This is a genomic window from Mycoplasma hafezii (assembly GCF_049942695.1).
Lineage (GTDB): Bacteria > Bacillota_I > Bacilli_A > Mycoplasmatales > Metamycoplasmataceae > Mycoplasmopsis > Mycoplasmopsis hafezii.
Genome location: NZ_CP187940.1, coordinates 461,371 through 576,713 on the forward strand (window position 1 = coordinate 461,371; position 115,343 = coordinate 576,713).

At 28.5% G+C, this 115,343-nt stretch carries 97 protein-coding genes and 2 tRNA genes (1 of these 99 running past the window's edge); 33 read left to right on the top strand and 66 right to left on the bottom strand.

Features of this window, described 5'->3' with window-relative positions; all coding sequences use genetic code 4:
• Nucleotides 1-302 precede the first annotated feature (302 nt).
• From ACPYPZ_RS01730 to ACPYPZ_RS01775, 10 genes are all read left to right on the top strand, one after another.
• A complete protein-coding gene (locus ACPYPZ_RS01730; RefSeq protein ID WP_426461610.1) occupies nt 303-1,922 on the top strand; it encodes an ABC-F family ATP-binding cassette domain-containing protein in 1,620 nt (539 codons plus the stop codon).
• Nucleotides 1,922-2,602 carry a 16S rRNA (uracil(1498)-N(3))-methyltransferase gene (locus ACPYPZ_RS01735; protein ID WP_426461611.1) on the top strand — a complete coding sequence of 227 codons (681 nt, stop codon included), beginning with the start codon at nt 1,922-1,924 and terminating at the stop codon, nt 2,600-2,602. Before ACPYPZ_RS01730 ends, ACPYPZ_RS01735 begins: the two co-directional genes overlap by 1 nt.
• Before the next feature lie 11 nt (nt 2,603-2,613).
• On the top strand, nt 2,614-3,279 hold the full coding sequence (locus ACPYPZ_RS01740) for a deoxynucleoside kinase (RefSeq protein ID WP_426461612.1): 666 nt from the start codon (nt 2,614-2,616) through the stop codon (nt 3,277-3,279).
• Nucleotides 3,272-3,820, top strand: a complete 549-nt coding sequence (gene hpt, locus ACPYPZ_RS01745; RefSeq protein WP_426461613.1) for a hypoxanthine phosphoribosyltransferase — start codon at nt 3,272-3,274, stop codon at nt 3,818-3,820. Before ACPYPZ_RS01740 ends, hpt begins: the two co-directional genes overlap by 8 nt.
• The gene (locus ACPYPZ_RS01750; protein WP_426461614.1) at nt 3,798-4,760 is read left to right on the top strand and encodes an ABC transporter ATP-binding protein; all 963 of its coding nucleotides are present in this window, start codon (nt 3,798-3,800) and stop codon (nt 4,758-4,760) included. Before hpt ends, ACPYPZ_RS01750 begins: the two co-directional genes overlap by 23 nt.
• A complete protein-coding gene (locus tag ACPYPZ_RS01755) occupies nt 4,760-6,085 on the top strand; it encodes an ABC transporter permease (protein ID WP_426461615.1) in 1,326 nt (441 codons plus the stop codon). The genes ACPYPZ_RS01750 and ACPYPZ_RS01755 overlap by 1 nt, the downstream gene beginning before the upstream one ends.
• Nucleotides 6,086-6,096: 11 nt before the next feature.
• Entirely contained in the window at nt 6,097-7,197 is a 1,101-nt protein-coding gene (gene ychF / locus ACPYPZ_RS01760; RefSeq protein ID WP_426461616.1) for a redox-regulated ATPase YchF, read from the top strand.
• A 79-nt stretch (nt 7,198-7,276) separates the two neighbouring features.
• A tRNA-Trp gene (locus tag ACPYPZ_RS01765) sits at nt 7,277-7,350 on the top strand.
• Between the two features lie 82 nt (nt 7,351-7,432).
• Nucleotides 7,433-8,272 carry a DegV family protein gene (locus ACPYPZ_RS01770; protein WP_426461617.1) on the top strand — a complete coding sequence of 280 codons (840 nt, stop codon included), beginning with the start codon at nt 7,433-7,435 and terminating at the stop codon, nt 8,270-8,272.
• Complete coding sequence (locus ACPYPZ_RS01775) at nt 8,272-8,544, top strand: hypothetical protein (RefSeq protein WP_426461618.1); 273 nt, start codon at nt 8,272-8,274, stop codon at nt 8,542-8,544. Before ACPYPZ_RS01770 ends, ACPYPZ_RS01775 begins: the two co-directional genes overlap by 1 nt.
• Here the strand turns inward: ACPYPZ_RS01775 and ACPYPZ_RS01780 are convergent.
• The 17 genes from ACPYPZ_RS01780 to ACPYPZ_RS01860 form a co-directional block, all read right to left on the bottom strand.
• Nucleotides 8,537-9,325, bottom strand: coding sequence for a hypothetical protein (locus ACPYPZ_RS01780; protein WP_426461619.1), 789 nt, complete (start codon nt 9,323-9,325; stop codon nt 8,537-8,539). The two genes, ACPYPZ_RS01775 and ACPYPZ_RS01780, sit on opposite strands and share 8 nt — an antisense overlap.
• Nucleotides 9,325-9,966 (bottom strand): CDP-diacylglycerol--glycerol-3-phosphate 3-phosphatidyltransferase, encoded by a 642-nt coding sequence (gene pgsA / locus ACPYPZ_RS01785; RefSeq protein ID WP_426461620.1) that lies wholly within the window; start codon nt 9,964-9,966, stop codon nt 9,325-9,327. Before pgsA ends, ACPYPZ_RS01780 begins: the two co-directional genes overlap by 1 nt.
• A complete protein-coding gene (locus ACPYPZ_RS01790; protein WP_426461621.1) occupies nt 9,947-10,555 on the bottom strand; it encodes an MHJ_0274 family protein in 609 nt (202 codons plus the stop codon). Before ACPYPZ_RS01790 ends, pgsA begins: the two co-directional genes overlap by 20 nt.
• Nucleotides 10,556-10,562: 7 nt before the next feature.
• On the bottom strand, nt 10,563-10,901 hold the full coding sequence (locus ACPYPZ_RS01795) for a hypothetical protein (RefSeq protein ID WP_426461622.1): 339 nt from the start codon (nt 10,899-10,901) through the stop codon (nt 10,563-10,565).
• A gap of 11 nt (nt 10,902-10,912) precedes the next feature.
• Entirely contained in the window at nt 10,913-12,421 is a 1,509-nt protein-coding gene (gene mgtE, locus ACPYPZ_RS01800) for a magnesium transporter (protein WP_426461623.1), read from the bottom strand.
• Entirely contained in the window at nt 12,421-13,008 is a 588-nt protein-coding gene (locus tag ACPYPZ_RS01805; protein ID WP_426461624.1) for a diadenylate cyclase, read from the bottom strand. The genes mgtE and ACPYPZ_RS01805 overlap by 1 nt, the downstream gene beginning before the upstream one ends.
• A complete protein-coding gene (locus ACPYPZ_RS01810) occupies nt 13,008-13,265 on the bottom strand; it encodes a hypothetical protein (RefSeq protein ID WP_426461625.1) in 258 nt (85 codons plus the stop codon). Before ACPYPZ_RS01810 ends, ACPYPZ_RS01805 begins: the two co-directional genes overlap by 1 nt.
• A 369-nt stretch (nt 13,266-13,634) precedes the next feature.
• Complete coding sequence (locus tag ACPYPZ_RS01815) at nt 13,635-16,823, bottom strand: type I restriction endonuclease subunit R (protein WP_426461626.1); 3,189 nt, start codon at nt 16,821-16,823, stop codon at nt 13,635-13,637.
• The gene (locus ACPYPZ_RS01820) at nt 16,823-18,394 is read right to left on the bottom strand and encodes a type I restriction-modification system subunit M (protein WP_426460872.1); all 1,572 of its coding nucleotides are present in this window, start codon (nt 18,392-18,394) and stop codon (nt 16,823-16,825) included. The genes ACPYPZ_RS01815 and ACPYPZ_RS01820 overlap by 1 nt, the downstream gene beginning before the upstream one ends.
• A 130-nt stretch (nt 18,395-18,524) precedes the next feature.
• Nucleotides 18,525-19,682 carry a restriction endonuclease subunit S gene (locus ACPYPZ_RS01825; RefSeq protein WP_426460873.1) on the bottom strand — a complete coding sequence of 386 codons (1,158 nt, stop codon included), beginning with the start codon at nt 19,680-19,682 and terminating at the stop codon, nt 18,525-18,527.
• Between the two features lie 126 nt (nt 19,683-19,808).
• The gene (locus tag ACPYPZ_RS01830; protein WP_426460874.1) at nt 19,809-30,461 is read right to left on the bottom strand and encodes a GDSL-type esterase/lipase family protein; all 10,653 of its coding nucleotides are present in this window, start codon (nt 30,459-30,461) and stop codon (nt 19,809-19,811) included.
• Nucleotides 30,462-30,698: 237 nt separating this feature from the next.
• Nucleotides 30,699-31,475 (bottom strand): Nif3-like dinuclear metal center hexameric protein, encoded by a 777-nt coding sequence (locus ACPYPZ_RS01835; protein ID WP_426460875.1) that lies wholly within the window; start codon nt 31,473-31,475, stop codon nt 30,699-30,701.
• Nucleotides 31,476-31,525: 50 nt separating this feature from the next.
• Nucleotides 31,526-33,016, bottom strand: coding sequence for an RNA polymerase sigma factor (locus ACPYPZ_RS01840; RefSeq protein ID WP_426460876.1), 1,491 nt, complete (start codon nt 33,014-33,016; stop codon nt 31,526-31,528).
• Between the two features lie 9 nt (nt 33,017-33,025).
• Nucleotides 33,026-35,101, bottom strand: coding sequence for a DNA primase (dnaG, locus tag ACPYPZ_RS01845; protein ID WP_426460877.1), 2,076 nt, complete (start codon nt 35,099-35,101; stop codon nt 33,026-33,028).
• Between the two features lie 11 nt (nt 35,102-35,112).
• A complete protein-coding gene (locus ACPYPZ_RS01850) occupies nt 35,113-36,468 on the bottom strand; it encodes a glycine--tRNA ligase (protein ID WP_426460878.1) in 1,356 nt (451 codons plus the stop codon).
• Nucleotides 36,469-36,586: 118 nt separating this feature from the next.
• Nucleotides 36,587-37,165, bottom strand: coding sequence for a thymidine kinase (locus tag ACPYPZ_RS01855; RefSeq protein ID WP_426460879.1), 579 nt, complete (start codon nt 37,163-37,165; stop codon nt 36,587-36,589).
• A gap of 56 nt (nt 37,166-37,221) precedes the next feature.
• The gene (locus tag ACPYPZ_RS01860; RefSeq protein ID WP_426460880.1) at nt 37,222-38,004 is read right to left on the bottom strand and encodes a hypothetical protein; all 783 of its coding nucleotides are present in this window, start codon (nt 38,002-38,004) and stop codon (nt 37,222-37,224) included.
• Between the two features lie 231 nt (nt 38,005-38,235).
• On the opposite strand from ACPYPZ_RS01860, the gene ACPYPZ_RS01865 reads away from it, so the two are divergent.
• On the top strand, nt 38,236-38,658 hold the full coding sequence (locus ACPYPZ_RS01865) for a hypothetical protein (protein ID WP_426460881.1): 423 nt from the start codon (nt 38,236-38,238) through the stop codon (nt 38,656-38,658).
• A gap of 65 nt (nt 38,659-38,723) precedes the next feature.
• On the opposite strand, the gene ACPYPZ_RS01870 is transcribed toward ACPYPZ_RS01865, so the two are convergent.
• The 6 genes from ACPYPZ_RS01870 to rpsF all read right to left on the bottom strand — a co-directional run bounded on the left by ACPYPZ_RS01870 (nt 38,724) and on the right by rpsF (nt 46,183).
• The gene (locus ACPYPZ_RS01870; protein WP_426460882.1) at nt 38,724-42,617 is read right to left on the bottom strand and encodes a hypothetical protein; all 3,894 of its coding nucleotides are present in this window, start codon (nt 42,615-42,617) and stop codon (nt 38,724-38,726) included.
• A gap of 540 nt (nt 42,618-43,157) precedes the next feature.
• Nucleotides 43,158-43,517: a hypothetical protein gene (locus ACPYPZ_RS01875; protein ID WP_426460883.1), complete on the bottom strand. Its 360-nt coding sequence runs from the start codon at nt 43,515-43,517 to the stop codon at nt 43,158-43,160.
• 23 nt (nt 43,518-43,540) lie between these two features.
• On the bottom strand, nt 43,541-44,824 hold the full coding sequence (locus ACPYPZ_RS01880; protein ID WP_426460884.1) for an IS3 family transposase: 1,284 nt from the start codon (nt 44,822-44,824) through the stop codon (nt 43,541-43,543).
• A 94-nt stretch (nt 44,825-44,918) separates the two neighbouring features.
• The gene (rpsR, locus tag ACPYPZ_RS01885) at nt 44,919-45,176 is read right to left on the bottom strand and encodes a 30S ribosomal protein S18 (RefSeq protein ID WP_426460885.1); all 258 of its coding nucleotides are present in this window, start codon (nt 45,174-45,176) and stop codon (nt 44,919-44,921) included.
• Nucleotides 45,177-45,188: 12 nt separating this feature from the next.
• Nucleotides 45,189-45,752, bottom strand: a complete 564-nt coding sequence (locus ACPYPZ_RS01890; RefSeq protein WP_426460886.1) for a single-stranded DNA-binding protein — start codon at nt 45,750-45,752, stop codon at nt 45,189-45,191.
• Between the two features lie 26 nt (nt 45,753-45,778).
• Nucleotides 45,779-46,183 (bottom strand): 30S ribosomal protein S6, encoded by a 405-nt coding sequence (gene rpsF / locus ACPYPZ_RS01895; protein WP_426460887.1) that lies wholly within the window; start codon nt 46,181-46,183, stop codon nt 45,779-45,781.
• A gap of 271 nt (nt 46,184-46,454) precedes the next feature.
• Between rpsF and topA the strand changes: the two genes are divergently transcribed.
• The 5 genes from topA (at nt 46,455) to ACPYPZ_RS01920 (ending at nt 54,498) form a co-directional block, all read left to right on the top strand.
• Nucleotides 46,455-48,323, top strand: coding sequence for a type I DNA topoisomerase (gene topA / locus ACPYPZ_RS01900; RefSeq protein WP_426460888.1), 1,869 nt, complete (start codon nt 46,455-46,457; stop codon nt 48,321-48,323).
• A gap of 60 nt (nt 48,324-48,383) precedes the next feature.
• Nucleotides 48,384-50,000: a CTP synthase gene (locus tag ACPYPZ_RS01905; RefSeq protein WP_426460889.1), complete on the top strand. Its 1,617-nt coding sequence runs from the start codon at nt 48,384-48,386 to the stop codon at nt 49,998-50,000.
• A gap of 150 nt (nt 50,001-50,150) precedes the next feature.
• The gene (gene gadC / locus ACPYPZ_RS01910; protein ID WP_426460890.1) at nt 50,151-52,058 is read left to right on the top strand and encodes a putative glutamine/gamma-aminobutyrate antiporter GadC; all 1,908 of its coding nucleotides are present in this window, start codon (nt 50,151-50,153) and stop codon (nt 52,056-52,058) included.
• Nucleotides 52,058-53,083, top strand: a complete 1,026-nt coding sequence (glsA, locus tag ACPYPZ_RS01915; protein ID WP_426460891.1) for a glutaminase A — start codon at nt 52,058-52,060, stop codon at nt 53,081-53,083. Before gadC ends, glsA begins: the two co-directional genes overlap by 1 nt.
• Nucleotides 53,084-53,109: 26 nt before the next feature.
• Nucleotides 53,110-54,498 carry a glutamate decarboxylase gene (locus ACPYPZ_RS01920; protein WP_426460892.1) on the top strand — a complete coding sequence of 463 codons (1,389 nt, stop codon included), beginning with the start codon at nt 53,110-53,112 and terminating at the stop codon, nt 54,496-54,498.
• Between the two features lie 48 nt (nt 54,499-54,546).
• Here the strand turns inward: ACPYPZ_RS01920 and ACPYPZ_RS01925 are convergent, their stop codons facing one another.
• The 5 genes from ACPYPZ_RS01925 to ACPYPZ_RS01945 form a co-directional block, all read right to left on the bottom strand.
• Nucleotides 54,547-55,767, bottom strand: coding sequence for a hypothetical protein (locus ACPYPZ_RS01925; RefSeq protein WP_426460893.1), 1,221 nt, complete (start codon nt 55,765-55,767; stop codon nt 54,547-54,549).
• A gap of 217 nt (nt 55,768-55,984) precedes the next feature.
• Complete coding sequence (locus ACPYPZ_RS01930; protein ID WP_426460894.1) at nt 55,985-57,187, bottom strand: hypothetical protein; 1,203 nt, start codon at nt 57,185-57,187, stop codon at nt 55,985-55,987.
• A 94-nt stretch (nt 57,188-57,281) separates the two neighbouring features.
• Entirely contained in the window at nt 57,282-57,524 is a 243-nt protein-coding gene (locus ACPYPZ_RS01935; protein ID WP_426460895.1) for a hypothetical protein, read from the bottom strand.
• 448 nt (nt 57,525-57,972) lie between these two features.
• A complete protein-coding gene (locus ACPYPZ_RS01940) occupies nt 57,973-59,913 on the bottom strand; it encodes an ABC transporter ATP-binding protein (RefSeq protein ID WP_426460896.1) in 1,941 nt (646 codons plus the stop codon).
• Complete coding sequence (locus ACPYPZ_RS01945) at nt 59,885-61,636, bottom strand: ABC transporter ATP-binding protein (protein WP_426460897.1); 1,752 nt, start codon at nt 61,634-61,636, stop codon at nt 59,885-59,887. Before ACPYPZ_RS01945 ends, ACPYPZ_RS01940 begins: the two co-directional genes overlap by 29 nt.
• 158 nt (nt 61,637-61,794) lie before the next feature.
• Here ACPYPZ_RS01945 and ACPYPZ_RS01950 point away from each other — a divergent pair, with 158 nt between their 5' ends.
• The 6 genes from ACPYPZ_RS01950 to uvrC all read left to right on the top strand — a co-directional run bounded on the left by ACPYPZ_RS01950 (nt 61,795) and on the right by uvrC (nt 68,797).
• Nucleotides 61,795-63,351 carry a hypothetical protein gene (locus ACPYPZ_RS01950; RefSeq protein WP_426460898.1) on the top strand — a complete coding sequence of 519 codons (1,557 nt, stop codon included), beginning with the start codon at nt 61,795-61,797 and terminating at the stop codon, nt 63,349-63,351.
• A 7-nt stretch (nt 63,352-63,358) separates the two neighbouring features.
• Nucleotides 63,359-64,513 carry a tRNA uracil 4-sulfurtransferase ThiI gene (thiI, locus tag ACPYPZ_RS01955; protein ID WP_426460899.1) on the top strand — a complete coding sequence of 385 codons (1,155 nt, stop codon included), beginning with the start codon at nt 63,359-63,361 and terminating at the stop codon, nt 64,511-64,513.
• 103 nt (nt 64,514-64,616) lie between these two features.
• Entirely contained in the window at nt 64,617-65,696 is a 1,080-nt protein-coding gene (prfA, locus tag ACPYPZ_RS01960; RefSeq protein WP_426460900.1) for a peptide chain release factor 1, read from the top strand.
• The gene (prmC, locus tag ACPYPZ_RS01965; protein ID WP_426460901.1) at nt 65,696-66,415 is read left to right on the top strand and encodes a peptide chain release factor N(5)-glutamine methyltransferase; all 720 of its coding nucleotides are present in this window, start codon (nt 65,696-65,698) and stop codon (nt 66,413-66,415) included. The genes prfA and prmC overlap by 1 nt, the downstream gene beginning before the upstream one ends.
• A gap of 1 nt (nt 66,416) precedes the next feature.
• Complete coding sequence (gene trmB, locus ACPYPZ_RS01970; RefSeq protein WP_426460902.1) at nt 66,417-67,028, top strand: tRNA (guanosine(46)-N7)-methyltransferase TrmB; 612 nt, start codon at nt 66,417-66,419, stop codon at nt 67,026-67,028.
• Between the two features lie 38 nt (nt 67,029-67,066).
• A complete protein-coding gene (uvrC, locus tag ACPYPZ_RS01975) occupies nt 67,067-68,797 on the top strand; it encodes an excinuclease ABC subunit UvrC (RefSeq protein WP_426460903.1) in 1,731 nt (576 codons plus the stop codon).
• Nucleotides 68,798-68,820: 23 nt separating this feature from the next.
• Here the strand turns inward: uvrC and ACPYPZ_RS01980 are convergent, their stop codons facing one another.
• From ACPYPZ_RS01980 to ACPYPZ_RS01995, 4 genes are all read right to left on the bottom strand, one after another.
• Nucleotides 68,821-69,396 (bottom strand): hypothetical protein, encoded by a 576-nt coding sequence (locus ACPYPZ_RS01980; protein ID WP_426460904.1) that lies wholly within the window; start codon nt 69,394-69,396, stop codon nt 68,821-68,823.
• A gap of 113 nt (nt 69,397-69,509) precedes the next feature.
• Nucleotides 69,510-69,881: a 50S ribosomal protein L7/L12 gene (gene rplL, locus ACPYPZ_RS01985; protein ID WP_036451938.1), complete on the bottom strand. Its 372-nt coding sequence runs from the start codon at nt 69,879-69,881 to the stop codon at nt 69,510-69,512.
• Between the two features lie 45 nt (nt 69,882-69,926).
• Nucleotides 69,927-70,424, bottom strand: a complete 498-nt coding sequence (gene rplJ / locus ACPYPZ_RS01990) for a 50S ribosomal protein L10 (RefSeq protein ID WP_426460905.1) — start codon at nt 70,422-70,424, stop codon at nt 69,927-69,929.
• A 232-nt stretch (nt 70,425-70,656) separates the two neighbouring features.
• Nucleotides 70,657-72,201 carry a hypothetical protein gene (locus tag ACPYPZ_RS01995; RefSeq protein WP_426460906.1) on the bottom strand — a complete coding sequence of 515 codons (1,545 nt, stop codon included), beginning with the start codon at nt 72,199-72,201 and terminating at the stop codon, nt 70,657-70,659.
• Nucleotides 72,202-72,383: 182 nt separating this feature from the next.
• Between ACPYPZ_RS01995 and ACPYPZ_RS02000 the strand changes: the two genes are divergently transcribed.
• Complete coding sequence (locus ACPYPZ_RS02000; RefSeq protein ID WP_426460907.1) at nt 72,384-76,403, top strand: hypothetical protein; 4,020 nt, start codon at nt 72,384-72,386, stop codon at nt 76,401-76,403.
• 9 nt (nt 76,404-76,412) lie between these two features.
• Here ACPYPZ_RS02000 and ACPYPZ_RS02005 read toward each other — a convergent pair whose 3' ends face one another.
• From ACPYPZ_RS02005 to ACPYPZ_RS02045, 9 genes are all read right to left on the bottom strand, one after another.
• Nucleotides 76,413-76,892, bottom strand: coding sequence for a hypothetical protein (locus ACPYPZ_RS02005; protein WP_426460908.1), 480 nt, complete (start codon nt 76,890-76,892; stop codon nt 76,413-76,415).
• 1 nt (nt 76,893) lies between these two features.
• Nucleotides 76,894-77,745, bottom strand: coding sequence for an HAD family hydrolase (locus ACPYPZ_RS02010; protein WP_426460909.1), 852 nt, complete (start codon nt 77,743-77,745; stop codon nt 76,894-76,896).
• Nucleotides 77,726-78,463 carry an L-ribulose-5-phosphate 4-epimerase gene (locus tag ACPYPZ_RS02015; protein WP_426460910.1) on the bottom strand — a complete coding sequence of 246 codons (738 nt, stop codon included), beginning with the start codon at nt 78,461-78,463 and terminating at the stop codon, nt 77,726-77,728. Before ACPYPZ_RS02015 ends, ACPYPZ_RS02010 begins: the two co-directional genes overlap by 20 nt.
• Nucleotides 78,463-79,344 (bottom strand): L-ribulose-5-phosphate 3-epimerase, encoded by an 882-nt coding sequence (locus ACPYPZ_RS02020; protein WP_426460911.1) that lies wholly within the window; start codon nt 79,342-79,344, stop codon nt 78,463-78,465. Before ACPYPZ_RS02020 ends, ACPYPZ_RS02015 begins: the two co-directional genes overlap by 1 nt.
• Entirely contained in the window at nt 79,319-79,975 is a 657-nt protein-coding gene (locus ACPYPZ_RS02025) for a 3-keto-L-gulonate-6-phosphate decarboxylase UlaD (RefSeq protein WP_426460912.1), read from the bottom strand. Before ACPYPZ_RS02025 ends, ACPYPZ_RS02020 begins: the two co-directional genes overlap by 26 nt.
• An 8-nt stretch (nt 79,976-79,983) precedes the next feature.
• On the bottom strand, nt 79,984-80,469 hold the full coding sequence (locus ACPYPZ_RS02030) for a PTS sugar transporter subunit IIA (RefSeq protein WP_426460913.1): 486 nt from the start codon (nt 80,467-80,469) through the stop codon (nt 79,984-79,986).
• A gap of 17 nt (nt 80,470-80,486) precedes the next feature.
• A complete protein-coding gene (locus tag ACPYPZ_RS02035; RefSeq protein ID WP_426460914.1) occupies nt 80,487-80,771 on the bottom strand; it encodes a PTS sugar transporter subunit IIB in 285 nt (94 codons plus the stop codon).
• An 86-nt stretch (nt 80,772-80,857) separates the two neighbouring features.
• Nucleotides 80,858-82,600, bottom strand: coding sequence for a PTS ascorbate transporter subunit IIC (locus tag ACPYPZ_RS02040; protein WP_426460915.1), 1,743 nt, complete (start codon nt 82,598-82,600; stop codon nt 80,858-80,860).
• A 47-nt stretch (nt 82,601-82,647) separates the two neighbouring features.
• A complete protein-coding gene (locus ACPYPZ_RS02045) occupies nt 82,648-83,709 on the bottom strand; it encodes a phospho-furanose lactonase (RefSeq protein ID WP_426460916.1) in 1,062 nt (353 codons plus the stop codon).
• Between the two features lie 324 nt (nt 83,710-84,033).
• Between ACPYPZ_RS02045 and ACPYPZ_RS02050 the strand changes: the two genes are divergently transcribed.
• From ACPYPZ_RS02050 to gap, 9 genes are all read left to right on the top strand, one after another.
• A complete protein-coding gene (locus tag ACPYPZ_RS02050; protein WP_426460917.1) occupies nt 84,034-84,891 on the top strand; it encodes a MurR/RpiR family transcriptional regulator in 858 nt (285 codons plus the stop codon).
• Between the two features lie 533 nt (nt 84,892-85,424).
• A complete protein-coding gene (locus ACPYPZ_RS02055) occupies nt 85,425-86,288 on the top strand; it encodes a hypothetical protein (protein WP_426460918.1) in 864 nt (287 codons plus the stop codon).
• Between the two features lie 123 nt (nt 86,289-86,411).
• Nucleotides 86,412-89,387: a DNA polymerase III subunit alpha gene (dnaE, locus tag ACPYPZ_RS02060; RefSeq protein ID WP_426460919.1), complete on the top strand. Its 2,976-nt coding sequence runs from the start codon at nt 86,412-86,414 to the stop codon at nt 89,385-89,387.
• Entirely contained in the window at nt 89,377-90,270 is an 894-nt protein-coding gene (locus ACPYPZ_RS02065; protein ID WP_426460920.1) for a 5'-3' exonuclease, read from the top strand. Before dnaE ends, ACPYPZ_RS02065 begins: the two co-directional genes overlap by 11 nt.
• Nucleotides 90,264-90,836 carry a dephospho-CoA kinase gene (locus ACPYPZ_RS02070; RefSeq protein ID WP_426460921.1) on the top strand — a complete coding sequence of 191 codons (573 nt, stop codon included), beginning with the start codon at nt 90,264-90,266 and terminating at the stop codon, nt 90,834-90,836. The genes ACPYPZ_RS02065 and ACPYPZ_RS02070 overlap by 7 nt, the downstream gene beginning before the upstream one ends.
• 38 nt (nt 90,837-90,874) lie before the next feature.
• The gene (locus ACPYPZ_RS02075) at nt 90,875-91,873 is read left to right on the top strand and encodes a hypothetical protein (protein WP_426460922.1); all 999 of its coding nucleotides are present in this window, start codon (nt 90,875-90,877) and stop codon (nt 91,871-91,873) included.
• 7 nt (nt 91,874-91,880) lie between these two features.
• Entirely contained in the window at nt 91,881-92,759 is an 879-nt protein-coding gene (locus tag ACPYPZ_RS02080) for a hypothetical protein (protein ID WP_426460923.1), read from the top strand.
• Nucleotides 92,759-93,595 (top strand): methionyl-tRNA formyltransferase, encoded by an 837-nt coding sequence (fmt, locus tag ACPYPZ_RS02085; RefSeq protein WP_426460924.1) that lies wholly within the window; start codon nt 92,759-92,761, stop codon nt 93,593-93,595. The genes ACPYPZ_RS02080 and fmt overlap by 1 nt, the downstream gene beginning before the upstream one ends.
• A gap of 155 nt (nt 93,596-93,750) precedes the next feature.
• A complete protein-coding gene (gene gap, locus ACPYPZ_RS02090; RefSeq protein WP_426460925.1) occupies nt 93,751-94,746 on the top strand; it encodes a type I glyceraldehyde-3-phosphate dehydrogenase in 996 nt (331 codons plus the stop codon).
• A 71-nt stretch (nt 94,747-94,817) separates the two neighbouring features.
• Here gap and ACPYPZ_RS02095 read toward each other — a convergent pair whose 3' ends face one another.
• From ACPYPZ_RS02095 to efp, 21 genes are all read right to left on the bottom strand, one after another.
• A complete protein-coding gene (locus ACPYPZ_RS02095) occupies nt 94,818-96,974 on the bottom strand; it encodes a hypothetical protein (RefSeq protein ID WP_426460926.1) in 2,157 nt (718 codons plus the stop codon).
• Nucleotides 96,975-97,333: 359 nt separating this feature from the next.
• Entirely contained in the window at nt 97,334-97,471 is a 138-nt protein-coding gene (locus tag ACPYPZ_RS02100; protein WP_426460927.1) for a hypothetical protein, read from the bottom strand.
• A gap of 3 nt (nt 97,472-97,474) precedes the next feature.
• Nucleotides 97,475-99,043 carry a hypothetical protein gene (locus ACPYPZ_RS02105; protein WP_426460928.1) on the bottom strand — a complete coding sequence of 523 codons (1,569 nt, stop codon included), beginning with the start codon at nt 99,041-99,043 and terminating at the stop codon, nt 97,475-97,477.
• 74 nt (nt 99,044-99,117) lie between these two features.
• A complete protein-coding gene (gene rpmE / locus ACPYPZ_RS02110; protein WP_426460929.1) occupies nt 99,118-99,327 on the bottom strand; it encodes a 50S ribosomal protein L31 in 210 nt (69 codons plus the stop codon).
• Between the two features lie 22 nt (nt 99,328-99,349).
• Nucleotides 99,350-99,949 (bottom strand): 30S ribosomal protein S4, encoded by a 600-nt coding sequence (gene rpsD, locus ACPYPZ_RS02115; RefSeq protein ID WP_426460930.1) that lies wholly within the window; start codon nt 99,947-99,949, stop codon nt 99,350-99,352.
• Between the two features lie 240 nt (nt 99,950-100,189).
• The gene (locus ACPYPZ_RS02120) at nt 100,190-100,897 is read right to left on the bottom strand and encodes a pseudouridine synthase (RefSeq protein WP_426460931.1); all 708 of its coding nucleotides are present in this window, start codon (nt 100,895-100,897) and stop codon (nt 100,190-100,192) included.
• A 1-nt stretch (nt 100,898) separates the two neighbouring features.
• Nucleotides 100,899-101,984 (bottom strand): nicotinate-nucleotide adenylyltransferase, encoded by a 1,086-nt coding sequence (locus ACPYPZ_RS02125; RefSeq protein ID WP_426460932.1) that lies wholly within the window; start codon nt 101,982-101,984, stop codon nt 100,899-100,901.
• Between the two features lie 8 nt (nt 101,985-101,992).
• A complete protein-coding gene (locus ACPYPZ_RS02130) occupies nt 101,993-103,231 on the bottom strand; it encodes a Y-family DNA polymerase (protein ID WP_426460933.1) in 1,239 nt (412 codons plus the stop codon).
• Nucleotides 103,224-103,646, bottom strand: a complete 423-nt coding sequence (gene sufU / locus ACPYPZ_RS02135) for a Fe-S cluster assembly sulfur transfer protein SufU (RefSeq protein WP_426460934.1) — start codon at nt 103,644-103,646, stop codon at nt 103,224-103,226. The genes ACPYPZ_RS02130 and sufU overlap by 8 nt, the downstream gene beginning before the upstream one ends.
• The gene (locus ACPYPZ_RS02140) at nt 103,636-104,793 is read right to left on the bottom strand and encodes an aminotransferase class V-fold PLP-dependent enzyme (protein ID WP_426460935.1); all 1,158 of its coding nucleotides are present in this window, start codon (nt 104,791-104,793) and stop codon (nt 103,636-103,638) included. The genes sufU and ACPYPZ_RS02140 overlap by 11 nt, the downstream gene beginning before the upstream one ends.
• Nucleotides 104,793-105,287, bottom strand: coding sequence for a hypothetical protein (locus ACPYPZ_RS02145; protein ID WP_426460936.1), 495 nt, complete (start codon nt 105,285-105,287; stop codon nt 104,793-104,795). Before ACPYPZ_RS02145 ends, ACPYPZ_RS02140 begins: the two co-directional genes overlap by 1 nt.
• Nucleotides 105,271-105,759, bottom strand: coding sequence for a transcription antitermination protein NusB (locus ACPYPZ_RS02150; protein WP_426460937.1), 489 nt, complete (start codon nt 105,757-105,759; stop codon nt 105,271-105,273). The genes ACPYPZ_RS02145 and ACPYPZ_RS02150 overlap by 17 nt, the downstream gene beginning before the upstream one ends.
• 151 nt (nt 105,760-105,910) lie before the next feature.
• A complete protein-coding gene (gene rlmD / locus ACPYPZ_RS02155; protein ID WP_426460938.1) occupies nt 105,911-107,215 on the bottom strand; it encodes a 23S rRNA (uracil(1939)-C(5))-methyltransferase RlmD in 1,305 nt (434 codons plus the stop codon).
• The gene (gene rsmD / locus ACPYPZ_RS02160; protein WP_426460939.1) at nt 107,193-107,741 is read right to left on the bottom strand and encodes a 16S rRNA (guanine(966)-N(2))-methyltransferase RsmD; all 549 of its coding nucleotides are present in this window, start codon (nt 107,739-107,741) and stop codon (nt 107,193-107,195) included. The genes rlmD and rsmD overlap by 23 nt, the downstream gene beginning before the upstream one ends.
• A gap of 8 nt (nt 107,742-107,749) precedes the next feature.
• Nucleotides 107,750-108,448 carry a chromate transporter gene (locus ACPYPZ_RS02165; protein WP_426460940.1) on the bottom strand — a complete coding sequence of 233 codons (699 nt, stop codon included), beginning with the start codon at nt 108,446-108,448 and terminating at the stop codon, nt 107,750-107,752.
• Nucleotides 108,448-109,041, bottom strand: a complete 594-nt coding sequence (locus ACPYPZ_RS02170) for a chromate transporter (RefSeq protein ID WP_426460941.1) — start codon at nt 109,039-109,041, stop codon at nt 108,448-108,450. Before ACPYPZ_RS02170 ends, ACPYPZ_RS02165 begins: the two co-directional genes overlap by 1 nt.
• A complete protein-coding gene (locus tag ACPYPZ_RS02175; RefSeq protein ID WP_426460942.1) occupies nt 109,031-111,154 on the bottom strand; it encodes an MYPU_1760 family metalloprotease in 2,124 nt (707 codons plus the stop codon). The genes ACPYPZ_RS02170 and ACPYPZ_RS02175 overlap by 11 nt, the downstream gene beginning before the upstream one ends.
• 61 nt (nt 111,155-111,215) lie before the next feature.
• Nucleotides 111,216-112,292, bottom strand: coding sequence for an MAGa3780 family membrane protein (locus ACPYPZ_RS02180; RefSeq protein WP_426460943.1), 1,077 nt, complete (start codon nt 112,290-112,292; stop codon nt 111,216-111,218).
• A gap of 1 nt (nt 112,293) precedes the next feature.
• A complete protein-coding gene (locus tag ACPYPZ_RS02185; RefSeq protein ID WP_426460944.1) occupies nt 112,294-112,617 on the bottom strand; it encodes a hypothetical protein in 324 nt (107 codons plus the stop codon).
• On the bottom strand, nt 112,617-112,922 hold the full coding sequence (locus ACPYPZ_RS02190; RefSeq protein ID WP_426460945.1) for an MMB_0454 family protein: 306 nt from the start codon (nt 112,920-112,922) through the stop codon (nt 112,617-112,619). Before ACPYPZ_RS02190 ends, ACPYPZ_RS02185 begins: the two co-directional genes overlap by 1 nt.
• Entirely contained in the window at nt 112,922-113,485 is a 564-nt protein-coding gene (efp, locus tag ACPYPZ_RS02195) for an elongation factor P (protein WP_426460946.1), read from the bottom strand. Before efp ends, ACPYPZ_RS02190 begins: the two co-directional genes overlap by 1 nt.
• A gap of 162 nt (nt 113,486-113,647) precedes the next feature.
• On the opposite strand from efp, the gene ACPYPZ_RS02200 reads away from it, so the two are divergent.
• Nucleotides 113,648-113,732, top strand: a tRNA-Leu gene (locus ACPYPZ_RS02200).
• 25 nt (nt 113,733-113,757) lie between these two features.
• On the opposite strand, the gene ACPYPZ_RS02205 is transcribed toward ACPYPZ_RS02200, so the two are convergent.
• The 4 genes from ACPYPZ_RS02205 to ACPYPZ_RS02220 all read right to left on the bottom strand — a co-directional run.
• Nucleotides 113,758-114,060, bottom strand: a complete 303-nt coding sequence (locus ACPYPZ_RS02205) for a hypothetical protein (protein WP_426460947.1) — start codon at nt 114,058-114,060, stop codon at nt 113,758-113,760.
• A 46-nt stretch (nt 114,061-114,106) separates the two neighbouring features.
• On the bottom strand, nt 114,107-114,373 hold the full coding sequence (locus tag ACPYPZ_RS02210; RefSeq protein ID WP_426460948.1) for an HPr family phosphocarrier protein: 267 nt from the start codon (nt 114,371-114,373) through the stop codon (nt 114,107-114,109).
• 148 nt (nt 114,374-114,521) lie between these two features.
• Entirely contained in the window at nt 114,522-114,911 is a 390-nt protein-coding gene (locus tag ACPYPZ_RS02215; protein ID WP_426460949.1) for a hypothetical protein, read from the bottom strand.
• A 38-nt stretch (nt 114,912-114,949) separates the two neighbouring features.
• On the bottom strand, nt 114,950-115,343 hold the final stretch of the coding sequence (locus ACPYPZ_RS02220) for a hypothetical protein (RefSeq protein WP_426460950.1). The gene runs 407 nt beyond the window's last position; 394 of the gene's 801 nt are visible here — the last part of the coding sequence; its start codon lies beyond the right edge, outside the window; the stop codon is at nt 114,950-114,952.

The following is a 115,343-nucleotide window of genomic DNA, read 5'->3' on the forward strand; positions in this document are numbered from 1 at the left end:
TAAAATGTTATTAATTGTAAATAACAATTTGATTATATTCTTATTTAGATTGCATATCATAACATATAGTACTCATCAAGCATATGATTAGGCATATTTTAACTTTTAAGACTAAAAAATAGTGATATTTGTATTTTTTAATGACAAAAATAAAAATATGGAAAGTTTTCACTTTTTAATATTTTTATAGATTTATGTTATTAATCTTTAAATACTGCTATTACTATATTTTTTTTAATTTATAATATAAAAAATTATTTAATTTTAATTAAATAAATTCTTACAAATAAAGGAGAAAAATAATGTTAGAAGTACAAAATTTAAGCAAAATATTTACAGATAAAAAATTATTCGAAAATGTTAATTTAAAATTCACGGCAGGTAATACATACGGAATTATTGGTGCTAACGGTGCTGGTAAATCTACATTCTTAAAAATGCTTGCAGGTGATATCGAACCTACATCAGGTCAAATTATTAAAGAAAAAAATAAACGTATTTCTGTGCTTTCTCAAGATCACAACGCTTATGATGATTTTGAAGTGACTGAAGTTGTTATCATGGGTAATACCGATTTATACGCTATCAAAGAAGAAAAAGATAAAATTTACGCAAACCCAGAAGCTACGATGGAAGATTATGAAAGAGCCGCTGAACTTGAAGATCAATATGGTCAATTAGGCGGATGAACTGCAGAAAACGATGCACAAGAACTTCTTAGCAACTTACATATACCAAAAGAAAAATGAAATGAAAAAATGTCTGAATTAACAGCTAATCAAAAAATTAAAGTTTTATTAGCAAAAGCTTTATTTGGAAATCCAGATATTTTAATCATGGACGAACCAACTAACCACCTTGATTTAAGAAGTATTAAATGATTAGAAAACTTTTTAATTGATTATGAAAATGTTGTTATTGTAGTTAGCCACGACAGTGATTTCTTAGATGCAATCTGTACACATATTGTTGATATTGATTATAACGAAGCTAAAATTTATACAGGTAACTACAGCTTCTGAAAAGAATCATCAGAACTTGCTAGAGAAATGATGAAACAATCAAACCTTAAAAAAGAAGCTCAAATTGAAAAACTTAAAAGCTTCATCGCACGTTTTAGTGCTAATGCATCTAAATCTAGACAAGCTACATCAAGAAAAAAATCACTTGATAAAATTCAATTAGATGAAATTAAACCTTCTAACCGTAAGTATCCTTTTGTTCGTTGAGAAATGAACCGTGATCATGGAAAACAAATTTTAACTGTTGAAAACCTTTCTTATTTTAATGAAAATGGAGATACATTATTTGAAAATGTAAGTTTTACATTACGTCCAGGTGAAAAAATGGTTATCGTTGGAGATGACGATATTGCTAAAACAAGATTACTTGAATGTTTAGTAGGTCTTAGACAACCAAGCAATGGTACAGTTGAATGAGGACAAACAATTACATATAGTTATTTCCCTAACGATAACTCAAAATATTTCAATACTGATGAAACTATTCTTGAATGAATTTCAAAATGACCACTTGAAAACAAAGAAAAAGAAAATAGAGAAAATGATGACGCTAGAATGCGTGGTTTCTTAGGACGTATGTTATTTAGTAATGACTCAGTCTTTAAAAAAGTTTCAGTAACATCAGGGGGAGAAAAAGCACGTTTAATGTTCTCAAGAATGATGCTTCTTGAAAGTAATTTTATTATTCTTGATCAACCACTTGATCACCTTGATGCTGAAAGTATTGACTCAGTTATTGAAGGAGTTAAAAACTATAAAGGTGGAGCAATTTTTACCACATATAACCGTGCCTTTGTTAACCAATGTGCTGATGTGATCTTAGAATTAAAATCACCAACTAAGAGTTTCTTATTCCGTGGAACTCTTGAAGAATACGAAGAAATTATGGAAGAAGAGTAATGAATCGCTTTTTTGTAACTGAAAAAAATGGTGATTTCTTTGTACTTAATAAAGAAACACTCAAACATTTACAAGTTATTCGAATTGAACAAAAAGAGTTCATTTGCGTTTATCAAAAAGAGTTCTACCGTTGTGTTTTAGAAAATAATCAAGCTAAAATTATTGCTAAATTACCAGAAAATCACGAAATTGGTTTTGAGGTGGTGTTAGCAGCTTGCGTAATTAAATTTGAACGTTTTGAATGATTATTACAAAAAGCAACTGAATTAGGAGTAACAACAATCATTCCGTTAGTTAGTGAATGAACTAATCATGACTTAATCAAGTTTGATAAATTTGAACGTAAACGTGAACGTTTTGAAACGATCTTACAAAATGCAGCAGAGCAATCATTTAGAAATGAAGTACCTAAGTTACTTCCATTAACCAAATACAAAGATTTTATTACTGTAAATTATCCAAATAAAATCATTGCTCATGAAAAAACAAACTTAAGTGAAAGTTTAAATCAACCAATCAATGAAGCTGTAACATTTATAGTTGGTCCAGAAGGTGGTTTTAGTGATAATGAAATTGAATTAGCAGTTCAAAACAACACTAAAGTAGTTTCGTTAGGTTCACGTATTATGCGTGCTGAAACAGCTGGGATTTTTCTCTTAAGTCAAATCAAAATAAATTAAAGGGGTAGTTTATGTTAATTGGAATTTCAGGAATGATTGGAAGTGGTAAAAGTGTGCTTTCACAGAAATTAGCCAAGCATTATAAAAATAAAGCATTATTACTGCAGGAATTCGCAGAAGAAGATGATGTGTTTAATAAAATGCTGGAATGATTTTACGAAAGAAGAAAAAACTTTGATATTACATTCCAAGCTTACGCAATCGAACACCATTTAGGTGCTGTCTCAGATATTAAAGCAGAATTTCAAAAACGTAAGATGGATGAAAATGAAGATTTAATCCTAATTGATCGTTTTGTTGCGGAGCACTATGTGTTTGCTACAGTTAACTTAGAAAACTGTAAAGACAAATTTAAAAAAGCTTACGATGGTTTCTTTTATGAAATAGTTCAACCTGAAGATTTACCAGAGTTTGCAATCTTTTTAGATGTGTCAATGGAAAACTTTAAAAAACGTTTATTTAAACGTGGAAGACAAGTCGAAATTGACGCATGAGATGCAAATAAAGATTACTTTGAAAAACTACTCTCAATTTATAAAGAAACATTTACAACTGTTGCTAAAAAATACAATATTGAGTTTGTGGTAATTGATACTAATAATTTAACTGAAGCTCAAGTGTATAAAACAGCAGTTGAATTAATTGAAAACTATAAAGAAGGTAAAAAACATGACTAGTCACAAAAAGGTAAAGAAAATTTTATTCGATCAAGCGTTTCTTGAAGCAAGAATAAAAGAGTGTGCTAATTGAGTTAATGAAACATATAAAGATTCAGATAATCTTATTTTAGTTGGGTTACTAAAAGGATCTATTCCGTTTTTAGCTCAACTTATTAAAGATGTTGAAGTCGATCATGCGATTGACTTTATGACTGCTTCTAGTTATGCAGGAAGTCACTCAACTACTGGAAGTGTTAAAATCATTATGGACTTAGCTGAAGACATCGAAAATAAAGATGTTTTAATCGTTGAAGACATTATTGATAGTGGTATTACTTTAGAAAAAATTAAAGAAATCTTAATTAACCGTAAACCGCGTTCATTTAGAATTTTAACTTTAATGGATAAACCATATAATCGTAAAGCTAAACTTAATGCTGATTATTCTGGTTTTATCGTACCAGATGAATTTTTAGTTGGTTTTGGACTAGACTATAAAGAAGAACTTAGAAACCTTCCTTTTATAGGGGTATTTGATGAACAATACATTGAAAAATAACGAAGAATACGTTATTGAAATTGATAATTTAGTTAAAACCTTTAAAGAAACAAAAGCTTTAAATGGTCTTAGCTTTAAAGTTAAAAAAGGTGAATTATTTGGTTTTCTAGGTTTAAACGGAGCTGGAAAAAGTACAACTTTAAATATTATTTTAGGGTTACTTTCAAAAGATAGTGGTTCTATTTTAATTAATGGAATTGATGCAGAAAAAAATATCACTGCTATTCGAAGTCAAATTGGGATAGTGTTCCAAGATTCAATTATGGATCCAACTTTAAGCGTGTATGACAACTTATTAATCCGCGCTACAATGTATGATAATTACTTTAAACAACAAAATTTAAAGGTTAAAAAAGTTGTTGATGATATTATTGATGAATTCCAATTAAACGAAATTAAAAAACGTCCATATGGAAAATTAAGTGGTGGACAACGTCGGAGAGTTGATATTGCTCGTGCGTTAGTACATCGACCAAGTATTTTATTTTTAGATGAACCAACCACTGGACTTGATCCTTCATCACGTAAATTGGTTTGAGAAATTTTATTCAAAATTCAAAAAGAACGTAATTTAACTATTTTACTAACTACTCACTATATGGAAGAAGCAAATAACTGTCAATATGCAATTATTATTGAACACGGTCAAAAAATCACCGAAGGAACTCCGAGTGAATTAAAAAATGAATATTCAACTACAACTCTTAAAATTTATTCAAAGAGAAATGAAGAGTTGGAAAACTACTTCCAAGCAATTAACACAGACTTTGAATATCAAAGAAATTGTTATTTAATTCACTTTAAAAAATATAATGAAGCAAAAGAATTTGTCTTTAAACATCAAGAAATTTTACACGACTGAGAATTACTTAAAGGAACAATGGATGAAGTGTTTTTAACAGTTACTAAAAGAAAAGATTTTAGTGAAGGAGATTACTAATGTTTAACCAAGTAGGAATTTTAGTAAAACGTAACTTTTGAATCTTTTTTAAAGATCCAAAAAGAATTTTCTTTACCTTTATGTCTCCGATGTTCATTTTGATTATTTTTATTTTATTTAGTCGTTCATTATTTAAAGATGCATTACCAACTTCAGCTGTAATGACAGTAAACACATCATTAGATGAACTTTGAATTAAATTAAGTACAAATCAAGAATTTGTCTCACAAATTCAAATTGCAAACCAAAGTACTTTTAATCAGATTTTAACGTTATATTTAACTCAGTCTGCTGAGCAACTACAAAACAACAAAATGTTCCAAGGAATTTGAAGTAATGAAGTTCATCAAGCAATCAATCAAGTTTTTTGAACTCATTTTAGTAATTTTAATAACCAAGATATTAAGTCAGTTTTTGTTGGTGTCCAAAATGGTGCATTAGTCTTTCAAGGAAACATTACAGTTAGCTTAAATGAATTCTTTAATTGAAGCAAGCAAAATACAGTGTTATCACAAGAATTTACAGATTTTAACGCATTTAAAAGTATGTATTTAGCTTCACTTTTTGATCCAAAATTTGCTAACAGTACTTACTTTGAATCAATTTTTAATAAAGAAATCTCAAAACAAATTAATGATTTTACAAGCACATTAAAAGGTCAATATGCTGATGTTTCATTAATTTGTGGTTTACTATCAGTTACAACCTTAACTACTGCAATTTCACTTTGTTCAGTTATGGTTGAAGATAACCAAAAGAAAGTGTTAAACGACTTTTACATTACTCCAATTCGTACTTCATTAGTACGTATTAGTTATGTTGTGTTTAATATTGCTGTTAATATTTTAATTACAACCTTTATTTATTTAATCGGAATGCTTTACCTTATTGGAACAAAAAGCTTCTTATTTAGTGCAGCACAAGTATTTGAAATCTTTGGAGTAATTATTCTAGGTTCAATTATTAACTCTGCAATCTTTACCTTTATTTTATCTTACTTAAAATCTGTTGGAGCATTCTCAGCTCTTTCAGCCAGCTTATCAGCTGGAGCTGGTTTCTTAATCGGAGCATTTATTCCATTATCACAAATGCCAGCTGCTTTAAGAGAAATTTCAAGTGTATTACCTTCTACACAAATTAATAACTTATTCCAAGAAGTAATTTATGGTCAAATTGATATTTTTGCAAATGGATTAGCTGCAAACCACCCAGTAATTTTTGGTCAAAATATCAACGAATGACAAATTGTTTTATATTTATTAGGATGAATGGTGTTAGTCTTTGCAATGAACTTCTTTGCAAATATGAAATCAAAACGTAAATAGAAAGGAAAAATATGTCATTAAAAGCAGGTATTGTCGGATTACCTAACGTAGGTAAAAGTACACTTTTTAGTGCAATCACACGTAAACAAGTTGAAGCTTGTAACTACGCTTTCACAACAATTGAACCTAACATTTCTTCAGTTCCTTTAGTTGATAAACGTTTACAAAAAATTGCTGAATTAATTGAACCAGAAAAAATTATTTATGCAACTTTTGACTTTGTTGATATTGCTGGACTTGTCCAAGGAGCATCAAAAGGAGAAGGGCTTGGAAACAAGTTTCTTGCTAACATTCGTGAGGTTGATGCAATCATTCACGTAGTTCGTTGTTTTGAAAACAAAGACATTATGCACGTTGCAAATAGTGTTGATCCAGTGCGTGATAAAGAAATTATTAATTATGAATTATTACTTGCTGATTTAGAAACAATTAATAACGTTTTAAATCGTGTAGCTAAAAAAGCTAAAGCAGGTGATAAGGATGGAATTATTGAACAAAATGCAGCTTTAAAAATTAAGGAAGCACTTGAACAAAATATTCCAGCTCGTGAAGTGGAACTTGATGAAAATGAAGCAAAATTCATCAAAGGATACCACCTTCTTACTTTCAAACCAATTATTTATGTTGCTAACTTAAGCAACGATCAATTTGCTAACTATGAAACTGATCGTTTATTTAAACAACTTAAAGATTCGCTTAAACCGAACGAAAAATTACTTCCAATTTGTGTTCAACTTGAAAGTGAATTAATTGAAGTTGAAGATGAGAATGAAAAAATGGAACTTTTAGCAATGTATGGAATTGAAACTAGTGGACTTGATATTTTAACACGTGAAGCATTTGATTTACTTAACCTTGAAACATACTTTACAGCAGGTAAAATCGAAGCTCGTGCGTGAGTATATCACAAAGGTTGAGCAGCTCCACGTTGTGCTGGTGTAATCCATACAGACTTTGAAAAGAAATTCATTAAAGCAGACGTTATTGCATATGAAGATTTTATTGAATATGGAGGAGAAAATGGTGCTAAAGCCGCTGGTAAACTCCGTTCAGAAGGTAAAAACTATATTATGCAAGATGGTGATATTTGTCACTTTAAATTCGGTAAATAAAAAATATTCAATATAATATATTTAGCTTAAATATAGAGATAAAAGCTTACTGCCTAGCTTAGGTAATAAGCTTTTACATGGGAGTTTAGTATAACGGCATTATAACGGTCTCCAAAACCGATGATAAGGGTTCGACTCCTTTAACTCCCGCCAGTTTGACTCCACGTTTTGGAGTTTTTTTATGCTTAAAAATAGCATTATTGCTAAAAACTTTTTAAGGTATAATTTAAAGGTTATGAAAAAATTAGGTATTATTATCGACTCATTTTCTGGTTTAACAGAAGAACAAGCAACAAAATTAGGGTTTAAATTTTTACCACTCCAAGTTGAAATTGATGGAAAAGTTTACGAAGATGGTGTAGCTGATCATTTAGAAGTTTTACACAAATTAGCACAAGCTAAAACATTTTTAAGTTCATTACCAAAGATTGAAAGTATTGAACGTACAGTAAAAGAAGCTGCAAGTGAATTTGAAAATGTTTTAGTTATTACTTTAAATGATAGTTTAAGCTCAACTAGTCGTTTTATTCGTAATTTTGCTGAAAACTACTCAAACATTCATGTAATCAGTAACCACTTTTCAGGAATTCAAGTTTTAAATGTTGCTAAATATGCATTAAGATTAGCTGAATCAGGCGAAACAGTTCCAAACATCATTGCTCAAATTGAAAAAATTAACCAAGACTCATATACGCTACTTGTTCCAAAAAATATGGACTATATGATTAAAGGTGGAAGACTTACAGGGATTAAAAAATTCATTATGACTAAAATTACAATGGTTCCTGTTTTAGCTTATGATGTAAATGGTCAAGTTGCTCCAGTTGCTTTAAAAAGAACTTTAAAAGGAGCGATTAACAAGTGTGTAACTAAAGCTAAAGAATATGGTGAAACAATTAAAAATCCAGATTTTAACTGAATGCATGGAATTGATGCTGAAATTAATGAACTAGTGCTCCAAGATGCTGCTGCAAATGGAATTACACTTACTAACGAACAAAATACATCATCAGTAATTGCAATTCATACTGGACCAGAAGCTTTTAGTATTACAGTAATGCCTAAACTTGATTAATGAAACATAATAAACGTAATAACGTTGCTCATGATGACATTAACGAAAATGTATATCAATTTTTGGAATATGATGATATTACCAAACAACAGCAACAATTAATCCAAGAAATAATCAAAGAAGACCAAGAAGAAATTGATGAGCAAAAAATTAAAGAATTAAAAAAATACCGCAAAACTTACGTTGCGGCAATTACAATTATTGTTTTAATATTTGTCCTTTTTATTTCTTTAACTGTTTTTTACTTCTTGTCAACATTTCTTTTTAAATAAATGTTAATAAACTAACTAGAAATGCATTACCTGCAAAACTAACAATCGTATAATTGAAATAAGCAAAGTTGATTACAAACTTTGTTTTTTTATGCACCACACTCATAAAAAATGATGCAAGTGAGACATAAATGTTAGTTGGAAAGCTAAAGACTCTAAAGAAGGAAATAATAATAAGCAGTACCATTGCTCCAAGACCTGTAGCTGCTACATTGGTAAACGCATCTCAAAACGGATCTTTTAGAATAACTCTAAAACTAATAATATAAACGATTAGAACGAGTAAAAACATAAAGATGACTTCTAGTCCGATCTCACGTTTTTGAAGCACGTCAACGTGTTTAAAGTCGTTATTTAACTTAAATCTTTTACGGATGAAACTTCAAAAGGTGCACGCACAGACAATTGCAAGTAAATGGATTAAGATTAATCATAAAAGATTAATTCAGACAAACTGTGATAAATCTAAGTTTCCAAGATTACTAAAAATATAAACGAAAATAAATAAAAAAGTACCCATTGGATTATTAAACGATGCAGTATTTGTTTTTAAAAGAACTTCATTATGTTCTAAATAACTAATTCCACGAAGGATAAACATCGCTAGTAATCCAGCAAGAAAGACACTTAAACCATAAATTGTTCCATAAAGGTGATTATGATGTTTGTATTTCTTACCGAGATAGGTACTTAGAAATGACATGGTAATTAAGAAACTTAAACTAATAAATTCCGAAATTCCAATTTGTCATAAAAAAGTGTTTTTAAGTAAGTATTCCATTATTTAGTTAAAATGTATGATTTAACTTTTAAGAAATATTGGAAACCTGAAATATATGCAAGTACTAAAGCTGCGATAATTGGAAGTCCAAAGACATATTGAATTATATATGTCATGGCTTCTTGAATTTCTCATCCATGACCAGCTCCAAGTACGAAGTTTCAAATTGTAGCTACGAATAAAATGATTACAATTCCGACTGAAACAAGTAAGGTTTTTAATTTTCCTAATTTGTCAGCTTGCACGTCAATATTGTGCTTACTCATTAAATTTCTAAATCCAGCAACAGCTAAATCTCTAATGATAAATAAAGCTACAACTCAAAATGGTAAATAACCCATTACAGCAAGAAAAATTAAAGTTGTGCTAGTAATTGCTTTATCAGCAATTGGATCTCAAAGCTTACCAAAATCAGTGATTTGTTTGTATTTACGTGCAAAATATCCATCAAGAAAGTCAGTTACCATACTTAAAATAAAGATAATTAAAATGAATAATAATAGTACACCAGTACCAATATAACCAAAATGATATTGTGTTGCTACTGCTGCAGTCATTAAAATAATTAATGGTGCTGCAAGTGCTAAACGAATAATAGTTAAAATATTAGGTAAGTTAAATTTACTTTTGAAGTTCTTCATAATATACTCCTTTGATTTCGTTTGCTAAATCTTCAGTTGGTTTTAAATCAAAGTAGTCAGTTTTTTGAAATTCTTCAACTTCTTTTTTAGCATTTTCGATGCAAGATGCAAAGTATTCACGATCAAGAGGAAGTTTTTTATCTCATAAGTTACTGTTTGTATCTTTTAATTCAAAAACAGTTTTAACAAATGCGATGTGTTGTTCTGTGTCTCTAAAACATGATTGAAAGCGATCACTTTTAATTTCTTTTTCTAATGTTCTTTTAGCAGCTAAATTTAATTCAGACATTTTGTGTTCACCAATACTTGGTTTGAAGTTCTTTTGTTCTTCTGTGTTTAAGTCCATTAATGCTAAAAGTTTTGTGCTTAATTCATATCAGTAAATAGCGGTTTCTTTTTTAAGTTCTTGTGTAGCTTGAGCGATTTTTTTCTTGTCTACTTTTTCTTTGATTCATGAATAAACAAAGAAAACAACAATAATTAAAACTAAAACTCCAAGTACTATTCAAATAATAATTGAACCATTTGCACTAAAATCTGAACTTGAGCTTGTTTGTTCTTCAAGTAAGTTTGTTGTGTTTTCTAACATGATACTCCTATTTTTTAATTGTTAATTTCCATTTTGGATCTTTTTGAACAACAAATTGTTCAATTATCATTTCAGCTTCTTGTTGTGAAAGCTGTTCTCCACGGTTAAGTAAAGTAAATAAATATTGACTATAAGAAGGATAATCAATTTTTGGTTTTGGGGTAGTGATTTGATAAGTTACCCGACCACCATCACTAAGTGGTTCATCAAATGCAATTTCAGTGTCTTTGACGATATCTTTAATCATTTGATTGATTTCTTTAACTTTAGCTTTTAACACTAAAAGTTCTTCAGCTAATAGTTTAACTTTTTCAATATCAGCTGTGACAAATTGTTTCTCGTTCATTTTTCTCCTTCTTAATTAACAGTCGGTACTGCAGTAGTTCCTGTATCAGGTGTTAGTGTTGCTTGTCCAATTACACCAGCTTTATAAGCAATAAATAACACTAAAATATTTAATCCGAAAAAGATTAAAGTACTAAGTGCGTCACTTAAAGTAGCTAAAATTGGAGCAGACATAACCGCAGGGTCTTTTTTAAAGTGAATTGCAACTAATGGGATAATTGTTCCTAAGAATTTTGCAAAAATAACTACGATAAATAATGAGAGTGAAGAAGCAATAATAATAAAGCTTAATTCACCTCAGTTTCCACCTTCTCTAAAACTTGGGATTGCAAAGTAAATATATAACCGAGCAATATTTGCTACAAACATAATTGCACCAATGATTGCTCCAACTTGCAATTCTTTACCAATAACCTTTTTAATATCTTTGTTTTTAATTTCTCCAAGTGCAGCAGCCCGCGTAATCGTGGTTGATGACTGACTACCAGCATTACCAGCAGAACCGGAAATAATTGGAATTAATCCAACAATAATTGCGGTACTTACGGTAATTTGAATTGAATCGATAAAACGTTCAGAAATTTCAGTAAATTGTTGAATAATAAACTGACTTAAGGTTGATGAAATCATTAAAATCAGTAATCAAAAAACACGTGATTTAACGATTTGCATTACTTTGGTTTTTAAATATGATTCTTCAGCTGCTTCAGGGTTAATCCCGGCCATACGATACATATCTTCAGTAGCTTGTTCTTGAAGCACGTCGATAACATCATCGGCTGTAATCATACCAATAAGGTAATTGTCTTTTGATACAACTGGTAAAGTAGATTGGTCGTGTTCAGAGAAAACTAAGGCAGCATCTTCTTTTGAATCTTCTGGTAAAACACTTGCAGTAACATCATAAAGTTCTTCAATCTTATCTTCTTCATTAGCAAAGACGATTTCTTCAAGTGTAATATCACCAAGGAATTTATTTTGCTTATCAACTACATAAAAGTGGTGAGCAAGCTCTTTTTTATCGTTGTAGTCTTTACGAATCTTACGTAAAGCTTTTTTAGCAGTTCATTCAGCACGGATAACAGAAATATCCACACTCATAATGCTTCCAATTTGATCTTCATCATATTGGAAAATTTTGTTGATTTTATTACGTTTTTCTTCATCTGTAACAGATAAGATTTTACGCATTAAGTTAACAGGTAAATCTTCAAGAACGTCAGCAAGTTCGTCAGTTTGTAATTCTTGAAGAATGTTCATACCTCAGTCTTCGGTAAATGATAAAGCAAGCTTAGCTTTAACATCATCTTCTAAATAAGCAAAGACTTCAGCAGCCTCATCTTTTTTAAGTACTCTTAAAATGTAAAGTTGTTCTCCGGCATCAAGATTTTCTAATGCACCAGCAAAATCTGCAGGCGTATTATCTTCTTCGAGTTCACGAATTCTTTTAACTTGTTTCTTACCTGCTGATGCACGTAAGTCGTATTCAAGTTGTGAAGCTAATTCGTCAGTTAATTTCATTATTGTTCTTTAAGATACTTGATTAATTGTTCTTGGAACTCTTCGATCTTGATGTGGTGAATGTTTGAACCTTTAACGATTTTTACACTTCCATTTTCTTCGGAAACTACAATTGTAGTTGCATCACATTGTTCTGAGATACCTAAAGCAGCACGGTGACGTGAACCATAGTTGTTTTCAACACTTCTACGTGTAATTTTGTAAAAAGTAGCAGCGTAATAAATTTTATTGTCACGGATAACTACTGCTCCGTCATGAAGAGGAGAATTTTTATTAAATATAGCAATTAATAAAGCACTTGAAATATTTGCATTTAATACAACACCATCTGTACGAAGGTTATCAATGTTATCGGTGTTTTCAATTGTGATTAATGCTCCTATTTTATGCTTTGAGAAATATTCAACACTTTCTCTAAGTTGGTTGATTAAACGGATTTGTGAGCTTTTACCCAATTTATCATATTTAGTCTTTTTAAAACGTGATGTAATAAAAGTTGAAATATATGGTTTAGTAATTACCAGTAAAGTAATTAAACAAATTACTAAGCAGACAATTACTAAAGCTAAAATAACTGAGTTATTCATTATGCATAAAGTGAAACAAGTCACGCAATAAGCATTAATGCTATTATGACAATAACTGTAACACCAGCTCCTAATAGGTTAAAGAATAAATCGCGTTTGTATCAAGGTTTTTGCTTTTCTGATAATAAAAGTTCTTTATTTTCTTGTTCGTTTTTTGCAGCTAAAATTGCGTATTCAATTTCTTGCTTACGAAAAGCGATTAAGTCGATTAATTGTTCTTTCTTTTCTTTTTTGTTTTCTTGTTCTAATTCTTGCATTATTCCTCCTCATATCACAAATAAGATTTTTCATCTTACTTTTTAAATAATTTTATATTAATATTTTATATTAATATAATAAATAGGTTATTAAATCGCTATATATTAGTGATTTATTTTAATATTATTGCTTAGACTCTAGCATATCTGTATTATAATTACTCTGGACTAAACAATGATATGTAGTGAATTTTTAAAATTCCGCTTAATGGTGCCGTTTTAAGTACTGTGTATGGGGTTGCATATGGTTTAGTTCGTGTTGAGACTATGCCATACAAACAGAAGTGTTGAACGGACAGAAGTGTGCAGCAATGCACTTTTTCTTTTGCTTTTTTTAAAAAAGTGAGTACCGAAGCACTCACTAATTTACTATTTATTATTATTAAAATTGAAAATTCCAAAGAATTTATCAAAGAATTTTTTCAGTTTTTTCACAACACGTTTTTTCTTATCTTGACGTGATTGAGTGTTTTGACTAAAAATAGAAACAGGTGGAAGTAAATTATCTAAATCAGTTCCAAAGGTTTTAATTTCTCCGTATCTAAAGCAATCAGCAATAAAACGTTTGGTTTGCTCTGAATCAAGATTTTCATCTTCAATAATTTCTTTTAATTCTTTTGCTTGAGATGTATCAATGAATTCAGATCAAGAATTTAACACTTGTTCTTCGTTTTGATTTTCTTCTGGTTTAGTATTTACTTTTTCAATAAATTGATCAATTAAATCTTTTTTGTTTCTTAAGGTTGGAGAAGATTGCACACTAGCATCAATTTGAGTTTTAAGTTCTTTTTCTTCAGCTTCATCGTTATTAGTAATGTATTTAGCAATTAAGCTAAGAATGTAGTCGATATTAACTTCATCTTGTCTAACTAATTCCATTTCAAAGATAAGATCATCAGCAACATCTTCTTTTTCAGCTTCTCTTCTAGTACGATATTTTTCGCTTAAAGAAAGGTAAATTGATTTATAGTCCATTAAATCAATTGGTGCAATAATTTCTTCACGTTCTACTTTTTCAAAGTCATCAAAAGTTGTTAGAATGTTCCGTAAACGAATTATTTCGTTGAACTTTTTAACAAATTGTTTTTCTTTGTGTTCACCAACTATTTCAGCTTGCATCACTGTAATTGGAAATTCTTGATTCATTTCACTAATTAATTCACGATATCCAGGATGGTATTTTGTTTTTCCTTCTTCTTTAACTTTATATCCATCTAAATATTCTTTAAATTCACGTAGTACTACAATGTTTTTTGCATCTTTGTTTCCGAATAAAGCAATTGCTTGGTTAGTAGCTTCACGAATGTTTCTAAAGCAAACAATATTACCGAAAGTTTTAATTGAGTTTAAAATCCGGTTAGTACGTGAAAAGGCTTGAATTAATCCGTGCATTTGTAAACCTTTATCCACTCATAATGTATTTAATGTGGTTGAATCAAATCCAGTTAAGAACATATTAACCACAATTAAAATATCGATTTCACGGTTTTTCATTCTGAGCGAAACATCTTTATAGTAATTTTGGAATAACTTTTGTTCTGTAGAATACTTTGTTCCAAACATTTGGTTGTAATCGCTAATAGCACGTTCAAGAAATTCTCTTTCGCTTTCAACTAAAGAAGAAACTTTTAAGTTATCAATATCTTCGTCAGTAATTAATCCGTCTAAAGGTTCTTTATTTTGCACATAGCTAAAGATAGTCGCTACTTTTAAATGAGAGTTTTTTGAAGTAGGAAGTTGTCTTTTAAATTCTTCATAATAAAGTCGAGCTTGTTCGATATTTTCAACTGCGAATATTGAGTTAAATCCGTTAAATTGTGAGACAGTTTTAATTTGTGTAGCTAAATGACTTTCTGCTACTTCTGCAATGTTTTCTAAACGTTTAAATTGATATTTTTCATTAGCTTTAGTTTTTTGGTTGTAGTGTTCTAAAATATAACTTACTACATTTGAAATTCTTAAACTATTAAATAACACTGAACGTTCATCGATTTTAGGAACTTTTTTGTTTTCAATATTACTTTTTGCGTGGAATGTATTAACATAATCAATTTTAAATGGTAAAACATTACCATCGTGAATTGCATCAACAATGGTGTAAGTATGTAATTTATCACCAAAAACTTCTTCAGTGGTTAAGTAATTACTTTGGAATAAGCTTTTACTTAATTGTGTTCGAAAAATTGGAGTCCCAGTAAACCCGAAAAAGAAATAGTTTTTAAATTTCTTTGAAATTCTTTTATGCATATCACCAGCATGTGAACGGTGACATTCATCATAAATAAAGACAATATTTTCGTTATAAATTGGATGTTTTTCGTTATTTTTAACGAAACTATCTAATTTTTGAATTGTCATGACATAAATTTTGTCAATGTGAAATTCAGAAATATCATTTAATTTACCGATTTCATCGGTTTTTTTAATTGCTTTAGTTGAATTTTCTTTAAAACGGTTGTATTCTTGGATAGTTTGGTAGTCTAAATCCTTACGGTCAACTACAAAGAAAACTTTGTCAATTTCGTCTATTCTAGTAGCTAGTTCAGCTGTTTTAAAAGATGTTAAAGTTTTACCACTTCCTGTTGTATGTCATATGTATCCACATGCTTGTTTAGTTCCTTGAGCATTATTAAAAATTGCCATTTTAATACGGTTAATAATTCTCTCGGTTGCAATGATTTGATATGGACGCATAACAAGCAACATTTGGTTAGCATCAAATACACAGTACTTAGTTAAAATATTTAATAATGTGTGTCGTGAAAAGAAAGTTTTAGCAAAATCGACTAAATCAGCAATTTTTGAGTTATTTGCATCAGTTCAATATGATGTAAATTCAAATGAGTTGCTGGTTTGTTTCTTAGTTGCATCAAACTTACTTTTAGCGTTTTTATGAATTGAGTTTCAACGAGTTGTATTTGAGTAATACTTTGTTTCTGTTCCGTTTGAAATTACGAAAATTTGAACATATTCAAAAAGTCCTTGATCGCTTCAAAAACTTTCTCTTTGGTAACGATTAATTTGATTAAAAGCTTCTTTGATGTTAACACCACGACGTTTTAATTCGATGTGTACAAGAGGAAATCCGTTAACTAAAATAGTAACATCATATCTATTTTTGTATGTCCCATTATTAGCTTCGTATTGGTTAATTACTTGTAAAGTATTTTTTTGAGGGTTTTTCTTATTGATAAAAGCAATGTTTTTGCAGCTACCATCATCTAGTTCAAAACTTACAATATAGTCAATTTGAATTCTTCTAGTTTTTTCTTGAATTGAATCATAATTTTTAGCAATATGATTCTTAAATAATCTATCTCATTCATTATCACTAAATTTGATATTGTTTAACTTTTCAAGTTGAATTCGTAAGTTTGAAACTAAATCTTTAGCAGTATGAATATCTAAATATTCATATCCTTGCTTGGTTAATTGTTTAATAAAAGAATTTTCAAGTGCTGCTTCATTTTGATATGCATCACTTCGCAATCCTTTTGGATGATATTCTGCTACAACAGTACTATCTTCAAATTGATAGAGAACATCATATTTAGACATTATTTATTTGTACCTTCTATTTTTTTAATAATTTCATTAATTTTTGCTCTAAGTTCTTCTTGACGTTTAACTACAGCATCAATTTCTTTATTTAATTCATTAATGTCAATTTGAGCTTCTGCATCAACTTCACCAGCAATATAGTTATTTACAGCAAGTGAGTAGTTGTTGTCAACAATTTCATCGTAAGAAATAACTCTTGAGAAGTTTTCAATTTCTTCGCGTTTTGTGTATGCATTCATAATTGCATTAATATTATCTTCTGTAAGTTTGTTGTTCTTTGTGATTTTAACGAATTCTTTTTCGGCGTTAATGAAGACAATATCAGTATTTGTTCTGTTTTTCTTCATTACGATGATTGTGGTTGAAATTCCTGTTCCGTAGAATAAATCATTTGGTAATTGAATTAAAGCATCAACGTAGTTGTTGTCAACAAGGTATTTTCTAATTTCGAGTTCAGCACCAGCACGGTAGAAAATACCAGGGAAACAAACAATCGCAGCAGCACCATCGTTTGAAAGATATGATAAAGCATGCATAACAAATGCTAAGTCAGCTTTTTGATTAGGTGCAAGGACCCCAGCAGGTGTGAAACGAGGATCGTCAATTAACATTGGGTTTTTATCACCTTCTCATTTAATTGAGTATGGCGGATTAGATACAATAACATCAAACGGAGCTTCTTCTTGAAGTTGTGGATGAATTAGAGTATCATCACAAGCAATTTTGAATTTGTCGTAGTTAATGTCGTGTAAGAACATGTTCATTCTACATAAGTTAAATGTAGTAGGGTTAACTTCTTGACCAAAGAATCCTTTACGAACATTTTCTTTTCCTAAAACTTTAATTGCTTTAAGAATTAATGACCCTGATCCGGCACACATATCATAAACTTTATCTACTTCGGTTTTACCATATGTTGTAAGTTTAATTAAAAGTTCAGAAACTTCTTGAGGAGTAAAGAATTCTCCGCCTGATTTACCAGCGTTTGAAGCATACATACCCATTAAGTATTCATACGCATCACCAAAGACATCAATGGTATTATGTTTGTAATCTCCAAGTTCCATTTCTGCAACTTTTTCTAATAAGTTAGTAAAGATTTTATTTCTTTTTAAAACTGTATCACCAATTTTAAGGTTGTTAACTTGGAAGTCACTAAAAAGACCTTTGAAGTCTCCTTCAGATAAATATCCACGTGTTGAATCTTCGATACTTCTAAATACTTCTTCAAGTGTTTCGTTTAAGTTTTCATCGTGTCTTGCTCTTTTAACAACATTTTCAAATAAAAATGATGGTTTAATAAAGAAACCTTTTGTTTCAATTAAGTAATCTTTTACTTTTTCAGCTTCTTCATCAGGCATTTTAGCATAGTCAAAACCTTTATTACCTGATTTTTCTTCATTTTGGTTAACAAAGTTTGTGATGTTTTCAGAAATGTATCTGTAGAACATTGTACTAAGTACGTAGCTCATGAATTCAGAAGCATTAATTTTTCCACGAACTGAATCAGCTATTGCTCAGATTGTTTTGTGTAATTCTTCTCTTTCGTTTTCTTTTTTATTATTCATAATTCCTCTTTTCTTCTGCTGTTTGTTAAAGTATATTAATTATAAAATAATTAATATATAAGCATATTCTTTTCAGTATTATTTGTGTTTTGTATATATTGTGTTCGCATTGTTTCCGATGTTGTACAACTTAACATTTATCGAATGCAAATAACTCTTTTAGATAGTATTCGTAACGTTGGTTTTCGAGTTCGATTAGCTTTGGTAAACCTATGTTTATATCTGTTAAATATTGACGTATTAAATCTAAATTATCAGTAATTTTTGTTTGTTTTTCAATTGTAGGAACAGCAATATTCATATTTAAAAACTTTTCTTTTTTCAAAGCTTTAGGAATTGCTGTCGGAATTACTAAATAGTTATAAATATAATTTTGTTTTTGTTTTAATGCATAATATAAATATTTTTTAGTTACCTTATTATCGATTATTGAAAAAGTGCAGCACACATCATTAGCTCAAAATTTTTCATCAATTCACCTAACGTATCCAGCAGTTCCATACCTAGCAATGGTAACTTCATCCTTATTTCTGTTAAATTTATCAAACATACCCAAATGACCTATTCCGCCACTAATAACCTTGTATTCTCCGCTTGATATACCTTTTTCGTTATAAATATCTTTTTTTCTAATTCTTTCACCTGGTACTAGTTTCGCTATAGAGCTTAACGGAAATAATTGATTTAATTTCTTTTCTTCATTTGAAAAGACTATTTTTAAGTAAGTATTATATTGTTTCTCTATTAAAACAAGCTCTTCGGTAAGCTCTTCGGTAAGCTCTTCGGTAAGCTTAGTAAATTGATCTAATATATCAACAATAAAATCCCTAATAACCTTATTTGGTCATGGTATTTCAAACTGACTTAGTTCTCTAATTCATAAACGTCTTAATTGATGTCTTAATGGTTTGTAATGTAAAGATGAATATCAATAATAAAAGTATCTTAAGTCTTTATTATCATTATCTCTTGCTTTTAGCAATTTTGTTGCACTTGACCGAATTTTAAAATCAAAATCGATTAATTTACAATCACCAGTAAAATCATCAATTAAAATAACTAAATTATCTTTCGATGCTTGATAAATACCTTCGGTTTCATCTGTATAACCAAGTAAAAAGGTCTTACCAGGTGTTAAAATTGGTGTTCCAGATTTTTCAACAAACCTTAAATATTCGGTTATATATTTATCTGGTCTTTCGTGCTTGATTACATCATCAACTTTGACGTATTCCACCCCTTCAGGACAATATTTATCAACTAAATCTTGAAGTATATATTTTCTCATTCTACCACCTACTTTTTAATATTAAAATTTTACTTGTTTAAGGTGCAAAATCGAATAAATTGTTTTACAAATTGCAATTTTTTGCATAGAAAAATGCAATGCTACATTTTCGCACTGCATTTAGCGTTATTTATATGATTTTAAGTATCCGTTTTTAAGTGATTCTAGAAGCACTTCAGCTTTGGTACGGTTTGAATGTCTATCTTTAGTATCTTTATAGTAGTATACATACGCAAGCAACTGATCTGCTCAGTAGTTTTTATTACTTGTTGAACTACTTCTATTTCCTTGGATAAACTCGTCGTTGTATCATCCACGTCAAGTTGCTCCAAGAGTTTTTTGTCATTCTTTAAGATATGCATCAAATTTAGGTGTTTCAGCGTGAGCTTGATCAAAGGCCATTAATGCACCTTTGTTAATGATTGCTTGCACGTCGATACCAAAACCGTTTCAGAAGGTACTTGAATTATATCCAAGCTGACTTCCAAGCATTCACATCATCGTTGCATAGAAACGATACATTGCTTTATATTCATCAGTTAATTTGTAATTTACTTTGTATGAAGCATCATATTCATCACTTGTAACTTTTCTAAATAATTCACGGTAAATTGGTGTAAAGAAGATTTTAAAGAAGTTTTCAGCTTTTGATACCACTTTAAAGATGTTTACATCAAATTTAACTGTGTACTTACTTTGAGAATCGTTAGTTACAACATATTCAATCGCTTTATAAATACCAGTTGTTTCGTCACTTAGAAATTCACCATTATTTCCATTATTTGTTGAAATATATCCGTATGATGAAGCATCAAAAAGACGGTTAATAAATTCAACATAGTTTTGATCACCAATATTTGTAAGAACTGATTGAAGGATTGCTTGTTTATCTAATAATTTATCAAGTGAAATATTGTATGGAGCATTATCTTGAGTAATGATTGATAAAGCTCCGTGAATTATCATTTCAAAGAATTTAGCACTTGGATCTGCTTCTGCTTCAAAGTTAGTATTTTGAATGTTAGCATAGATATTATTGTAAATAGTTGTAAATTCGCTAGAAGTTACAATTGTTTTCATAAATCCTTCAAGGACATTTGCAACTAAAGCATCATCAGTTTTTGAATTAAGTGTCATTCCACTTGCATTAAGCTTGTCAATTACAATTCTTGCAAGTCCTCTAAAGAAATCATGAGATACATCAACTGAGAAAATATCAACTAATCATCCACGTAAGTTTTCTTTAAGTGAATTTATGTAATCACTTTGATTTGCAGAAAGTAATAAGTTTAAAGCACCATATCAAGAAGTTTTTTGATTGTATGCTTCTGAATTATCAAGAAAGTCACTAATAATTAAACTGAAAATGTGTTTTAATTTTTCGTTGTTTAAAATCTTAATAATTGAATTATTAACGATTTCAAACCCTTCAGGATCATCTTGTCCAAAAATAAGTTTAGCTAAGTTAACATCTTTAATAACTTGAGTAATCTTATCTTTTTGAGAAATAAGTTTATTAATAATATCTAAAAGAATTTGTTTAACTACGACTTTGTGACTAATTGGTGTTCCATTTGGGTTAGATGCACCAACAATTAATTCATCAGTTAAGACCTTTTTGAAAGTATCGTAGTTAGTAATTTGCATTGAAGTAAGGAGATTATCCTTAATTTGAGCAATTGTTTCACTAGCTGAAAGTGCTGGTTGTTGAACGATGTTTACAATTGAATTTACAAGGTTATCAAGTAAACCAAGACGATCAATTCCATCACCGATATTATTTGCTAGGACATTAACATAATCACGAACTTCAGGTGTTGTATTTACTCCTAAAAATTCAAAGAATGTCAGAATTACATATTCAGCATTAATTTTGAAACTCTTAGTTTTAATTGCTCCAAGAATGAAAGTTTTTAAATTACTTTCAAACTCAGTTTTTCTTGCTTCATCACTAAAGAATTTCACCATTATGTCTTTAAGTGATGCAGCTTGTAAGATATCATCTTTAGCATTTAAAACATAACTACTAAAGCTTGCAACAAGATCTGAAAGTTGATCTACTTGCACAAATTCGTTAATAATGTTTTTGAAGATATTTACTCCTTCGTTATTTGAATTATCAACGAAATTGTTAAGAATGAAGTTTTGAGTTTCAACAGGGATTTGGTTTCAAACCATTGAACCAAAATCAAAGTTATGTACAAAGTAATTGCAAATGTTTTTAATTAATTCGCTTAAAGCGTATTTATTTTCATCAATTACATTTGTTTCTTTAAATAGTGATTGTAATAAGTCAAGTAACTTAGCTTCTAAGTTATCACTAAAGTATGTTTTTAATGAAGTAATTACAGGATCTACTAAACTATTAGCATCAAAGTCTGCTCCGTTTTTAGTTAATTCATCTAATGCAGCTTTAATTAAGTCTTGATTTAAATTAAGTTTTTGATCAACTAAATTTAAAATACTTAAACTTGAACTAAATAACTTAATTCCATCGTTTTCATCAATTCCATTAAGTAATACGTTGACATTAGAATTTTGAATTCCGTAGTAAATGAATTTTCCAATTAAAGTATTGATTAATTGTTCGTCATTTAAATTAACTAATAATTTTCTAACCGCAACTGTTAAATCGTTTTTAAATGTTTCATTGCTAAAGAATGCTTTTAAAAGCTCATTATAAGAACTTGCGCTTGTAAACTCATTAATATCATTAAAGAAGTGTTCTACTAAAGTGTTAATTACATCTTGAGTAGCTGAATCTTTAATTAAGGTTTTTAAAGCTGCTTTAAAGTCGTTATTTTCAATGTTAAATTGACCAAGTGTAGTAGATAAGTCAATTGCATTAATTAAACTATCAAGCTGAGTATCGTTACTAATAAAGTTTCGAATTAAAGTTTTGCTAAAGAAAATTCAATGATCTTTATTAGCAAATACTGATTTAGATGCTTGAATTAATTTTTGGATTAACTCAAAGTTATTCGCTAAATCTAAATCATTAATAATGTTATTACCAATGTGGTTTGTAAATTCTTCTGCTGTATCATTTTGTTTAATTGTGTTTAAAACAGTATTAAATAACGCATCATAAAGCTTAGAGTTTTGAATAAACTCATTAGCATTTTCAAGAACATTTTGAATGATTTGTTCTTTAGCTTCAAAGGTTACTAAATCTTGATCGAGGTTAAAGTAATTTAAGGTTTTAAAGATTACATTAGTAAATAACTTAATAGCATTAGGGTTTTTAGCAGTATCTAAAGCTACAGCTAAAAAGTCTTTTAATTTAGCTTGGAGTTTTTCATTTAACTGTTGATTATCTAATAAGTATTTAGCAAGTAAGTATGGATCAGAATTTTGATCTAGATATGAAAGATTATTTTCAAGTAATAATCTCGTAATAACTGGATCAAGTAATTCGTAAGTTGAATCATCATTTAATAAATCACTAATAGATGCAATTAAAAGTTCTTTTGCGGAGTTATCAAGAAACTCACTATCAATTGCGTTAATTGGATCTGAAATTCACTTGATAAGTTGACTTTCAGATGATTCTGGAGCTTGGTGTAATCCTTTAACTAATTCTAAAATTACAGCTTTAAAGGTATCTTGATTATTTCTAAAGGTATCAAATGTATAAATTTGATTTAAGAAACTTAAAAGATTATTTTGGTAGTGTTTTTCAATGGTATTTTTGATAATGCTTGGAACATTGTTAAAGACACTAAGTAAGTCAGTATTATTGTTATTTGCTGTTTTTAAATCACTAAAAATAGTTCCAATAATTTCATTTAAGAAACTAAAGTGTGTAATGAAGTTAGCTGTATCACTTGCAACACCTTTAATAAACTCTACTCGTTCAGGTGCAGTTACATTAACTTGGTAAGTTTGTAAGGTTTGAGTTAACACTGTTTCAATTAAGCTAATTGCGTTGTCATTTTTAATTACTAAGTTAATAAGTTTAATGATTTTATCTTCTAAAGTAGCAAAATCAAGGTTATTTAAAGTAATTTTAAGAGCATCATTAATTGAACTAATGTTTGCATATTCTTCTGAGTGAGTAATTACATTTTCAAGAGTTGCAACAAACACATCTTTAAACTCATTAGCTGAAATAATTTCACCAACAAATTCAGCAAACTTATCTTTTGGAATGTATTTAGTAATTTTATCTAAAGTATTTGCAGGTAATTGATTAATTAATTCAGTAGCGCTATCTTTAGTTGCTAATAATTTATAAACATTATTAATAATTGTTAATAAGGTTGTTTTGTTTTGTTTGAAAATATTTGCATTCGCAACTGCTTGAATGATTTTAACAATGTTATTTTCTAAAGTATTTGGATCTTGGAATTTGTCTTTTAATGATTGTACTAATGATTTTGTTACACTAGCAAAATCAAGTTCAAGTCCGTTATTTTTTAGTTGATTACTTACTGTATCAAATAACACTTCAGAGATATTTAAAATCGGATCAAGTTCACTATATAAACTAATTACATTTTTAGCAAGTGATAATAATTCTGAATTAGGAATATTTGCAAAGTAAGGTTTAAGCTCATCTTTAGCAAAGACTTTTGCTAATTCACTAGCTAAACCATTTTGTGTATCAGCATCATCAAGTAGGTCTTTTACAAGTGCTGTAATGTATGGTTTAAGTTCGTTTACAACTTCCTTGTTATTAAAGATTGCTTTAATTAATTCTGAATAACTATTAGCTTTAGCTAAAAGGTTATTTTGAGTAGTTAAATCTGCAACTAATTGTTTTGCTAAGCTTAAAGCAAGCTCTCTAGTGGTATCTTTATTAAGTTCTTTAATTAAGAAGTTTTTAAGTTTTTGATCATTTCAATTAATTACTTGTAATTGTGGATTAATTGCACTAAAGTCAGCATTTTGCAATTGGTTTTGAACAAAATCTTTAGTTAAGTAATTATTAAATGCATTAGTTGTAATTACGCTTAAAACATCAGCATTTGTAGCATTTCAAATTGGAAGATTTAAAACTATTTTTACAGTTTGATAATCTTGTAAGTCTAAAATGCTAATAATTACGCTAGGAAGTTTTGCAGCTAAATCATTTCAAGTTGCTACACTTGAATCATTAAGCACCTCAACTAATTTATCTTTAAGTTGGTTAATTAAAATATTTGAAGGGTTTGATTTAAGAAGTGTTACTAAACTATTACGAAGATCTGCTCCAAAAGTACTTGGTAAGTCTTGAGTAATTAAATTATTATCAGCAAGTAATTTTTGAGCTGATTTAGTAAGAGAATCATGAAGTGTATCTTTTGCTAATAATTCAAGTACTAGGTTAACAATAGTGTTTTTGTTTTCAGCGTAGAATCCTAAATCTTTAAATAATTTAAAGGTTGTACTATTAAGTTCTAAGCTTCCATTATTAAATACTTCTTTAATTAAACTTGGATTATCAATTAATTTATTAAGTAAGTTTTTAATTAATAAATTAAAGTGTTCTGATTTAAAGCTTTGTTCTACTAAACCAAGTAAATCTGATTTAGTTGCATATGCTTGAATTGTTTTATCTTGATCGTAGTAATTTCCTAGTGCAGTACTTACTTGTTGTTCTAAAAGTGAAATTACTTCAGGTTTATTTAACACATAAGTAATTAAGTATTTAAAGAAGTCTTGGTTTTGGTTAAATACTGGTGTGTCTAAGAATTTATTAATTAAACTACTAATTTTTGCTAAATCAAGTGCATCATTAGTTAAAACTAAGTCTTTAAGCTCAACTAATAAGTAAGCAGGATATTCAGCAAGTTTTGCAAGTGGATCACTAGCGGTATTAGCTTGGTCTAAAAAGTCGGTTGTTTTATTAATTAATAAGTCAAATACATCAAATTGATTAATGATTGTAAGTAAGTTTTGACTTAAAGAAGTTGCAAAGTTTGTAACTACTGCTTCATTACCATTAATAAAGTCTGGTTCAACTTGTTTTACCGCTTTAACTAATGTGTTTGCAAGGATGTTTTGCACATCGGTATTTGATAATAATGATGTTACAAATGACTTAATATTGCTATTAATATTTGCTCAGTTTAAATTAGTCATTACTAATTTTAATAAGTCATTAAATGAGTTTAATTTAATATCTGAAGCATTAGTAATATTAGTGATTAAATTATTCATTCCTTCATCAATGAAGTTATGTAAGTTTTGATCACTAAGAATTACACTTGCTACTTTTGTTAAATCAGTTACAGAAACGTAATTTTCAATTTCTTTCATTACATTTGCTGGAATTAATTTAATTAAACCATTAACTGCGTTTTGATCTAATTTGCTAATTGCGTAGTTAATTAATTTGTTAGCTAAATGTTTAACTGTGTCAAATTCACTTGAAGAAAGTTTTTTAGCATTTTGGAAGAATTTTTCAATTAATTTTAAGCTTTCAGTTTGTAAATCAATTGCTTTAACTTTTGCTTTAATATTTGCAAGTGTTAAGTTTGCTAAATCAGTTAAAGTATTAAGTTCTTTATCTTTAGCAAATGCAACAACTGTATTAATTAAGCTTGAGCTTAAATCTAAATCATCTTTTAAGTATCAAATGCTATTTAAAGTTTGTTCTAAAATAGCTTTAACGTTTGCTTGTGGTTCTGATTCAACGAATGCTTTAGTTTGCTCATTAGTAAATAATAATTGAGTAAGAAGTTCTGCTAAAAGTGGAATATTGCTTTGATCTAAAACATACTGATCAGCTAAAGAGGTAAGAGGTTTAGCAACATTAGTTCAAAATTCTTCATTTTTAAGAATTCTAAGTAAGGTATTTTCTCAGTTTGAAGCGTCAATTTGGACGTTTTCTTTTACGATTAATTTAACTAAGTTAGCACTAATTGTGTTAAATTGATCGCTTTTTAAAATTGCTAAAGCTAAGTCTTTAGTGATTTGATTATTATTTGCTCCTACAAACTTACTAAAGTCAATTCCATCAACTCAAGTAGGTAATTGTTTATGTTTAAGTAATTGAGCAAGAATATTTTGTAAGTAAGTAATGACTTTATCTTGTTTTGCTGTTTGAGCGTTAGCATAAGTATTAATTAAAGTGTTAGTTAATTTAACAAAATCAATGTTTTTAACTCAAGCTAATAAACTATCAACTACTGAATTATTAAAATCATTTAAGTTTTGTGAGCTATTTAATTGGTTAATTAAAAGATTAATTAATTGGTCAGTATCTTTGTTAGTCTTTAAGAATTCTAAAGCTTGAGTGAGTAAATCACGAGCAATAACTTCGTTATTAGCTAAATCTAAATCAACACCATTATTTTTAGCTACGATATTAAGTACTTTTAATAAAGTATTTAAATATCTTCCATCTTGTAATTGTTCTACAAGAGCTGGTTCAATGTTTTTAACAAATAATTCTTTGATTGCTTTGTTATTTCAAAAGACATTGAGAATATCAGTAGGAGTTGAGTTTTGATTAATTTGATTAATTCAACTTGTGTTTTTAATTAATTCTTGTAAGGCTTGAGCTACGAAGTTTTTAACTTGTAAGCTTCCTAAAATATTATTAATAATTTGTTCAACTTCAGGTACGTCAATATATTGTTCTTGAGCTGCAAGGAATGGATGAATTGACTTGATTAAAAAGTCATTGAATTCGTTAGTATTAGCTATCTTGTTAAATAATGCAGCTAATAATTCTGCTCATGCAGCTGTGTTATTTTTAAATAATTTACTATCAAGGACATTTTTAATTAATGTTAAGTAATTATTTTGATATTTGTTTTTAATTACTGTAAGAATGTCTTGAGGAATTTGACTTAATTTATTAAAGTATGCTTCAGAACTTGGTTCTTTGCTTGCTGCTGATAAAGTATCAAACACTGAATCGACAATTGGCTCTCATAAATCAAGTTTTTGTAATAAATCACCAAGTAAATTAGCTAAATCACTTGCTAACGCTTGTTGATCTTGCACTGGAACGCTTAAGTTAAGCGAATCAAAGAAACGACTGAAGATTTTTTGAGCTGCAGCTTTAAAGCTAGGTTCGTTCATAACGCTATCAATTAATGAAACTACTTCTGGTTTTACTTTCGCTCAGTCAATTTTGCTTAAAGCAATTTTAACTACATCCTCAATTGAGTTTGCACCTTGTACTTCTTTAGCAATTTCATCTAATTTATCAATAACTTGGAATAAAACATTATTAAATGCACTAACTAAATTAGGGTTTTGCATTACAATGTTTAATAAGTTTTCAAAGTTATCTCTACCTAAATATTGATCAAGTACATCTTGGTAATTAGCTTTTAATTGATCAACTAAAATTCTGCTTAAATCTAATTCTTTTGATTTAAGTAAGTTTGAAACTATTTCCTTAACAATTTCTTTAGTAGCACTTGTTTGAGCTGGTGTTTGTCCTTGAAAGCTAACCCTGGAAAAGAACTTAATTAAGTCTAAAATAGACTGCTTGTCTTTAAAGTGTTTTCCAAAGACAGTTTTTGCAACTGAACCAGCTAATTTAGGTAAATCAGAATTTCTAGTAGCAATAAACTGTGTTAAAAATTCACTAATAAAGTCTTTTGCAATATTTTGAATAAACGCAACTTCTTCTGGTGCAGAAGCATTAGTTAAGATTTTATTAATAATGTTAACTAATTCCATTTTACGTTTTGGACTAATTAAGTTCTTATCTTGTAAGTATTGAGCTAAGTAGTTAGCAATTAAATCTTTAATTTTATCGTTTGATAAAACTACTTGAACTCATTTTTGACTTCCGTTTGCAAGTTTATTGATTAACTCAGTATTTGGTTTATATTCGAATGGATTTTCTGAATCTAATAAGAATGCATCAAAGAATTCTTTTCAATTTCTAACGGTTGTAAAGTTATTTGAGTGATTAATAAATGTATCAACAAGTACTTTAACTAATTCATTAACATTTAAGTTAGTAAATTGGCTACCATCAGTTGCTAAGATATCTTCTAACATTTTTTTAAATTCAAAGTTAGTGATACCTGTAGCTAAGAAAACATCAGTTGCATAGTTTTCAACTACAAAGTTAATAGCATCTTCTTTATAGTTTAATGCAGCATTAACTAAAATGTTTTCTAAAATTTCAGAAACTCTTGGTTTATCAATATTAATAAAGTCACTGCTTGCTAATGCATTAATGAAATCAAAAAGATAATTATCATCCATTATTGCATCTTTAAAAGCTTGAGCAACGTTTGGAATAGTTAATTTATTTTCTTTTGCTAAATATTGTAAGTTTTGTTGTAGTTTATCAACTATAGTTTGGAAAATATTAGTGTTTAATAAATTATCAATAAAACGATCTGCAACAGAGATTCCGCTATAAGTTGAACTTAAAAATGTACGTAATCTACCATCTGGATCAAGTTTTTGTAAAATTGGGTTTTCAAGAATATAGTCTAAAACATTAACTGCAACGTGTTGGAAATGACGAATAAATTCTTCAAGTCTTTTTGAATAATTATTTCCTGTACGTACTAAATTTAAATCATTTTCAAATTGAGTTTTGTTATCAAGAAACATTTGAGTGTTTCAACCTGTATATCAAGCTGGATCACCTGAAATTTCAATTTGGTATTTTAAGGTTGGTTTATCACTGTTTAAGTAATCTTGAGTAAAATCAAAACCATCATAGCTATCTAATTTAAAGTTTGGAACTGCAAGTTTTAAGAATAAATCAAGTCCCATTTTTTTGTAAGCTGTTGTATTAGGGTGAATATCAAAAAAGACACTACTTAATTCTTTAGTGTGTTCATCTCAATATGTTGGGTTATATAAATTAACATAGTTAACATCATATTTTGAAGCAACTTCGCTTAAGTTGTCATTAAGCATTTGAATAATTTGATCTGAAATGCTGATTTTTGCATTTTCACCTAAAACACCTGAAAATGCTTGATCAAGTAATTGTTTAAGTCCTAAAAATGGAGTTGGATAACCAATTAAGTTGATATTAGCATTTGGTGCAAGTACCTTTAAATTACTAATAAATGTTGCTAAACGTTTTTTAACTTCAGGTGCTACTTGTTGGTAAATTTTTGAAATTAAAACACCAAATTGAGCATATGAAGGATTTTCAGTATCAAGTGTTTCTAAAATATCAAATAAATTAGATTTTCTAATTGCATCAATAGTTAAGAAGAAAAAGTCGTTAGCTCCTAAAGTAAATGTTACTAAGTTAGCTTTTTCAAGAGCTTGTTTTACTTCTTCTGGAGTAACCTTTTGGTTTCCGAGAATTTGGTTTAAAATGTTTGCTTGTTGTTTTTTATAATCTGTTTTTATACCTAAAAATTCAATTCAATCAAGTGTTGTCGCACCACTTACTGCATAGTTTTTAAACGCTTCTAAACGATCTTTATTGTTTAAAATGCGTGCGAAAAATGCTGGATATGAAGCTCCAGTTACGTTTTTATTTTTAAGTTCACCAGGATAATCTTGAGGAAGTGAACCGTCAAATCCTGCAGTCATTGAGTCTCCAAGAGCAACATAATTAACTTTTTGTTCAAGTTTAATTAAGTGTTCTGAAGGATCTTTTTCAATTTTGGCATCTAAAATTGGTTGGTTAATTTTATCTCCAGTGTTTGATTCTTGATCACGAGTTGAGCTAGTTACATCTGTTGGAACTTTTTCAGTAGATACTTTATTTCAATCATTTGATAACACAACTCCACCGTCACCAGTTTCAATTGCTTTTGAGCTTCCAGGAGCTGAACAAGAGCTACTAAAAGCTACGGTACCAATTGCACCGAGTAAAATTAGCATCGCATTATTTCTTTTTTTCATAATCAATTACTAGTTTATAAAAACTAGACCTTTCTGAATATTTCAAAATATTTCATTTTTCGAATAATATTAATAATATCACAAAAACTAACTTTTTTATTGTTTACAAAATCTCCAAAAACCACAAAAAGTTAGTTTTTAAGCATTATTAAAATAAAAAACAAACTTTTTCAAGTTAGTTTATTTTTTTTGATATCTTAACTAGTATAAAATGTTAAATTTTTATAATTTCCTTGATTAATCAAGGTTGTAATAAGGGTTTTCGGTTTTTACTAAGAAAAATCTTACTTTTGGGAAAATCCGAGGTAACTCTTCAAACATATGATATGCAAACACCTCTTCATCTAAATGTGGAATTTCTAGCATTGAAATATTATTTTCACGGAAATTAATTCAATCACTTCAACGAAAATCACTACTAATAATTAAGTCGACTTGATGACCTAATTCGTTAATTTGTCCAACATATCCACTACCACTTAAGATTGCAAAACTTTGAATTTGTTTATTTAATTCATTGAATTTTACGTTGGTTCTAAATGAAGTAAGTCTCAATTTTAACTTAATTAAATTACTTAGTTCATTAATGGTAGTTTTATGATCAACTAGTGCAGCGAATTTAGGCGAATTAACACGAACGTTATTTGCTAAACCTAAATATTTTGCAATTTGAAATGATGTTCCACGTGGTTCGCAATCATAATTAGTATGCATCGCATAAACTGTGATTTGATATTCTTTTAATTTCTTGTATAAGTCGAATTTATAAGGAGCTTTTTCTTTTTCTAGTTCCTTAGTTTCTTCAAAAAAGAACGGATGGTGAGTAACTATTAAGTTACAATCATTAGCAATTGCTTGATTAACTACATCAGCAGTTACATCAATAGCTAATAAAACACCACGAAGCTTTTTAGCTTGGTTAAATTTAACTGAATATCCAGTTGGATCTCATTCTTCAGCATTTTCAACTGGGTACATTTCTTGTAATTTTAAAACGAAATCTTTGATTTTCATATTAACCTCTTTTTTTAAAAAAGTTGACTCTCAGCCAACTTTTAAATTAATTAACTTTTTAAGAAATCTTTAAGGTTTGCACCGTGTTTTGCGTTATTTTTAAGTTTTCTAAGAATTTTGTTTTCGATTTGACGTACACGTTCTTTAGAAACTCCACCACGTTCTGCAGCAAGTTCTTCAAGTGAGTGCACTCTGTAACGATCACCATTTTCATCGTAACCAACACCAAAACGTTTTCTAATTAAATCTTTATCTTCTTGACTGTCTAAAGTTTCTTCAATAATTTCATGTAAGATTTCTGAAAGTTCTTCTTGTGAAGCGTATTCAACAGGTGAAATAATATTTTCATCTTTAACGAAATCACTAAAACTTGAATCGTTTTCTTTACCAACTTGTTTATCAAGAGAAATAGGATCAATATTAATTTTACGGATGTATCTAACTTTATCAGCTGTATATCCTTCACCAAAACGTTCAGCAATTTGCTCATCTGTTGGTTCTTGTCCAAGTTCTTGTTGAAGTTCTCTTTCAATTTTTGAGATTTTGTTAATTGTTTCAACCATATGAACTGGTACACGGATTGTACGAGCTTGGTCAGCTACAGCACGAGTAATTGCTTGTCTAATTCATCATGTAGCGTAAGTTGAGAATTTAAATCCTTTATTAACGTCGTATTTTTGTACAGCTTTTAAAATTCCAGCATTTCCTTCAGAAATTAAGTCGATGAATGTAAGTCCACGGTTTTTGTATTTTTTCGCGTTGTTAATTACTAAACGAAGGTTTCTTTGGATTAATTTATCACGTGCTCTTTTACCACGGAATCCACCTTTTTCCATTTGTTTAGCAAGTTCTTTTTCTTCTTCGATAGTTAAAAGCTCACCATATTTTCCAATTCAACGCATGTATCATTTAACAATATCGTTTGTTTCAGTAAGTTTGTTATTAAGGTTTTGTTTTTCTTTACGATCAACTATGTCAACATCAGAATCGAAATCAAATGAAAGATTATTTAAATCAACATCATCTTCACCGTAGAAGTCTTCTTCTTCTTTTAATCTTTCTTCTTCATCTTGCTCATCTTCTTCATCTTGCTCATCTTCTTCATCTTCATCAGCTTCTGATTCTTCATCATCTGGTTTTAAGTATTCTTCACTATCATAATCAGTATCATCATCTGAATCTGGATCATAATCATCATCGTCAAACTTATCTAAATCTTCAAGATCATCAAGATTAATTTCTTCATCATCTTCTTGTTTTTTATCTTTTTTAGTTGAATCTTTTGCTTTTTTCTTAGCACTTGCTACTTCGTTTTCGAAGTCATCTTCATCGACAAATTCATCATCACCGAAGTCAAATGAATCTAGAATAATTCCAGCGTCCATTAAGTCTTCCATGAAATCATCAAGACTTTCTTCATCTACCTCTAATTGTTTTTTATCTAGGATACGAAAGACATCTTCTTGAGAGAAAAAGTCCTTTTTAGCTTTAACTAATTCTCCTTTAAGATATTTTATAATCGAATCAAAACGTTGTTCCATAACTGGCTCCTATTCTTCTGGTTTTTTATCGTCAATTCTTAAAATTTTATCTTTATGTTTATATAAATAATCGTTCTTACGGTTAGTTCTTTCTGAAAGATTATATGTCGCTCGATTTAATTGTCTAGTTTTTTCATCTTTGTAAATCGAACCTACTAAGATGTTTAAATTAATTGTTATTCATTGTTTTAAAGTATTTACATCATTATTTTTAATTGCTGCAGCTAATTCTGGATTAGCGTTGATATTACTCTCAAACGTTGCTAAATATAATTCTCAAGCTTTGCTTAAGGTTTGCTCGTTTTGTTGGTTATTTTGTAGTTTTAAATCTTTAATTACTTGTTTAATTAATACAAGTCTTAATTTAGCTAAAATTTGTTGTTGCGTTTGAGTGTCTAAATTTTCATTTATATCTGTATTTTGGTAAGCTAAAATAATGTCTTGAATTATTTCGCTAGCCTCAAGCGGAAATAAATCACATCAATTTTCAGTTTGATAATTTGGTAATTTTTCCGTATTTGTAAATGTTTCATAAATTACACGTGAACGTAATAAGTAAATTAATCACGGATAAGCAGGATTTTTAAACATTTTAGTTTTAAATAATTCTGCATCTTTTTTATCATCTCGTTGAAATTTAAAATCTTGTTTGGGTTCGTGATAAGCATCGAACTTTTGATATGTTTTGCGAAACTCAGTAATATCATTTTTAACCTTAGTTGGTTGATCAATATAAGTTTCATCAATTACTAAATTCTGATCTAGATTAGCAAAATCTTGATGCATTTGGTAATCAACTTCTAATGGAATATTCTGTGGTTGTGTAACAAATTCAAGTGTTGTACCAAAATCTTTATGGAATTGATTTTGAACAAATTCCTTTACTTCTTTTGACGCATCTTTTAAGATATCTTGCAATTCGTGAGACATATTATTAATTGCATCAAAATCGGTTGAATTTTCTAAATTATATTTATGCTTTAAAATACGATAAACAAAGTTAATTGCTGATTCTTGATTTTCTGCAATAACTTTTTGTAATATTTCAGCTCCGTGAACTTTTAAAATCTCATCAGGATCTTTGGTATATGGATTACTAATAACTCTAATAGTTTTAACTTGTTGTGAAATTAATGCTTTGATGGATTTTAAGGTTGCATTCACACCTGCATTATCACTATCTAGAAATAACAATACATCCACATTTTTAATTTGTTCAATATGTTTAATAGTTAATGCTGTTCCCATCAGACCAACAACATTTTTGATATTTGCTTTGTATAAAGCGATAACATCCATAAAACCTTCAACAATAATAACTTGTTTTTTAAGAGCTATTTGATCTTTGGCGTTATAGAAGTTGTATAAAATCTCTGATTTTTTAAAATATTTAGTTTCTGGAGAATTAACGTATTTAGCTGATTGATTTTGATCGATTGTTCGAGCACTAAAACCAACTAATTCACCAAAACGATTTTTAATTCCAAAAGTGATGCGATCATAAAATAGTTGCCTAAGTTCTTTATTTAATAAACCTGCTGCGACTAATTCTTGTACATCTAAATCTATTGACTCAGCATACTTTTGCAATTCGTTATTTTTTGCAAATCCAATATCAAAATGGTTTCTTAAATTTGAATCGTATAAATCTCTTTGTTTGAGATATTCGCTTGCTTCTTTTGAAACAATTACTCTTGATTTATAAAATTCATTAATAGTTTGTAAAGTTTCTAAAACTTTTAAATCTTGTTCAGTATATCGAGCAATATGAGTAGTTTTATGTGAGTGAAAATCATAATTAATCCCTGCTTTTTGAGCAAGCACTTCTAGAGCTTCAACAAAACTAATACCTTTTAGTTTCATTAAAAACGAAGTAGCATTACCACTAATGCCACAAGCAAAACATTTAAAGATTTGCTTTTGTGGACTGACTGTAAAACTGGGTGTTGTATCTCCGTGAAACGGACATAAGCCAAGATAGTTGTTCCCTTTTTTATTTAAAGGTAAATATTCACTAACTACTTGAACAACATCAGTAGCTTTTTCTATTTGTTTAACAACCTCATTTGGAATTAAACCACTCATTTAAACCTCGATTATAAATATTTTTGAATATCTGAAATTGAAATTCTAACTTGTTCCATTGTGTCTCTGTTTCTAAGAGTTACACAGTTATCTTCTAATGTATCGTAATCAACTGTTAAGCAGTAATATGTACCAACAGCATCTTGTCTACGGTATCTTTTACCGATCGAACCAGCTTCATCGTATGTTACTGAAATTCCTTGTTCGATTAAAGCATCATAAATTTCATTAGCTTTATCACCTAATTTTTTAACTAATGGTAGAATTGCAACTTTGTATGGTGCAATTGCTAATGGGAATTTTAAAACAATTCTTTCATCATTTTCTAATTGTTCTACTTGGTAAGCGTTAGAAATAACAGCTAACATTAATCTATCTAGTCCAATGCTTGGCTCAATAACATATGGAACGATTTTTTGATTATTTGTTGGATCTAAATATTCTAATGATTCACCAGTTGCTTCCATATGTGATTTTAAATCATAGTTAGTACGGTTAGCAACCCCTAATAATTCACCTCAACCGAATGGGAATTTAAATTCAATATCACTTGTAGCATCTGAATAGTGAGCAAGCTCTTCTTGTTCGTGTGCTCTGATACGAATGTTATCATCAGTTAAACCTAACTTTTTAACAAAACGGTAAGCTTTATCAATGTAGTAATTAAATCATTGATTTGCTTCTTCTGGTTTTGTGAAAAATTCAAGTTCCATTTGTTCGAATTCTCTTGTTCTAAAAATAAAGTTTCCTGGAGTTACTTCATTTCTAAAACTTTTCCCTACTTGAGCAATTCCAAAAGGAAGTTTAGCACGAGTAGTTCTAAGTACGTTTTTGAAGTTAACAAAAATCCCTTGAGCTGTTTCTGGTCTAAGGTAAACTTTTGATTTTGAATCTTCAGTTACACCTTGGTGTGTATCGAACATTAAATTAAATTGTTTAATTTCAGTTCAATCTGTTTTAGCACCTTCGTATTCTTTGATGTGTTCAACTACGTAAGCACGCATTTCATCAAAAGACATTTTTTCAGGAACTAATGTTTCATCAACTTCTTGAATTAATTTATCTGCACGGTATCTTTTACCGTTAACTTTGTTTTCAATTAATGGATCACTAAAGTTTCCCACGTGACCACTTGTTACTCAAACTTGAGGATTCATTAAAATTTTTGAGTCAATTAAGAAATTATTCTTTTCTTTAATAACGAACTCTTTTTTTCATTGTTGACAAATGTTATCTTTTAAAAGTGAACCTAATGGTCCGTAGTCTCATGTATTTGAAAGACCTCCATAAATTTCACTACCTTGGAAAACGAAACCGGTATTTTTTAAATGATTAACAATTTCTTGCATTCTTTCTTTATTAAGCATGCTATATATTTTACCACTTTCAGATTATATATCTAATAAAATTAGATATATAACACAAATTTATAAAAATTTTATGAAAATATTAATTTTTTTAGCACTAAAAAACAGAGTAATTCACTTACTCTGCCTCTTTATTTTGTTCTTTCATTCCTTTTCTGTGACAGTCTCTACAACGTGCTTCGTAGGTATCATCACCTAATAAATGACGTTCTTTGGAACGAATTTTTCTAAAGGACATATTCGCTTGACCGTGACATTTCATGCATACAGCCTTTAATTTTAAGACTGTATCTGACAAAGCAAGTAGCTCAGCAACGACATTAAAAGTCTTTCCTTCAAAATCCATGTCAAGCCCAGAAACAATCACTCTAATACCTTTATTTAATAATTTAATAATTTCATTTACAACATTAAAGTCAAAAAACTGTACTTCATCAAATGCGACAGCTTCAATATCTTTGTCGATATAATTTCATATATCTTTTGAGTCTTTAATTGAAATAGCATTAATTTGTGAACCTGTACGAGATACGATTTGACTTTCAGCAAAACGATTGTCAAAGTTTGGTTTAAAAATAATCGACTTAACTTCAGCTATTTTTCAAATCGTAATTCTTTTAATTAACTCAGCACTTTTTCCAGCAAACATTGGACCAGTAATAACTTCTAACGAACCTTTTGGATATTTATAAAACATAATTGTCCTTTCAAATTAATAAGGTAAGAAAATCACACTCACAGAGTGTGAAAATATTATATAAAGCTTTTAATTTTAAATAGTGAATTATAGTCTTGAATTTTGGTTTTAATTAAATCATTTTTTTCTTTAATATCTCAATGTCTTTGCTTAATTTCTTCGTAGTTTGGTCATTTTTCATAGAAAACATAGTCAAAAAAGTAAAGTTCATCAAAAGCAATAATTGAGTTTAAAGAGTTATATTTAATTAAAAACTCCTTGTCTAAAGGTAATCTTTTTCTATTTTCTAACGCTCAATCTAAGTCAAGTAAGTATTGATCAAAAGTTTCTTCAAATTCTACTAATCCAGCATTAAGTTTTTCTTTTTCGATATCTTTATAATCATACTTACGATTTACACTACGGTCAAAGAATAATTGAGCTGTTTCATTTTGGTTTAAACCATAAATATATGGTTGTTCAGCTAAAATGAATTTTAATTCAATGTCTTGTAATTTTTTATCATCATATACATCTGCACTTGAATCTAAAATTTCAATATCGATGTAATCTTTAAAATTTTCTAATAATGCTTTTGGATCATCGTTTTGTTGTAAGAGTGCAAAAACAATTTTAGTGTAAAGATATTTTGAAGAATATTCGTTTGACATTAATAATTCTTCAAAAGTAACCCTAGGCTTAGATAAGTCTTGTAAATATTGTTTAATAGCTGTAAAAATGCTGTTAAAACGGCTTGTAAACCCACTTTTAGCGTTTGTTTTAGAAATATAAACAAAATCACCAATTGATCATTTAAATACTCCCTTAAGTGATTTATGTTCTTTTTGAATGTACTTCATTAAAACTCCTTAATTAAAATTAATTGTGTTTAAATTATGAATAATTTAATTATAAATTAATTTAAAGTAACCTTAATAAAACTATTTGATTTTCGTAAATGATATGGTAATGTGGAAAATGATAAAATTAAAGAGAGGAGTTTTTAGTAAGAAAATACATAAGTTATTGTATTTACAATATTTATTTAAATACATTGAAATGGAACTAATGCAATGCTACCAATTACGAAAATGAAAATTCATTTATCAATCTTCTTTCTGTTGAACTCAATCGGATCGGTCTTTTTAATCGCTAATATTATTTTACTTGCCAATATTAAAAATTACAATTTTTCAATAACTAATGAATACATCTTATACTTGAATCTTAATTTTGTATTTTGTGGTGGAATATTAGTATTTGGACTTTTAGCATTTTGTTGGTGATGATACATTACCTTTCTTTGAATTTTAAAATACTGAAAAACAGTTATATTTATTCGTGATAATAAAGAAAGTTATAAATTTTTAAATTATTACACTAAGTGAGCATACAAAATAGGTAAAAGATACGCAGTAAAACCAGAAATTTGTTTAACTGAAAAAGAAATTTTAAGTGAATTTAAAACCAACTTTGATGAACAAGAAGCTCAAACTCAAAACCAAACTAACTAGTATTATCTAGTTGGTTTTTATTTTGCTTTTTAAGCAAAGAAAAAGTAGGCCTAAGCCCACTTTAATTATTTAGTTTCATCATCTTTATCTTTTTTACGTTTTCCAACTAAAATAAGTCAAATAGAAGTAATTGATGTTAATAACCCAGTTACTCCTAATCCTAATCAATATCATTGAATGAATGGTTTATAAGGTTTTAAGGTTAAGAATGAATAGTATGTGTTAAGTTTGTTTTTAAGGTTAGTAAGGGTGTGAATGTCTCTTGAATTAAGTTTTTGATTATTATCTGAAACAAATAAATCATTAGTTTCATCTAATGCATTTATTATGTTATTTAAATCTTTAGGATGGATTGAATTTTTAATTTTTGGATCATTAAGTAAATCGTTTATTTTATTGTATTTTTCTAATAGTTCAGTACTTATTTTGTCTAATTGGTCTGCATGATTTTTAATTTCATTTGCAGATTCACCAGATTGGTGTGATAATGAATCTAATTTATCTTGTAAAGCATCTTTTTGAGCTTGAGAAATGTTATCCATGCTCTCTATAGCTGCTTTTACATTATTGTAATTTTCAGTTCCATTAAGCTCTTGCTTAGCTTGTTGGAATTGTTGATATAAATCATTTAATTTTGCAAAATCTTTGATTGTAGGATTATTTAAGTACTCTTTTAACTTTCCGTATGCTTGATCTAAGTTTGCTTTTTTCTCGCGATCAGCATATTGATAGTTTTGATCTTTAATAAGATTATCACGGAAGTCTTTTGTTGCTAAATATGAATCTTGTTCTAACTTAGCAAGGGCTTTAGCTTGTTCGTAAATATTAAAGTCATCTAACGGAGTTACTTTATCATTTTGAACTTTGTTAATAAAATCAGCTTTAGATTGTTTATCTAATGGTAATTTTTCAATTTCTGCAGCGATTTTACCAGTTAGATACTTATCTAATTCTTGATTTTCTTTAGCTAAGTTATTTGCGAGTTCTTCTAATTTTGCAGCACTTAAATCTTCTAAGTTTTGAGGTAGATTTTTAAGGTTATCATTAATTTTGCTTTGTTGTTCTGAACCAATTAAATCCGTAAGTCTTGGATCTGCAAACTCTGTTTGTTGTTTAATTAGTTCTTTTACCTTATCAAGAATTCCAGAAGCATGATTTTGAATTTTGTTAGTTACAGAATTTAATCTATTTATTAAATCTTCAATTACTTGTGAATTTGTTGAATTAACTAAATCATTTTCAATCATACTTTTTGCTTCTTGTTTTAAAGCATTAAGTTCTTCTTGAATTGCTTGAGGTAATTTTGCTACAATGAGTGGATCATTAGTAGCAAGAAGGAAATGTTTGTTAGCATCAAGTAAGTCTTGATCAAGTTTATCTAAATTATTAATTTGATTTTGAATAGTTTCTAAGTCAGCTTTATTTTTAGCATTATTTAATTGCTCTAATAATTTTTCTTTAGCTGGTTTAGCTGTTAACTTTAATGCATCAATTTGCTCTTTAGTTGCATTAAAGTTAGCTACACCATTAAGTTTATTTTGAGCTTGTTCTACAGCACCTTTTAGTTCATTTAATTTTTCTGCTTTTAAATCTTGATTTCAATTTTTAATTGCATCATTATATTTTTCTAAAGCAGCTAGATAATCTTTTTGTAAGTTTGGATCTGCATAAATAAAGTTGTTATCTGTTTGTGCTTTAATTGCATCAGCTAAATTATTTTGATGTTCTTTGTAAAGAGGTTCAGTAGTAGTTGCTGTATTAATTAAACCGTTTAAATCATCTAGGTTATCAAAAGTAGCTTGCCCAGCTTTTTCTAATAATTGATCTTTTAATTTTGTAGGAATTTCTTTAGCGTTAATATCTGCTTTTGCTTGTGCAACAATTTGATTTTGTACATTTGCAGTTTCATCAACTAATTCTTTTAAGATTGCTTGAAGTTCGTCATTATTTTTACCGATTGAATTAGCTTCAGCGTTATTAGCAAGTTCTTCTAATTTTGCTTTTGCTTCTGGTGTTAAAAGGTTCGCAACGTCTTTTGCTAATAATTCTTTAGCTTTATCTCTTGCTTTTAAGATTTCTTCGTATGTTGCTTGTTCTTCTGGTGTTCTTTTTGGTTTGTTATCTTCAACTGTTTTAATTAACTCTTTAAGTTTATTAATTGCATCTTGAATATCTGCATTTACAGTTGTATTAACTTTATCTTTTGAGTTATTTAAAGTTTGTAATACTTCAGACAATTTTGTTTCTGCAGCTGTAAGTTCATCACCTTTAAGGTATTCACTAAGTTCTTTACCATCTAATAAGGTATTAAGTTCATTATATTTACCTAATAACTCACTAGCTGAAGCATTAGCTGTTTGCAATTCTTTGAATTTTTCTTCTAAAGCAGCTTTATCAGCTAAGTTTGCTAAGTTAGCTTTTTCTTGTTCAACTAATTTAGAATCAAGTTTAGTTAATTGAGCAATTTTGTCTTTTGTCTCAGTTAAATTTGAAGCACCATTAAGATCTTCTTTAGCTTTAGCGACTTTTTTAAGTGCTTCAGTTAAAGCTGTTACTGACACATTTGATAAATCTTTTTTAAGGGTTTCCAAGTCTTTAATTGCTTGATTGTAAGCTTCTTTTAAGTTTGAATCAGCAAATTGATAATCTTGGCTTGTTGTAACAGTATCTTTGTCTGAAATTACCTTGTTTGCATCTTCGATAGGTTTTACAAACTCAGAAATTTGTTGTACTACACTTTTAGCTTCTAAAAAGTCTAATTCTTTTGAATTTTCATTAATTAACTTATCAAGATCTGAATTACCTTTAGTTTTTAGTTCGTCAGTTACTTCCAACTTAGAAATTGCATCTTTAGCATTAGTGATAATTTCGCTTTTTGAGTTGTTAAATAATTCGTTAGCATCAGAAATTAATTTTTCTAATTCAGCTTCAGATTTATTTGTGGTATTTTGTTCAAAGTTTTCTAAAAAATCATTAATTTGTTTTTTGGTTTCTTCAGCTAAATAAATATTTGATTCTGAAGCAATTACTTTAGATAATTTATCTTTTAAACTTTCTGAAGTTTTTTGTTGATTATTTTCTTTAGATTTTGCTTGAGCTTCTTTTAAAATTTCATTAACTTTAAAAGCATCGCTATTTTTAACTTCTGCTATTTTATTTTTGTAACTTTGAATTTCTTCTTGTGATAAACCTGATTCTAATTTATCTAATTCAGCATTTGCTAAAACAACAATATCGTTATATTCTTTAGTTTGCTTAGCTTTTAAATCATTAACTAAATTACTGAAGTCTTCTGCTGTTTCAAATTTTGCATCAGTAAATAAGTTTTGGTAATTATTGCTTACTAAATCATCAAAGCTTGTTTTAGTTTGCTCTGTTAAAACAAAATCGTTTTTCTTTTCATCTAAATCTTTAAATCATTTTGTTAAATCATTTAAATCATTAGCATTAGTTATTTTAGATTCAAAGTTAGTCACATTTGTTTCTTTATTTAAAGATTCTTTAATTTTAGAAGCAACATCTGCTGGAAGGTTATTTAAGTTTAAAGCATCAATTTTAGCTTGTTTATTTTTTGCACTATTAGCTTGTGCTTGAGCTAATGCTTCAGCTAACTTTTCTGTTCCAGCGATTATTTCTTCATATTTTTCCTTGCTTAATAATTCTTTAGCTTCTTTTAAAGCTTCTTGAATTGCTGTGTTTGGATTATTTTCATCATTGACAAATAAGTTGTTATTTAATGTTTCAGCTTCATTAATTTGTCTTTGTAATGATACAAGGTTTTCAATTGTAACTATTTTTTTGTTAAGTTCTTCATCATTTGGTAAAGAATTAATTTTATCAACTATTTCATTAAGTTGTTCTTTAGTTAATGCAGCTGGTTTAGTTTCATTTGTAATTCGTTCAATTGCTTCTTGTTTTGCTTTGCTTGCTTCATCATTTGCTTTAGCTTTTTTAAGCACTTCATTTACTTTAAATGGATCTAAATCAGTAATTGCTGTAATTTCATCTTTATAAGCTTGTTTTTGTTCTGCGGTTAAAAAATTATAGTTATCTAATTCAGTATTTGCTAGTTCAACGATTTTGTTATATGTGTTAGTTTTATTTTGATTTAAAGCTGTAAGAGCTTCATCTAATTTATCTTGTGTAGTTAAATCATTGTCTTTAGCAATGTCATTATAAGAATTAGTTGCTAATTCTTTAAATGTTTCTAATCTATCAGTACTAAAAACAAATTCTGTTTGTTTATCATTTAAATCTTTTTTTCATTTAGCATTAGTATTTAATTCTTCAGCTTTTGTTTTATAGTTATTAAACTCGCTTGGAGAATCAAACTTATTTAAAGTATCTTTTAATTTAGTTTGAACTGTTTCTGGTAAATTAGTTAAAACAGTCTCATTAATTAAAGATTGTTTATTTTTAGCACTTTTACTTTCTGCCGCGTTAATTGATGTAAGTAAATTATCTAAATTATCTTGTAACTCATCTGTTGTAGCATCATCTTAATTAAGATAATTTTCATTTCATTTAATTGTTTCTGCTAAATCTTTTGCAGGATTTGATTTATTATAAGTAAATAATTTTTCTTGAATTGCTTTAGCATTATTTAAATTACTGATTAATTCTGTTTTTTTAGAAACAGCTGCTAATTTTTCATTAAAATCAGTTGCTTTATTATTAATGCTATTAATTTGTGTAGTTAAGCTAGTAATTTGTTCTTCTGTTAATTCTTTAGGCGAATTAATTTGTTTAAGTTTTTCAATTAATTCTTTTTTCTTAGCTACTTGTTCATAATCAAGAGCATCATACTTTTCTTGCATTTGTCCTTTTAAAGTTTCAAGTGTATTAGTAATTTGCTCCATATTGCTTTCTTTGCCCATTCGAACTAAAAAAGATAAATAGGACAATCCCTTTCAATTAAAAAATTAATATATTCATTCGGAGACATATAACCAAGTTTCTTAATTGGTCTGTAATTATTTCAATAATGTACATATTCATCAATTAATTTTTTAATGTAGTTAATGCTCAATCTTTCGATGTCGAATTGCGAGAACAATTCTTCACGAATTCTTCCGAATGTATATTCAATTCATAAATTATCATTTGAATGACCTGGAATACCCATTGATTGTCTAATATTGTTTTTTAGTAAATATTCTTTTACATCTTTATCAAAATATTGTCTACCGTGGTCAGTGTTAATAATTGACACATTCGGTAGATTTTTTAAATCTTTTAAAACCACATCTGCACTTTGATTGTCGCTTAAAGTATATGAAAGTATTTTGTGAGTTCTAATATCTGTAATCATGTGCAAATGATAATGTTTATTATTATTGCGAATTATCATAAAGTCAGCCGATACAGCTTCATATGGTTTTAGATTTTTTCTTGCTTCAAAATCCACTAAATAGTCAAAATCTTTTGTAGTATCTTTTATTTCTTTATACTTTAAAGTCTTATTTGATGAGCTATTTACGTATAAGTGTGAATTATTCATTATTTTATTTACTGTAGGTTGTGAGATTTTAACATTATTTGTTTTATTTATTAAACCAGCAATTTTATCCGAACCAACTCTACCTTTATGTTCTTTGTATATCTCATTTACTTTTACAATATATTCAATATCATCTACTTTTGAATCGTTTCTTTTCTTATAACCAACACCATTTTTTCTATCATAAAATCTTGAACGAGAAACACCAAATAATTTACATAAATAACTGATCGAAAAACTACATTTTGTTTTCTTAATTTTATTAATAATTTCAGCTACTTTATTATTTCTCTCTTTTTTAGTAGAGTTTTCACCTAAAAGTTCGTCCAAAAGAACGTTAAGCACAATATCATAATCTTCTTGACGTGTGTTTTTAGGTGATTTTACTTGTCTATTTTTGTTTTTCTTTTGATTTGCTTTCATACTTATACCATATCGCTTTTTGTAATCTAAATTGTTATAAGTATTATATGGAATAAATTCGATTAGTTTTTTATTTATGTATTTTTTGCAGTTGATTTTAAAACGATGTAATCAATACTTATAGGTATCTGTATCTGTTCAACCCAATTCTTTTTCGTTTTGTAAAACATCATGTAAACTAACATCGTTTTTTACTTCATTTAATGATTTTGCAAATCGACTAACAGTATGTCACTGACCCATTTTTGTGTACCATAAACTGTCCCAATTATCTTTTTAGGTTCGAAGCATTAAAAAAACACACCATACGGTGTGTGAAATACTGAATTTTAAATTATTATTTGTTTACACGTGCTCTAACAACTGAGTAAGGCATTAAAGCAACATATCTTGCTCTTTTAATAGCGTTAGCAACTTTTCTTTGGTGTTTAGCACATGTTCCTGTAGTTGCTTTACCTTTGATTTGCCCTGTAGCTGTTACGTATTTTTTAAGAAGTTCTACATTTTTGTAGTCAACATATGTCATACCATTTTCACAGAATTCACAGAATTTTCTTCTACCTTGGAAAGCTTTTTTACGTTTGATGTAAGCCATTATTTCTCCTTTTTATTTTTCACTGTCTGAAACTGTAATTCCATCAAACTCACTAAATAATGAATCGAATTCATGTTTAGTGGGAGCTTTTGGAGTTTCTTCTTCTAAATCATCAAAAATATTTTCTGATGTTTTAACAGTTCTAACTTGTGAAAAATCAACATTTGATTGAGTGTTTAGATTAGGTTTTGGTGTAAATCCAGCAGCATTACTTGAGTTTCTATAATTTGAATTAGTTGCATTTCTACTTTCCATAACTTCTCTTGATTCAAGTAATCTAAAAGTATTTACAGAAACCTCTACACTTCTGACTGGTTGATTGCTAACTGTTGAAGTATATACATTTGAGTGTAATTCACCTTCAACGGCAACAAGAGCACCTTTTGCGGCATATTTTGCTATAAAATCAGCTGTATTTCTTCAAGCAACTAAATTGATGAAATCAGTTATTTGATTTTGTCCACTATTTCTTCGATCTAAAGCAATAGTAAATCTCACATATGGTACTCCGTTAGAAGTAGTAGCTAATGTTGGAGTAGATGTTAATCTACCGATTAAAATCACATTATTAATCATTTTGCACTCCTATGTGAATAATTAAATTATTCTTGTGTTTCGTCAGCTTTTTTAACTTTTGGTTGTGTGTTACGCTTTACGAAAGGTTTTTTGTTTTGGTTTTTAAATTCTTCTTTTTTGTTGCTTCTGTGGTGTTTTTTAGGTTTTGAGTTTAAACCTTTTTCTGAATCTAAGTTGATTACTAATGTTCTTCAAACTTCTTTAATAATGTTTGTGCGACGTGTGAATTCAGCGATGTTTGAACCTTCTGTTTCAACTAATGCTAAAACGTATTGTGCGTGTTTTGATTTGTTAATTTCGTATGCTAATTCGTTGTTTTCAAGTTTTTCAACTGATTTAACACCTTCACCAAAAACTTCTTTAAGTAAGTTTTCAACTACTGAAGTTTCAGCTTTAGGGTCAACGATAGTCATAATTTCGTATTTAATCATATCTCTCCTTATGGTCTATATATTCAGGGATACAGAGTAATTTTAGTATCCAAGGAGCGAAAGCAGTTCTTTAAACTATAGTTTATATATGTCATTCTACTTTACTCGTTTATTAATATACCACAAAATATGATTTTTTAAAATAGATTAAACAACATTTTCACAAGCATTAAAATAAATCGTTTTTTACCCTTTTATTTATTTATAAATAAATAGTTAGCATTTTTGTTTTTCTTGTTTTTTTAAATTAATTTTTAGGTATATTTATAGCATGAATAAATTAGTTATTGTGGAGTCGCCTAACAAGGTTGCAACAATTCAAAAATACCTTGGTAGCGACTACAACGTTATTGCATCTGTTGGACATATTTTAAAAATGAAAACAACAGGACAATATGCTCTTGGAATTGACTTTGAGAACTGAGAACCAGAATATAAACTCGACATCACTAAACGTAAAATCGTTGGTGAAATCAAAAAAGCTGCGAAAGAAGCAGATCATGTTTATATTGCAACTGACCCGGACCGTGAAGGAGAAGCGATTGCATCACACCTTGTAAGTTATTTTAAAGTTGAAGATAGATACTCAAGAATTAAATATAACGAAATTACAAAAGATGCAATTTTAAAATCAATCGAAAATGCTGGAGAGCTTGACTTAGCATTAGTTGATGCTCAAAAAGCACGTAGAATGCTTGATCGTATTATCGGTTTCCGTTTAAGTACTTTAATGCGTGGAAAACTTAAAAATGCACCAGGTACTGCTAGTGCTGGTAGAGTTCAATCTATCGCATTAAAATTAGTAGTTGATCGTGAAAATGAAATTTTAGCTTTCGTTCCTGAAAAATATGCAAAATTACATGCAAAATTAGAAAATAATCCTATTTTTGCATATTACTATAACGCAAACAATCCAAGCGATCGTAAGGATTGAATTTTTAACGACGAACTAAAACAAATTCAAGATGATTTTGCTAAATTACCACTTGAATTAAAAGTTACAGAAGTTAAATCAACAACTAGAACTGTTCCAGCAGTTCAACCATTTAAACAAGCTGTGCTTTACCGTAAAAGCTCATTAAACTCACAATCAACACAATTTGCTGCTCAAAAACTTTATGAAGGATACGGTGATGGCGGACTTATTAGTTACCCAAGAACCGATTCAACTAGACTTAGTCAAACATTTATTGATGAAGCTCATAAATACATCGAGAACAAATGAGGAAAAGATTATGTTGCTACTGAAGTTAAAGGATTTAGTGGAGATCAAGATGCCCATGAAGCTATTAGACCTACTAATATTGCTTTAACACCTGAAAGTGCACAAGCTTTATATCCAGAAATGAATGATGCTGAATATAAAGTTTATAAATTAGTATACGAAACAACTTTACAAGCATTAATTAAACAACCAATTCGTGAAGTTAAGTCATATACTTATCAAACTGATAAATATACATTCAAAAACAGCTACAGTAAAATTAAATTCGACGGATTTTACGTGGTAACAGGTAAACAAACAGATGATATCGATCCAGAATATCAAGAAGGACAAACTGTTAAGGTTGATGAGTTTGTTTTCGAGGAACACGAAACCAAACCAGCACCAAGATATAATGATGGTTCATTAATTGAAGCATTAGATAATATTAAAGTTGGTCGTCCTTCTACTTTTGCTACCACAGTTAAGATTATTAAGGAAAGAAACTTTGTTAAAAGAATTAACAATCAACTTGTTCCAACTGAGTTTGGAATCATTGTACTTAAAAACTTAATCAATGCTTTCCCTAATATTATTAACGAAGGTTATACTGCACAAGTTGAAGAAGAACTTGATGAAATTAGTGAATCAAAAATTCAAAAAGATCAAGTTATGCAAGAATTTTGAGATAGATTCTTAAAAGAGTACGAAAATGCAGCTGAAAAAATCGAACCTTATACATTTAAACTCTACGAATTAGATGAACCATGTCCAGAAGACCAAGGTGTATTATTAATTCGTAGTAATAAAAGAGGTCAAAAATTTGTTGGATGTAAAAATTTCCCAAGCTGTAAATTCACAAGAAGTCTAAATGAAGCTGAAACAGAAATGTTAGCAAACTTAGAAAACAACGATTCTTCAGATGATGAAGAATAATTTTAACGACACCGTATATGTGTCGTTTTTATATTTAAATTTAAAATTTAAGGAGAAATTATGAAAGAAACTAAATTTATTTTTGTAACTGGTGGAGTTATTTCAGGATTAGGAAAAGGTGTTAGTGCCGCATCAATTGGTAATTTATTAAAAGCAAGAGACTTTAAGGTTTTTGCGATGAAATTAGACCCATATTTAAACGTGGATCCAGGTGTGCTTTCACCATTTGAACATGGAGAAGTTTATGTTACAAATGATGGTGGTGAAACCGATTTAGATTTAGGACACTACGAAAGATTTATGGATGAAGAATTATCAAAATTCTCATCAATTACTAGTGGTAAATTATTACAAAGATTAATTAACCAAGAACGTGAAGGTGGATTTAATGGAAAAACAGTGCAAATTGTTCCACATTTTACCGATAAAGTTCAACAAGCTATTATGGATATTGAAGCACATCATCACCCTGATTTTGCAATTATTGAAATCGGTGGAACAGTCGGTGATTTAGAATCTAACCCATTTTTCTATGCTTTAGCTCAATTAAAATATAAAATCCCTAATCGTGTCTTTTTCATTCATACATCTTATGTACCATTTTTAGATGCGAGTGGTGACTTTAAATCTAAACCAACACAACACTCAATTGCAACACTTAGACAACTTGGAATTAATCCAAATATGGTCTTATTACGTTCGCATAAAGAATGTACTAACGATGTAGTGCAAAAAGTTGCAAAATACAGCTTTTTAGATGAAAAAACTGTAATTCCTGTCCCTGATTTACCTCAAGTTTACCAAATGCCTTTATATTTAGAAAAATTTGAAGTAGCTCAAAGCATTTTAAGTTATTTTAACTTAGAAGCTAAACAACCTAACTTAGCAAAATGAACCGAATTTGTTAATTTATTAACTGCTAAAAACTTAACAAATGTCAAAATTGGTATGGTTGGAAAATATGTGCAATTTGAAGATGCGTATAAATCAATTATTGAAGCGCTAAAAAATTCAGCTGCCTACTTACAGCAAAAAATAAATTTAGTTTGAGTTGATTCGGAACAAATTAATAATTTACAAGATGCAAAAAACGTAATTCAAGGATTAGACGGAGTAGTAATTTTACCTGGATTTGGAAACCGTGGAGTAGAAGGAAAAATTCTAATTGCAGAAGCAACAAGAGAAATGCTTGTTCCTACTCTTGGAATTTGTTTAGGAATGCAAGTAATGTCAATTAACCAAGCACGTAGAAAAGGTATCACTAACGCTACAAGTTATGAATTTAAAACAAAAGGAAAAGACGAAACTTATGTTTTAGATTTAATTCGTGGTAAAAATGAATCAGATAATATGGGTGGTACCTTACGTTTAGGAGCTTCATTTACTCAAATTAAACCAAATACTTTAGCTCGAAAAATTTACAGCAAAGAATTAGTTTCAGAAAGACATAGACACAGATATGAAATTAATCCAAAATATCGTGATTTAATTGAAGATGATGAGTTTATTTTTTCAGGAGAAGAACCTAATTCACATTTAGCTGAGATTTGCGAACTAAAAAACCATCCATTTTATTTAGGTACTCAGTACCATCCTGAATTTAATGCTAGACCACTAAAACCTAGTCCTTTATTCACTGAATTTTTAAAAAGCACTGAAAATTATTCCTCAAAATAAAAAAAAAAAAAAAAACAAACATCGAAAAACTACATTTTCGGTGTTTTTATTACAATTTTTTGTTATTTTTGCAAAATACAAAAAAATCAGGAAAGTTAGAAAAGAATATAATATTAATGACAGAAATGTCAAATTAATATAGGAGGTGTTATGGGCTTTTTTAAGCACAGTCAAGCAAATACATCTCAACAAAATTTAGCAGCTAGTACTGGTATTAAAACACCACAACAAACTGCTAAAAATACATTAAGCTTATTTAGTTTAGTGTTAATGAATATTGTTGCTGTCGTTAGTCTTAGAGGACTACCTGCAGAAGCTGAATATGGACTCGGTTCAATATTCTACTATGTATTTGCAGCGATATTCTTCCTTGTACCTGTGGCAATGGTAGCTGCTGAATTAGCGTCTACCTACCCAGAAAAAGGCGGAGTATTCCGGTGAGTTGGAGAAGCGTTTGGTCCCAAAATTGCTTTTCTAGCAATGTTCTTATTATGATCTGAAGTTACGATTTGATTCCCAACTGCTTTAACATTTGGTGCCGTATCTTTAGCATACATAATTCCAGACTCAGAAACTGCTAAGTGGCTTGCAAGCAATAAATGGTTTGTTCTTGCAATCGTGCTTGCTATTTACTGAGGTGCTACAGCTCTTTCATCATTGGGAACAGCAATGTTCGCAAAAGTTGCAAAATGAGGTGGTATTATCGGTACTATCATTCCTGTTATTATTCTTATCGGATTTGGTTTCGCATGAATAATTTCAGGCCATGCATCTGCAATGAAAATCCAAGCCAGCGACCTAATTCCAGAGTTTAACAACTTCAATAGTGTAGTGCTCGCTGCCAGTGTGTTCTTATTTTATGCAGGAATGGAGATGAACGCTATTCACGTTACATCTTTAAAAAATCCAAAAAGAAATTATCCAATAGCAATTATGATTTCATCAATTGTTACTGTATTTATTTTCGTTCTTGGGACATTAGCAATCGGATTTATTTTGCCTGCTAAAGACATTAACTTAACCGAAGGATTGCTAGTTACATTCAGAATGGCTTTTGAATGAGCTGGAGTTCCATGATTAGGTCCCGTGCTTGCTATTATGCTTGCAATCGGTGTTCTTGCTGGTATTGTTACTTGAGTATCAGGACCAAGTAATGGTATGTTAGCTATTGGAAAGGCCGGTTACTTACCACGCTGATTCCAAAAAACTAATAAGAAAGGTGTTCCAACTCATCTTTTGTTAGTTCAAGGTGCAATTGTTACAGTTTTATCAATTGTCTTTGTTGTACTTCCAAGTGTACAAGCTTCTTACCAAATCTTAAGTCAATTAACTGTAATCTTGTACTTATTAATGTATCTTTTAATGTTTGCTGCGGCAATTTATTTAAGATACAGTCAACCTAATCGGCCTAGACCATATCGGATACCAGGTCCTAAAAACATTGGTATGTGGATCTTTGCCGGATTAGGATTCTGTGGTTCATTACTTGCATTTATCGTAAGTTTTGCTCCACCATCACAAATTGATATTGGTAGTCCAGTATTATATGTAGCAATTTTATTAATTGCAGCAATTATTTTCACCATAATTCCATTTGTAATCTTTAAATTCAAGAAAGATCACTGATTAGATCCAAATACAGATTTTGCTCCATTTACATGACAAATCGAAAACACACACCCTGGAATAATCAATCACTCAAGTGGACATACTGATGAACTTTCAAAATCATATTTTGAAAACAAAATTAAAAGTGATTTAAACAGCTTTGATGCTGAAATCAAAAAAGAATTAGCTTCTGCGGAAGCAAAAATTCTCAAAGAAGAACAAGAATTAGTTTCAAAACTCGAAAAAGAAGCTTTATCATTCGAAAAAGAAGAAAACAAAAAAGTTAATAAAGCACAAAAATCGAATGAAAAAGCAATAAAAGCTCTACAAAAATCAGAATCAGATTTTACAGCAAAAGACAAAAAAATTTCATCAAATAATAATCAACCAGAACAATCAACAACCGCATCACAACCAACTGACGACAACAAATCAGAAAGTAAAAAATAATGAAACAACCAAGTAACTCTCGTGATGCAAACATTTTACTTACTGTTAAAAAAGCATATGAAAAATATCGTAATTTAAAAACAGGTAAAAATGCTAGTTACATTCCTTATTTAGCTAGTGTTGACTCAGATTTGTGTGGTGTTTCTGTAATTACAACAGACGGAGTTCAGTTTAATTTAGGAGACACAGAATTTCGTTTTGCAATCGAATCAATTTCTAAAGTTTGTACTTTAGGATTAGCTTTAGAAGAAAGTGGGTCAAAAGCAGTTCGAACCAAAGTTGGTGATAGTCCAACAGGGTTACCATTTAACTCAGTTATTGCTTTAGAATTACATAAAGATAAACCACTTTCTCCACTAGTAAATGCTGGAGCAATGGCAACAACTAGTTTAATTCAAGCTAAAGACAAAAACGAACGTTGAAACAAAATTTTAAACTTCCAACGTAAAATGATGAGTGACAAAATTGAGCTTTCAGATGAAGTTAATACATCAGAACAAACAACCAACTTCCATAACCGTGCAATTGCTTGGTTATTATATTCAGCAAACAATATGTATTGCGATCCAATGGAAGCTTGTGAAGTTTATACACAACAATGCTCAACTTTAGTTTCTGCTAACGACTTAGCTATTATGGCTGCTACATTAGCTAATAATGGTAAAAATCCAATCACAAACGAACAAGTCATTTCACCAGAAAATGTTCCACACATTTTAGCTGAAATGACAATGGAAGGATTATACGATCGTTCTGGAGACTTCGCTTATTTAGTTGCTCTACCAGGTAAAAGTGGTGTCGGTGGAGGAATGATTGCAGTTGTACCTGGAAAAATGGGTATCGCTACTTTCTCACCACCACTTGATAAATTCGGAAACAGTGTTCGTGGATTTAAGATAATTCAAATGATTGCAAATAATTTAGGATTTAATATCTATAAGCCTAAATCTTGTTGCGATGATTGTGAAGATTGTCGTACAGATGAAATTTATCAAAACTTCATTCAATCAGGTGATGAAGAATAATCTTTAAATACAAAGAAGGTTAAAATATGCCATTACACAAGGTAAAACATAATAAAAATGACAGCATTTTTGGAAGTAGACTTGCAGATATCCAACTTCCAAAATATAAAATGCCTAATGCAGAATCTGATCCAGATGTAGTTCTTGAAGTAGTTAAAGATGAATTATTTTTAGACGGAAATGCACGTCAAAACTTAGCTACATTCTGTCAAACATGAGAAGAAAAACAAGTGCACGAATTAATGGATATTTCTATTAACAAAAACTTAATTGATAAAGATGAATATCCACAAACAGCTGAAATTGAACAACGTTGTGTTTCAATGGTTGCTGATTTATGAAATGCACCAAAAGACAAAGAACCAGTTGGTACTAGTGGTATTGGTTCTTCTGAAGCATGTATGCTCGGAGGAATGGCGATGCTTGAACGTTGAAAAGCAAAACGTCGTGCAGCTGGAAAACCAACTGACAAACCTAACTTAGTATGTGGTCCAGTACAAGTGGTTTGAGAAAAATTCTGTCGTTACTGAGACATTGAAATTCGCCAAATCACAATGGAAAAAGATAGATTTTACATGGATGCTAAAAGTATGCTTGAACAAATCGATGAAAATACAATTGGTGTTGTATCAACATTCGGTTTAACCTTTACAGGTGCATACGAACCAATTCACGAATTAAGTGATGCATTAGATGAGCTTCAAAAAACTAAAGGACTTGATGTTGATATGCACATCGATGCAGCTAGTGGTGGTTTCTTAGCTCCATTTGTTGCTCCTGAAATTGTCTGAGATTTTAGAGTTCCAAGAGTTAAATCAATTAGTGCTAGTGGACACAAATTCGGACTTGCTCCACTTGGTGCTGGTTGGGTTGTTTGAAGAGATAAATCATACTTACCAGAAAAACTTATTTTCCACGTTAACTACTTAGGTGGAGATATGTCAGTCTTCCAACTTAACTTCTCACGTCCTGCAGGACAAATCATTAGCCAATACTACTTATTCTTAAGATTAGGAAAAGAAGGATACCGTAAAATTCACCAAAACTGCTACGATACAGCAATGTACATCGCAGACGAAATTAAGAAAATGGGTTACTTTGACTTAATTAATTCTGGTAATCCAAAAGATGGTATCCCAGCCACATGTTGAAAATTCAAAGATGGAGTAGACTTAGGATTCAACCTTTATGACTTAGCTGATAAGCTTAGAGTACGTGGATGACAAGTACCAGCTTATTCACTACCAGCTAACGCTCAAGATATCGTTGTACAAAGAGTTTTAGTCCGTCAAGGATTTGGAAAAGATATGGCTTCTATCTTAATTAATGATATGAAAAAAGCTATTGATGAATTATCAAAACACAAACCAACTGTTTCACTCGATGAAAAATCAGGTGGTTTCAAACACACTTAATAATCATTTTTGACAAAAATAAAGTCGGCATAATGCCGGCTTTTGTTTTTACTCTTTAGTTTTAAGTTTATATGAATTTTGTACATCAAAACCTAAGTTTTCATTTGGATAAAGTTTCTTAAAAGTACTCATAAACGATTTGTTTTGTTTTACAAAATTATTTTCTATATCAAAATAAATATCGTAATATAGTTCTCTAAGTACTTCAAACTTGTTTTCTATATCTATTTGTTCATTATAAACATGATAAAGAGCATCTGGAAGACTTAAATCAGTTTTTAAAGGTAATCATAGTCCATCGTTATTTGAATTTGATGTTTTAATAAATGGTTTATCCTCGTTTGAAACTACCATACCAGACGAACCGTGGCTAAAATTAGAATTAGAAAACATTACAAGTGGTGATAAATCAATATAATACTGATTATCAATTTCAAAAACTTTATTATTCTCTAAAAATGGTACAAAAATGTTTGGTTGATATAAACTAACTAAATCTATTAATTCATTACTATCTATAAAAGGTATAGTGTGATGTGCTTGGTTTTCAAAACTTTTAAATGTTATTGTATCGTTTTTTTGAAAATCAAAATAACCAATCTCATTTCTTAAACTACTTTTTGAAAATAAACTATCACTTTCATCAATAGATGTAAATTTCTTTGCTATTTCTTCATTTTCAAAATTTATTTCTAATATAGCGTAGTCTAAATAGGAATTCAGTTTTAAATTACGATATTTTTCTGGTAATAAACTAGATAAAGCAGAAATGTCTCTTTTAATATGATTTCTACCATCTTGAATGACTCGAACATTAACTTTTGTGTCGTTTTCAGTCGTGAACAAATTCATTTGAAACAGTTTATCATCAAATTTATCAAAAAACAAATGGCCAGCAGTAAATAAGAATCATTTTGTTGGATAACCAGTTTTAGGTTTTAAATAATTTAAAAAAGTTCCATTACCAGATATATATTTATTTTCATTTTGATAGTAAAAACCAATTTGATTTGGTGCATTATAATTCTCTTTTATAATCTCATTTTGAACTTTTTTAGGTTTGATTTTTTGAAAACCTTCAATCATAATAGAAGAATAACCATCAGAAGTTAAAAATGAATAAGCATTATTTTTGAAATATACAATTAGCATTCCATATTCATCTCAATATTCAAATCCAGCTAACTGAAAATTTTCATATTCATCTGGATTGGTTAAAAATAAAATTTTATCTAAATCTTTAGCTGTTTTTATATCTCTAACCTTCATCGAAGAAATGAGCTTTTGGTTTTTTATACGAAAAAAGGAATTAAAATATGATTGATTATAGAGTAATTCAGTACTACTTTGATATTTATTAAATATTTTAATAGCATGACTCTGTGTTCCATCAAATGTTCTTTGCCTTGCTTCAAAGTGATGACGATAAGAGATATAACCAGCTGCACAGCCAATTATAATCAAACCATAAAATGCATACCGTATTTTATTTTTTCATTTTGATTTTATTGCCATAGTTAAACTCATTCCCTGGTGATAGTAATTTATAATCTCAATCTTGATATCTATATTTAGATCCTTCTAACTTCGATTTGGAAATATACAGGTTCGGTAAAGAAAATCAACCATCAGTTACTTTTCAAGTTACACCATATTTTAAATTATCACTATAATATAAAGCTATTTCCAACATATTTTTAGCATTATATTTTCATTGGTATTCTCAATCGTTTAATCCTTGGTCGTTAAAGTTTTCATAAATAGTATGACCATTACCTACTTTAATTATTTTTATTAGAATATCAAATACTAATAAACCAGCAGCAACTAATTGTCCAGGAACTGGAATTGTTGCAGAAAGAGCAGCTACACTACTAATAGCCACATTTGCAGCACCAATTACAGCATCATAAACCGCTTTAACATTTACATAATCATTAGAACTGTTAATAATAGCCTCACCAAGTGAGTTAAGAAATGATGCTACATTAACTGCGAATAATATTTTTGTACCTACTTTTTTAAGAAGTGATGAAAAAGTTTCACCATAAACGTCCATAGATAGTCCATCTAACGATTTAGCTTTTTGCAAGAATTGTTGAACATATGTATCCTTTAAGATACTATGTCCTTCGCTAGGAAAGGCTTTTTTAATTGCAGAAATCAAATTAGTTAAATTAAAAATTTCATAACTTGCACTGGATGCAATAACTTTTAATACTTTATATAAACTAGCACCTTTATTTAGTAAGGTTTTGTTTAAAGTCGAATTTGTCAAGGTAAATTGATTTGTTTCAAAAAACTTTTGAATTTCTTCGTTAGACGCATAAAAAACACGAATTTTCCCAATTAAATCTCGATTAAATTTTTTCATATCACCTTCTGATTTTTCAAAAGATAATGATAATTCTTTTTCTACATCTTGATTTTCAAAATATTTTGTTAATAAATGAATTAAAAGGGTTTGATTATTTCAAGAAATATAACTTATATCTTCAGCAAAAACATTATCCGTAATCTCAAACATATCAAAACCAGATAATTTTATTTTATTATTGTTTATTAACGGATGATATTCCCTTTTATCACCTAAAGCAACAAAATCGGAAGTTACAACAGGTTTATATTCTTTTTTGTATCAAGTTTTACCAGTTTTTACTTCTTTGTGTTTGATTGTTTCTCTAGACATAAAGCGTTTAATTTCAAATAGTAAAACTCTTTTTTTCGAAATCAGTAATTTTTAACTCATTAACATATTTAATAAATTTCATTTTTGGAGTTTTCTATTCTAGGTTCGAAATTAATGTTTCTGTTTCGTTAATTGATTTTAATTTAGCATAAGCATTTTGAATCTCTGTTCGATTATTTAAATAAAATTTATTATCTACTGTTTTATAAAATTCCATTAATTCATCTGTATTATTTTTTTGCTTGACTTCTGTTTTAACACCTAATGGTATAACTAATAAAGGTGTAGCAGAGACAAACAATAGTGGTTGAATTCATTTTTTAAAAGTTCTGTTCATATAACTCCTTTCGTGATGAACTTTAAAGAATAGTCTTATTTATAATTGCATTTTAAGGAAATGCTATACTATAATATTTTCAAAATTATTAAGACTTGATTTTTAAAATAACTTGTTCAAATTTGAAAGTAAAGCAGTTTTTCTTTACCTTTATTCGATGAACTAAAACGTTAATCTGTGCTGGTTTTAGTCCTTGCATTTGATGTTCTATTTATACCTGTGTTTTTAATGACACCTTTGTTTAGTCCTTCCGATCTCTCCTATTCGTCAAATACCATTTTTTAAACTCTTTGCTAAATCAGTCAAAGACATTTTTTAACTCCTTTTTTCTTATTAGATTAAAACAAGTAAAGGTATGTTTTTTTCTTAGTAGTTGTCTCTTTAACTAGTCAACATTAAAAAAGCTGTTCACGTTGTTAAGAATGCGAACAGCAATAATTGGTTAAATTTATTCTAATTCAGTAGCACCAGTGTAAAGTTGGTAGTAGTATTTTTTATTTTTCATTAATTCTTTATGGGTTCCTTCTTCAAGGATTTTACCATGTTCTAAAACCACGATTTTGTCTGCGTTTTTAATTGTGCTAAGACGGTGAGCAATAATAAATGAAGTTCTTCCATGAAGTAAGTTGTCAAGTGCAACTTGAATTTTCTTTTCGGTTTGAGTGTCGATTGTACTTGTTGCTTCATCAAGAATTAAAACTAACGGATCTAGAATAGAAGTACGTGCAATTGAAAGTAATTGTTTTTGACCTTGAGAAAGGTTTTCACCAGCGTTTTCTAAAGAGGTATTATATCCATCACGCATTAAGTCGATAAATTCATCAGCATTTGAAAGCATTGCAGCTTCTTCGATTTCTACATCAGTTGATATTGTAGTTCCGTAAGCAATGTTTTCTGAAATAGTTTTACTAAATAACGAAGTATCTTGTAAAACAAGTCCAAATGCTCTACGTAAATCATCTTTATGGATGTCTTCGATGTTAATAGCATCAAATAAAATTTCACCACTTGTAACTTCGTAAAAACGATTAATTAAGTTTGCAATAGTTGTTTTTCCAGCACCAGTAGAACCTACTAACGCAACTTTTTGACCTGGTAATACATCTAAATTTAAATTATCAATAATTAATTTATCCGGTGTATAACCAAAACAAACATTAATAAATTGAATGTGCCCTTCTGCTTTTTTGAAGTAAGGAGTTCCGTTTTTATCAAATAATTCTCAGTAGAAGTTTGCGTGATCTTCGCCTAAATCATTTTTAACATCTTCAGGCAAATCGTTATATCTAAATAATTTAATTAAACCAATATCTGGTTCAACTTTTCTATCAAGGACACTGAAGATTCTTTCAGCACCAGCAATACCCATGTTAATTGAATTAAGTTGTTGTGCAACAGTTGAAATAGGGTTTGCAAAACTACGAGCATAAAGTAAAAATGAAACTAATACTCCAACATTTAAGCTTAAATATTTATTTAAAACGTCTGCTTGATCTCCGTTTAAATAAGCTAAAGTAATTCCACCAATAAAAGCAATAAATACGAAGTTGATTGTACCCATACTCATCATAATTGGCATTAATGTATGTGATGCAACTTTAGCTTTGAAGTTATTTCTATATAACTCTCAGTTTTTCTCATCGAATTTTTTAGCAGCTTGTTTTTCGTAATTAAAAACTTTAACTACTTTAATACCATCAATCATTTCATTAATATATCCATTAACATTAGCCATTGATGCTTGTCTTGCTCTAAAGTATTTACCTGATTTTTTAGCAATTACTTTTGAAACAAAAAACATAATTGATACTAAAAGTAACATAATTACTGTTAAGAATCAACTAAGGACAAACATTACAACTAATGAAAATGAGATTGTAAATACCGCATTAACAACTTGCGGAATACTTTGAGAAATAACATCTCTCAGTACATCGATGTCATTTGTAAAGTGAGAAATAATCTCACCATCTTGACGTGAATCAAAATAATCAAGAGGTAAACGTTGCATGTGTTCATACAACTCATCTCTTAATTTCTTAATAGTTCTATGTGTAATTGAAACTAAGATTCTTGAAAATAAATAGTTTGCAATTAAACCAATACCATAAACGCAACCAATTGCAGTCATCGCAATTGTGAATCCTTGTCAATCAAAAACTTCTACCTTACCAGATACATATGGTTCTAAATACTTATTAACTAAGATTGTTCCTAAAAATGCTTGTGATAAAACTTGAGCTGTAGTAGATAAAATAACACAAATAATAACGATTGTATAAGCTAGACGATTATTAGTTCAAATGTATTTTAATAATCGTCTAAAAGTTGGTTTTGATGCAGTTTTTTTATGTTGCTTTTTATTCAACATCATTTGTTTGTGACTCATATAAACCTCTATAAAATTCGTTATTATTTAGTAAATTTTCGTGTGTATCAAAATCTATTACTCTACTTTTTTTCATCACAATAATACGACTTGCGTTTTCGATTGAACTAATTCTTTGTGCAATAATAATCTTTGTTGTATCTTGTAATTTTTCATTGAATGCAGTTCTAATTTTTTTATCTGTTTTATTATCAACGGCAGAAGTAGAATCATCAAGAATAATAATTTTTGGTTTCTTAATTAACGCACGTGCAATACATAAACGTTGTTTTTGACCACCACTAAAGTTATTTCCTTTTTCTTCTACTTCAGCATCAAGTTGACCTTCTTTTTCCATAACAAATTCATAAGCTGATGCATTTTTTAAAGCTTCAATGATTTCTTCATCAGTTGCATCTAACTTACCTCATTGCATGTTTTCTCTAATTGTTCCTTTAAATAAGGTATTTTTTTGTAACACAATCCCTACATTATCTCTTAGTGTTGTTAAATCGTAATCTTTAACGTTTATATCATCGATGTATAAAGCACCGCTAGTTACATCATATAATCTTGGAATTAAGTTAACAAATGAACTTTTAGCACTCCCTGTAGCACCAATAACTCCGATTGTTTCACCAGCATTAATTGTTAAGTTTAAATCTTTTAATGTTGGTTTTTTAGCTCCACCATATTGTAAGAAAGCATTTTCAAACCGAATACTTCCTTTATTTAATTCATAAACTGGATTAGCACAGTTTTTAATAACAGGTTCTTCATTAAGTACTTCTAAAATACGGTTAGCAGAAGCTTTAGCTATTGTAAATGATACAAACACAAATGAAGCCATCATAAGTGCCATTAATGTTTGGAACATATAGCTAACAAATGATGCTAAAATCCCTATAGTCATTTCTCCATGTGGATTTCTAGCAATTTGTCAAGTAGCTACTAGCATAATGAAGAATAACGAAATGAAAATAGTCCCAATCATTAACGGACTATTAAGAGCAACTAATTTTTCAGCTCTAATCCCTAATTTTTTAACCCATTCTGAAGTTTTCTTGAATTCTTCTAATTCTTTTTCTTCTGTAACAAAAGCTTTAATAGTTTTAATTCCAGCAATGTTTTCTTTAGCTTTTGAGTTTAATTGATCATAACCTTTTAACATTGCTGAAAAACGTGGAAATGAAAAATAAATAATTGTAACTAATAAGATAGTTACTATTAAAATTACACCTAATAAAACTAAGGCTAATTTAACGTTTGATGTAAAAGCCATAATAATTGCTCCAACAAGCATAAATGGTGCACGGATAAATCCACGAATCATCATCATATATGCATTTTGGATATTTGTAATATCGTTTGTTAATCTAGTAATTAATGATGCTTTTGAATATTTATCAAAGTTGGCAAATGAGAAATTTTCAATGTTAACAAACATATTATGTCTTAAGTTTGTTGCGACCCCAGCAGTTGCTTTAGAAGCAAAGTAACCACTAGTAATACCAGCACAAAGAGACAAGATAGCAAGTGCTAAAATAATTCCAGAATACATTCAAATTTGATCTGTACGTGAATTTGTGATTCCGTTGTCAATTAATTGAGCTGTTAATCTTGGAATAAAGATTGCACATAATACTTCAATTATGACGAAAATCACTGAAATAAGCGAAGGAATACGATATCCAGCTGTTTGTGAAAATAACGTAACCCTATGTTTTGCTGAACTAGATTTCATTCTTTTCCTTTCTAACCTAATATAATTTATAAAAACAGTATACTAAATTTTGATTGAAAAAAGCAGCACAAAAATCAAAAATTAAACATTTTAAATATAGTTTATATTTAAATAACTTATATAATTACTATTATCTATTACAAGGAGAAAAGAATTAAATGCATGGATTTTTAATATTTTTATTAGTAGTTTTAACGATTGCATTACTAGTAACGTTAGTCGTTTTACTAAAAAACCTATATTTAAAGAAATTTGTAACTAAAGTTAAAAATTCTTTTATTTATGCTCAACAATCATTAAACACTGCAAAAAATACACTTAAAAAAGCTGATGTTTTACAAAGAACACGTAAAAACGATTATCAAAAAACATACTTACAATTACAAAAGCTATACGGTGATTTAGAAGTTTGTTTTGAAAAAATGCAAGACACTGTTGCTGAAATCAATAATTTAGCTCGTAAATATAAATGCCTAAAAACATTAAAAAACCGTGACCACTTTAATCAAATTAATCAAAAGTTTTTAAATGATTTTAATTCTTTTAACCAAATTGCTAATGATTTTCAAATTCCTTGAACTATAATTGATGAAGATTTCTCAAATATCTTAGATGTATCACAACATTTATTAAGATTTGTGGAAAATAAAAACTATAACATACCATATAGTTACAAAAGATACCGTAATAAAATTCTTGACTTTCGTAAAGAGTTAAATACGGTTGAAAAAGCAAAATTAAATGCAGAATTCGATAATGCAAATGATAAGATTAATGTCCTAAAATCTGAAATTAAAGACTTAATTTTAGATATTAACTCATTAGAAAAAATCGAACATTGTTTATATAAGAACTTACCAGATGTATTACACAAAAAAGCTAATAGTGCTAATTTATCTCCTGCAGCTAGAAAATATTACGCAAATCTTTATAAAGATTTAATTGAAATGATTAGAAACCGTAATGAATTTACTAATGAACAAATTATCGGCAGAATGCGTAGTATTTATCAAATGATTTACAACATGCATTATGATAGCTATAAAAAAGTTTTATTAGCTAAATTTAACGAACAAAATCAAGAATTGATTAAAGGTATTTTAGAAGACTTTAAAACAAAATATCAAAATCTAAAGAATCCGAATCGTAAGCTGCAAGATACTTATGAACATATTTTAAGATTATATGGAACACTGCAAAATTATGATAATTTTGAAACTACTTATACAAACCTAAAATACTTCAAGACCTTGCTTAAAGCTTTCAACCGCGAATATCTTTATACAATTCAAAAAAATACTTTAAAAAGCAAAGAACTACAAGCTAAAACAGAAGAAATTCAAGATAGCATTAACATTTACTTTTTAGCCTTAACAAATGATTTTTTAGATAATTCAAATGAAACAATTCATTTAGTTAATGAACTAAAAAATCTTTATGAAACCCAAATTGCAAACCCAATTTCTCGTGAAGAGCTTGAAAAACATTTAGATAAATGAAATTCATATTTAATTAATCTAATCCAAAAAATCAGTGAAAATGAACAATACTTTAAAATGTATAAAGTATTAGAAGCACACATTAGTAATAGCAATAAATATAAAAATAAACTTAATGAAGTAAAAAACGTGTTAAGCACAGCTAACAATGATTTACTCTCAAAACGTTATAAAGAAGCATTTATTACGTTAAAAACATATATGAATAAAAACTAGGAGCACAATGACATACGACAAAATTTTAATCCGTTATGGAGAATTAGTTTTAAAGAAGAAAAACAGAAAAACATTTATTAATCATTTAACAAACAACATCACTCATATCGTTGGAGAAAAACCTCAAGTTGAATTTGATAGAATGTACTTAACTTATTCAGAACACAATATGAATAAACTTAATTACGTTTTTGGAATTAGCTCATATTCTCCAGTTGCGGTAGTAGATAATGATTTAGAATTATTTAAAGAAAAAGTTTTAAGTATGGTTCGTCCAAATACTAAAACCTTTAAAATACAAGCACGTAGAAACAACAAAAACTTTCAATATCAAAGTAATGAATTAAACCATTTATTAGGAACACACATTCTAAAAAACACTAATTTAAAAGTAGATGTACATAATCCAGATCAAATTTTCTATGTAGAAGTTCGTCAAAAACATACATACATCTTTAGCGACTATACAAGAGGACTTGGTGGTTTACCTGTAGGTGTTTCTGGAAAAGTATTACACTTAATTTCTGGTGGTTTCGATTCTCCTGTTGCAGCATTTAAAATGATGAAACGTGGATTAAAGGTTGACTTTTTAACTTTTATTACACCTCCTCAAACTGATGAAAGAACAATTGAAAAAATTTCTAATTTAGTTAAAACACTTAATAATTATCAAGTTAGTTCAAATTTAATTATTGCTGATTATTCATACTTAATGAACTACATCGCAATGGTCTCTAAAGAATCATACAAAATCACTTTAATGCGTCGTTCATTCTATCGTATTGCAGAGCAAATCTGTAATAAATATGGACAACAAGCGATTTCTAATGGTGATAACTTAGGACAAGTTGCTTCACAAACAATTGAGTCACTTTCAACAATTGGTGCAGCAACTAATATGCAAATTCTTAGACCATTATTAACATTTGATAAAAACGAAATCATCGATATTGCAAAACAAATCAATACTCACGATATTTCAATTATTTCAGCAAATGAAACTTGTGAATTATTCGCTCCTAAAGAACCTGTAACTAAACCAACTGTTGCAGAAGCTGAAAGATTAGAACAAGAACTCGACTTAATTCCAAGCTTAGAACAACAACTTTTAGATGAAAAATTAGAAGTTGTGAAATTCTCAAAGAAGGATTTATTCGAATAAGGTGCTAGGCACCTTTTTGTTTTGCTTTTATACCTAAAATTAAGCATTTTTAAGCTTTTTTATAGTCGTGAAAATAGGGTTTTTATGATAAAATAAATACACTATGGAAAACACAATGTATAACTCACTTTTACAAATCAAAGAAAAACATGATGAATTAGAAAAACAATTACTTGAACCAGAAATTGTTTCAGATATTAAAAGATACACAAAAATCACAAAAGAAATTAACTCTATTAAAGATATCGTAGATGCATTCAATAAATATTTACAAGCAGAAGAAAATCTTAAAAACGCTAAAGAAATGCTTGTTCTAGAAAAAGATGAAGAAATGCAATTATTAGCAAAAGGTGAAATCTCAGAAGCAGAAGACACAATGAATAAACTTACAGATGAATTAAAGATTTTAATTCTTCCAAAAGATGAAAACGATAACAAAGACGTTATTGTTGAAATTCGTGGTGCTGCTGGTGGTGATGAAGCCAACATTTTTGCTGGTGATTTATTTAGAATGTATCAAAAATGATGTTCTCAAAACGATATGAAAGCTACTATGTTAGATTCATCAGCTGCAGAAAGTGGTGGTTTCACACTTGTTACATTTGCAGTTAAAGGTGATAAACCATATTCAAAATTAAAATTCGAAAGTGGTGTACACAGGGTTCAAAGAGTGCCTGTTACCGAAACAAAAGGTAGAGTTCATACCTCAACTGCTACTGTTACAGTAATGCCTGAAATTGATGATGATATCGAAGTAGAAGTAAGAAGTGAAGACATTAGAGTTGATGTATTCCGTTCAAGTGGTAATGGTGGACAATCAGTTAACACAACTGATAGTGCCGTACGTATTACTCACTTTCCAAGTGGAATTGTAGTTTCTTGTCAAGAAGGAAAAAGTCAAATCCAAAACAAAGAAATTGCAATGCGTATTTTAAAATCAAAACTTTACGATATTGAATTACAAAAGAAACAAGAAGAAGAAGCTGGATACCGTAAATTAGCTGGTCGTGGTGCAAGAAGTGAAAAAATTAGAACTTACAACTATCCACAAGATAGAGTAACAGACCACAGAATCAGTTTTTCAACAAGTTTATCTCCAGTTATGGAAGGTAAATTAAATCCAATTATTGATGCTCTTTTAACAGAAGAACAAAACGAAAAAATCAAAGAAGCTGGAATTTAATGCCAACTAAAGCAGACTTACTTAGAGAAAAAAGAAGATATGGTTTAGAAGAAGCTGTATCTTTTTTTGAAGAGCAACAATTACAAAAAGGGACACCAGTTCAAAAAATAATCGGCTACATCGAAATGGCTGATGTAAGAATTTATGTCAACGAAAAAGTATTAATCCCTAGATACGAAACTGAAGAATTAATTTATTGAGTTAAAGAAGATTTAAAAAATACTAAAGAATTAGAAATTCTAGATTTATGCTGTGGTAGTGGTTTTATTGGATTAGGCCTAAAAAAAGCTTTACCTCAAAATAACTTAACTTTAAGTGATATAGATCCAAACGCAATCAAACAAACGCTTGAAAACCAAAAATACAATAATTTAGATGTTAAAGTAGTCCAATCAGATTTATTTAGCAATTTAACACCAAATTCTTTTGATGTGATTGTTTCCAATCCACCATATATCAAACCATACGAAATTCTTGATGATAGTGTACTAAATTTTGAGCCACATCATGCGTTATATGCTCCAAATAATGGTTTATATTTTTACGAAACAATCTTAAAACAAGCACCTAAATACCTTAAAAATCAAAAGGGAATAGTGTATTTTGAAATTAACGCTTTAGATTTACAATATTGAGAACAACTTCAAACAATTTATAAAATAGAAATAAGAAAGGATATTGCTAATTTACCAAGAATGGTAAAAATAGTATTTGATTAAAATGAGATTAAGACACGATAACACAGCTCAAGATAAACTTAATGCTTCTGAGTTTTATATTAAAGATTTTCCAATTACCTTAAAAAATAATAACGTTTTAGAAATCGGTGCTGGAAAAGGTGAAATGATTTCTGAATTAGCTTTTAGAAATCCTAATATTACTTATTTTGCACTTGAAAAATATCCAACAGTAGCAAATAAAATTCTGACAAAAATAAAACAAAGAGAACTTAAAAACCTATTTATTTTAACTGAAGACGCAATCAAAATACCAGAACTTTTTAATGGTAAAATCGACACTGTTTGATTAACTTTTAGTGATCCATGGCCAAAGAAAGCTCACGCTAAAAGAAGATTAACTTATAAAACATTTTTAGATGTATATAAACAAATTTTATCTGAAGAAGGCTTTTTATACTTCAAAACCGACAATGATAAATTATTTGAATATTCATTAGAATCATTAACTGAAAATAATTGAGAAATAATTGATAGTACAACAGATTTACACAAAAGTAAGTATAATTTAGAAAACGTACAAACAGGATATGAAGCAAAATGAGCTTCACAAGGTAAAAATATTAATTTCTTAATTGCTAGACCAAAAAGATAAAAGTGAAGCAATTCACTTTTTTATTTAAAAGGATTATTATGCAAAATGAAGTGTTACAAAAATTAAAAAATGTTCCAAAAAAACCAGGTGTTTATTTATGAAAAAATAAACTAAATGAAGTTATTTATGTTGGTAAAGCGAAAAATTTATTTAACCGTATGCACCAGTATTTCGAAGGTTCAATTAACTCATATAAAACTCAAAAAATGGTTAGCGAAATAACTGATTTTGACTTTTTTGTTTGCTTAAACGAACAAGAAGCTTTAATTTTAGAAAAAAACTACATCGAAATTCATAGACCACCATATAACTTATTATTACTCGATGATAAAAGATATCCTTATATTTGTGTGAAATTAACAAATAAACTTTCTATTACTAGAGAATTTCGAATCGGTACTAAAAATGCAACAGCTAGTTATTATGGACCATTTGTTAAATCAGGTTTAGCACGAACATTAACACATATTTTACAACGTCTTTTTTTATACAATCAAGGAATTTTAATCGAAAAAGATAGCTACGAAAATTGAAAAAACAAATATAACCAAGCTACAGAATTATTAAAACTTAAAGATAATTCATTTGTAGAACTTTTAACTTCTAAAATGCACCAAGCAGCCGAAAGTTGGAACTTTGAATTAGCTAATGAATATAAACAAGCTATTTCGCTAATATCAGAAATGAAAGATACACAAGTTGCTGAACTTAGTCAAACCAAAAATGTTGATGTCTTTAGTTTTATCGAAACTGATAAACTCATTTGAGTATATGTGGTTATGTACCGTTATGGTGTGCAAGTTGCTCATGAGAAATTTACATTAGAAAATATTGGTGTATTAAACGAAATCATTAGCAAATTTTTAGAGCAATTTTATGCAACTCTTGAATTACCTGATAAATTGGTGTTTGATAAAAAATTCAAAAACTTGGAACTAGATTTTAATTATGCAAATCGAATCGCTTATCCTGAAAAAGGTGTGTATTTAGATGTTATTAATCGTGCTAATTATAATAATGAAGTAATCCAAAAGGATTTTGAAAATGAGTATTTACTCAAAAAAGAAGCAAGCGAGCAAGTTAAAAAAGATTTAGAACAAATTTTAAATCAAGGAAAACCAATTAATAACATTTTCTTATTTGATAATTCAAATTTAAATAACTCTTTTATTGTTGGAGTAGTAGTTGCTTATAAAGATCTTAAGAAAAATAAATCTATGTATCGTAAATTTAACCATAATGAGTTTGCTGGCGCTTTAAGAAGAAAAAGTGATGTTGAATATATGTATTTAACTATCGCTAGGTTTTTAAATCAATTTAAGTCTAATTTAACTGCTAATGATGTTTTTATAGTCGATGGTGGTAAACAGCAAATTAACGAAGCACTTTATGCATTAAAAGAAGCTAACTTAAGTTTTAATATTCCTGTTTTTGGTTTAGTTAAAAACGAACATCACCAAACTAGAGAGTTAATTGATGCGACATTTAAAAAAATCAACGTGTCACAAAATGTTTTTAATTTTCTAGCTCAAATGCAAGAAGAAGTCGATCGCTTTGCCAAAGACTTTATGCGTAAAAAACATTTAGCTAGTTCTTTTAGTAGTAAATTAACTCAGATTAAAGGGATTGGACCTAAAATGGAAGCTAAATTATTAGAGCATTTTAAAACTTACAATAATATTTATAATGCTAGTTTTAGCGAACTTGAAAAAGTAACGAATAAAAAAGTTGCAAAACTAATCGTTGAAAATTTCAGTAATAAATCTTAAGCTCACTTCAACAGTGAGTTTTTTTATGCTGCTTCTAACTGATTTAATAGCATTTTATTTAAATAACCTTGTGTTAGTAGTCCAAAGAAAAATAACAGTAAACCATAAAAAACAACGATTGTAATCACCAAATTAAATAAGAATTTTTGTCTAAAAACTAACAAATTGCTTTTTGGATTAATTAAAATCAGTAAATAAACTAGATTAGCTAGATTTAAGCTATAAGCTAAAATAATTACAATTATTGCAAAACTAAATAAACTAATAAATAGTCTTTCAAATAAAATTTCTATTTTCAGTACTTCTGCAAGCGAATTGTTTAAATTTGCTTTTTGCATCAGGTCTAATTTATTAATGTTTTCTTTTAGCTTTGCTAAATGATTAGTCACATCAAAAAACCAAATCTTTAGGTAATTAACAAATGACTTACCAATTACATTTTCAACGCTATCTTTTTTAAAATGAATTAAAAACACATTAATTCAAATAATTGTAATTAAACTTAAAAATAGCAAAATCATGATTATTCAAAAAGAAACTCATATTTTTTTGGTTCGTTTTAAATATGTTTTAATAAAAACTAAATTAGCAATCTTCATAACACCTCAATTAGTAAATAAGTTTTATTGTAAACTTAACTAAAAGTTAACTAAAAAAGCAAAATAAAAACTTCAACAAATGTTGAAGTTTAAAATTAATTATTTATTGAATATTATTCAACTGAAACATCAGCTCCAGCTTCAACTAAAGCTGCTCTCATAGCTTCAGCTTCTTCTGGTTTAACGTCTTCTTTAAGAACAGCTGGTAATGAATCAACGATTTTTTTAGCGTCCATAAGTCCAACATTAAGAAGGTCTTTAACAACTTTGATGATTGCAACTTTTTTACCGTTATCAGCTTTTAAAACAACTTTAACGCTTGATTTTTCTTCAGCTCCACCTTCAGCTGGTGCTGCAGCAACTGCAACAGCTGCCATAGGGTCGATTCCGAATTCTTCTTTCATTGCATCTACAAGTTCCATAACTTCTTTAATTGACATTTCTTTTAATGATTCAATAAATGTTTCTTTTGTTAATTTAGCCATTATAATTTTTCCTTTCTTATAACTAATTTAATTTGGGTTTTTTAATTATTCTGATTTACCTTCACTTACTAATTTAAGTGATAATGACATTTGTTGTAATGGTGCCATCATTGAACGAGCAAGAATTCCAAGTGCTTCTTCGTATGTAGGAAGTGAAGCAACCATTTTAACTCCAGCAGCGTCAACAACTTTTCCTTCAAATGTACCTGCTTTAATAACCATTAATTTGTGTTTTTTAGCAAAAGACACAAGTAATTTAGCAGCAGACATTTGATCGTTTTGTGAAAAAGCAAAAATGTTAGGTCCTACTAAATGGTCAGCTAAGTCAGCAAGTCCAGCTTGTTCAGCAGCAATTTTTACTAATCTGTTTTTGTAAACTTTGATTTCAACACCGTGTTGTTTAGCTTCTTTTCTGAATTCTTGTAATTCAGCAACTGTAAGTCCACGGTATTCAGCGAAAGCTAAAGCTTGAGAATCTTGAATTCTGTCTAAGATTTCAGCAACAACTTCTCTTTTAGCTGCTCTAAATTTTGATTCTGACATAGTTTGCCTCCTTTCAAAATTTTTGGTTCGCAATACAACAACTAAGAGTATACACTCGGCAACGTATTAAGCATTTGCAGTTGCTGTCTTTATGTATTGCTTACATATTATAAAAAAATATTTAAATATTACAAGTGTTTTTTAATAATTTTTTAATCTAAAAATATGAATTATTATTTATTTTGTCCACCTGTTTTATTAAAAAATAATATCATATTAATGCTAGATATTTCTAGCATAATTTAATTTGGTTTTCTATGTTATCAAGAGAACTAGAGAACCTTTCAAGAACACTTTGAATTTTAAAGAGAATTTCGTCAGGGAGTTCTCTTTTCTTTTGCAACAGTTCTTTAACTTTATGTAAAAATTTATGGAACTCTCTCGTTTTCTTAATTTCATTTGAAAGAACATGAACTAAAGGAATATTAATATCTAAATTTTTAGCTAGTGATCATAATTCTTGTTCACTTAATTGTTTTCCGTTTGGTATTCTTGCATCAAACTTTTGACCTTTTATTAAAAATCAAATTTTTTGATTTATATCAGTAACCAATGTTGCTTCGACACTACTTCTGATATAAATTCTTTTCCCTTCTTTATCAAAAGGTGCGTAATAATTACCGTTCATTTTAAAAACACCAGATGTAATTTTTCTTTTAATTTCTATTAAAAAATCAGGATTATCATCAAATAACTTTCCTTTTTCAAAAACATTTGATTTTGATATGTTGTTTTTATTGAATTTATTATTGTAAAAATCTACAATAGATTCTCAATTATCATTTAATGACTTAATAGAATTTATTTGATTTTCGTAAAAAAATAAAGGATAGTTCATTTGTGCTGTTAGAAAAGAACGCTCAACATTAGGTTTGAACGTTGGATTGCTTGAAGTTAATAACTTAATACCTCTTTTATTTAAAGCTTTTTCAAAATTTGTCATTGTTTCACCATTGATTCAAAAATTTCTTCTTCTATCTGTTGAAATATTTTGTGGAAAACCATATTTTTTAAAAACTTTATCTAGTAGTCTTTGATATCCTATTGCAGTTTCGGTTTTTTCACAATGAATAGCTAATAATTTACCAGTTGCAGAATCTACTGCGTGAAATAAAGACACAGTTTCGTTATTTCAAAACACTTCGATACAAGCATCTAATTCGATAAATTCTCCAAATTTTCTATTTTCCTTAATATTTAAATATTGTCTCTTTTCTATTTTTTCATCTGTTTGATTTATGTGCTCGATAATTTTGGTTAATCTGTTGATTTCTGTTTTTGTTAGTTTTGACACTTCTTGTTTTAATTTGTTTTGAAGTAATTTCTTTGCATATCTTTTAGTTTTCTTATGAGAAAAAGAATTAGCAAACCCATTTTTACGTAAAAGCTTTTTAAAATGAGATTTTGAATAGAACTGTCTTTCGCTTAAATTTAATCTGTCTACGAAATCACTTACTGTAATATCTGAAAAAGTAGAATTTTGATGTGGAAAAATAGCAGTCTTGATTTGGTTATATTTGTCGACTGCGTTGTTATAAATTTCTTGGGTTATTCCGCAATTTTCTTTTGTCTTAAATCTATTTCCGTGAACAAAAGAATAAAAGATTTCTTTAGTTTCTTTCTTGATTAAAATATCCTTTTTAATTCTTTGTATTGTTTTAGTTGAAACATTAAGCATTGTTGCAAGTTTTTGATTTGATAATTCAAAGTATCTACCTATCATTTCGTATTTATGCATTCTTTGTACTTTATACGCTGTTCTAGTTTCTATTTTCATAAGAAAACCACCTTTCAAGACACTAATACAATTATAGTTTTAGTATCTATCCAGGTGGACAAATTAATTAATAATTAACAATTTAACTTTATTTTAAGCTGAAAAATACTTTTTTATGTTTTTTAAGAAAAATAAAAAATAGTAAAATTTAAATAATATAAATATAAGTATTGGAGCAAACGATGAAAAGAGTTAAAACAAAATTATTATTACTTAGTTCATGTGGCGTTGGATTAATTACTCCATTAATCGCAATGTCATGCCAAAATGAAGATTACGAAAAAGAACTTAACCAAGCACATAAATCAATTACTTTTGATGTTGTGAAAAAAGAAGATATTTTTGCTAACAAAGTAACAAAAAATATGATTCTTTCTAATTTAAACCAAAGCAAATTTAAATTAGAAATACTAGCGACAATTCCAAACTTAGACAAATTAGACATTAATTATCAAATCACACACTTAAAAAATACAAAATTAGTAATTAAAGACACATATGTAATTACTGGATTTAAAAAAGAAGAAGACAAACCGATTGACAAACCAAATCCAGATGAAGCGGAAAACAAATTATTAATTTATCAAATTGGTGTTCAACAAAAATATTTAAAAACTAGACGCGACAGTTTACAAGAACTTCATAAAAAATTACCACTTTATAATGAAATTAATTGGAATTTATTAAAAGCTGATGCAAGCGAAAATAAATTAGAACAAAACAAACAATTAAAAGCCAATTTAGATGCTTTAGAATCAAAATTAAACAAACTTTTAGCTGCTAAACAACCAACAACCAACAACAATCTAATTAAAGATTTAATCAATCAAATCGACCAAGCAATTGCAAAATATAACAATCCTAAATTATTTGATTTAAAAAACACTGTATTAGCTTATAACAAAGATCAAAATTCAGCAATAAACTTAGATCAATTAGTGTTAGAATGACAAAACCAATTACAAAACATTATTATAGATATTTTAAAAAGCAGTTTAGAAAGTCTCTATCAAGAATTACAACAAGAATTTAAAGCTAATAATTTAAACTATCAAAAAAATTTAGTAAGCGAGTTTAACTTAAAAGCTGAAAAATTACTTGAAATTAATATCCAAAATGTTCAAACAGATAAATTAGAATTAGCAATTCAAGAGTTTAAACTTCTCAAACAAGATTTTGTAACTGCAATTAGTTTATTCAACGAACAATTTAAAGCATTACAAGCACAATCAAACAAACTAAAAAGCAAGGCTAATGGTTTTTTAACAGAGTTAAATAAAGACACAAAATATAATGATTTAGCACAAAAAGTTAATCAATGATCTGCTGCGATAGATTTAACAAAAAGCGAGTTAACTAATCTAGATTTAGTTACTAACTACCTTATAAAAGCACAACAACAATTAGAATTATTTAAACAAGAAAAAGAAAAATTAGATAAAGAAGCTGATAAAGTTGAAGAAGATAACCAAAATAAACCTGTAGTTCCCGATGATAATCAAACAAATAAGCCTAACGAACAACCAAATCCTGATAATACTCAAAAACCAGGAAATGATAATTCAAATAATGAAACCAATCCTAAACCAGATGATAAACCAAATGTTGGCGATACAAATCAACCAGATATTGAAAAACCTAAACCTGATACAAAACCAGATGATAATACGCAAGTAATTAAAAATTGAGGTAACGTACCACTTCCACATAAACTTGATGATCAAATTACCAAAGATGATTTAATCCAAATGTGAGACACAATGGTTTCAAAAAGAATGACTGGTGACATGAATTTTGGAGATCGTAATATTTCTACAAACCGTGTGTTTGATGCTTACATAGAATGAATTACTGAAAATTGAGTTAAATATCCTTATTTTTCACCAAACTCAGATTTATTTACTACTTCAGTAAAATCTAACTTTATCACTGAACCAGATGTGCCAGAAGGTGCTGTTACTATTCCACATAGCACATACATTCCAAATGACGAAAACCACATTAATAAAACCACCTGATTTGTTTCAACAATCGTTATGAATAATGTTTATGGTGAAGAATGATTAACACCAGGACCTTCACTTGACAATTTAAATCGTTTTGTACAAAATGGTTTGGCCTTAATTAAAGATGATATGAGTGATTGAGATAAAGTATTTGCTTTATATAACTACATTACTCAATACTTCTATTACGGAACACGTGGAGCTACATTTGTTAGTGTAATAAATAATGCTACTGGAGTATGTAAGGATTACGCAACTGCTTATGCATATTTATTAAACCAAGCTGGACTAAAAGCATTCCCATGAGAAACAGGTCACGGTAAAGGTGGTGGTGTTGGACATATGGTTGCCTACATTTACTTACCAGTTGATCAAAATAATAATCCAACAGCTTTCTCAAGTAAACGTATGTGATTCGATTCTGATCCAACTCAAGCTTCAAGTACTGGTGGTCCAGGTAAAAATTATCCAAAATCATTTAGCACTACTACAATTAGAAATATTGTAACCATTCCTGCAACTAGTCAATTTGAACCAAACGGTCAAGACCGTATTAGATATACTTTTAATCTTTTTGAAGGTGTTCCATTTAATAAATTATGACTAGATAATTCAATTATGTATGGGCCTGATAAATTTGCTCCTTCTAAGACAACAATGTTAGGAAATGCTTTAATTAACGACTCAACCTTAAGTGCTTATGAATTTATTTCTAATTATTATTACTATGATAATAAGTGATATTCACTTTGAATCAGTTTAAAAGGTTCAAATAAAGAAATAGCAATTAAATCACAAAACTTCTTTAATAAAAACGCAACTAAAGACGCTGATATTTATCAATATATTCCAGCACACCTAATGGAAAAAATCGAAAATGCAGCTAGAAGATTCTTTAAAGATTTCAGTAACAGTTGAAACGAAAACGCTGCACAACTATTTGGATATCAAGATAAATTAATATTTGTAGGTGCTTCATCACAAAGTTCTAATGCACAATTATCATTTATTATTTATGATATTACAACTCATCAAACAGCTGAATATCCAATTCCAAATTCAGTTGGTAAAACAGTGCAAAATTACTATGTTGATTATCAAAATAAACGACTAATTTTTAAATTTAGAGATACTGATAATCAAAGTTTTGATTTCCCGACAAATAATTTACTATTCAATCCAGGAAGCGGTATCCAAAACAACAACTTATATAACGAATTTATTTCATTACATGTTAAAACTTTAGAAAATAAATTGCAATTTACTCAAATTGGTAACCAACCATATCAAATTACCCAAGCAAAATATGATGAAATAAATTCAGAGTTAACTTCACTAAAAAATAGCATTACAGTAAATTCTTCTGAATCAGAAATTAATGCTGCGATTTTAAAAGTTCAAGAATTAACTAAAAAATATAATGATGCAATCTATGAAAATGCTAATCAATTAATTCTAATTAAAGATTTAAACCGTATAGATAGTGTTTCTGAAAGCATTTATAAAAACTATGGATACAACTTTAAAATCCACGCAATCAATTCTCCAAGTCAAATTATCAAGCCTAATGAATCGCTTTTCTATGAGCTTTATTTTAAAGCGAATAATACTAGCGATTGAGTAAAAGTGCTTACTGCTCAAGGTACAAGTCAACTTAGAATTAATTCTAAAATTGTTCCTAATGCTAATGGTGAATTCAAAATTAGAATTTTACCTAGAAAAGAAGCAACAGAATATATTGAAACAAGTACTTTAAAATTATCAGTTGAACCAGATCAAACATGAGTAGAATTACCACAAATACCAGAAGTTAGAGTTAATGATTTTTACTCATCTAATTTAGATGAAAACGGAAATTATTCAAACAAACCAGTAAATTTAAGTTTTGATTTCCAAACCATTAATAATAGCTACAATAGTTTTGATCTTGAGTTTTACTACGTTAATTTAGACACTAAAGCAAAAACTTTAGTTAAGGAATTACAGAACGTAAATGGCTCAATCAATTATCGTTTTGATCCAATTAGCGAAATTAATAACTCAAATCACGGATTATATTTTGCTAAAATCACTTTACATAATAATCAAACAAACAACAACTTAATCTTCTACACACCTAAAACACTACTATTTAGTCGTAGCGATCTTAATAACTTCGATTTCCAAGCTTGAGCTAATATTGCTAAAATAAATTAAAAATCTCGCTTATGCGAGATTTTCTTTTCTTTTTTCGATAGAAATTTTATAGTCAAATCCATCAAAAGTAAATTGATAGAATTGATCCTGTTCAAGTTTTGAATAAAACTCGGTAGCTAGCTTGCTAAATTCTAGTGTTGGAATACTAAATTGTTTTCCTTTTTGTATTTTTAATAAGCCTTTATATGGGATTTTAATTAAAATGTTATCTGTTAAAAAAGCTTCATAATCTTTCTTTTGAGTAATTAAATTCGGATTTAAGCGAATTTGACTATTATGCACTTTTTGAATTTGATTAAACGCTCTGAAATTTGGATCACCATTGATATTAACTCAAATTGCGTTAGTAGCTTTATCAGTATATTTTAATAAATCCTCAAAGTTCACAAATGGACGATAAGCTCATTTATACATTGACATTGTAACTATTGAAGGTTGAAACCATCATTTTCCATCCACAAAATTAACACGAATTTTTTTAAAGGTCATATTATCCTAATAGAATTTGTTCAATTAATTTGGCAACACCATCTTCATCATTGCTTTCAGCAATGATATCTGCGTGTTCTTTAACTTCTGGATGTGCATTCGCCATTGCAACGCCCACAGCAACTGCTTGCATCATTTCAACATCATTTGGAGCATCTCCGCAGGCAATTGCTTCAGCTAATTTTCAACCATATTTTTTAAAGAGCTCTTTAATTGCTTTTCCTTTATTTTGATGCAGCGGCATAATATCAAGCACATCTGATTGTGAAGGTATGCAATATGATTTAGGAAATTGTTTAAGAAACTCTAAAAGTTTTGGCATTTTATCTTGAACCTTTTCTCTTAAAATTAATAATTTTAAAATTGTGATATTTGGATTTTGCTCAATTAATTGTGAAACAGAAGTTTCTTCATAGTTTCAACGATATGGATTATCTGCAGTAGTATATGGATAAATTCTAGCGTTAAATCAGATAGGGTTATTGAAGTTTTCACCATACATAGTGTCGGTTGTGTAGGTTAAAAAATCAATTTTGTTAGCTTCTAAATATTTAACTATTTGTAATACTTCGGTGTTGTCTAATTTTCCAAGTACTGTAGTTTTTCCAGTTCTTCAATCATCAATAATTGTAGTACCATTAATTGCAATGACAGGGTCTTTTAAATTAAGCTCTGTGAATAATTTCTTATTCATATAAAAAGGTCTACCAGTTGCAATTACCACTCTTTTACCTTGCTTATGTAATAATTCAATAGCTTGTTTAGTTCGTTTGGTAACTTCTTTTTGACTATTTAATAAAGTTCCATCTAAATCGAAAATAAATGTTTCTAAATTATTTTTCTTTTTGTCCATAGGTTGCATTTTTACCATGTTTTCTTTGATAATGTCTTTCTACCAATGCAGGTTGAGCTAAATGAGAATCATTATTTGCTACAATCATTGTTTTAATTGCCATACGTGCAATAGTTTCCATTGTAAGAGCCATATTAACAGCATCTAATGGTGATTTAAATGATCAAGCAAATGGACCGTGTTCTCTAACTAATGTTCCTGGAGTTGCTTTAAAGTCTAAATGTCTGTTTTTAAACATTTCTAAAATAACTAATCCTGTGTTGTGTTCATATTCACCATTAATTTCTTCTGGTGTAAGAGCTCTAGCACAAGGAATTGGACCATAAAAGTTATCTGCATGAGTAGTTCCAAAACAAGGAATATCTTTACCTGCTTGTGCAAATGCAACAGCATTAACACTGTGTGTATGTACAATCCCTTTAATTTCTGGATTTGCTTTATAAAGTAAAGTGTGTGTTGGTGTATCAACTGATGGATTGTATTTAGATTCGTAAATATTATTGTCTAAATCAGTAACAACCATATCACTAGGTGTTAATTTAGCATAGGAAACACCTGAAGGTTTAATAACCATAAATTTACGATCTTTAGTAATTCCTGAGACATTTCCTCAAGTATGAATTACTAAACCGTACTCAACTAATTTCATATTAGCTTCATAAACTTCTTGTTTTAAAGCATCAAGTTCTGCTAAATATTCTGTAGGAATTTTATTCATTAGTTATCTCCGCCTATTTTTGCTCAAGTAGCATCATAAAATTCTTTTGCATCTTTAATATATTTAATTGCTTCTTCTTTTGTTTCTTCTGGTTTATTAAGAGATCACATTTCAATCATAATTGGTTGATTTAAACGTAATTTTTTAAGGATAGTTAACATGTATTCAAAATCAACTGTTCCTGTACCAAATGGTGTATCACGGAATTTTCCAGGCACTGTATCCTTAAAGTGAAAAGCAATTAATTTATGTTGTGCTAATTCGAATTCATTAAATAAATCTTCTTTATTAGCTCATTGATAAATATTTCCTAAGTCTGGGTAAATGCCTAAATATGGACTATTAATCATATTTACATATGTTAATGCACGAGAGTTAGTACCCATAAATCTTGTGTCCATAATTTCAAATGCAAGCATCACTGAATATTTACTTGCAATATGAGTAGCTAGTTTCATACCTTCAATAAAGTATTTTCTAGTTTCTTCATCTGATTCTTCATAATAAACATCATATCCTGCAAGTTGTACTGTACGAATTCCAAGTTTTTTAGCAAGTACAATTGCTTTATGCATAATATCAAGAGCTCTAGCTCTAATTTTTCGATCGTGTGAACCAAATGGGTATTTACGGTGTCCACTTAAAGTCATTGAGTTAAAGTTAAAACGATGTTTAACTAATAATTCTTGCACTTCTTTAATTTGTTCATCAGTTCAATCAAGACGTGCTAAACGCATATCTGTTTCATCAACTGAAAACTCCATAAAATCAAATCCAGCTGCTTTAGCAATTAAGATTTTTTCTTCTAAAGAAAATTTGTTATTAATCGCTTTTTCGTAAATCCCAACTAAACGATTAGCTTCAGTATTTGGCAAACTCATCTTTAAATTCCTTTGCTGCTAATTCTGGATTTTCTGCATCACGTAAGCTACGTCCTGCAATAAATATATAAATTGGAATATCTTTAAATAATTTAATATCTTCTAAAGCTACACCACCTGTAACTGTAACTTTAAATCCCATGTCAGCAAGTCTTTTAACAGCGTCAATATCTCTTTGACCTCATTTAACACCACTTGCTTGTGAGTCTCTACTACGGTGTCATACAACTTGTGGAACACCCGCTTTTTTCCATGCTTCAACTTGTTCTCAGTTGAAGTTTGAAGTCATTTCAATTTGCACTTCGTTTTTTACGTTATATTCTTTTCCAATTTTCATTGTTTCTTCAATTGTAGGAACTTCAGCAGCACAAATACATGTTGTATAATCAGCTCCATTACCAAAGAACATATTTCCAAATACTTTACCAGCATCTGCAATTTTTCCATCAGCTACGATAATTTTGTTTGGAAAAGCTTCTTTTAAAGCTTTAATAGCTTTTTTACCTTCTGATGCAATTAAAATTGTTCCAACTTCAATTACATCGATATATTTTTCTACTTTTTTAGCAGCAGAAATAGCATCATCGATTGTTAAGTTATCTAATGCGATTTGTAATAATGGTTTAGACATCATACTCCTTAGTTTGTCACATATTTTGTATAATCAACTGATTTAATAAAGTCGATAACTTCTTCTTTTGTGTTCATTTTTGCAATTTTATCTATGTTTTCAGGAAGCTCAAACACTGCAACAATTTGTGGAATAGCTACTTTAACGTGTGTTTCACCATCGATTGCAGCAATACAAATAAGCACGCTTACTTCCATTCCATTTTCAAAAACAACTGGTTCTTTTAAAGTTACTAATGAGAAACCATTTCCAAATACTGAACCATTTGTTCCAGTTGCGTGTGGCATAGCTAATCCAGGCATTAAAACATAATAAGGACCGTATTTAGCTGTTGATTCTAAAATTGCTTCATAATATTTTTCATTGATAATACCAGCTTTTTCAAGTGGTATTGTTGCTAATCTGACTGCTTCTTTCCAATCTTTAGCTTCTTGATGAATTTTAATTGAATCAAGTTCAATTAATGTATCTAATAAATTAAGTTGTTTTGACATATTGTTCCTTGATTTAATTAATTAACACCTTTTTCTTTTGCATCTTGTAATGCACCTTTAATTTCGTCTAAGTTCATAACGTTTTTAAGTCCGTAAACTTTAGCAGTTGTATTTTTAATTTCTGAAACGAAGTTTGCTGTACAAAGCACAACATCGAAGTTGTTTACAACACTTTTTCCTTGTCCAAGTCCAAGTGCTTCAACACTTCCTTGAATTCCTAATTCTTTAAGAGCTTGATTTACTTTAAGTTTAATGATCATTGATGTTCCCATTCCTGATCCACATAAACATAATACTTTCATGACTTCTCCTTTATAACACTAAGTTATTAATAAATTTAATAAAGAAAATTAATCGACAGTAATTAAACCGCCGATTAATTGATAAATTATTCTGTAATCAATTGTGGTTTGATTCTGAATACTTTTTGTAATAATGTTGGTTTTTCTTGACGGTTTGTATCAAGTAATTGTGAAAGAATAATTAATGCAACTGGAATTACTCCTGCATATACAATTCCTGAAGCTACTGGACTGAATGAAGCTCACATAGCTGCTCCAAAGAATAAGTTTCAGTCGAACATTCCTAAGAATCCACCTTTGAATGGTAAGCTGAATGCTTTTGTTGCATCTGGCAATCCATTGTACATGTGGTTTAATGCGTATAATCCACTTGCAATTACAAAGATTTCACAGAATCCAAAGATTGCTGGAACAATAATTGATGCTTTGTAACCACCTGATGCGTTTGCAAATACACCCATTGAACCTGAGTTAAAGAATAATGTAATAAATAATGGAATTACAATTGGGAAATGAGGCACAGCTCTTGAAATACCAATAACAATTCCAACAGCAATAAATTGTGCGATTGTACCAGCAGCAAATCCGTATGTTACAGAGTTAATTGCAAATCCATATGTAGCAGCAACGTCAACAGCAATAACTGCACCTGGAGCAACTTTTTCTGTGATACCTTGGAATGATTGTTGAAGTTCTGTAACGAACATTCTAACACCTGCTTGAAGTACTAAAATTGAAGCAACAATTTTAAGTGAACCAAGGAAAATGTTAATTACTCAGTTTTGAGCATCTACTTTTCAAGCACCAAAGTTAGTACCTGTAACATTTCCATTTGGATCGGCAAATTTTCAGTTTGGATCTTTAGAAGCAAATTGTAAGATTAAAATTAAGATTAAGAATAAAATGAAAATAAGCATTGTTTGAGTAAAAATGTTATCTTCGAAAATTTTAATTTTGTTACTAATTTTTTTAGTTTCTGCTGAATCTTCTTTTTTACCGAAGAATTTACCAATTCCATAAGCAATTGATAAACCTAACATTTGTTGGTGACCAACACAGAAACCAGCTTTATCAGTAACTGCATCACTACCTTTGATTGTAGCTGATGTACCTACTGATCAGTAAAGTCCTAAAATAATACCACTAATGATAATTGTTCCAATAATGTGGCTTGTTGATGCATAGAATTGTCCTGCAGCAACACCGGCATTTCCTTGTGCATCGTTAGTAAAGAACATTGTAAAGAACACAACAGGTACAACTACAGCTGCTTGTTGGAACATAACGTGTCCTGTAAGCATAACTGCATGCATGTTTGTTCATCTACGGAAAACAACCATAAGTAAGTTGATTGCAAATCCGATTAAAAGAGCATATGAAATTCAAGCTTCATAACCAGCATTTAATTCTCTAAGTCATTTAGCTGAGTCATTTCATACAAAGTAAGGATCTAATGGTGTAACGTCGGCTCCAAGTTTACTGATACCTGTGAAAACGGGTTTAGCCATACCAACAAGTACAGCAGCACCGATTTTAAGCATGATAACTCCGATCATTGCTTTAATCATTCCCAGGAAGGCATCAGAAAAGCCTCTTCCAAGTATTAGATATCCTGCGAAAACCACTACCCCAATAAGAATTGTTACAGATCCTAAAAAGTTAGAAATAAGAACTTTATCTACAAAGTATTTTGTAGCTGCACCAGCTGTTTCGTGGTACACTCCCATTCTAACTCCATATGTAATACCAGCCATCGCTGCGAAAACTAGTACAACAATTCCTAATCAGAGTAAGGCTTTATAGTTAAAAGATTTAGCCTTTTTTGTCATGATTAGTCCTTTTCTTTAACTAAAGTTAAAGCATAAAGTTATTTAAATTAGTCTAATTTTAAGTCTTTTTTAAGTTGTTTTAATTCTTCTGAAACTTTTGATTCATCGTATTTTCTTGGTTCATCAAAAGCAAGAATTTCTCTAGGGTTATTTACAAGCATATCTTGAATTGCATCGTCTGAAACCCCTAATTGTTTTAATAATGGAATGAATCTGTCGAATAAGTATGCTAATCCGAATGTTTCTTTTCCTTTTGTAATTCCGTAGTTTCTTTGGTAAAGAATTCTACCAGCGTCTAAACTTAATGTGATGTGTTTTTGGTACCCTTTGTCTACTAAGTATTTGATGTTTTCAGCAAGTGTAGCATCTGGATAGTATTTAACACGGTCTGGTCCATCTAAACAAAGTGTAACACCTGTTTCTTTAATAATTTTTTCGTAGTAGTATTTATCTGGGTTTTTGTTTAAGTGTGAAAGTTGAATTTTTCTTGGGTTAGCACCAAAGTCGATTAAGTGTTGTGCAACTTCAAGTGCCATCGTTCCAAGTTGTGTATGTACAAGAATTGGACATCCTGTTTCGATTGATGTTCTTGCAGCAACTTCAAGAGCTTTTAATTCAAGTCTATCAATAGCAGCATATCCTGTTCCAGCCTTAATAATTCCAGCTTTTGCTTTTGAACGTTTTACAACTGGTCCACTGTAGTTGTATTCATCCATTCCTTCTTCAATTTCAGCAACACACATTTTAACAATGTCGTCTGTAGGAACTAAAGCAAGTCATGAACTATATTTGTCATAGAATTTTGCTTTGTGGAACCCTGTAGACATAATTACGTGTCCACCTAAAGGTTTCACAGCTTCTGCGATTTGTAATGTTCTAATAACATCTCTACCAACGTTAGGTGGATCCATTGTTACGATTGTTGAACCACCTCTGTCAATAAATTCTTTAAATTCAGCGATTGAAGCATCAACATTTAACATTAAAAAGTCAATGTGTTCTTCAACTTCTGGTCCACCATTTTTAATAAAGTGGTCGTGGCAGTCTGTTACTCCAAGTTCTGTAGCAGGAATATCACCAAAGACTGTTCTTGCGAATTTTTCTTTCATTGTTCTCCTTCTTAACCATATAATAATGTATTTTGTTTTTAAAATAGAAGTGCAATTCAAAATAGTTTTTATTCATTAACTCAATAGCTTATTTTCAGCTCGTTGATATTTGGCTTCTATTCATTAAAATTCTCTATTATTTGCAGTCTTTTTTGCAAAGAAAAATGTAACAAATTTACATAAACTTTTATAATTATTTAAAGTGCTTATATATAAAAGGGAAAAAGTGTAAATAAATTACATTCTATAAATTTATGCAAAATAAAAAAATGTGGAAAATTTCCACAATTTTGTCTTTTTGCAACCCAAAATGGAGAAAACATTATGAAAAAAGCTACGAACAATTTCTGTCAAATTAAAAAACCCATTTTAAAAGGTGTCTCAGGTTTATCTAAAAACGATTATATTATTTTAGACTTTATTAACTGTTTTGAAGGAGATTCCTTTAATTATAAAATTCGTGATTTAGCTAAAGAAACTGGAGTATCTGTTGCAAGTGTGTCCCGTTTTGCAAATAAATACGGTTTTCACGATTATCAATCTTTAACAATCCATATCAATAAATCTATTCAAAAATTCCAGGACCAATATCCAATTTCTGAAAATAAAAATAATAATCATTCAACAATTAAATCAGGAATTAAATATGTCTTTGACAACTTATACAACCAAGACTTATTAATTCAAATCCAAAAAGCCGCTATTCAAATTAATAAAGCAAATAAAATTTTTGTTTTAGGTTCTGGTAGTTCAAAAAGAATGAGTGATACATTAGTGTCAAACTTATATAAAGTTGCTAAAAGCGTTGTTGCTGAAAATGATTTCCATACTTTTATTCCAGCGATTGCTGGTGGTAATAAAAACGACGTCTTTGTACTTTTTTCTGATAATTTAGTTTCGCCTGAAACATCATTTTGTATCAACGAATGTCATAACCGTAATATTCCTTTAATTGTTATCACTTCAAACAATCATTGCGATTTACTTAACAAAAATGACATTGCTATTATTTATCAAAAAATTTATTCAAGTAATTTAAATATCCCTTTATCAACTAAAATCTCACAATTAATGATTGCTGATATTCTTTTTGAATCTATTTTAATAGAGGATCAATCTTTAAGAAATAAACTCGAGGATGCAATCAAATTAATGGATAAGTGAAAGAATTTAAACAACTAAACTCCATATATAACTTTGTTATATATGGTTTTTTTATTATAGAAAAGAATATAATTTTAATGTGAAGAAAAATACTTAAGAATGTCGCACAATAACTAGTAATATAGTAGGTAATCATTATGAAAAATTTCAACTTTTTTAAACAAGGATTAAAACCCTTTATCTTAGGAGTAATTTCTTTAGGTGCGTTTATTTTTCTAATTCCTTTATGTATTATTGCGATATTTAACATAAAAGGTAACATAACAAACAACCAAGCAATTTACACTAGTTTCGGATTTAGTCTTTTCATTATAATTTTTTGATCTATAACTGCATTTTTAACATTAATAAATCTAATTTCAATCTTTTGATATTTAAAAAGAAATAACATAAGAAAAATAGAACATTTATTTATATTAGAATTAATTAACATTTCTAGAATAAGTAAAATGAATTTTCATTTTTCACAAAATTGATTTTTTAATCGTATAATTGTACCTTCTTTAGGATTGTCTTTTATCTTAGCTCTATTTATTTTCCCTATGGAATGAATGGTGTTTTACACATGATTTGAGCAATATAAATGATTAATTTGAGAACACAATAATTTATTCTGAACATTTATTTTAATCACTCTACCTGTACCGCTATTCTTATATTTATATTTATACACTTATAAGACAATGATTTTTAAAATTAATTTTGATATGATTTTAGCTAAATTTATATCCACTCATCAAAATTACGAGAAAGAAATTAATCAATTATTATTAGGAAGTGAAACGTATTATACAAGATGAAATAGCTTGCTATGAATTACTATGGAAATTATAATTATTGTTATTGTTTGAACATTTATAATTGCTTGAATTTGATATGCAACATATTTTTCAAAAGAAACAAAATATATAAGTATTCCCATTGTATTTACAATATTTTATTCAATTTTTTGAATAGGATATATTGTAGGGCTATTGATCTTCTTCTTTATACAACGTAAAAAGTTAATTATTAAATCTCACGAATTAAAAACCAAAAGCAAAAATATATTTTACCGTGAAGTTTTAACCGAAATTGTTAATATTAAAATGGAATATCCAGAAAACTCACTTATACACTACCAAAATTTAGTTAAAAAGTTTAATTGAGCAACAATTTATTATTTTATTTTTACTTTAATTATTTCAGGGTTAATTATTCTTTCATTATGTTGTTATCAAAACCTTTTAGTACAAAGTTTAACTAATTTAAATTCAAACATCGAAAGCACAATGGTTCCTGAACCATGAGTTTGAATATTCTCAACATTCTTAATAATCGCATCAATTTTCGAACCACTAATTACAATCTATTTAAATCATATAGCGATTAAAATTGCACACGAAAACAAATTAAAACAATTTTTGGAATTTTAACCATGTTTAAACTAACTAAATAACTAAATTTTAAAAAACCAATAAAATAAAAATTAATACATTAAAATTAAAATACAAAGATAGTATTATCAAATACTATCTTTTTTATTGATAGGAGAGAAAATGAGAAAACCTATTTATTTACACACAAATACTGAATATTCATTTTTATATTCAAAAATTAAGTTAAATGATTTGTTTAATTTAGCAGTTCAAAATAATTTAGAATATTTACCTTTAACGGATGTCAATAACCTATATGCACTACCTTACTATTATGAATTTAGTAAGCAAACTGGTATTAAGACAATTATTGGAATAGAAACTAAAGTGTTTGTTGATGAAACTAATTATTTTAAAGTTATCGTAATTGCTAAAAATAACCAAGGATTAGCAAAAATTAACCAAATTATTTTTAATGCTTCACAAAAAAGCTTTATTAATAATTTCCTTGATTTAGAAAGCGAAGACTTATTTGTTATCGATCACTTTGAAAAAGGATTATTAGCCAAAGGTTTAGAAAACAAAGCAACTGAAATTCCAAGTAATTTTTTCTATAACTCTAAAACTTTAATTAAACAAAATACAGTTTATGCCCCTACTAAAAGAATTTTAAACTTTGAAGATAACGAAATTTTAAGTGTTTTAGAACAAATTAGTGGAAAAGCGAAAAAAGTTTATACATATAATGACTATTTTGACACAAATGAATTTGAAGATATTGAAGAAACAGTTTATCAAAATATGGTTGCATTAGTAGAATCAATTAACATCACACCACCTACACAAGAAATTAAACTTGCAAAATTTTCAAATGATGCCGATCAATTATTTAAAGAATTAATTCAAGGTGAAAGATATCAACAAATTATTCAAAAATATGATTTAGCTACTGTCAAAGAAAGAATTTTATACGAATATCAAACAATTAAAAAGCTTGGTTTTATTGATTACTTTTTAATTATTTGAGATGCTTTAAAATGAGCTAGAGAGCATAATATTGAAGTTGGTCCAGGTCGTGGAAGTGCTTCTGGTAGTTTGATTGCTTATTTATTAAATATTACAGATATTAATCCATTAGAATTTAATTTACTTTTTGAACGTTTTTTAAATATTGATCGTGTTTCTTTACCCGATATTGATTTAGATATTCAAGACAACAAAAGAGACGAGCTATTAAGATACCTTCAAGAACGTTATGGTTCAGAAAAAGTTGCTTTAATTTCTACTTTTCAGACTTTAGCTTCTAAAAATTCAATTCGTGATGTTGCTAGAGTCTTAGAAATACCAACTGCAGATGTAAATAAAATTTCCGCATCATTAACTAAATTTGATAATTCTTTAACTGAAGCATATATTAAAAATAAAAAATATCGTGCTTTAGTTGATATGTATCCAAACTTACATGAATATGCTTCAAAAATTGAGGGATTACCTAGACAAGTTGGATTGCATGCTGCTGGGGTTGTAATTGCTAACGAAAATTTAATTAATCAATTTCCAGTTACGTACAACGAAAATGGTTTTACTCAAATTCAATTTACAATGAACTACCTTGAACGTTTTGGGCTAATTAAAATTGATTTCTTAGGTTTAAAAAATTTAACTATTTTACAAGAAATTGAAAATTTAATCCCTGTTGAAAAACGTTTCGATTCCATAATTACAAATAATTACTCAATGTTTGTTGATAAACAAACTTTTGATTTACTCAATAAACTTGCTACAAACGGAATTTTCCAATTAGAAAGTGACGGAATGAAAAAAGCAATTAAAGCCGTTCATGTTGATAGTTTTGATGATTTATACGCTATTATTTCACTATTTCGTCCAGGTCCTGCTCAGTATATTGAAACATATGCTGTAAATAAAAGAAACCCTAATTTAATTGCAAAAATTCACCCTGAATATGACAAAATTGTGCTACCTACCTACGGAATTATTGTTTACCAAGAACAAATTATGGAAATTGCACAAAAAGTCGCCAATATGACTTTTGCTCAAGCGGACTTATTGCGTAGAGCAATCTCTAAAAAAGATGAAGCGAAATTACACAGCTATAAAACAATGTTTTTTGAAGGTGGTTTAAAAAACAATATTAGCATTAGCACCCTAGAAACAATTTATGCAAATATTGAGAAATTCGCTGATTATGGTTTTAACAAATCTCACGCTGTAGCATATGCATTAATAGCTTATAAACTAGCATTTTATAAAGCAAGATATCCAATGGAGTTTTATTCAGTTTTATTAAGCAATTCTTCTGGAGATTTACTTAATATTAAAAAATATGCTCTAGATGCTAAAGAACAAGGAATTAAGGTTAATTCACCTTTAATTAATATTTCTACTGCTGAGGTTGAAGTTTATAATAAACAACTTTACTTACCTTTTATTATGATTAAAGGTGTTGGTGGAGTCGCAGTTACTAAAATAGTAAGTGAAATAAAAACTAACGGTTCAATTAACAACATCATAGAAGGATGAATTAGATTAAAAAGTGCAGGAATCGGTGATGCAGTACTCCAAACTTTAATCAAGGCTAATGTCTTTAGAAAATTTGGTAACGTAGTTCAATTATTAGATTTTTATGAAGAATTCAATAGCATTTATAATGCGTTTAGTCCAATTCTAAAAAAATCTAAATTAGATGCATCAGATTATGAAGCTAGATTAGATTTAATTAAAAAATTTATGCAAGAATTTGGATACGATCAAATGGAAATTCCAGCAAAAGAACGTAATTTAGATGCTGAAATGAGATATGAAAGTGAACTGCTTGGTGATATTTATAATGCACTACCAAATATTACTCACAAAAATAATTTAACGGTTAATAGACCAAAATTATCAGAAATTGGGTTAGATAGAGTTTGAGTTGTTGCTTACCTTACAAACGTACGTAAGCACCCTACAAAGCAAATGGTAACAGTATCTTTAAAAGACGATACTGCTTCAGTAATTTGCTACGGATTTGCTTCTAAAATGCTTGAATTAGCAAATTATCCAAAACCTAGAATCATTATGATTAATATTAGCAAAACAGATAAAAACTTTTTAAGAGTTTATGATTGAAAGGAATATGAAGATGAACAATAAAATTAGTTTAGTTGTTGATGGAAACTATTTAATGTTTCAAAGTTTTTACGCAACTTATTATGGAAATCCTGAAGGAATTCTTAGAAATAAAGCAGGTGTTCCAACAAATGGAATTTCAGTATTTTTAACACAATTATCACAGTTAATTAAAGAATTTCAACCTGACAACTTATTTATTGCTTTCGACGCTAAAGAAAAAACAAAACGTCACGAACAATATGAAGGATATAAAGATGGTCGAACCAAAGCACCAAGTGAGTTATTTATTCAATTTAAGTTGATTAAGGAACTTCTAACTAAATTAAATATTAAACACCAAGAAGTTGCAGGTTTTGAAGCTGATGATTTAATTGCTGCTTACTGTAAAAATATTCCTGGTCAAAAATACATTTTCTCTCACGATAGAGACTTAATGCAACTAATTAATGAAGATGTTTCAGTCATTAATAAAGTTAAAAAAGGTTTTTCTGCTTACTACGATCTCATTGATATTTATAATTTTGAAGATATCTTCGGTTATCCATATCAACACGTTATTGACTATAAAGCTTTAAAAGGCGATTCATCTGATAATTTACCAGGAGTAAAAGGGATCGGTGATAAAACAGCTATTGATTTAATTTATAAATTCGGAACATTTGACAATATTTATAAAAATATCAATTCAGATCAAATCACTAATGCAGTTAGAAATAAGTTAAAAAACGGTGAAGCTACTGGTCGAATGTGTTATGACTTAACAGTTTTAAATCCTGATATTGCTGATTTTAATACTGATACAAACTTTTATCACTACCATATAAGTTTTGATAATGCAGTCGATATGTTTAATGAATTAGAATTAAATAAAGCAAAAAAAGCAATTAAAGACGTCGCATGATAGCAGTAGTTGGAAAAATTTGTGCTGGCAAAACTTTTGTTTTAAAAGAATTAGAACAAGAAGGCTATAGTGTGTTTTATGCTGATGAATATGTGAATAATCTTTATGAAAAAAATACCACATTTTTATCAGATGCTAAAAACATGCTTCCTACTATATGTTTTGAAAATAATCAGCTTAATAAAGCAAAATTAAAGGAAGCAATTTCACAAGGAAAAATTGAACTTTCGACACTAGAACAGCTTGTTTTTAGGTATCTAGAGAATCATTTAAAAAAGAACAAATATGACTTTGCTGAAATCCCTATTTTGTATAAAACTAGATGTGAATTTATTCAAATATTTCAAAAAATTGTCGCAATTAACACAAACAGTTCACTACGTCAATCGCTCTGTGAAATAAGGGGTGTGGATAACTTTTGATTTAACTATTTTGAAACCCAAAACCACTATAATTGAGACGTAAAAGATAATTTATGTGGTGTGGAAATTGTTAATATCTCAATTAACAACAAGTGAGAACTTGAAAATTTAAAAAATAAATTAGTCAATCATTCCCTAAGCATTTAAAATAATATTACATTAATTCCAAATTAAGGTAGGTCGTGATGCAAAATCAATTACGTTTTTCATATTTCGCAGTTCAAAAAGAGCAACACATTTCAAGTGAAGATTTAACAAACTTAAGAGAACTTTATGGTTCAATCCTCGGGGCTGAACCTATCTTTCTTTACGAAACTCTTTTAGACTTTTCAAAAGGAACTAATTTCCAAAAAACAAGTATTGATTTTAATTCACTTAGCATTTTTTGTGCAATGGAAATTGAACATTTAGAAATTGCTCGTAAAAAGTTAGAAGCTATCGGTTTAATTAACACTTACTACGATAACAAAAAAGCAATTACTGTTTTTACACTCCAAAAACCACTTGATGCAATCGGTATTAAAAACAATATGTTTATTTCTGATTTAATCATTCAAAAACTTGGTAAAAGTCAATTTGACTTTATGATTAAAAACAAAAGTAAGAAAGTTTCTGTCCTTAGTGGTAAACAATACGAAGATGCTACAACCAGCTTTTTTGAAATGTTTAACCTTGAAAAACAAGAAGAGGAAGCAAAACGTGTTGATCAATTCTTAATTGATTTAGGAAAAAGAACCAAAAGCGATCTTGAAATTAAACAAATGTCTAAATCAATTAAGCCTACAGCAATCAAACTAGAATTTGGAAATACTCAATATTCAAATGAATATGAAGCTTTATTAAAATTAACAATTATCGACTTTTATAAACAATTATTAGATCACGAGCCAAATGAAGCTGCTCAAAATTATTTAATTGATTGAAAGAAAAAATTAGCTGACGATAAAACTATCAATCTTGTGATGTATCTTGCTTTCTTAAAACAAGGACATACTGCAAATAAATCAGATCGTTGATTAAAATTAGCTAACACATTAATTAAAGAAGTGACACAAAAAGAAATCAATGGTTTTGAAAATATCGAAAACTATTTAGATGGAAAATTTGAGTTTTCAAATGAATATAATGATGTTTATAAACAAAAAAACTTTTTAAAAGCACTTTATTTAAATAATAATAAGTAGGTAACTTATGGAGAAAATTAATCATTTTTTAAAAACTAATCTCTTTGTTTCTCAAGATGAATTAATTGCTTCAATCAAAAAACATCCAGAAATTCAATCACTGGTTGAACTCTTAAATATCTCAGATCAAGAGATCTGAGATAATTTTGTATTATTTAATGATCTTTTATCAGAAAAAAGAGATCCAAGCAAATATTTGTATCGGACAATTTTATATCGAGATAATAACCAAAATTTATGTGCTCGTAAACAAATTAATAATACAAAAGAAGCAAAAGAATATCTTTTAGAACATAACCTAGCATTTAGTAATATTTCTCGTCCAATTACTAAAATTTCAATCGAAGAACAAGAAGGAATTAATGAATCAAACCATTTTGATTTATATAACTTCCGTTCTGAACTACTAGAAAAAATTGATGATAAAGATAATTTAAAAAATATTAAAGGATGTTATTTAGAAGGAGCTGCAAATTCATTACGTAGCACCGTGCTTAGCAATATCGCAAATAGCTTTGCTTTACGTGATTATAAAGTAGCTTATATTAATATTAATTATCTTGAAGATGAACTCAAAAAAGGATTTAATTCAACAGATAACGAATCAAATTTCATTGTTGATACATTAGCAAAAATTGATGTTTTAGTACTCGATGAAATTGGATTTAAAAATTACAACCCTTGGTATATCGAAAATATTCTAATTAAAATCTTAGAACAACGTGAATTAAACCAGAAAATTACCTTTTTAGGTTCATACGTTTCAGTAAAAAATATTAAAAGTATTATTAATAATAAAGAAAATAAAATTTCAAGCTTCGCAATTGAAAAATTACAATTATTAATTAAAAAACTTTGCAAGCTTGAAATGTGGATAGGAAAATAATGAAAATAGTTTTAGCAGGTACACCAGCTTTTTCAGTACCAATTTTTGAAGAAGTAATTAAAAATTTTGAAGTGGTTGCATTAGTTTCACAACCAGATCGTCCAGCAAACCGTGGATATAAACTTGAACCAACTCCAACAAAATTATTAGCAGAAAAATATAATATTCCAGTGTTTCAACCAAATAAAATTGGTGAAATATATGAAGAATTAAAAGCTTTAGACTTTGATGTTTTATTAACTTGTGCCTTTGGTCAATTTATTCCACAAAAAGTTTTAGATTTACCTAAAAAAGGAGCTTTAAATATTCATGGTTCGCTTTTACCTAAATACCGTGGAGCAGCACCGATTCAATATTCACTTTTAAATGGAGATCAAAAAACTGGTATTAGTTTAATGTTTATGGAGCTAAAAATGGATGCTGGTGATGTTATTAAAGTTGCTGAACTCGATATTCTTGATACTGATACTTCTGATACTTTATTTGAAAAAATGTGCAAATTAGCAACAGAAAATATCACACAATGATTAAAAGACTTTGAGAATAACAACTATAACCGTATCAAACAAGATGAATCAAAAGTTATCTTATCTCCTAAATTAGAAAAGTCAGATGCATTACTTACAAATGATTTAGATATTGAAACTGCTTTTAATAAAATTCGTGCCTTTTCATCAAATCCAGGTGCATACATTCTTTTAGATAACAAAAGAGTTAAAATTTATTACGCTTCTAAAACAAAAACACACAATAATGCATTAAAATTACAGTTTTCTGATGGTTTTCTTTATGCAACAGATTATCAATTCGAATCTAAAAAGCGTGTGAAACTCTAAAATGGAAGTATTACCATAATAATAAAATCTATTATAAAATAGATTTTTTTATTACACAAAAAGTGTATATAATTAACTTGTAAGATATTAATATCTTATATAAAGTTAACTTAAAAATCTTACAAACTTATTCACAGAAAGGATAATAGAAACTTATGAAAAAAGTTGCAATTAACGGTTTCGGAAGAATCGGAAGATTATTTTTCCGTAGATTATTAGAAACAAACTCAAACTTAGAAGTTGTTGCTGTTAACGATTTAACAGACCCTAAAACATTAGCACACTTATTAAAATTCGATACAGCTTTCCACCAATTACCATATGAAGTAGAAGCTAAAGAAGGTGCTATTGTTGTTAACGGTAAGGAAATTAAAGTATTTGCTGAAAGAGATCCTGAAAACCTTCCATGAGGTGAATTAGGAATTGACCTTGTTGTTGAATCAACAGGATTCTTCACATCAAAAGAAGGTGGAGAAAAACACATCAAAGCAGGTGCTAAAAAAGTTGTTATTTCAGCTCCAGCTGGAAGTGACCTTAAAACAGTTGTTTACAATGTAAACCACGACGTTTTAACAGCAGATGACAAAGTTATCTCAGCTGCATCATGTACAACAAACTGTTTAGCTCCAGTTGTTAAAGTATTAGTTGACAAATTCGGAATTAAATCAGGATTAATGACAACAATTCACTCATACACAGGAGACCAAAGATTACAAGATGCTCCTCACCGTGATTTAAGAAGAGCTAGAGCTGCTGCTCAAAACATGATCCCTACATCAACAGGTGCTGCTAAAGCTATCGGATTAGTAGTTCCAGAAGCTGCAGGAAAATTAGACGGACTTGCAGTTCGTGTTCCTACAATTACAGGTTCAGTAGTTGACTTAACAGTTCAATTAGAAAAACAACCTACAGTTGAAGAAATTAACGCTGCTATGAAAGAAGCTGCTAACGAAACAATGAAATACGAAACAGCTCCAATCGTTTCATCAGACGTTATTAACTCACACTACGGATCAATCTTCGATTCATTATTAACATCAGTTAAAACAACAGAAAGCGGAAACTTATACAAATTATTCTCATGATACGACAATGAAATGTCATACGTTTCACAACTTGTTAGAACTGTTGTTCACTTTGCAAACTTATAATTATTGCACTTATAATCCAGGGAAACCTGGATTTTTGATTCAAAAAATGTGCACTATCAAGTGCACAAATATTATTTCATTGCTAAAGCTTTATTTCTAAGTTTAATTATATAAAATCAGTTTAAAAGGTATTGCGTTCATTGCGTTGTCGCAATTAAATCTTGGTCATTAGAATATTTATAATTATTCCAAATCATCAATTTAGTAATTGGAATAAATTGACTTAAGAAATTAAACTTTACTTCAAATAACCTTATATTGATACCATTTCATAAAGTAAAAGGTATAAATAAGCAACCTAATAAAATTAGAGCAATCACTAACTTTTGATGTTCTAATAAATACGTTTGATTAACCTCGCTTAGACTAATAAAATTAGAAAGAATTATTAATATAACTGATTGCAAGAATCAATAAATCGTAGTTCATTGGTATAAATAAATTAAACTTATTCTTCTAGAAATTTGTTTTACTATTCTGTCGTATTGCTCGTTAATTTCATAACTAGCAAAATCTAATTTCATTGCTTCAAATTCATCTAAAATGGATTTCATAATTTTTGTAGCACTTTTGTTATGACGAGATAATTTAAATTCTAGGTATAAACTTTCATTAGCCTTTCATCTTTTAGTCTTTAAAATATTATTATGTAAAATTAAAAATTTATATTCTATTGAATTATCAATTATAATATCTTTCATTTTTTTCTGTAGTGTGCTATATCTTAAGCAATATTTAAAGATTAATGTAAAGCAGCTAAAAATCACTGCTGAAATTATAAAGGAAATTTCTACTTCATTAATTTTTTTAGAATATAAAACGTAATATCAGATGCTTAATATTGTAAAAATAGTACACAATAGGTTTGAGAACATTCCTAAATTATATTTAACCATTAAGTTTCTTTTAATTCTTTTTACATAATAATTAATCGAGTCGTTTAGATTATTTTTAGTGTTGAAATTATTAGTGTTATTGCAGAAAGTTTTTAAATACTTAGTTAAATCTTTAGAGCTGCTTATTTTTTCTCAAGAATAAACAAATTTATTTATTTTTTTCATGAATATGTAAATAAGAATTACAAGTGTAAAGCAATTTATAAATAGCAATAGTAATCATAAGTATAAATTATCAAATATTAAGATTTGATAATTTAAGAAGCTAGAAACATAATCATGACTAGCTAATGATTTTATAATTAAACTAAATATTAATATTACAAAAATAAATAATAACCAAATAAAAAGAGAAGCGATAGTTTGAAATAATATTTTTACTGAGTATTTAAACTTTATTTTTTGTTCAGCATCAAAACTAAGATTTACATTGTTCAAGTTAAGATACTGCTTTACCAAGACTCTGATTTGTTCTTTTTGAACATTAAATCATTTTTTAAATGTTAATGGATTATTACTTAATCAAAAATATCAAGCAAAAACGATTGCAAAAATATGTAAAAATAACATCGTAAAAACAATTAAATAAATTTTGTAGTCTATGCTAAATAAAATAAACGGAAAAATTCAAATTAATAAACTAGTAGCAGCAAATATAAGTCAAGGTAATTTTAAATATTGTTTTTGATTAAATGAAACAAAATCGCTTTTAACATCTGAAAATCTTTGTAAATTTAATTTAGGCAATTCTTCAATTGTGTCTTTACTCAAATATTTTAGGATTTGATTACCATTAATTGTCAATAATTTATGTGTAAATTTAAAAAATCTTAATCCAAATAATGATAATCTAGCAACAACAAATTTTTTGTTCTGCTCAGTTGGGAAATTTAAATAAAATAACAGTGTTTCAAAAAATCAAACTTGTTTTCCTTGTCCAGGTTCATAAAGCAATTTACCAGTTTTATCAAATCTTAGTAAATAGCTAAATACAACACAGAAAATAACTCATATAACAGGTGAGATTGTATATACAAACATGCATAAAATAAAATAAATTGTTCGTTCTGTTTCTGTTAAATGATAATTATAAAGATATAAATTATGATCATCTATTTTAGCAATCACTATAAAGTATGTAAATGCAACTATAGTAAAAACTCAAAGTATTTTTTCTAACATTTTTAATAAATAGTTTTTTCAGCACTCTTTGTTTATAAAATATTCGAAAAAAAGCGATAAATCATCTTGAGTAATCTTATTTCTCTTTTCTTCATTTTCTCACCATTCAAGTGGTGCTTGTTTAATATTCTCGTTATACAATTGAAACATTTTATCATTTCAAATTTTTTTAGATGCTGCATTATGTGTCACTCTTATTTCGCCGTGGTAATTAAATTCATCGATTTTAATATTTTTAAAAGAATTAATATATTTTTTAATTTCCTCATTTGAAAAATCATTATAAAATACTTTTTTTAAATTACTGATATTTCCAGAAAATAATTTATTTATTTTTGTAAATTTAATAAAAAAACAAACGAGTGCAAATATTCCGATTAATATTAGAGTTAATCTTAATCAAATATTTGGTAACAAATAGTCAAAACTAAACAAACTAAAGATTATTAAAAATAACCCAATAAATAGATAAAGTTTAGATAATAAAATCGTTTTTGAATAACAAGTACCTAGTAAATTTTGAAGATCTTTTTGGTAGCTTCAAACCTTTGTATTTCACTTTCAAATAATTCTTCTTGTAATTTTGTTTTTATGACTAAAATTACCTGAATTTCATCTATTTCAAAATGAAATAAGTTTACCTTCATTTTTTAACATAATATTATTTTTTCAGCTAATGCTACAACCGCATTTTCAACAGTAACTTGTAATTCTTCAAAATCTTTTTTAAGTGCAAACATAGTTGTTGTTTCTGCAGCATCAATTATTATTTTAGCTACATTAAAAACGGCATCTGGATTTTTTCAAAATCCTCTGAATAAATCACAAAGATTTTTTAATTTCATATTTTTTATATTTGAAATTCATGTTCTCACATTCTCCATAACATCAGTTGGTGAACAAATTTTTGTTAATTTTGGTTTAGTAATTTCTTTAGTTAAATGTAATTTATCGCCTATTTTATACCTTCAACTATTAAAATTATTTAATTTTGTAATGATGCCTGGATTTGATTTAGCAATCAAAGGTTTTAATGCGACATTTCAAAAATTATCTGTATATTCTGCTATCTTTTCATAAATTAAATCATTTAGGCCTAAAGTAAAGAATTCGCCATCTCTTTTAATAATAAACTTAAAGTCACCTATTTTAGAATAACCATCAACAAGTGTTTTTATTGAAATTTTATTTTCTTTAGCAACTTCTGAAATTTGTTCAATTAGTTCTGTTGCCCTTAATTGATGATTATAATCTAATCTATTATTCTTGGTTAATTCTAGAGTTTCTTTTAATGTTTTATAATCTTCTTCAAGTGCATAATACTCATTTCATGACTGCACTAAAAAAGCAGTAGAGATTGTATTAGCCACTGTAAGTGTCGTAAATTCTTTAATTGCTCACGCAGCACCAAAGAATACTGCAAATAAAAGCCCTAATATAATCGCTCAATTTAACGCTACAAAGAAGCTTGTCGCAATATTTATATCTCTAGATTTCTTTAATAATAATTCTTTTTGTTCTACAGTATTAAATAAACTATTTTTAAAATTATCAAAATAATTATTTGAGTTTTTTAATTCATTTTCAACTTTAGAACGAATATCTTGCTCTATCTCGCGAGACAATAACGGTTGATAATTTAGTTCACTCTTACCTGTAATATGCTTTCCACTTGGAGTCTCTTCCACATGATAATCATCAAAAATATGAGAATTATCTATTCATCTAACAGAACCATAGCTACTGCTAAAATTAGTTTCCGATCTGTTTTTATTAAAATTGTCAAATTTTTCTTTGATGTTCTTGGTAGTTCCATTACCTTCTTGTTTGTCTATTTCGTGTTCTACTTTATCTCACTCAAAACCTAAATTTCGTTCATTTAAGTCTTGATTAGTAGTTAGTCTATCATAATATCCATTTGTTTTGTTTTTAATCCTATAATCACTATTTAAATCATTTTTTACTTCAGATAATTGCACATCATCTAAATATTTATCTACTAAATCATCAGTTTCCAGATTTTTATATTTTTCGATTTCTTTTTCAGATAGTTGTGCTTGCATAAATTTTTGACTAATGCGAGTTATTTTATCTTGTTGAACTCTTACTTCATATGTTTTTAAGTCCACTGTTTGTGTAACTACCATATGCTGATTGTTTGGTAAAACAGAATTAGCAGTCAAACTTAAAGCATTAATAAAATCAAGTACCTTACTCATTGTTTCCTTTCATATGAAAAGCCATACACATTAAAATATGTATGGCTTTAATTATTTATAGAAATAATGTCTGATTATTTAGACATTTTTTCAAGACGTTTGTTGAATCTATCAATTCTACCTGTAGCTTTGATTTGTGAACGGTTCCCTGTGTAAACTGGGTGACATCCTGAACATACGTCAACTGAAAAGTTTTGTTTTGTAGATTTAAAGTTAAACTCTTTACCACATGTTGAACATTTAACATTAACTTCGAAGTATTGTGGATGAATATCTTTTTTCATAATTTATTTCTCCTTTTACCTATTATTTTGAGTAGAACTCAACAACTAATGCATCTTTGATTTCTTGGTGCATTTCGTTTCTTTCTGGTAATCTATCTAATGTTACTTTGAAGTCTTTTCTTGTCATTCATGCAGCTGCTTGTTTGTTTTCTAAAGCATCTTTAATTTGAACGTTGTTTCTTGAACCTTCTTTAAGTTCAACAACATCGTTTACTGATACGATCATTGAAGGAATGTTAGCTTTTTTACCGTTAAGTGTGAAGTGTCCGTGGTTTACTAATTGACGAGCTTGTCTTCTTGTTGTAGCAAATCCAGCTCTGTAAACTACGTTGTCTAAACGTTGTTCTAATAATTGAAGTAAGTTTGTACCTGTAACACCTTTGATTTTAACAGCTTTTTCAAATGCTTTACGTAATTGTTTTTCACTAACACCAAACATGTATTTAACTTTTTGTTTTTCGTATAAGTGAAGTCCGTAATCTGAAAGTTTAACTCTTTTGTTTCCGTGTTGTCCTGGAGCGTATTGTCTTTTTCTACCTTTTGAAAATTCTTTTCCAGTTTCTAAAATTGAAAATCCATAACGACGTGCTTTTTTAAACACTGGTCCTGTATATCTTGACATATAATTTTCCTCTTTCTGCATAACTAGAGGGTTTATTTCTAATTAGGTAAATTTAACTTAATGTTTTCGGTTTAAGCAGCTAGCCTACTTGCAAATTGTTAAACAAGTTAAATTTGTAGCTAATCATAATAAACTGCTGTTTTTATGCTTTTATATTTTACCATTTAATATAAAAAAAGCTAGTTTTGTCCTAGCTTTTTTAGTCCTATATTATAGGCATTTTCATTTATTTTTCTAAAATTAGTTATCTTTTACTAATTGTCTTAAAGTTTTTAATTCCTTCATATTTAAAGCTCGATATTCACCAACTGGAATGTTTTTAACAGTAATTCCACCAAACTCAACTCTTTTTAAGTTGATAACAGTCTTATCAACTGTTTGGAATAACAATTTAACGTGGTGGTATGTTCCTACTGTTAAAACTACAAAATAACTTTTTGGAGCTCCTTCGATCGGAATAACTTCTTGATTACTGTATGCTTTATTAATAAATACTGGTTTATTTAATTTAGCTAATTCTACTTTCGAAAGTGGTTCATTTAATCTTGCACGATAAACACGAACTATCTTATATTTTGGATGCATTAATTTATTAGCTAAATCACCATCGTTAGTTAAAATTAAAACTCCTGTTGTATCGTAATCTAATCTTCCAACTGGGAAAATTTTGTAAGGTGTATCAATTAAATCAGTAACGATTCGACGATTAAAATTATCTTTTAAAGTACATACTGTTTTTGGTGGTTTATTTAGAACATAATAAACTTTCTTTTCTTCAGTAATCGGTTTTCCATTTACTCTAATATCATCGCTAAACGATGCTTTTTGACCTAAAACAGCAACTTCACCATTTACGGTAACTTTCTTACTTAAAATTAAGTTTTCCGCTTCTCTCCGTGAAGCTATCCCTGCTTTAGAGAGTAATTTTTGTAATCTCTCTTGTTCCATTTTATTCTCCTAACTGAATTTTATAAATCTCTTCAGCCTCTTTATCAAACTTTACACCTTTTTCTAAGTTAAAATCACGATTCACACGAACCACTTCTTTAAATCCTGCCTCTAAATCTTGATTTACTAATTCTCTTAGTTTTTGAATTCCAGGAAATCTACGACCATCACAAATTTTATCTGCAATAAAAATGATTTTGTCAAGTTTATTCATTTGTTTATCCATAGTCGTGTGGTATTCAATTGCGTGTAAAATTTCTTGGTCTGTTACACCATAACCATATTTAGCTCAAAGCATTCCACAAATTTGGTGTAATTTGTGATTTGGTACATCTTTAAGTTCTGGTGAATATTCGGCAATAAATGCTCTCGATTCAGCTTCACTTCATTCCTTAGCAATGTCGTGCATAATTCCAGCTAAGTAAGCTTGTTTAGCACTGACACCGTGTTTTTTAGCAAGTTCTGCAGCAAATGAGGCGGTTGCCACTGAGTGTTTTGCTCTTAGTGCGGTTAAAGAATTATGAACGATTTGTTCAATATATAAACCACGTGCTTGAATATAATCAAGCACCTCAGGTGAAACCATATCTAAGAAACCTTTTTTAAATTCAGTTGAACTATAGTCATAAAGTCTATTGTTTAATAAAATACCACCATATTTTTTAAGGTTTAACTTATTAATGTTCTTTCCTCTTCGAGCAGCAACTATTGTGACTGTTTCAGCAATTTCATCAATATTTTTTCATTTATTTAATTGTGGTAAATTATCTGATCCAATAATTAAAAATAACTCATCGTTAGGATATTTATTTTTAAGATATTTAACTGTATCAATTGTATAACTAACTCCACCTCTTTTTGTTTCAAATTCACAAATTTCCATATTATCAAAATCTTTTAATGCTATTTTTAGCATATTAATCTTATCTTCATTTTTTGCACCTTTAGCTTTAAGTTTAAATGGTGAAACATTTGTTGGTACAAATAATAATTTATCTAATTTAAGTTCATTAATTGCATATTTAGCAAGACTAATGTGACCTTTGTGAATCGGATCAAAAGATCCACCGTAAATTCCTATTTTCATAAATTCTCCTATCATTTTTTAAATACCACACCATCAAGATATGGACTATTATTATGAGTTTGCTTTTGCTTTTGACTGTATTCTTTTAAAGTAATTGCTTTTTTCTGATTAAATTTCTTGTTTATTTGGTTCATTATCCGATCAACATCAGTTATTTGATTTGGAGTCTCTTCAAATAAACTAATTGGTTCATACAGCTCAAATACACTTTCTAAGTTGCTTAAGCGAACTCCGATTCCTTTAATACTAATTTCATTAAAGTTATCACAGTAAAGCATATAAACAGTTTTTTTAATTATTTTAAAATCTGTTGAATATTTTGCAAAATTAAATTGAGTTCACTTTCATTCTTGATTTAATTCTCTAATTCCAACCGACACTGTTTTACAAGCTAGGTTTTTAAGCATCATTCGTGTATAAACATCTTCAAGAAACTTATCTAGTGTTATTTCGATTAATTCTTGTGAAACTGGTAAAACAGCAAATGTTTCACTTTTTCCAATTCCTTTAACTTCTTTATTAGATTTGCTAATAAACTCGTTTTTATCAATATTTAAGCAATCTAGAACATCAACAATTGTATGTCCTAAAATTGCTTGTAATTGCGTATTACTGCGATCATACTTAGCTAAATCACCGATTTTAAATATGCCGATTTCTTTTAATTTTGGAGCTAAATTTTTCCCTATACCGTGAAATTCATCAATTGGTAACTCGAAAAAATGTTCTGCAAAATTACTTACATCAGTATATCCAATACCAAACGGTTTAGAAATATTGGTAGTCATTTTACTAGCAAAAAAAGTATTTGAAATTCCGATGGTAATTGGAATATCAAAACGCTTTAGAATATCTTGCTGAATTTTTCTAGCTAAATTAATAGCTTGTTCTTTAGTTTGACACTTATTTGACACATCTAAAAAACATTCGTCAATTGAACATACTTTAATTTTGTTTGAATATTTAGCAGCTAGATAAGAAAAAATATCATTAGACAAAATGCTAAATAGTTCATAATTAGGTTGCACAATAATTGCATTGGGAACTACTTTTAAAATATCAGCAATCTTTGTTCCAGCTTTAATCCCTAAATTTTTTAACTCATAACTAATTGAAGTAGCAATTGCGTGATTTGAATTTTTTGCACAAATTACAGGTTTATTTTTTAGTTTAGGTTTTACTGTTCGCATTGCACTTACAAAGTATGAATCAAAGTCAATATGAAATAAAATTGCTTTTTTATTCATTATCTTTTAAAAATGTATTTGAAGTTAATAAAGCACAATTAACACGGTTTAAATGAGTTTTAACATTATAGAAAACTCACATTTGTTCTAGTTTATTAATATCTGCTTCTGAAATTTCTTCTTGATTAACAAATTGTTTCAATAATGTTGAAAGCTCAATAATTTCAGCTTTAGTTTTACCTTTAATTAAGTCAATGAATAAATCAGTACTTGCAATAAAAATTGCACATCCGTGTCCATTGAATTTAGCATCAACTAAAACATCATTATCTCATTGTAATTCAAGTTCAAGTTTATCTGAACAAGTATTACTAAATGTAGTTTGAAAATTTCCTACAGTTAAATTATGCTTATGAGTTGGTTTCATATAGTGATTCATAATTGTTTTACGAGCTTCATCGGCATTAAAATGCATAAAAATCACCTCCATTTTTTAGTACTTCAATTAAGTAATCTATATCTTCATAAGTATTATAAATTCCTAAAGAAATTCTTAAATAAGCACTTTCTTTTAAGATATTAACTAGATATAAAGCACAGAAAATTCCAGCACGTGTATAAATATTATGTTTTCCAAGGTAGGTAGCAACATCTTGTGGATGAATACCTTTGACGTTAATAATTGCTATATTATCACCTGGATTTGAATAAACATCCACATTATCTAATTCGGCTAATTTTGAATGTAAGTAATGTGATAAATCTTTGAGAATTTCATTAGTTTTTGCATAACCAATTTGGTTAAAGAAATCAATTGATTTATCAAACATAAAAATTCCAGCTAGATTTGGAGTTCCTGGTTCAAATGCAGCAATTGTATCTCTTAGTCCTCAAGATGAATTACATGTAATTTCAGTAATACTTCCACCACCATATTTTGCAGGTTTCATTTTTTTAAGTCACGCTTTTTTAACTGCTAAAATACCTAATCCAGTTGGACCATAAAACTTATTGGTGCTAAACGCAATAGCATCAACCTCTTTAAGCGAAACTTTTTCGTGAATAATAGCTTGAGCAGCATCTGAAACAATCATTAAGTCTTCAAATTGTTTAGCTGCTTGAAATAATTCGTGTACATCAAAAGTAACATTAAAATTATTAGTTTCTTGACTAATTGATAATATTTTAGTTTTGGAATTTAGGTTTTCAATTGGGTTTTCACTATAAACTACTGTTGCATTTTTACGTTTAGCAATTTCAATTCACGGTACGATGTTAGAACTATGATTATGAGTACAAAGTAGAATTTCATCACCTTCATTTAAAATGTTTTCAGACATTAAAGCAAGCACATTTAATGATTCGGTTGTTCCACTTGTAAAAATAATTTCTTCATCTGTAGCATCAATTAAGTTTCCGACCTTGGTTCGAACGTTTGCAACAACTTGTGCAATTTCACTTCCAAGCGGAGTATCTGCAGTACGTGAAGAAATTGATTTATTAGTATAAAAGTCAGTAACTGCATCAATTGCGATTTGTGGCTTTAAAACTAATGCAGCACTATCAAAATAAGTAATCTTATCTGCAATAGGAAATTGCTTTCTAATTTCTTTATTATTCATTACAATAAAATATTTAAAAGCTTTCTTAAACTCAAATTGTAATTTGGAATCTTTTTAAAATCATCTAAAAAATCATAATATCAATCTCTTTTTTTATGATTCAAGACGATTTTATTTTCTTTGTTATAAGGATTATGTTCAACAAATGTAAAGATGATTTTCTTTAAATAACATTGATAAGCAAGCTGATAAATTGCATAGTTAAAGAAGTTGCTTAACATTTTTTTATCTTGCTCAGTAATGTTTTCAGCAAATGGTAAATTCTTTTGAAAATCAATTGCAAAATCTTCTAAATTATCTCATCGACCTTTAGAATTTAATTTTGTAAAGTTCATTTGCTTTATTTTTGTTAAATCAAGTAATCCTAATTGAAAGAAAACATCTAAAACTTCATTGATTTTATGTTGTCAAAATCAAATATTAAAGTTAAATTTTCAAGATGTTTTTTTCTCTGCTGAATTACAATTTGCTGTTTGGTTATTTTTTGGTTCCATTAGCAACAAAATCTGATTTTGCAGAAAAGATTTCTAATTTTAATAATAATTTATAGTAGTTTTCTAAAACACCGTTAACAAATTTATATTGTCAATCATCATAACTAGCGTATGTTTTATCATCTTTGTTAATAGGTTTTAAGAAGAAAATTTTTGTAATTTCAATTGCTTCATTGATTGCAACTTTTGGTTGTAAGTAAAATAATTCTGTACCTGCTGTTAATAAAATAGCTCTAATAACTGGACTAATTCTATTTCACTCTCAGTCTTTGTTTATAAATTGACTTAGTGTTTTCTTTAAGAAATCATAGTTTTTTGAGATACGATCAATTAATAATAATTGTTCCTTACTTAAATAAGGGAATTCATCAAAAACCTCTTGAATCTTAATTTTTTCGTTTAATAATTCATATTTATAAAGTACTTGTACTATTTCAAAACGTACTTCTCTACGTGTTTTCACGTGCTTCATTTTTACCACCTTTAAGAACATAATTTAATTTGTTTTAATTATATCTTAATTTACTTAAGCTATAAGAATAACATAGGGTTAATACCATTTATTTTTTAGGTTAAAAAATACACAAATTTAATTAGACTTAACTAACTAAATTGTGTAATTACTATTTTTTAGTAAGTAGTGCTAAAGTTTCGATATGGAAAGTGTTAGGGAACATATCAAAACCTTGAATAAACTTAATTTGATAATTATTTTTTTCAAAAAATTGTAAGTCACGCACCATAGTTCTCGGATCGCAAGACATATAAATTACTGAGCAAAAAGCATTATCGTTGACTCAATTAACAATTTCTTCTCCTAGTCCACTACGAGGTGGATCGAAAATAATTAAATCGTTATTGTTAATTTTTTCTTTGTGTAAGACTTTAAATGCATCTCCTGCAATGTATTTATAGTTTTGTAGATTGTTAAGTATTGCGTTTTTATTAGCAACCTCAATTGATGATTTTTCTAAATCAACTCCTAAAATTGTTTGATGTTCATTTGCAATAACTTGCCCAATAACTCCAACACCACAAAATGCATCAATAATACGTGAATAAGAATTACTATTTAATTCACCAATCTTTGTAAACATTAAACTAGAGACTTCTTTATTAACTTGGAAAAATGATAATGGATTTAAAAGGAATTCCTTATCTAGCAGTTCTAATTTAAATTCTTTAGCTTGATAAACTAGTTCTGTTTTGAAGTTTTTAAGCACATAAAATTGAACTATTTCCGGTAATTCGTGCTTTAATATTTCTACTAGTTTTTTAGGTAAATCATAATCACTACCTAGCGAAATAACAACTTGTAAATCTTCAAAAGAATTAGTACGTAAACTAATTTCTTCAAAAAATCTTAATTTATCTAATTTATTTTCAGCTTGATAAAACTTATTAATAATTGTAATAATTTCATCTAACATAAAGTTTAAAAATGGATGGTTTAAAACTTGATTGCTGATTGCTTCTGCTTTATTTGTTTTTGGAAAGTGTTCGAAAGCTTGTAAGAAATCTTTATATATTTTTAATTTATAACGAACTTTATTACGGTAGTGAATAGTTTGAGTCGCTGGATAAAATTCTGCATAATTTTCTAGATTTATTTTTGTATTACGAACCAATAAATTTCTTAAGTAATTATTTTTAAATTCAATTTGTTTTTCATAAGCTAAATTAATTAAAGCAGCACTTGGAACTCTTTTAAAAGAAACACGATCTGGTGAGGTTTTTAAATAATTTAAAACGACAGCAAATAAGATTTTAGAATTCTTTTTTATGATTTTGATTTTAGCTGTTTCACCAGGCAATAAATCATAAACAAAGATGGTAAATTTTTCTTGCCGAATGGTTCCTAAACCTTCATATGAAAGTTCTTCACATTCAACCAAAACTACATCATTAATCTTCAACTCTACAAACATAAATTAAATTAATTTTTGAATAGTTCTTTTCTTTAAAAATTCTAAAACGCTCAGGAATAACAATTTTATCCTGTACATCGGTTTCAATAATAATCTCACCATCTGGGTTTAAGATTTCTTTTTCTGCAATTTTTTCTAAGATATGGTTTACAAGCTCAGTTTCTTTAAATGGAGCATCCATAAAAATGAAATCATAGGTTTTGCTTGTTTTTTCGATAAATAATTTAGCATCTGTATTAATTAAGTTAATATTATTTTCTTTAACTGCTTGAATATTTTTTTGAATTACTTTATAAGCACTTTTGTTTAGTTCAATCGCATCAACACTATTTGCGCCTCTGCTCATTGCTTCAATGCTTCAAGCACCACTACCGCTAAATAAATCTAAACATTTTTTATCAGCAATTTTAAATTGTAGACTGCTAAAGACAGCTTCACGAACCTTGTCTGTAGTTGGACGTGTAATTTTAGAATCCGGTTGTTCTAATTTAATATGACGATATTTTCCAGCTATTACTCTTAACATTTTTCCTCCTAATAAACTAAATGTGGTATTCCACCTAGCATAATTAAAGCTAGCGATACATTAACTAAAATAATGATAAATAAAGATTTTTTGTATTTCACTAAAATGATTGCAATGATAGTAGCAATTATTAAATAAACATATAACAAAATCTTACGTAAATGAGCTATTGGTGTAGCATCATTAAAAATACTTGCAAAACCAGTGGTTTTATCAGTAATTATTATTTTTCCAATATATTCAGTAACGCCCTTATTAAAGTAAAATTCAGGTAATGCAATACTAATTAAAAGCTGCACAGCTAAAGCAAGCATAATACCAGCTACTAAAGGTTTTGAAATAATTAATAAGTTTTTAAGCAATGAATTAGATTCAAATTTATTAATATAACGCATCGCTATTAACATTACAATAATTGCAGGAAGCGAAAATACTAAATATGTTAGGAACATCGCTAAATATCCTCACCAAGCTCCATTAGCAACTAAATAACCAGTAAATAAAGCAAATTTAGTCGAAATAACTCCTGGTGTTGCATTTGCGACTGTAAAAATTTGATTAATAACATTCTCATCAATGTTTGAATCAAAGTATTGAGCAAGCGTCGTTCAAAACCAACTAAAAATCGGCATAAACACTTGTCCACCACCAAACACAATTAAACAAATTACGATTAATAAAGGTAAGGAAATTAATAATGCTGTCATTACTTACCTTCCTTTTTAAGTTTTGCTTTTTGAATAAAAAACACAATTACATAAACAAAAAACACAAATAAAATCGGAATAATTGGAATGTTATATGGTGCTGGAACAAAAACTGTGTAGCACAAACTAAAAGCAAACACCCCAATTCATAATGGTGCACTTAACTGCTTTGAACTTTCTTTTAAATAACGATAAGCAAAAGCAATTAAGAAAACAATAATAGAAATTAATGTTCCAATCGCAATATACATAACGTATTCAAGTGGAATAAAGTTAAATAATTTAAATAACAAGAACGCAAAGAGTACGTGCGGTAGCATCGCAGTAATTGTTGCTATAGTTCCTTTAGTTTTTCCTAAACAAACACACGCTATATATCCAGTAGTTTGAATGACGCTAGGTCCTGGTAACATATTTGTGACAATTACTATTTTGTCAAATTCTTCCAGTGGTAGTCATTGCTTTTTATCAACACATTCACGCTTAATAATCGGCATTAATGCATTTCCGCCACCAAAACCAATAAAGGTTATTTTTACAATAAATCAAAAAACACTTCAAAATGAAATTTTATGTTTCTCTTTAGATTTCATTAAATACTAAATTTTTCTTTGATTCATCAGAATAAGAGAGTAAAAAGAGTTTTTTGATATCGTTGTTGTCTCTAACATTTGTAACAAATCTTGTGCTTGGTACTGTTATTTGGTGATTAAAATCGATTTCACCCTCATCTACTTTATTATTAGCGTTTTTATCTATTCAAAAATGAATTGTATTTCCATCGCTTAAATGTTTAAGCACAGCAGTAGTATAAGTGTAATATTTATTTTTAGGGTATAAACGATTGTTAATTTGTCTTTGACGTTCTGGTGTCATAGATAAATCATTTTGATCATACATTCTTGCACCTTCGTCAAAATCATAATGTCCAAAGAAATTAAAAATAGGGTTATATTTAATTTCTGCTTGATCAATCACTTTTTTATTATTATCAGTAATTACTATTCCTGTATATTTATCATCAGGTAAATATCCATTTACAATTACTTCGTTATTTTTTGGTGAATAAATTGATGCTATTTCTTTTCCGTATCCCATTGCTTGCAAGAAGGTTTGATAAAACTCAATTGAACGGTTCTTAGCTCTTTCTTTTTCAAGAACTTTAACTTCACCATTTTTATCAATATATTTAAAATCTTGAATTTCAAATGGATTATTTGGAAAAACTGTTGCATTTTGAATGTAATTTCCTTGACGAGAAGGATTACCTAAACCATTCAAAAATGTTTTTGATCAATCTAGATTAGCAGCTGAAGGACTAAATTCAGTAATTAAATCATTAATTGGATTGTACCGATATGTACCAAATCAACTAGATAAAAGTATTCTATTTTTACCGCTAGGGAATTTATTTGTTCTTTTTTCATTGATATTAAAATATGACTCATATGCATATTTTGTGTATTCACGTGGAATTAATTCAGTTGTTGAATAGTAGTAGAATAATTCACTTAAGCTCATAGTAAATAATAAGCGTGCATCAATGTAATAATTATCATGAAGAGATTTATTTTTTAGTGCATTTTGATCATAAATATTAGCTAAATAAAATAAATCAGCTAGTGAAAATTTTTCGTGTAAAAACTTGCGGTATTCGTTTTCGTTAATTCCAAATAATCCTTTTCAAATTTCTGGATTTAATTCTACTTTGTTATCAAAATCATAGTTTAATAACTTGACAAAATTGTTAATGAAATTGTGATTTCAATATTCTAAAGCATAATAATCTTTTTCGCCTTCAAATTTAGGTTGATATAACACTTTAATATTGTCAAACAATTGTGGTTCGTATGTGTTATATAAATATTTTTTCTCTTCATCATTAAAATCTAATGAATAGCCAACATATGAGCTAGCTCAGTGATGTAAATATTCATGGAATAATGTTGGTAATAAGAAAGCAATTTTTTCATACAGATTTAATTCTGTTTTCGCATAATTTGAACCATTAATGTAAATTTGTTTTTCATATGGTTTGTATAGTCCATAAAAACTTTGTTTTAAGTCTACACCACCATTAATGTTGATTGCTTTTAGTTCTTGTATTTCTGGTCCAAAAGGTACTTTACGTTTAAATTCATGTGCGAAAGCTTTAATTCCTTCAGCACCAAAGAAAAAGGTTTTTTTACCTGTTTGAGGATTTGAAAGCTCGAAGTCTCTAAATAATACTTGTGTGTACGGATCTTTATATTCTAAATATCTTTGTCCATTTGATGTAGTTTTAATATAAACTTTATCTTCTGCATTTAATAAATCGTAATTTTCAGCAAAGAATTTAGAATCTTCAGCTAAGTGAGAAGTTTCTGCTGGAGTAATTGCTGTTTTTTTATATCCGTAATTTTTAGGTTGTTCAACTTCTTTTACCTTTGGAGCTAAAATATTTGGGTTTTCGTGTGTGTACTCATAATCGTTAGGTACAAATTTACCTGAATTAGTTGTAACTTCTAATTCTGGTGTATTTGTTTGATAAAGTGTTCAAGCGTAATTTTCTTTTGGAAATTGTGACGAATCCACATTACCAGTTTGAAAGGTATTTCCTTTTCCAAAACTCAAGTCAAAATATTTACATGAAGCAGCAACTATAGGAATAGTTGTAAGTGCTACTGTTGAAAACATTAATTTCTTTAAAAATCTATTCTTTTTCATACAACCTCTTTATTCTATAATTGTACCTTTTTAATAAAATAAAACATTGGATACCCAATGTTTATTTTTTATCATTGTTATGTTTATTTTTATCTGATTTTTCGTTTTCTTTTAATCTAAGTTGTTCAATTTCATCCATAACTTTTTGGAAGGCATCGTTTTTTCTTTGTTGGTCTGCTTCTTTAAAAAGTTGGAAGAATGATTTTTTAGGGTTAGCTTTAATAAATTCTTCTTTAGCGTATTTGATTTCAGGATCGACAAAATAAATTTTTTGAACTGTTTCACCTGGGTTTGGAATTCTAAGTACCTTACGTAATAAGAAACCAATAGCAGGTGCTGTAAAGAACGCTAAAAGACACATAACAATATTTAAAAAGATTTTAATTCAATAAATATTTCCTGTATATCCTAGTGGATAATCAAAACTAACCAATTGATAAATAACAATTCCACGTGCTAGCTCTGTTGGAGGTATTGCAACTCCATCTTTATAAACTACACCAAATTGCATAAATTTATAACCGAATGTATATGTCGGAATAATTAATAAAAGTAAATAACCCATTGGTCAAATAGCATAACTTCAAATTGATGCAGTAGATACAGCAATTCTTTTTCTTTCATAAACTAAAGTTGAAAGCCCTAGAATTGGTGCAATTAAGTGCATAAAAATAGATTTACATTTTTCATCAATGTAAGTGTCTAAAAATGTTGAAGGAACCATTGCAATTCCTGTTCAATAAGCACCAGCAACAACAATGATATAGACTAATGATGCAAAATAAAATTTTTGTGCACGTCTTGAACGCTGTGCAAATGGGTAAAAGATTAATGTCACACCCATAAACACGTTACTTAAAAAAGTAAATCAATAAGTTGAACCACCTCAAAAAAGACGGTTTGCATTAGGATATACCAAATTTACCAAATTAGTGTCTGTGTTATTATCCGAAATACTACTAATTGCTGGTTCAATTTTTTTGTATGCTTCAACTGCACGGATAGAAACCATATGTCATTCAAAAAATGTAATTGAAATATAGCAAAAAACCAAAATGATACCGATTGAAAAAGTGGCTCAATCTTTTTTATTAAACTCTTTATATTTATTTAGAAAATTACGTCAAATTATTTTCATATTAGAATACTTTAAGTGCAACTGTAATAACTATTACAAAGCAAAGTCCTAAGAAGGTAATTCAATACGGCATTGTGCCTTTTAAGATTAAATCACCTTTATACTTTATAAATATTTTACGATTGCTAATTAAATCTTTATTAGCTATTTTAGACTCTTTTAGTTCAGTAATTAAACCTTCTAAATTTCTCACCGCTTCTGCTCGTGTAGATTTTTTAAAAACAAGTAACTTATTTTGAGCTACTTGTTTTTTTGCTTTAACAACATCGTTAATAAAAAATTGACGATAAATTGAGTAATCAACAACTGGATCTTTTTTAGGCATTAAAGAAACTCAGTAATTGCGATTTGAATATTTTTTGGTTTAACATCAATTAATTGCTTAATAGCTTCTTCTAATTGATTTGATAAATCTTTAATTACTGAGTAATATGATTTATCTTTAGCTTTTAATTTAATCTCTAAACCAAGTTGCACGTTTGTGTGCTCATTATCAAAAACTAATTTTGGTTTAGTAGTTAACTTAACAGTTTTAAAACGTAAAATTACGCTGTTTACAACATCTAAAATTGCTTGTTCTTGAACAATATAATTTTGATTTGAGTTATATAAAACGGTAATTCAGTTCATTATTTATTTGATTTTCCTGCGTATTTTCCAGTTTCTGTAGAAACTAAAATTACATCACCTTCTTTAATAAACATAGGTGTTTCTAATTCATATCCTGTTTCTACTTCAACTTTCTTTTGAGGATTGTTTGCTGTATTTCCTTTAACAGCATCAGGAGCAACAGTAACTTGTAATTCTACGTTAGCTGGTAATTCAACGTCAAGTACTTCACCTTCAAATGATCTAATTTGTACTTGAGCTCCTTCTTTTAAGAAGTTAAGTTCTCATTCAACTTTAACAACTGGAATTTCAACTTGTTCATATGTTTCATTGTCCATTAAAACAATGTTTTCTCCGTCATTGTAAAGGTAGTTCATTTTTTTCTTTTCAATGTGAGCTGGTTTAACTTTATCACCACCTGTGAATGATTTAATTGTTGTTGAACCTGTTCTAAGGTTTTTAACTTTTGCTTTAACGTTGGCTTGTCCACGTCCTTGTTTTGAGTGTTGTGCTTCTAAAACAACAAAGATTTCACCTTCTTCTTGGAAAGTAATACCTGGTTTAAATTCGTTAACATTAATCATATTTTTCTCCTTAATTAAGACTTAAAAAAATCTGCTTTCAAAATTTCTTATATTATATATTATTTTTAATAATATACTGTGGAGATATCAAAAAAAGCAAAAAGAAAAAAATAAAAAATCTTCACAGATTTTTAAACTTTGTTATAATTTAAAAGCAAATAAGCCCGAGTGGTGAAATTGGCAGACACGCTAGACTAAGGATCTAGTGGAGCAATCCGTGCAGGTTCAAATCCTGTCTTGGGCACCATATCTACCGAGAGGTAGTTTTTTTATTACATTTTCGTAGTATCTTTAAATGTTATTTCCTTAATTATTTTTGATATTTTTTCATAGATATTGGTTAATTCTTGATTAGTTGCATTTTTATTGTTTAATAATTTTTCAGCTTCTAAAATCGCATTATTTAATTCATCATTCTTGTTATTTTTGCTTTGCAATTCTTTAGCTTTTTTTAATTCGCCATCTAAAAAATATTTCGGATAAATTGTGGTTTTAGTATTAATCTCATAACAAGTAATTGCTACTATAGTTGTACTTGCAACTAGTCCTAAAAAAATCCATAACTTTTTCTTCATATGAAAAATTATAATAAAAAAAATCAGGATACCCTGATTTAAATTATTAGTCTGCTAATCCGTTAGCTTTGAATGTGTTAAGTAAGTCAGCAAATGCTTGTTCTTCATCTTCTCCTGTAACTTTTAAAGTAACTTCATCACCTGATTTAACACCTAATGTCATAATGTTCATAATTGATTTTAAGTTAGCTTCTAATCCGTTAGCAAGAATTTTTGAATCTGATTTATATTTTGATGCAGCTGCTGTTAATAATTGAGCTGGACGAGCGTGGATACCAATTGGATCTACGATTTTTAATGTAATTTCTTTCATATTTTTCTCCTTAGTTTACAGATTTAATAGTCAAATTTCAGAATGATAAATCTATTTTAAAGTGCTAATTTATTATAACCTAATTCACTGTTTAAACAAATTTATTTATTAAAAATTAAACTTTTTTTATGAAATGTTTTCACACAATCTATTTTACATAGTTTTTTGCTTTTTCAAATTGTGTTCTTATATCATCAAGGTGACTTATCTTTGTTTGTTCTTCTAATCTTAAATCTAATTTGTAGCCAGCACCTATTTCTTTGGAATGATACTTATTACTAGATGTTAAATCTAGCTTTTTTATTTGATTTTCAATAGCATCAATAATCAATTGAGTTCTAAGATTGTTTGCACTATTTGTAGATTTAAATGAAGCTTCTTGTCAGTTAATTTGCTCAATTATGTTTCTCAATCTATCTTTATCCTTTAATAATACAATACCATAACCGCGGTTATTTGGTAAACCTGTAAAAGTAGTTTGTAACTTTATTTCATTAAATGTTGTGGAAGGAAGGTAAAAATCACAAGCATTAAGCATTTTAATATTTCTTTTTGATGAAGAACTACTTCCGTTACTTAAAGAGTATATTTTAACTCACTCACTTTTTTATTTGACAATTCAAGTGTTTTAATTAATTTGCTCGGTAATTTGCTTCAACTTTGAAATACAGAATTCACTACTAATTTTTCACCATTAGGATAGTGGAAATTAGTATCCTCGACTTTGAATTCCATATATAAAGAATATCTACTATCTACCCTAAATCTAGGTGTTCCTTTACCGTTGGAACTAAATAATGGTGGTAAAACAAAACATATAAAGTCACAAAAATCTGCAGCGTAATTCATAAACTTTAATGCTAATTGTCCACATAAACCAAACGGTGGATTTTCAATCAAAATATTTTGTTTTGAGGTAGGTTTAAACTCAAATCAATCTTGTTGCATAATTTCTTTAGCTTGTGGTTGT